Annotated in this window: 96 protein-coding genes and 3 pseudogenes (2 of these 99 running past the window's edge); 63 read left to right on the forward strand and 36 right to left on the reverse strand. The window is 71.2% G+C overall.

Annotated features, from left to right (window positions below; translation table 11 throughout):
• From OHN74_RS20030 to OHN74_RS20040, 3 genes and pseudogenes are all read left to right on the forward strand, one after another.
• A protein-coding gene (locus OHN74_RS20030) for a COG1470 family protein (RefSeq protein ID WP_327695930.1) crosses the window boundary here: on the forward strand, positions 1 to 1,116 show its 3' portion. It extends 258 nt beyond the left edge of the window; only the last 1,116 of its 1,374 coding nucleotides appear in the window; its start codon lies off the left edge, out of view; the stop codon is at positions 1,114 to 1,116.
• 503 nt (positions 1,117 to 1,619) lie between these two features.
• Positions 1,620 to 2,972, forward strand: a pseudogene (locus OHN74_RS20035) (jacalin-like lectin); the annotation flags it as partial.
• Positions 2,964 to 3,392 (forward strand): RICIN domain-containing protein, encoded by a 429-nt coding sequence (locus tag OHN74_RS20040; protein ID WP_327700191.1) that lies wholly within the window; start codon positions 2,964 to 2,966, stop codon positions 3,390 to 3,392. The pseudogene OHN74_RS20035 and the gene OHN74_RS20040, both read left to right, overlap by 9 nt.
• A gap of 90 nt (positions 3,393 to 3,482) precedes the next feature.
• On the opposite strand, the gene OHN74_RS20045 is transcribed toward OHN74_RS20040, so the two are convergent.
• The gene (locus tag OHN74_RS20045; protein WP_327695931.1) at positions 3,483 to 4,436 is read right to left on the reverse strand and encodes an ACP S-malonyltransferase; all 954 of its coding nucleotides are present in this window, start codon (positions 4,434 to 4,436) and stop codon (positions 3,483 to 3,485) included.
• A gap of 299 nt (positions 4,437 to 4,735) precedes the next feature.
• Between OHN74_RS20045 and OHN74_RS20050 the strand changes: the two genes are divergently transcribed.
• The 11 genes from OHN74_RS20050 (at position 4,736) to OHN74_RS20100 (ending at position 17,022) form a co-directional block, all read left to right on the forward strand.
• Positions 4,736 to 6,280, forward strand: coding sequence for an acyl-CoA carboxylase subunit beta (locus OHN74_RS20050; protein WP_327700192.1), 1,545 nt, complete (start codon positions 4,736 to 4,738; stop codon positions 6,278 to 6,280).
• Positions 6,277 to 6,519: an acyl-CoA carboxylase subunit epsilon gene (locus tag OHN74_RS20055; protein WP_327695932.1), complete on the forward strand. Its 243-nt coding sequence runs from the start codon at positions 6,277 to 6,279 to the stop codon at positions 6,517 to 6,519. Before OHN74_RS20050 ends, OHN74_RS20055 begins: the two co-directional genes overlap by 4 nt.
• Before the next feature lie 104 nt (positions 6,520 to 6,623).
• Positions 6,624 to 7,673, forward strand: coding sequence for an AfsA-related hotdog domain-containing protein (locus tag OHN74_RS20060; RefSeq protein ID WP_327695933.1), 1,050 nt, complete (start codon positions 6,624 to 6,626; stop codon positions 7,671 to 7,673).
• A complete protein-coding gene (locus OHN74_RS20065; protein ID WP_327695934.1) occupies positions 7,670 to 8,710 on the forward strand; it encodes a 3-oxoacyl-ACP synthase in 1,041 nt (346 codons plus the stop codon). The genes OHN74_RS20060 and OHN74_RS20065 overlap by 4 nt, the downstream gene beginning before the upstream one ends.
• Before the next feature lie 113 nt (positions 8,711 to 8,823).
• Positions 8,824 to 10,521: an FAD-dependent monooxygenase gene (locus tag OHN74_RS20070; RefSeq protein WP_327695935.1), complete on the forward strand. Its 1,698-nt coding sequence runs from the start codon at positions 8,824 to 8,826 to the stop codon at positions 10,519 to 10,521.
• Complete coding sequence (locus tag OHN74_RS20075) at positions 10,518 to 11,537, forward strand: beta-ketoacyl-ACP synthase III (protein ID WP_327695936.1); 1,020 nt, start codon at positions 10,518 to 10,520, stop codon at positions 11,535 to 11,537. The genes OHN74_RS20070 and OHN74_RS20075 overlap by 4 nt, the downstream gene beginning before the upstream one ends.
• Positions 11,538 to 11,598: 61 nt before the next feature.
• Complete coding sequence (locus tag OHN74_RS20080; RefSeq protein ID WP_327695937.1) at positions 11,599 to 11,862, forward strand: acyl carrier protein; 264 nt, start codon at positions 11,599 to 11,601, stop codon at positions 11,860 to 11,862.
• A 5-nt stretch (positions 11,863 to 11,867) separates the two neighbouring features.
• On the forward strand, positions 11,868 to 13,100 hold the full coding sequence (locus OHN74_RS20085) for a beta-ketoacyl-[acyl-carrier-protein] synthase family protein (RefSeq protein ID WP_443060564.1): 1,233 nt from the start codon (positions 11,868 to 11,870) through the stop codon (positions 13,098 to 13,100).
• 130 nt (positions 13,101 to 13,230) lie between these two features.
• Entirely contained in the window at positions 13,231 to 14,196 is a 966-nt protein-coding gene (locus OHN74_RS20090; protein ID WP_327695938.1) for an aldo/keto reductase, read from the forward strand.
• Between the two features lie 254 nt (positions 14,197 to 14,450).
• Positions 14,451 to 16,175 carry a 3-hydroxyacyl-CoA dehydrogenase family protein gene (locus tag OHN74_RS20095; RefSeq protein ID WP_327695939.1) on the forward strand — a complete coding sequence of 575 codons (1,725 nt, stop codon included), beginning with the start codon at positions 14,451 to 14,453 and terminating at the stop codon, positions 16,173 to 16,175.
• A gap of 103 nt (positions 16,176 to 16,278) precedes the next feature.
• Positions 16,279 to 17,022, forward strand: coding sequence for an HAD family hydrolase (locus OHN74_RS20100; RefSeq protein ID WP_327695940.1), 744 nt, complete (start codon positions 16,279 to 16,281; stop codon positions 17,020 to 17,022).
• Here OHN74_RS20100 and OHN74_RS20105 read toward each other — a convergent pair.
• Positions 16,979 to 17,911 (reverse strand): ScbA/BarX family gamma-butyrolactone biosynthesis protein, encoded by a 933-nt coding sequence (locus OHN74_RS20105; protein ID WP_327695941.1) that lies wholly within the window; start codon positions 17,909 to 17,911, stop codon positions 16,979 to 16,981. The genes OHN74_RS20100 and OHN74_RS20105 overlap by 44 nt on opposite strands.
• A gap of 116 nt (positions 17,912 to 18,027) precedes the next feature.
• Here OHN74_RS20105 and OHN74_RS20110 point away from each other — a divergent pair, with 116 nt between their 5' ends.
• Entirely contained in the window at positions 18,028 to 18,714 is a 687-nt protein-coding gene (locus OHN74_RS20110; RefSeq protein WP_327695942.1) for a ScbR family autoregulator-binding transcription factor, read from the forward strand.
• Positions 18,711 to 19,445 carry an HAD family phosphatase gene (locus OHN74_RS20115; RefSeq protein WP_327695943.1) on the forward strand — a complete coding sequence of 245 codons (735 nt, stop codon included), beginning with the start codon at positions 18,711 to 18,713 and terminating at the stop codon, positions 19,443 to 19,445. Before OHN74_RS20110 ends, OHN74_RS20115 begins: the two co-directional genes overlap by 4 nt.
• Positions 19,446 to 19,954: 509 nt before the next feature.
• Here OHN74_RS20115 and OHN74_RS20120 read toward each other — a convergent pair.
• Positions 19,955 to 20,725, reverse strand: a complete 771-nt coding sequence (locus OHN74_RS20120; protein ID WP_443060414.1) for an SDR family NAD(P)-dependent oxidoreductase — start codon at positions 20,723 to 20,725, stop codon at positions 19,955 to 19,957.
• 181 nt (positions 20,726 to 20,906) lie between these two features.
• On the opposite strand from OHN74_RS20120, the gene OHN74_RS20125 reads away from it, so the two are divergent.
• From OHN74_RS20125 to OHN74_RS20135, 3 genes are all read left to right on the forward strand, one after another.
• Positions 20,907 to 21,518 (forward strand): TetR family transcriptional regulator, encoded by a 612-nt coding sequence (locus tag OHN74_RS20125; protein ID WP_327695945.1) that lies wholly within the window; start codon positions 20,907 to 20,909, stop codon positions 21,516 to 21,518.
• Between the two features lie 309 nt (positions 21,519 to 21,827).
• Entirely contained in the window at positions 21,828 to 22,979 is a 1,152-nt protein-coding gene (locus OHN74_RS20130; protein WP_327695946.1) for an IS701 family transposase, read from the forward strand.
• Positions 22,980 to 23,179: 200 nt separating this feature from the next.
• Positions 23,180 to 23,986, forward strand: coding sequence for an AfsR/SARP family transcriptional regulator (locus OHN74_RS20135; RefSeq protein ID WP_327695947.1), 807 nt, complete (start codon positions 23,180 to 23,182; stop codon positions 23,984 to 23,986).
• A gap of 82 nt (positions 23,987 to 24,068) precedes the next feature.
• Here OHN74_RS20135 and OHN74_RS20140 read toward each other — a convergent pair whose 3' ends face one another.
• Complete coding sequence (locus OHN74_RS20140) at positions 24,069 to 25,013, reverse strand: LysR family transcriptional regulator (protein ID WP_327695948.1); 945 nt, start codon at positions 25,011 to 25,013, stop codon at positions 24,069 to 24,071.
• 155 nt (positions 25,014 to 25,168) lie between these two features.
• Here OHN74_RS20140 and OHN74_RS20145 point away from each other — a divergent pair, with 155 nt between their 5' ends.
• From OHN74_RS20145 to OHN74_RS20155, 3 genes are all read left to right on the forward strand, one after another.
• Entirely contained in the window at positions 25,169 to 26,641 is a 1,473-nt protein-coding gene (locus OHN74_RS20145) for an MFS transporter (protein WP_327695949.1), read from the forward strand.
• Between the two features lie 145 nt (positions 26,642 to 26,786).
• Positions 26,787 to 27,620 carry an MBL fold metallo-hydrolase gene (locus OHN74_RS20150; RefSeq protein ID WP_327695950.1) on the forward strand — a complete coding sequence of 278 codons (834 nt, stop codon included), beginning with the start codon at positions 26,787 to 26,789 and terminating at the stop codon, positions 27,618 to 27,620.
• 265 nt (positions 27,621 to 27,885) lie between these two features.
• Positions 27,886 to 28,695, forward strand: coding sequence for a hypothetical protein (locus tag OHN74_RS20155; RefSeq protein WP_327695951.1), 810 nt, complete (start codon positions 27,886 to 27,888; stop codon positions 28,693 to 28,695).
• A gap of 44 nt (positions 28,696 to 28,739) precedes the next feature.
• Here the strand turns inward: OHN74_RS20155 and OHN74_RS20160 are convergent, their stop codons facing one another.
• Entirely contained in the window at positions 28,740 to 29,231 is a 492-nt protein-coding gene (locus OHN74_RS20160) for a hypothetical protein (protein ID WP_327695952.1), read from the reverse strand.
• 107 nt (positions 29,232 to 29,338) lie between these two features.
• Between OHN74_RS20160 and OHN74_RS20165 the strand changes: the two genes are divergently transcribed.
• The gene (locus tag OHN74_RS20165) at positions 29,339 to 29,911 is read left to right on the forward strand and encodes a hypothetical protein (protein ID WP_327695953.1); all 573 of its coding nucleotides are present in this window, start codon (positions 29,339 to 29,341) and stop codon (positions 29,909 to 29,911) included.
• A 478-nt stretch (positions 29,912 to 30,389) separates the two neighbouring features.
• Complete coding sequence (locus OHN74_RS20170; RefSeq protein ID WP_327695954.1) at positions 30,390 to 31,292, forward strand: hypothetical protein; 903 nt, start codon at positions 30,390 to 30,392, stop codon at positions 31,290 to 31,292.
• A 21-nt stretch (positions 31,293 to 31,313) separates the two neighbouring features.
• Here the strand turns inward: OHN74_RS20170 and OHN74_RS20175 are convergent, their stop codons facing one another.
• Positions 31,314 to 32,306 carry a caspase family protein gene (locus tag OHN74_RS20175; protein WP_327695955.1) on the reverse strand — a complete coding sequence of 331 codons (993 nt, stop codon included), beginning with the start codon at positions 32,304 to 32,306 and terminating at the stop codon, positions 31,314 to 31,316.
• A gap of 506 nt (positions 32,307 to 32,812) precedes the next feature.
• Here OHN74_RS20175 and OHN74_RS20180 point away from each other — a divergent pair.
• The gene (locus OHN74_RS20180) at positions 32,813 to 34,672 is read left to right on the forward strand and encodes a hypothetical protein (protein WP_327695956.1); all 1,860 of its coding nucleotides are present in this window, start codon (positions 32,813 to 32,815) and stop codon (positions 34,670 to 34,672) included.
• A gap of 7 nt (positions 34,673 to 34,679) precedes the next feature.
• Here OHN74_RS20180 and OHN74_RS20185 read toward each other — a convergent pair whose 3' ends face one another.
• A complete protein-coding gene (locus OHN74_RS20185) occupies positions 34,680 to 35,588 on the reverse strand; it encodes a hypothetical protein (protein ID WP_327695957.1) in 909 nt (302 codons plus the stop codon).
• Positions 35,589 to 36,028: 440 nt separating this feature from the next.
• Between OHN74_RS20185 and OHN74_RS20190 the strand changes: the two genes are divergently transcribed.
• From OHN74_RS20190 to OHN74_RS20215, 6 genes are all read left to right on the forward strand, one after another.
• Positions 36,029 to 36,700, forward strand: a complete 672-nt coding sequence (locus tag OHN74_RS20190) for a vWA domain-containing protein (protein ID WP_327695958.1) — start codon at positions 36,029 to 36,031, stop codon at positions 36,698 to 36,700.
• Between the two features lie 397 nt (positions 36,701 to 37,097).
• Positions 37,098 to 38,078, forward strand: coding sequence for a protein phosphatase 2C domain-containing protein (locus tag OHN74_RS20195; RefSeq protein WP_327695959.1), 981 nt, complete (start codon positions 37,098 to 37,100; stop codon positions 38,076 to 38,078).
• Complete coding sequence (locus tag OHN74_RS20200; RefSeq protein ID WP_327695960.1) at positions 38,075 to 39,034, forward strand: hypothetical protein; 960 nt, start codon at positions 38,075 to 38,077, stop codon at positions 39,032 to 39,034. The genes OHN74_RS20195 and OHN74_RS20200 overlap by 4 nt, the downstream gene beginning before the upstream one ends.
• Positions 39,035 to 39,128: 94 nt before the next feature.
• Positions 39,129 to 40,814 (forward strand): Hsp70 family protein, encoded by a 1,686-nt coding sequence (locus tag OHN74_RS20205; protein ID WP_327695961.1) that lies wholly within the window; start codon positions 39,129 to 39,131, stop codon positions 40,812 to 40,814.
• A gap of 17 nt (positions 40,815 to 40,831) precedes the next feature.
• On the forward strand, positions 40,832 to 41,569 hold the full coding sequence (locus tag OHN74_RS20210) for a hypothetical protein (protein ID WP_327695962.1): 738 nt from the start codon (positions 40,832 to 40,834) through the stop codon (positions 41,567 to 41,569).
• A gap of 199 nt (positions 41,570 to 41,768) precedes the next feature.
• A complete protein-coding gene (locus OHN74_RS20215) occupies positions 41,769 to 42,542 on the forward strand; it encodes a polysaccharide deacetylase family protein (protein WP_327695963.1) in 774 nt (257 codons plus the stop codon).
• A gap of 108 nt (positions 42,543 to 42,650) precedes the next feature.
• Here OHN74_RS20215 and OHN74_RS20220 read toward each other — a convergent pair whose 3' ends face one another.
• The 5 genes from OHN74_RS20220 to OHN74_RS20240 all read right to left on the reverse strand — a co-directional run bounded on the left by OHN74_RS20220 (position 42,651) and on the right by OHN74_RS20240 (position 48,406).
• Positions 42,651 to 43,295, reverse strand: coding sequence for a hypothetical protein (locus tag OHN74_RS20220; protein ID WP_327695964.1), 645 nt, complete (start codon positions 43,293 to 43,295; stop codon positions 42,651 to 42,653).
• Entirely contained in the window at positions 43,292 to 44,821 is a 1,530-nt protein-coding gene (locus OHN74_RS20225; protein WP_443060415.1) for an ATP-binding protein, read from the reverse strand. Before OHN74_RS20225 ends, OHN74_RS20220 begins: the two co-directional genes overlap by 4 nt.
• A complete protein-coding gene (locus OHN74_RS20230; RefSeq protein ID WP_327695965.1) occupies positions 44,818 to 45,501 on the reverse strand; it encodes a response regulator transcription factor in 684 nt (227 codons plus the stop codon). The genes OHN74_RS20225 and OHN74_RS20230 overlap by 4 nt, the downstream gene beginning before the upstream one ends.
• A gap of 23 nt (positions 45,502 to 45,524) precedes the next feature.
• A complete protein-coding gene (murJ, locus tag OHN74_RS20235; protein ID WP_327700195.1) occupies positions 45,525 to 47,090 on the reverse strand; it encodes a murein biosynthesis integral membrane protein MurJ in 1,566 nt (521 codons plus the stop codon).
• A gap of 119 nt (positions 47,091 to 47,209) precedes the next feature.
• On the reverse strand, positions 47,210 to 48,406 hold the full coding sequence (locus OHN74_RS20240) for a lipid II:glycine glycyltransferase FemX (RefSeq protein ID WP_327695966.1): 1,197 nt from the start codon (positions 48,404 to 48,406) through the stop codon (positions 47,210 to 47,212).
• A gap of 247 nt (positions 48,407 to 48,653) precedes the next feature.
• On the opposite strand from OHN74_RS20240, the gene OHN74_RS20245 reads away from it, so the two are divergent.
• From OHN74_RS20245 to OHN74_RS20265, 5 genes are all read left to right on the forward strand, one after another.
• Positions 48,654 to 49,859 carry a L,D-transpeptidase gene (locus OHN74_RS20245; RefSeq protein WP_327695967.1) on the forward strand — a complete coding sequence of 402 codons (1,206 nt, stop codon included), beginning with the start codon at positions 48,654 to 48,656 and terminating at the stop codon, positions 49,857 to 49,859.
• Between the two features lie 153 nt (positions 49,860 to 50,012).
• Positions 50,013 to 50,597, forward strand: a complete 585-nt coding sequence (gene sigK / locus OHN74_RS20250; protein WP_327695968.1) for an ECF RNA polymerase sigma factor SigK — start codon at positions 50,013 to 50,015, stop codon at positions 50,595 to 50,597.
• Positions 50,594 to 51,346 carry an anti-sigma factor gene (locus OHN74_RS20255; protein WP_327695969.1) on the forward strand — a complete coding sequence of 251 codons (753 nt, stop codon included), beginning with the start codon at positions 50,594 to 50,596 and terminating at the stop codon, positions 51,344 to 51,346. The genes sigK and OHN74_RS20255 overlap by 4 nt, the downstream gene beginning before the upstream one ends.
• Positions 51,347 to 51,536: 190 nt before the next feature.
• The gene (locus tag OHN74_RS20260) at positions 51,537 to 53,159 is read left to right on the forward strand and encodes a sulfite oxidase (RefSeq protein WP_327700196.1); all 1,623 of its coding nucleotides are present in this window, start codon (positions 51,537 to 51,539) and stop codon (positions 53,157 to 53,159) included.
• A gap of 100 nt (positions 53,160 to 53,259) precedes the next feature.
• Positions 53,260 to 53,928 (forward strand): fasciclin domain-containing protein, encoded by a 669-nt coding sequence (locus OHN74_RS20265; RefSeq protein WP_327695970.1) that lies wholly within the window; start codon positions 53,260 to 53,262, stop codon positions 53,926 to 53,928.
• Between the two features lie 210 nt (positions 53,929 to 54,138).
• On the opposite strand, the gene OHN74_RS20270 is transcribed toward OHN74_RS20265, so the two are convergent.
• The 7 genes from OHN74_RS20270 to OHN74_RS20300 form a co-directional block, all read right to left on the reverse strand.
• Positions 54,139 to 54,957, reverse strand: a complete 819-nt coding sequence (locus tag OHN74_RS20270) for an alpha/beta fold hydrolase (RefSeq protein ID WP_443060416.1) — start codon at positions 54,955 to 54,957, stop codon at positions 54,139 to 54,141.
• Positions 54,958 to 55,098: 141 nt separating this feature from the next.
• Positions 55,099 to 55,917, reverse strand: a complete 819-nt coding sequence (locus tag OHN74_RS20275) for a DUF1295 domain-containing protein (protein WP_327700198.1) — start codon at positions 55,915 to 55,917, stop codon at positions 55,099 to 55,101.
• A gap of 8 nt (positions 55,918 to 55,925) precedes the next feature.
• Positions 55,926 to 57,290: a class I SAM-dependent methyltransferase gene (locus OHN74_RS20280; RefSeq protein WP_327695971.1), complete on the reverse strand. Its 1,365-nt coding sequence runs from the start codon at positions 57,288 to 57,290 to the stop codon at positions 55,926 to 55,928.
• Positions 57,287 to 58,018, reverse strand: a complete 732-nt coding sequence (locus tag OHN74_RS20285) for a DUF1365 domain-containing protein (protein ID WP_327695972.1) — start codon at positions 58,016 to 58,018, stop codon at positions 57,287 to 57,289. Before OHN74_RS20285 ends, OHN74_RS20280 begins: the two co-directional genes overlap by 4 nt.
• Positions 58,015 to 59,346, reverse strand: a complete 1,332-nt coding sequence (locus OHN74_RS20290) for an NAD(P)/FAD-dependent oxidoreductase (RefSeq protein WP_327695973.1) — start codon at positions 59,344 to 59,346, stop codon at positions 58,015 to 58,017. The genes OHN74_RS20285 and OHN74_RS20290 overlap by 4 nt, the downstream gene beginning before the upstream one ends.
• A gap of 191 nt (positions 59,347 to 59,537) precedes the next feature.
• A complete protein-coding gene (locus OHN74_RS20295; RefSeq protein WP_327695974.1) occupies positions 59,538 to 59,960 on the reverse strand; it encodes a hypothetical protein in 423 nt (140 codons plus the stop codon).
• A gap of 81 nt (positions 59,961 to 60,041) precedes the next feature.
• The gene (locus tag OHN74_RS20300) at positions 60,042 to 60,983 is read right to left on the reverse strand and encodes a hypothetical protein (protein WP_327695975.1); all 942 of its coding nucleotides are present in this window, start codon (positions 60,981 to 60,983) and stop codon (positions 60,042 to 60,044) included.
• A 471-nt stretch (positions 60,984 to 61,454) separates the two neighbouring features.
• Here OHN74_RS20300 and OHN74_RS20305 point away from each other — a divergent pair, with 471 nt between their 5' ends.
• The 3 genes from OHN74_RS20305 to OHN74_RS20315 all read left to right on the forward strand — a co-directional run bounded on the left by OHN74_RS20305 (position 61,455) and on the right by OHN74_RS20315 (position 65,157).
• Complete coding sequence (locus OHN74_RS20305) at positions 61,455 to 62,600, forward strand: hypothetical protein (RefSeq protein ID WP_443060565.1); 1,146 nt, start codon at positions 61,455 to 61,457, stop codon at positions 62,598 to 62,600.
• Between the two features lie 215 nt (positions 62,601 to 62,815).
• Positions 62,816 to 63,616 (forward strand): serine/threonine protein kinase, encoded by an 801-nt coding sequence (locus OHN74_RS20310; protein WP_327695976.1) that lies wholly within the window; start codon positions 62,816 to 62,818, stop codon positions 63,614 to 63,616.
• Positions 63,613 to 65,157, forward strand: a complete 1,545-nt coding sequence (locus OHN74_RS20315) for a serine/threonine-protein kinase (protein ID WP_327695977.1) — start codon at positions 63,613 to 63,615, stop codon at positions 65,155 to 65,157. The genes OHN74_RS20310 and OHN74_RS20315 overlap by 4 nt, the downstream gene beginning before the upstream one ends.
• Positions 65,158 to 65,200: 43 nt before the next feature.
• Here OHN74_RS20315 and OHN74_RS20320 read toward each other — a convergent pair whose 3' ends face one another.
• Entirely contained in the window at positions 65,201 to 66,007 is an 807-nt protein-coding gene (locus OHN74_RS20320; RefSeq protein ID WP_327695978.1) for a M23 family metallopeptidase, read from the reverse strand.
• 201 nt (positions 66,008 to 66,208) lie between these two features.
• On the opposite strand from OHN74_RS20320, the gene OHN74_RS20325 reads away from it, so the two are divergent.
• Complete coding sequence (locus OHN74_RS20325; protein ID WP_327695979.1) at positions 66,209 to 67,486, forward strand: SH3 domain-containing protein; 1,278 nt, start codon at positions 66,209 to 66,211, stop codon at positions 67,484 to 67,486.
• 57 nt (positions 67,487 to 67,543) lie between these two features.
• Here the strand turns inward: OHN74_RS20325 and OHN74_RS20330 are convergent, their stop codons facing one another.
• Entirely contained in the window at positions 67,544 to 69,046 is a 1,503-nt protein-coding gene (locus OHN74_RS20330) for a sensor histidine kinase (protein ID WP_327695980.1), read from the reverse strand.
• On the reverse strand, positions 69,043 to 69,795 hold the full coding sequence (locus OHN74_RS20335) for a response regulator transcription factor (RefSeq protein WP_327695981.1): 753 nt from the start codon (positions 69,793 to 69,795) through the stop codon (positions 69,043 to 69,045). Before OHN74_RS20335 ends, OHN74_RS20330 begins: the two co-directional genes overlap by 4 nt.
• 245 nt (positions 69,796 to 70,040) lie before the next feature.
• Between OHN74_RS20335 and OHN74_RS20340 the strand changes: the two genes are divergently transcribed.
• The 5 genes from OHN74_RS20340 (at position 70,041) to OHN74_RS20360 (ending at position 74,556) form a co-directional block, all read left to right on the forward strand.
• Positions 70,041 to 71,393, forward strand: a complete 1,353-nt coding sequence (locus OHN74_RS20340; RefSeq protein ID WP_327695982.1) for a ferredoxin reductase family protein — start codon at positions 70,041 to 70,043, stop codon at positions 71,391 to 71,393.
• A 7-nt stretch (positions 71,394 to 71,400) separates the two neighbouring features.
• A complete protein-coding gene (locus OHN74_RS20345; RefSeq protein WP_327695983.1) occupies positions 71,401 to 71,886 on the forward strand; it encodes an FMN-binding protein in 486 nt (161 codons plus the stop codon).
• Positions 71,887 to 72,062: 176 nt separating this feature from the next.
• Entirely contained in the window at positions 72,063 to 72,419 is a 357-nt protein-coding gene (locus OHN74_RS20350; RefSeq protein WP_327695984.1) for a PRC-barrel domain-containing protein, read from the forward strand.
• A gap of 42 nt (positions 72,420 to 72,461) precedes the next feature.
• A complete protein-coding gene (locus OHN74_RS20355) occupies positions 72,462 to 72,644 on the forward strand; it encodes a hypothetical protein (RefSeq protein ID WP_327700470.1) in 183 nt (60 codons plus the stop codon).
• A 178-nt stretch (positions 72,645 to 72,822) separates the two neighbouring features.
• Positions 72,823 to 74,556 carry a SpoIIE family protein phosphatase gene (locus OHN74_RS20360; protein WP_327695985.1) on the forward strand — a complete coding sequence of 578 codons (1,734 nt, stop codon included), beginning with the start codon at positions 72,823 to 72,825 and terminating at the stop codon, positions 74,554 to 74,556.
• A gap of 31 nt (positions 74,557 to 74,587) precedes the next feature.
• On the opposite strand, the gene OHN74_RS20365 is transcribed toward OHN74_RS20360, so the two are convergent.
• The 4 genes from OHN74_RS20365 to OHN74_RS20380 all read right to left on the reverse strand — a co-directional run bounded on the left by OHN74_RS20365 (position 74,588) and on the right by OHN74_RS20380 (position 79,230).
• On the reverse strand, positions 74,588 to 77,698 hold the full coding sequence (locus OHN74_RS20365) for a fibronectin type III domain-containing protein (RefSeq protein ID WP_327695986.1): 3,111 nt from the start codon (positions 77,696 to 77,698) through the stop codon (positions 74,588 to 74,590).
• Positions 77,699 to 77,965: 267 nt separating this feature from the next.
• Positions 77,966 to 78,733, reverse strand: a complete 768-nt coding sequence (locus tag OHN74_RS20370; protein WP_327695987.1) for a hypothetical protein — start codon at positions 78,731 to 78,733, stop codon at positions 77,966 to 77,968.
• Positions 78,734 to 78,748: 15 nt separating this feature from the next.
• A complete protein-coding gene (locus OHN74_RS20375; RefSeq protein ID WP_327695988.1) occupies positions 78,749 to 78,931 on the reverse strand; it encodes a hypothetical protein in 183 nt (60 codons plus the stop codon).
• Positions 78,928 to 79,230 carry a hypothetical protein gene (locus tag OHN74_RS20380; RefSeq protein ID WP_327695989.1) on the reverse strand — a complete coding sequence of 101 codons (303 nt, stop codon included), beginning with the start codon at positions 79,228 to 79,230 and terminating at the stop codon, positions 78,928 to 78,930. Before OHN74_RS20380 ends, OHN74_RS20375 begins: the two co-directional genes overlap by 4 nt.
• A 206-nt stretch (positions 79,231 to 79,436) precedes the next feature.
• Here OHN74_RS20380 and OHN74_RS20385 point away from each other — a divergent pair, with 206 nt between their 5' ends.
• Positions 79,437 to 81,038 (forward strand): helix-turn-helix domain-containing protein, encoded by a 1,602-nt coding sequence (locus OHN74_RS20385; protein ID WP_327695990.1) that lies wholly within the window; start codon positions 79,437 to 79,439, stop codon positions 81,036 to 81,038.
• Between the two features lie 107 nt (positions 81,039 to 81,145).
• Here OHN74_RS20385 and OHN74_RS20390 read toward each other — a convergent pair whose 3' ends face one another.
• The 3 genes and pseudogenes from OHN74_RS20390 to OHN74_RS20400 form a co-directional block, all read right to left on the reverse strand.
• Positions 81,146 to 82,462 (reverse strand): phosphatase PAP2 family protein, encoded by a 1,317-nt coding sequence (locus OHN74_RS20390; RefSeq protein ID WP_327700200.1) that lies wholly within the window; start codon positions 82,460 to 82,462, stop codon positions 81,146 to 81,148.
• Between the two features lie 209 nt (positions 82,463 to 82,671).
• Positions 82,672 to 83,469, reverse strand: a complete 798-nt coding sequence (locus OHN74_RS20395) for a hypothetical protein (RefSeq protein ID WP_327695991.1) — start codon at positions 83,467 to 83,469, stop codon at positions 82,672 to 82,674.
• Positions 83,470 to 83,915: 446 nt separating this feature from the next.
• A pseudogene (locus OHN74_RS20400) lies at positions 83,916 to 84,380 on the reverse strand (SRPBCC family protein); the annotation flags it as partial.
• A gap of 287 nt (positions 84,381 to 84,667) precedes the next feature.
• Here OHN74_RS20400 and OHN74_RS20405 point away from each other — a divergent pair.
• Entirely contained in the window at positions 84,668 to 86,197 is a 1,530-nt protein-coding gene (locus OHN74_RS20405; protein WP_327695992.1) for a hypothetical protein, read from the forward strand.
• Between the two features lie 124 nt (positions 86,198 to 86,321).
• Here OHN74_RS20405 and OHN74_RS20410 read toward each other — a convergent pair whose 3' ends face one another.
• Positions 86,322 to 86,654: a hypothetical protein gene (locus OHN74_RS20410; protein WP_327695993.1), complete on the reverse strand. Its 333-nt coding sequence runs from the start codon at positions 86,652 to 86,654 to the stop codon at positions 86,322 to 86,324.
• Positions 86,655 to 86,868: 214 nt separating this feature from the next.
• Here OHN74_RS20410 and OHN74_RS20415 point away from each other — a divergent pair, with 214 nt between their 5' ends.
• The 4 genes and pseudogenes from OHN74_RS20415 to OHN74_RS20430 all read left to right on the forward strand — a co-directional run.
• A complete protein-coding gene (locus tag OHN74_RS20415) occupies positions 86,869 to 87,042 on the forward strand; it encodes a hypothetical protein (RefSeq protein WP_327695994.1) in 174 nt (57 codons plus the stop codon).
• A 372-nt stretch (positions 87,043 to 87,414) separates the two neighbouring features.
• Positions 87,415 to 88,677, forward strand: a complete 1,263-nt coding sequence (locus OHN74_RS20420) for a sensor histidine kinase (RefSeq protein ID WP_327695995.1) — start codon at positions 87,415 to 87,417, stop codon at positions 88,675 to 88,677.
• A 163-nt stretch (positions 88,678 to 88,840) separates the two neighbouring features.
• Positions 88,841 to 90,331, forward strand: coding sequence for an MFS transporter (locus tag OHN74_RS20425; protein ID WP_327695997.1), 1,491 nt, complete (start codon positions 88,841 to 88,843; stop codon positions 90,329 to 90,331).
• A gap of 286 nt (positions 90,332 to 90,617) precedes the next feature.
• Positions 90,618 to 91,044, forward strand: a pseudogene (locus OHN74_RS20430) (GtrA family protein); the annotation flags it as partial.
• Positions 91,045 to 91,586: 542 nt separating this feature from the next.
• On the opposite strand, the gene OHN74_RS20440 reads toward OHN74_RS20430, so the two are convergent.
• From OHN74_RS20440 to OHN74_RS20455, 4 genes are all read right to left on the reverse strand, one after another.
• On the reverse strand, positions 91,587 to 94,649 hold the full coding sequence (locus tag OHN74_RS20440; protein ID WP_327695998.1) for an FG-GAP-like repeat-containing protein: 3,063 nt from the start codon (positions 94,647 to 94,649) through the stop codon (positions 91,587 to 91,589).
• Positions 94,650 to 94,919: 270 nt separating this feature from the next.
• On the reverse strand, positions 94,920 to 95,384 hold the full coding sequence (locus OHN74_RS20445) for a DUF5955 family protein (RefSeq protein ID WP_327695999.1): 465 nt from the start codon (positions 95,382 to 95,384) through the stop codon (positions 94,920 to 94,922).
• A gap of 28 nt (positions 95,385 to 95,412) precedes the next feature.
• Positions 95,413 to 97,761, reverse strand: coding sequence for a hypothetical protein (locus OHN74_RS20450; RefSeq protein WP_327696000.1), 2,349 nt, complete (start codon positions 97,759 to 97,761; stop codon positions 95,413 to 95,415).
• 203 nt (positions 97,762 to 97,964) lie between these two features.
• Positions 97,965 to 101,357, reverse strand: a complete 3,393-nt coding sequence (locus OHN74_RS20455; protein ID WP_327696001.1) for a S8 family serine peptidase — start codon at positions 101,355 to 101,357, stop codon at positions 97,965 to 97,967.
• 361 nt (positions 101,358 to 101,718) lie between these two features.
• Between OHN74_RS20455 and OHN74_RS20460 the strand changes: the two genes are divergently transcribed.
• From OHN74_RS20460 to OHN74_RS20475, 4 genes are all read left to right on the forward strand, one after another.
• Positions 101,719 to 101,844: a hypothetical protein gene (locus tag OHN74_RS20460; RefSeq protein ID WP_327696002.1), complete on the forward strand. Its 126-nt coding sequence runs from the start codon at positions 101,719 to 101,721 to the stop codon at positions 101,842 to 101,844.
• Between the two features lie 45 nt (positions 101,845 to 101,889).
• The gene (locus OHN74_RS20465; protein WP_327696003.1) at positions 101,890 to 102,573 is read left to right on the forward strand and encodes a response regulator transcription factor; all 684 of its coding nucleotides are present in this window, start codon (positions 101,890 to 101,892) and stop codon (positions 102,571 to 102,573) included.
• A gap of 125 nt (positions 102,574 to 102,698) precedes the next feature.
• Entirely contained in the window at positions 102,699 to 103,427 is a 729-nt protein-coding gene (locus OHN74_RS20470) for a class I SAM-dependent methyltransferase (protein WP_327696004.1), read from the forward strand.
• A gap of 148 nt (positions 103,428 to 103,575) precedes the next feature.
• Positions 103,576 to 104,766, forward strand: a complete 1,191-nt coding sequence (locus tag OHN74_RS20475; RefSeq protein ID WP_327696005.1) for an alpha/beta hydrolase — start codon at positions 103,576 to 103,578, stop codon at positions 104,764 to 104,766.
• Between the two features lie 148 nt (positions 104,767 to 104,914).
• Here OHN74_RS20475 and OHN74_RS20480 read toward each other — a convergent pair whose 3' ends face one another.
• Both OHN74_RS20480 and OHN74_RS20485 read right to left on the reverse strand, forming a co-directional pair.
• A complete protein-coding gene (locus tag OHN74_RS20480) occupies positions 104,915 to 105,805 on the reverse strand; it encodes a ricin-type beta-trefoil lectin domain protein (protein WP_327696006.1) in 891 nt (296 codons plus the stop codon).
• A gap of 239 nt (positions 105,806 to 106,044) precedes the next feature.
• A complete protein-coding gene (locus OHN74_RS20485) occupies positions 106,045 to 107,421 on the reverse strand; it encodes an MFS transporter (protein ID WP_327696007.1) in 1,377 nt (458 codons plus the stop codon).
• A gap of 318 nt (positions 107,422 to 107,739) precedes the next feature.
• Between OHN74_RS20485 and OHN74_RS20490 the strand changes: the two genes are divergently transcribed.
• From OHN74_RS20490 to OHN74_RS20525, 8 genes are all read left to right on the forward strand, one after another.
• Positions 107,740 to 108,561 carry a class I fructose-bisphosphate aldolase family protein gene (locus OHN74_RS20490; RefSeq protein WP_327696008.1) on the forward strand — a complete coding sequence of 274 codons (822 nt, stop codon included), beginning with the start codon at positions 107,740 to 107,742 and terminating at the stop codon, positions 108,559 to 108,561.
• Positions 108,558 to 109,775, forward strand: coding sequence for a 3-dehydroquinate synthase II family protein (locus OHN74_RS20495; RefSeq protein ID WP_327696010.1), 1,218 nt, complete (start codon positions 108,558 to 108,560; stop codon positions 109,773 to 109,775). The genes OHN74_RS20490 and OHN74_RS20495 overlap by 4 nt, the downstream gene beginning before the upstream one ends.
• A gap of 6 nt (positions 109,776 to 109,781) precedes the next feature.
• Positions 109,782 to 111,242, forward strand: a complete 1,461-nt coding sequence (locus OHN74_RS20500; protein ID WP_327696011.1) for a class I adenylate-forming enzyme family protein — start codon at positions 109,782 to 109,784, stop codon at positions 111,240 to 111,242.
• Positions 111,243 to 111,381: 139 nt separating this feature from the next.
• On the forward strand, positions 111,382 to 111,657 hold the full coding sequence (locus OHN74_RS20505; RefSeq protein ID WP_327696012.1) for an acyl carrier protein: 276 nt from the start codon (positions 111,382 to 111,384) through the stop codon (positions 111,655 to 111,657).
• Entirely contained in the window at positions 111,654 to 111,938 is a 285-nt protein-coding gene (locus tag OHN74_RS20510; RefSeq protein ID WP_327696013.1) for an acyl carrier protein, read from the forward strand. Before OHN74_RS20505 ends, OHN74_RS20510 begins: the two co-directional genes overlap by 4 nt.
• On the forward strand, positions 111,928 to 113,232 hold the full coding sequence (locus OHN74_RS20515) for a beta-ketoacyl-[acyl-carrier-protein] synthase family protein (protein WP_327696014.1): 1,305 nt from the start codon (positions 111,928 to 111,930) through the stop codon (positions 113,230 to 113,232). Before OHN74_RS20510 ends, OHN74_RS20515 begins: the two co-directional genes overlap by 11 nt.
• Positions 113,229 to 113,987, forward strand: a complete 759-nt coding sequence (locus tag OHN74_RS20520) for a hypothetical protein (RefSeq protein ID WP_327696015.1) — start codon at positions 113,229 to 113,231, stop codon at positions 113,985 to 113,987. Before OHN74_RS20515 ends, OHN74_RS20520 begins: the two co-directional genes overlap by 4 nt.
• Positions 113,974 to 115,343 carry the 5' portion of a class I adenylate-forming enzyme family protein gene (locus OHN74_RS20525; protein WP_327696017.1) on the forward strand. The gene runs 301 nt beyond the window's last position, so 1,370 of the gene's 1,671 nt are visible here — the first part of the coding sequence; it begins with the start codon at positions 113,974 to 113,976; the stop codon falls past the right edge of the window. Before OHN74_RS20520 ends, OHN74_RS20525 begins: the two co-directional genes overlap by 14 nt.

Here is a 115,343-nt window from a genome sequence, read left to right on the forward strand (position 1 = left end):
GCCGGCGAGGTGCCCCTCGCGATCCGGGTCCTGCCGAACGAGCATCCCGACGCGGTACGGGTTCCCGAAACCACCGTGCACATCGAGGAGTTCCACGAGCTGCGCACCGAGCTGCTGCCGCGCCGACGGCGCGGCTGGCTGCGGGGCCGATACCGGCTGGCGGTGCGCAACGAGGGCAACACCCCGGTGCAGGTGGGCTTCACCCCGGGCCAGCCGGGCGAGGAGCTGGCGTTCGCCTTCAACCCGGCCGAGCCGAAGCTGGAGCCCGGCGAGTCGGTCGAGGTCGGGCTGCGGGTCCGTACCGGCAAGCCCGTGTGGTTCGGCTCCCCGATGGTGTGGCCGTTCACCCTGGCCACCGCCGAGACCGGCGACCTGGACGGGACCCGGCCGGCCAGGACCCAGCCGGACGAGATCGCCGTCCGGCCGCCGCTGGACGCGGAGTTCATCCAGATCCCCGTCTTCCCGAAGTGGCTGCTCGCCGTGCTCGCGGTGCTGCTCGCGCTGCTGCTCGCCTGGTTCACGCTGGTCCGCCCGGCGGTGCGCAGCGCCGCGAAGGAGGCGGCCACCGAGGTGGTCCAGCCGCGCCCCACGCCCGCAGGAGAGCAGGACGCGGGCGGGCAGACACCCGGCAACGGGTCCGGTGGCGCGAGCCCCTCGCCCGACGGGCAGGGCAATGACAACGGCACGGGCACGGGCACAGCTCCCGGAGCAGGTGACGACGGCACGTCGACCGGGGACGGCGGCACCACGATCGGCGGCGGTCAGCAGAGCTCGGAGACCATCGACCTGAAGACCTCCAGCGGGACGACCGAATCCGGTTTCCACAAGGTGGCCGAGAAGACGGTCTTCGGTGTGACGGACATCGTCGTCGCCAACTTCCAGGGTGACGAAGGGGTGATGACGATCAGCTTCGGCAACCGCAAGATCACCACGATCGCCCTGGAAACCTTCCGCAACCAGGACTACCACTGGGTCACCCCCATCAAGATCACCGCGAACAACCGCGTGACCATCCAAGTGACCTGCACAAAGCCGGGCACTCCGGCCACCGGCCGCCAGGCGCAGGAATGTCACGAAGTCCTCAACGTGAGCGGTGTCGTCAGCCGCACCGAGTAGTGACCGAGTGGTGGCAGCGAACCGCACCTCAAGCTTCCGATCATTTTTGATCAGTGTCGACTACATCTGTAAAGAGTGGTCACCTCTTCTGTCCAGAAACTGATAACTCTGGTCTCAATAACGGCGACCGGCCGCACGCGGCACACACGCGACACACACCCGGCAACCGGACCCACGACACCGTCACGGTCGCCGCAGCGAGAACGATCCGCCGGAAGCCGGACGCCGGACGGACAGGCCGCGCCTCCGCATCGGACTCCGGTCGCCGCGGAGGCGCCTTCCTGTGAGTCCGAAGACGACCTCCACAAGCGCTTACATCAGAGGGCTGTCGACGCGTACAGTCGCACCGCGCCTGCACCCCCGACAGGACGGGCGTCCCCCCGCACTCCCCAGTTCCCCTGTTGCGCGCCGGCCGCGATCCACGCATGCCCGAAGCATCCAATTTGGCATGCACTGAACATGTATCGCCCCGGCGTCCGCACCGCATCACCAAGGAGACACCGATGCGAAGACTTCTCTCCTGTCTGGCCACAGGCGCCCTCGCGCTCGCCGGTCTGGGCGCGACCGTCGCGACGGCGACGCCCGCCGCGGCGGCCACGGCAGCGGCATCCGGCACCTTCAACGTGCTGTCCTACAACGTCGCCGGGCTCCCGGAGATCCTCTCCAGCGCGTCGACCGACCGCGAGACCTCGACGACGGCGATCGGCCAGCGGATCGCGCCGTACGACATCGTCCAGGTCCAGGAGGACTTCAACTACCACGCCTACCTCTACGCCGGCGACACCAGCCACGCCTACCGCACCCCCACCAGCGGCGGCGCCGGCATCGGCAGCGGCCTCAACACCCTCTCGAAGATCTCCTACGACGAGGACGACTTCGAACGGGTCGGCTGGAACTCCTGCCAGTGGGACTCCGGCGACTGTCTGACCCCCAAGGGCTTCACCTTCATGCGTGAGCGCCTCGCCGAGGGCGTCTACGTCGACTTCTACAACCTGCACACCAACGCCGGCACCAACGACGGCGACCTGGCCTCACGCGCCGACAACCTCAACCAGCTGACGGCGTTCATCCAGTCCCACTCGGCCGGCAACGCCGTCGTGGTCATGGGCGACACCAACACCCGCTACACCCGCTCCGGCGACACCATCGCCGAGTTCAACGCCGCGAACGGTCTCACCGACGCCTGGGTGAAGAACATCCTCGGCGGTGTGGCCCCGGCCAAGGGCAGCGACGCGCTCGTCTGCGACCAGACCGGCGCCACCGTGCCCAACACCTGCGAGGTCGTCGACAAGATCCTCTACCGCAGCAGCAGGTTCGTCACCCTCGACTCGACGAGCTACAACAACGAGCACTCCAGTTTCCTGGAGTCCGGCACCGGTCTCATGCTCTCCGACCACGACCCGATCACCGCGGCCTTCACCTGGAAGACCAACCCCGCCTACCAGTTCAGCGACCAGTTCGGCGGCCCGCACGGCGACTACTTCACCGACGTCAACAGCGTTCCGTGGGGCGCCCAGGCCACCACGATCTCCCTGCGCGCCGGTGACCGGGTCGACCAGGTCGGGGTGACCCTGAGCAACGGTACGACGCTCACCCACGGCGGCACCGGGGGCACGGCCTCGTCCCTGACCCTGGGCAGCACCGAGTACGTGACCGGCGCGTACCTGTGCCAGGGCAAGTACAACAACACCACGCGGATCTTCTACGCGAAGTTCACCACCAGCCTCGGCCGCACCCTCGCCGGTGGCTCCACCACCTCGGACTGTGTCACCCGCAGCGCGCCCTCGGGCTGGCAGATCGCCGGGTTCCACGGCCGGACCGGCGACGAGCTCGACAAGATCGGCTTCATCTACACGCCGAACGACTTCAAGCTGGTCAACCGGGCGACCGGCAAGTGCCTCGACGTGAACAACTGGTCGTCCGACGACGGGGCGAACGTCCAGTTGTGGACCTGCACGGGCGGTGCCAACCAGCGCTGGCGCGTCGAACCGCTGGGCGACGGCACCAGCCGGATCATCAGCACGGTCAGCGACAAGGCTCTCGACGTCAACGACTGCGGCACCGCCGACGGGACCAACATCCAGCAGTGGACGTGGTGGGACAACGCCTGCCAGCGCTGGACGCTCACCGACACCGACAGCGGGTGGCTGCGCCTGACGAACCCCAACAGCGGCAAGGTCGCGGACGTGGCGGACTGCGCCAGCTCGGACGGCACCGACGTCCGACTCTGGACCTGGCTGAACAACAACTGCCAGCAGTGGCAGCTACAGCCCTGACCCCGGTTCACCGGGATGTGCCGGCCACCGGATCAGCCCGGTGGCCGGCCATCGCCTTCCTCGGTCTTCGGTGACGGGCCGGACACCCCGTCAGGCGGTCTGCGGGACCGGGGCCTTGAAACGGTCGGACGGAATCTCCGGCAGGTTGCGCCTGGCCAGGCCGGCGAGGGTGGAGCCGGGGCCGATGTCCAGGAACGCGGTGGCGTCCAGTTCCTCGTGGAGGACGTGAAGGGTGTCCGCCCAGCGGACCCGGCTGACCAGCTGACGGGCGCACAGTTCGCGCCAGTGGGTGCCGCCCTGGTGGGCGCGTGCGTCGACGTTGGCCACCACCGGGACCGTCCCCGTCACGAAACCCGTCAGCTCCAGGGCCCGGCTCAGGGCCACGCCGGCCGGTTCCATGTAAGGGCTGTGGCAGGCGGCGGTGACCGGCAGGACGCTGTAGCGCAGGCCGGCCTCGGCCGCGCGGACGGCGGTGACCTCCACGGCCGTACGGCTGCCCGCGATCACCGTCTGCTGCGGGCTGTTGTGGTTGGCCACCCACAGCTCGGCACCGTCCCGGGAGGCCGCCTCCACCAGCGCCTCGACCTGTTCCACGGCACCGCCCATCACGGCGGCCATCGCGCCGGGCCGCCGCCGGGCCGCCTCCGCCATGGCCCGGCCCCGCTCGCCCACCAGCCAGGCGCCGTCGGTCACCGACAGCGCCTCCGCCGCCACCAGGGCCGAGTACTCACCGAGGCTGTGTCCGGCGACGGCGACGACGCGCGCGGCTGCGTGCGGATCGTGCCTCCGGAACTCCGACCAGGCCAGCAGGGACGCGGTGAACACCGAGATCTGGGCGTGGTCGGTGCGGGACAGGGTCTCCTGGTCCGCCGTCAGCAGCAGCTCCGCGACATCGAAGCCGGAGGCCCGGGAGACGGAGTCGACGAGCTCCCAGGACGGCGTCCCCCGCCACGGTTCGCCCATACCAGGGCGCTGCACCCCCTGACCGGGGAACAGGACGGCGTACCGCGGCTCGGCGATGGACCCGTGAACGTGCGCGACCATGATCTGCCCCTTCGAGATTCCGACGACGGTCGGAAACATCGTCGGCGGAGGCCGCTCAAGCTCCGGACCGCGTTTCCCTCATGCCCCGGCCCGCTTTTCGCTCAAGGCCCGGAAAAGAGGTCGGCGACTTTTTCCCGGCTTTAGTCAGGCATTGTCAGCGACCCCGAACCCTTCTTTCGGGCGGCCTCGATCCGGCGGCCACCCGGACGGGAGGACAAGGCATGACCATCCTGGTCGAGAAACCCATTGCGGAAAACCCGGTGCCGTTCGCCGAGTCGGAGCCCGAGCGTCCCGACAGCATGCATGTGCGCGTGGAGGAGCTACGGCGGCTGCGTGCCGAGGTGCACGCGGGGCCCGGACCGCGGGCGACCGAGGCGCAGCACGCACGAGGCAAGCGCACCGCCCGCGAGCGCATCGAACTCCTGCTGGACGAAGGGTCGTTCACCGAGCTGGAGCCACTGCGCCGGCATCGCGCGACCGGCTTCGGCCTGGAGCACCGCCGACCGCACACCGACGGCGTCATCACCGGCTGGGGCACCGTCGACGGCCGCCAGGTATTCGTCTACGCGCACGACTTCCGGATCTTCGGCGGGGCGCTCGGCGAGTCCCACGCGGGGAAGATCCACAAGTTGATGGACCTGGCGGAGGCGTCCGGCGCCCCGCTGGTGAGCCTCTGCGACGGCGCGGGCGCCCGCATCCAGGAAGGGGTGACCGCGCTCGCCGGGTACGGAGGCATCTTCAGCCGCAACGCCCGTGCCTCGGGCGTGATCCCGCAGATCAGCGTGATCCTCGGCCCGTGCGCGGGAGGCGCTGCCTACTCGCCGGCGCTGACCGACTTCACCTTCATGGTGCGGGGCGTGGCCCAGATGTTCATCACCGGCCCGGACGTCGTGCGGGCGGTCACCGGTGAGCAGGTCAGCATGGACGAGCTGGGCGGCGCCGACGTGCACGCGTCGGTGTCCGGAGTCGCGGCGTTCGCGTACGACGACGAGGCGAACTGCCTGGAGGACGTGCGCTACCTGCTGTCGTACCTGCCCTCCAACAACCGGCAGGCCCCGCCCGCGCTGCCCTGCGACGATCCGGCGGACCGGCGCACCGACCGGCTCGCCGACCTCGTCCCGGCCGACCCCGCGCGCGGGTACGACGTACGGGAGGTCATCGAGGAGATCGTCGACCACGGCGAGTACTTCGAGGTCCACCCCACGTGGGCGGGCAACATCGTGTGCGCCCTGTCCCGGATCGACGGGCAGGTGGTCGGCATCATCGCCAACCAGCCCGTCGTCGGCGCCGGGGCGCTGGACATCAAGGCCAGCGAGAAGGCCGCGCGGTTCGTGTCCCTGTGCGACGCCTTCAACATCCCGCTGGTCACCATGCTTGACGTGCCCGGCTTCCTGCCCGGCGTGGAGCAGGAGCACAACGGGATCATCCGGCACGGCGCGAAGCTGCTGTACGCGTACTGCAACGCCACCGTCCCCCGTATCCAGCTGATCCTGCGCAAGGCGTACGGCGGCGCCTACATCGTCATGGACTCCCGCTCGGTCGGGGCGGACCTGTCCTTCGCCTGGCCCACCAACGAGGTGGCGGTGATGGGCGCGGAGGGTGCCGCCAACGTCATCTTCCGCCGGCAGATCGCCGCCGCCGACGAGCCCGCGGCGATGCGCGAGCAGATGGTCAGGGAGTACCGGGCCGAGTTGATGCACCCGTACTACGCGGCCGAACGCGGCCTGGTCGACGACGTCATCGAACCGGGTGAGACCCGCGCGGTGCTCGCCCGCTCGCTGGCCATGCTGCGGACCAAGCACCGGGCGCTGCCGCAGCGCAAGCACGGGATCACCCCGCTGTGAGCGCCGCGCCGTCCGGGGCCGACGTACTGCGCGAGGCCGCCTTCCGTGTCGTACGCGGCAACCCGGATCCCGACGAACTGGGCGCGCTGGTGGCCGTGTTGACCGCACTCCGGGCACGCGCCACCGACGACGCCGCCGCCGGGCCCGCCGTCCCCCGCGCGAACTGGGACCGGGCCGGCAACGGCTACCGCGGTCCGCTCGCCTGGGTGGGCCAGGGTTCGCCCCCCGAGTTCGCTTGAGTTCGCTTTTAGTGAGCGCTTTGCCACCCCCCTCGACAATGAAATCAAGCGAGAGGAAAGGGAATTGACTCCCCGTCTCGCGCCGCATCAGGAGGACGAAGAAAATGACCCCTGCCGAAAAGAAGACCTGCCTGCCGGGCGCCGCGAACCTCGAATTCATGCGCACCGTGGACCGTTCCCTGCTGCACCGCTGGGCGCTGTCCGAGGTGTTTCTCACCGACGCCCGCAAGACCGGCGAGGACGAGTATCTCGCCGCCGCCCAGCTTCCCCCGCTGCACGCCTACTACACCGGGCACACCTCGCGGCTCGGCAGCCCCGACCCGATGCTGCTGCTGGAGTGCTGCCGGCAGGCCGAGACCTACGGCGGCCACGAGTACGCCGGGGTCTCTCGCAAGAGCAAGTTCCTGCTGCGGTCCTGGTCGATGGAGCTGCCGGGGCTGCTCACCCTCCCCCAGCAGGAACAGCCCGGTGAGCTGCGGATCTCGGTGCGCACCAGCAACCGCCGCGGCACCCCCGGCGATGTACGGCGGCTGACCTTCGGCATCGACATGAAGCTCGCCCAGCGCTGCCTCGGCTTCGTGCGCATGGACGTCGGCTACATCCCCGCCGAGGTCTACGACACGGTCCGTCTGCAGGGCCGCGGCCGGCCGCTGGTGCCGTTCCGGGACCTGCCCCGCCAGGGCGCGTACGTCGACCCGCACCTGGTCGGCCGCAGTGACCCGGCGAACGTCGTGCTCGCCGACGCCACCGTGGGCAGCGACAACGCGTCCGCGACCGTGCGGGTCCCGCTCGACAACCGCAGCATGTTCGACCACGGCCAGGACCACGTACCCGGCATGGTGCTCATGGAGGCGGCCCGCCAGCTCTGCCTGCTCGGCGTGTCCGACCTGTGGGGCGCCTCGGTCAGCCGCAGCACGGTCGCCGGCTTCGACTTCTCCTTCATGCGGTACGCCGAACTGGACATCCCCACCACGGTGCACATCCGCAAGACCGAGACGTACACGCACCAGGACAACCTCAGTCTGATGCTGCCCGACCTGCGGACCTTCCACATCGACTTCGAGCAGGACGGCGACGTCATCGCCTCCGGCCGGATGCACACCACCACGGCGTCGACGGGCGTTCCGCTGCTCGACGGAGAGGAGTGCCTGTGATCCCCGACGATCTGTGGCTCGCTCCCGCCGAGTGGCTGCCGCCCACCGCCGAGAAGACGGCGGACTCGCTGGCCACGGGCCGGGTGACCACCGGGGAGGCGGACGCGATGGGCTACGAGCAACTGCCCGTCTCCGACGGCCTGTCCGCCCCGCAGATGGCGGTGCGTGCCGCCCGGCGGGCCCTGACCCGGGCCGGCGTCCCCGCCGGGAACCTCACCGCCGTACTGCACGCCTGGACGTACTACCAGGGCCACGACTTCTGGTCGCCCGCGCACTACGTGGCCGCCGAGACCGGCGCCCACGACGCGATCCCGACCGGCATCCAGCAGATGTGCAACGGCGCGGCGGCGGCCCTGCGCATCGCGGTGGACCGACTGGCCGCGCATCCCGGCGGCGCGCCGGTCCTCATCACCACCGCCGACCGTTTCGCACCGCCGGGCTTCGACCGATGGGGCGGTGACTACGGCGTCTGGTACGGCGACGGCGGCACCGCGGCCGTCGTCGGCGCCGGACCCGACGGCGTCCCGGAGGGCGCGCTCGCCCTGCGCGCCCTGCGGACCCGGGCGGCGCCCGAGCTGGAGAACGCCCACCGCGACGCCGACACCTTCCATCCGGCGCCGCACACCCGGGGCGCGGCCGTGGACGTCCGCCGGACCAAGAAGGCGTTCCTCGCCGAGCACGACAAGCCGCGCTTCCTCGCCCGGCTGCGCCGGGAGACCACGGCCGTACTGGCCGCCGCGCTGACCGAGGCGGGCATCGGCCCGGACGGACGACGGCTGAGCACGGTACTGCTCCCACGCCTCGGCCGGGCCACCGCACGGGACGTGTACGGCCCCGCCGTCGCCGAGGTCACCGACGCGCCCCTGGCCGACCTGGGCGACCGCACCGGCCACCTCGGCGCCGGCGACCTGCTGTCCAACCTGACCGCCCTGACCACCGGCACCGGCCCGCACCGCCTCGAACGGGGCGAGTACGCGGCGGTGCTGAGCGCGGGCGCGGGATTCACCTGGAGCGCGGTCGTGGTGCAACGGACCTGATCCTCCTCCGGGGACTTCCCACCCTCCCGTCCCCGTTTCGCTCCTCTCCGCTTCTCTCCCCACCCTCTCCGCTTCGATCCCTCTCCGCTTCGAACTCGAAGAAAGGCACTGTCATGACGTTCCCTCAGCGCGAGGGTCCCGGTGAGCGGCGTCCCGTCCTCGTCGTGGGCGCGGGCCCCGTGGGACTCGTACTCGCCACCGAACTGCTCGCACAGGGTGTTCCGGTCCGGCTGATCGACCACTCGGCCGCCGGCCCCGTCCAGCACTCCCGGGCCAGCGTCGTGTGGCCGCGCAGCCTGGAACTCCTCGGCCGTATCGGCGCGTCCGAGCCGCTGATCGAGCTGGGCAACCGGCTGGACGAGGTGCAGTACTACTCCGAGAAGCGGCACCTGGGCTCCATCGAGATGAGCCGGCTCGCCGACACCCCGTACCCCTTCGGCGTGGTCGTCCCGCAGGACACCACCGAGGAGGTGATCCGCACCCGGCTGGCCGCCCACGGCGGTGAGATCGAGTTCGGTTCCCTCAGCGGGCTCGACACCTCGGGGCCCCGGCCGGTCGCCGACGTGACCCGGGCCGACGGGAGCACCGAGCGGATCGAGGCGGACTGGGTGATCGGCGCGGACGGCGCGCACAGCGCGGTGCGCCGCCTGGCCGGGATCGAGCTCCTGGGCACCGGGAACGACGTGCTGTTCGCCATCGGTGACGGCCCGGTGGCCGGTGACATGGACCAGCACGCGCTGGTCTACTGCTACTCCCGCTCCGGAGCCCTGGGCATCGCCCCCTTCGGCGGCGGCATGTACCGGCTCGCCATCAGCGTGCCGGACTGGCAAGGGGAGCAGGGGCCGCCGCCCGAGCTGTTCCAGCGGTTCCTCGACGAGCGTTCCCCGCGGCCCGGCATCGTCGGCGAGCTGGACTGGTCCACCATCTTCCGCGCCCGGCGCCGGGTGGCCGAGACCATGCGGGCGGGCCGGGTCTTCCTCGCCGGCGACGCCGCCCACGTGTTCAGCGCGGCGGGCGCGCAGGGCATGAACACCGGCATCCAGGACGCGGTCAATCTCGCGTGGAAGCTGGCCGGCGTCGTCAAGGGCGCCTTCGAACCGGGCATCCTCGACACCTACGACAGCGACCGCCATCTGGCCGCGGAGCGCATCGTGCTGACCACCGCCAAGCAGACCAGCTGGGGGCTGTTCAAGCGGCGCCACGAACTCGCCCTGCGCGACGCGACCGTACGGCTGGCCCACCGGACCGGGGTACTGCAACGGTTCGGCGCCCCGCTGATGGCGCAGCACGACGTCAGCTACCGGCCGGCCGAGTCCCTGCGCGACACGCTGCCGGGACTGACCCGCAGGCTCCGCGTCGGCGACCGGCTGCCAGTGTTCACCGCGTACGGCGCGCCCCAGCCGGGCGCCGAGCGCTGGCCCTCGATCGACCCGGCGCGGCTGACGCTGCTGCTCTGGGCCGGCGAACGGCAGGACGCCGCATGGGTGGCCGCCCGCGAGGCCGTGACAGAGGCCGCGCCCGACGGGGTGCCGGTACGGGACATCTCCGTCTGGCCGGGCTTCACCCCGTTGCTCGGCACCGCGCCGAAGGCCGTCCTGGTCCGCCCCGACGGACACATAGCGGCACTCACGGCCCCCGAACCGGCCGCGATCCGTACGGCACTGCGCCGGGCCGGCAACAGCTTCCGCACGGCCCGCCGCACCTCGGCACCGGCTGCGCCGGACGCGCCGGACGCGCCCACCCCGAACGACCCCACTACCGGCGCCGCCGACCCCACCGGCGCCCACAAGATCGAGGAGCTGGTCTCATGAGCCGCGCCGCGGTGTTGTGCGGCCTGGGCGGCGCGCTGCCGGCGACGGCCGTGTCGAACGAGGAGCTGGCCGGGCAGCTGGACACCTCCGACCAGTGGATCCGCACCCGTACCGGGATCGGCCTGCGCCATGTCGTGGCCCCGGGCGAGGCCACCTCCGACCTCGCCGTGGCGGCCGGGGAGCACGCCCTCGCCTCGGCCCGCCGTACGGGCGGGGACGCCGCCGCCGACGTGGACCTGGTGGTGCTGGCCACCAGCACACCGGACCGGCCGTGCCCGGCCACGGCACCGGACGTGGCCCACCGGCTCGGGCTGGGGACGGTGCCCGCCTTCGACGTGGCCGCCGTGTGCACCGGGTTCGTCTACGCGCTGGCCACCGCGTCCTCCATGATCACCGCCGGTGTCGCGGAACGGGCCCTGGTGATCGGCGCGGACACCTTCTCCACCATCCTCGACCCGGCCGACCGCACCACCCGGGCCATCTTCGGCGACGGAGCCGGAGCGGTGGTCCTGCGGGCGGGCGAGGCGGACGAGCCGGGAGCACTGCTCGGCTTCGACCTGGGCAGCGACGGCTCTGGGGCCGATCTGATCACGGTGCGCGCCGGAGGCTCCCGTCAGCGCTCCACGCCCGAACTCCCGGGCGGCGAGGACCACTTCTTCACGATGGACGGCCGACCCGTCTTCACCCAGGCCGTACTGAACATGAGCCGTTCCTCGCAGACGCTGCTCGACCGGGTCGGCTGGACACCCGCCGAGCTCGACAAGGTCGTGGCGCACCAGGCCAACATCCGCATCCTCAACGCCGTCGGCGAGCAACTCGGCCTCGACGACAAGCAGATCGTCGTGAACCTGGACCGGGTCGGCAACACCGTCGCCGCCTCGATCCCGCTCGCCCTGCGGGACGCCGCCGCCGACGGCGAGCTGCTGCCGGGCCACCGGGTACTCCTCACCGGCTTCGGCGGCGGCCTCACCTGGGGCTCGGCCGCTCTCGTCTGGCCGGCCCTCGAGACCGACTGACCTCTCCGAGACCACCGAACACACCGACCGCACCGACCACATCAATCAAAGGAACCTCATCATGAGCACTCCCGTCATCCAGACCCAGGAATCCCTCAAGCACCGCGTCTCCGCCCTGATCAGTGAGAAGTTCGGCCTCGACGAGACGGAACTGCTGTCCGGCGTCACCTTCGACGAGCTGGAGATCGACTCCCTCATCCTCGTGGAGCTCAGCCTGATCCTCCGCAAGGAGATGGGCATCGTCCTCCAGGAAGGCGAGCTGAAGGCCTCCTTCACGCTGAACGAGGCCGTCGCCGTGATCCGTGCGAAGGCGGATCAGGCGTGAGCGGCGTGGCCCGGGGTCGCGGCGTCGCGATCACCGGCATGGGCCTGGTCACTCCGGCCGGCATCGGGGTGGAGGAGAACTGGCGGCGCGTGCTGTCCGGCGTGTCCGCCGCGGCCACCGACCCCGAGCTGAAGGGCGAGCGGGTCGACATCTCCTGCCGGGTCCCCGGCTTCGACCCGACTGCCGAGCTGGGCCGGCGCACCGCCTGGAAGCTGGACCGCTTCACCCAGCTCGCCGTGGTCGCCGCCCGGCAGGCGGTCACCGACTCCGGCCTGGACACCGGGTCCTGGGACTGCACCCGGGTGGGCGTGGTCATCGGCAACTCGCTGGGCGGCGCGGCCACCCTGGAGAAGCAGCTGCGCACCTACTGCGAGGGCACCCCCGAGGACGTGTCGGCGCTGATGATCCCCATGAGCATGGTCAACATGGTCGCCGGATACATCGCGATGGACCTGCGCATCCACGGCCCCAGCCTGGTCACGGCGACCGCGTGCGCGTCGGGGGCGTCCGCGATCGGTACGGCCCGCGAATGGCTGCTGTCCGGGCTGTGCGACGTGGTCCTGGCCGGCGGGACCGAGTCGGCGATCAGCCCCGGCACGCTCAACGGGCTGTCCCGGATGGGCGCGCTGTCGGGCCGTACCGACCAACCGGCCGCGGCGTCCCGCCCGTTCGCGGCGGACCGGGACGGCTTCGTGGCCGGTGAGGGCGCGGCGCTCCTCGTACTGGAGCGGTGCGCGGACGCCACCGCCCGTGGCGCCCGGCGCTACGCCGACATCGCCGGCTTCAGCGCCACGTCCGACGCGCACCACGCCACCGCGCCGCATCCGCGGGGCGAGGGCCTGGCGCGGGCCCTGCGGGCCGCACTGGACGACGCCGGAGTGCTCCCCGACGAAGTGGAGCACGTCAACGCGCACGGCACCTCCACCCCGATGAACGACCTCACGGAGGCCCGTGCCCTGCACTCGGTCCTCGGCGACCGCGCGGCGGTCACCTCCACCAAGGGCGTCACCGGCCACACCCTGGCCGCGGCGGGTGCCGTCGAGGCGGCGTACACCGCACTGGCGCTGTACCACGGCGCCGTTCCGCCCACCGCCAACGTGGAGTCGCTGGACCCGGCGATCGACGTCGACATCGACGTCGTCACGGGCGCGGCACGACACCGGCGGATAAGCGTGGCGGCGAGCACCTCCCTGGGGTTCGGCGGCCACAACGCCGCCCTGATCCTCACCGCCGCCTGACGGGGCCGGGGTGTCCGCACCCCGGCCCCACCCACTCCCTTCTCCCTCTGACCTCCCTTCTCCCTCTGACCTCCCTTCTCCCTCTGATCTCCCTTCTCCCTCTGACGGACTCGACAGAAAGGAAGTGCGCATGACCACGCGTAACCTCGGCCCGACCGGACTCGCCGTCCACCCCGTCGGACTCGGATGCATGGGAATGAGCTGGGGTTATGCCGAGTCGCAGCGCGACGACACGGTCTCGGTCGCGGTGATACGGCAAGCCCTGGACGCCGGGCCGGTCCTGCTGGACACGGCCGACGCCTACGGCGAGGGTCACAACGAGACCCTCGTCGGCCGCGCCCTCGCCGGCCGCCGTGGTGACGCCGTGGTCGCCACCAAGACCGGCATCGTCGTCGACGACCTCGCCACCCGCAGCCTGAGCCGCGACGGTTCCCCCGAGCACATCCGGCGCTCGGCCGATGCCTCGCTCAGGCGGCTCGGCGTCGACGCCATCGACCTGTACTACCTGCACCGCGTCGACCCCGCCGTACCGTTGGAGGAGTCCTGGGGCGCGCTGTCCGAGCTTGTCCGGGCGGGCAAGGTGCGCCACCTCGGGCTGTCGGAGGTGACCCGGGAGCAGGCAGCCGCCGCCCACCGTGTCCATCCCGTGGCGGCGGTGCAGTCCGAACTGTCCCTGTGGACACGGGAGCCCCTCGACGAGGACACCGGGATCTCCGGCTGGTGCGCCGAGCACGGTGCCGCCTTCGTGCCGTTCGCGCCGCTGGGCCGGGGTTTCCTCACCGGCCGCTACACCCGGCCCGAGGACTTCGAGGCCGGCGACTTCCGCGCCACCAACCCACGCTTCACGGGTGAGGCGTTCACCGCGAACCTGCGTATCGCGCACGCGGTGGAGAAGGTCGCCGCACGGCACGGCGCCACCGCCGCCCAGGTCGCCCTGGCCTGGACCCTCGCCCAGGGCGACCACGTCGTTCCCGTCCCCGGCACCAAGCAGTCCCGCTATCTGGCGGACAACCTGGCCGCCGCCGACCTGCGCCTGACGGAGCGGGACCTTGGCGACCTGGACGCCGCGCCCGCCGCCACCGGCAGCCGGTACTAGGCGCTCCGCTGGGGTGCGCGATGGGTGGGTTGCCGGCTGCGGCGCCGTCTTGGCCGGTCGTGGCGCCTTCGTGGCCTACCGCGGCGCCGTCGTGGCCGGTCGCGCAGTTCCCCGCGCCCCTTGGGGGAGCTGCCCCGGCCCAGCCCTCACAACCTCCTCCCCGCCCCAACACCCCACACCGGCCCAGCCCTTCGACCAGCCCCGACGCACCCCCTCCGCACCCCTCCACACCCCTCCACAGGCAGGAGCACACCATGCCCGATCAGCCAGGCGGCGCCGTCGCGCCGTCCCCGTACACCGTGGCCGTCGTCGGTCTGGGCGGCACCGGACTGGCTCTGGTGCGCCGACTGGCCGGCGCGGGTCTCACCGTCGTCGCCGTCGACGACGACCCGGTGGCGCTGGCCCGCGCCCGTGAGCTGGACCCGTCCGAGCGCCCCCGCACGGTGACCCACTTCCCGGCGGGGGTCATCGAGGCCGACCTGGTCGTCGAGGCCGTACCGGAACCGGCGGCGCTCAAGCGGCTGGTGCTGGCCAAGGTGCGCCGGCATCTGCGGCCCGGCACCCCGGTGCTCACCACCGCGCTGACCACGTCCCTCGTCGACCTCCAGGGCGAAGCCGGCCCCGACCTGTTCGCGCTGCGCTTCCTGCGCGCGGACGACCTGGCCGCCGTGGAGGTCGCCCGCGCTCCCGGCGCCGGGGACGCGGCGGCCGAGCGGGTGGAACGGATCCTGACCGCCGCCGGAATCACCGCGCACCAGGTCGTCGACCGGCCCGGCTCACTCGCCCCCGGCCTGCTGCTCGGCCTGCTGAACCGGGCCGCGTGGATGGTCCACGACGGGTACGCCACCGCCGAGGACATCGACACCGCGGTACGGCTCGGCTGCGGCTGGCACGAGGGTCCGCTGGCGGTGCTGGACGCGATCGGCCTGGACACGGCACGCGACGTCCTCTCCCGCCTCGCCGAGACGGCCGACGGGCACGCGGCGCCCGCCCCGGTCCTCGACGAACTGATCGCCCGGGGCGCGCTCGGCCGCAAGACGGGCCACGGCTTCCACCGCCACGACCGGGTCGAGGAGGCGCGCCGCCCGGTGCTGCCGACCGCCCCGCCCGGCCGCCGGGTGGTGGTCGTCGGCTCGGGAACCATGGCCACCGGCATCGCGGAGTCCTTCGTACGCGGCGGCTTCGACACGACGCTGCTGGCCCGGACCGAGGAGAAGGCACAAGTGGCCGCGGAGCGCGTGGAGTTCGCGCTGCGGCGCACGGGGAGCGCGGACGAGGAGGGACGGGAGGCCGGTTTCTCGGCGACCACGGACCGCTCGGTGCTGGGCGAGGTGGACATCGTCGTCGAGGCGGTGGTGGAGGACCTGGAGGTCAAGCGGCGGCTGTTCGCCGAGCTGGGGGCGGTCTGCGCACCGCGCACGCTGCTGGCCACCTCCACCTCCAGCCTGCCGGTCGCCGCCTGCACCGAGCCCGCCGGCCGTCCCGCGGACGTACTGGGCCTGCACTTCTTCAACCCGGCTCCGGTGATGCGCCTGCTGGAGCTGATCCCGGCACCGGGCACCAGCAGGCACAACCTGGCCCGCGCCCGCGCGCTGGCCGAACAACTCGGCAAGCAGATCGTGCAGTGCGGCGACCGGGCCGGTTTCATCGTGAACGCGCTGCTCTTCCCGTATCTGAACCAGGCCCTGGAACTGCTGGACGCGGACGAGACGACGACCGCCGCGCTGGACGCGACCGCGCGAGCCGTGGGCGGTCAGCCGCTCGGTCCGGTGCGGCTGCTCGACACGGTCGGCGCCGATGTGGCCCTGGAGGTCCAGCACCGTCTGCAGGCCGACCCGCGCTGCCGGGCACCGGAGACGGCCCTGCTGCTCAAGCAGCTGGTGGCAGCGGGACACCTGGGCCGCAAGACGCCCGGCAAGAGCACCCGCACCTATCTGACCGCCCGCAGCACCACCGCGCCGGTCCCCGCGTCCGCCTGACCCCGCCGGGCCGCGGTCCTGCCCCTCCCCGGGCACGACCGCGGCCCGCCACCCTCCCAGTCACCCCCGACCGACCCCTCACCCGCATGGAAGGCCGCACCCCATGTCCGCTGTCCCCGGCGCACCGAACGCCCCCGTCGAGATCGCCTTCTTCGACGTCGACGAGACGCTGATCACCGTCAAGAGCATGTTCCGCTTCCTGGAGTTCCACTACCGCGAGCGCGGCCTGCCGCCGTCCGCCTACGAGGAGGCGGCGGACACGCTGCGGCGCAGGTCGGCGGCGGGTGTCTCACGGCTGGTCACCAACCGCGAGTACTACCGCCTTTACGCGGGCCGCTCGCGCGACGAGTTGTTCGCGCACGGCCGCGCCTGGTTCGACGCGGAGCTGGCCGGCGGCACACTGCTGCACCCGCCCGTGGTGTCCGCCCTGCGCCGGCACCGGGAGCAGGGGGCGTCGATCGTGCTGGTGTCGGGGTCGTTCCGGCCGTGTCTGGAGCCGCTCGCGGAGCTGCTCGGCGCCGACGAGATCCTGTGCAGCGAGCCGGAGTACGTCGACGGGCACTGCACGGGCCTGGTGGAACACCCGGTCATCGGCGTCGAGAAGGGCCGGCTGGCGCGCACGCTGATGCGGCGGCGCGCGGTGTCCCCCTCGCGCGCCGCCGCATACGGCGACCATGCCTCCGACCTCGACCTCCTGCGCTCCGCGGGCCGTCCCGTGGCCGTCGGCGACGACATGGTGCTCGGCGCCCATGTCGCCCGGGTGGGCGGAGGCACACTGCCGGGAGCCGGCCACGCCGCGAACGTCAGCCGGTCGTCCGCTCCTTGGCTACCGACGCCAGCGCGGTGAAGCACAGCTTGCCCTCCTGATGCATCGTCACCAGGAAGCGCGCACGGCCGAGTTGGTCGTCCGGAAGCTGCTGGACGTCCACCCAGCAGGGGGAGTCGAGTTCGACGTAGCGGTGGAAGACGGTCTCCATCGCCTCGGCGACGCCGACCCGGGGGTGGCGCATCGTTCGTACGGCCTGCTTGGCCGCCTCCAGCAGGAGGATGCCCGGGGCGTGGTCGCTGGGGTGGTCGAAGTACATCGGGTGGTGGGTGTCGATCCGCAGCTGCCAGCGGTCGGTGGCGTCGGTGGGTGAGAGCACCGCGTCCCGGAACTCCTCGCCGGCGCCGGAGGCCGGGGGCGGCAGCGGGCGGCTCCGGGCCAGTTCCAGCATCCGGTGGGCGTCGCCGTACGAGCCGCGGAGCCGCTCGTAGATGGCGGGCTGCTGGATGGTGAAACGGGTGTGGGCGGTGGCCAGTTGCTCGCCGTCGCGCAGCACCGTGATGTCCAGGGACAGGGCCGTGACCCGGTCGCGGCGGCGGACCACGTCGTAGCAGCGGATGTGCAGGTCCGGCCGGCCGCCGATGCCGCCCTCGCGCAGGGTGTCCAGGTTCAGCGCGTAGCGGTACTCGCTCCAGAGCAGACGGTGGCCGAACGGGACGTCGTAGCCGGCGTGCGACAGCAGCGGGAACGTCTGCCGAATCGTTTCCGTAAGCAGGACGGCACTGTCCTGGCCCTGGTCCCCCGCACCCACGAGGCCGCTCGTGTCCGTCCAGTCCGCCGCGACGAGGAACTCGTCCTCCGCCAGTCGCTTCAGGCCCACAAGGAGTACCTGGCCGGCGTCGTGCTTGTGGACGAGGTCCTTCGTGACCCGCAGCGGTCTCGAAACGGCAGCCGTCATCATCTCGTTCATGTGAATCCCCCTGTGTCGATGCTCTGACACGAACTGCTCCCCCAGCGGTGGCGGAGCCGCGCTACGGCAAGTAACATAGAGGACGTTCTTTTTCTTGTCGAGACCGGGATGCAGCCATGGCACCAGCGAACCCGAATCCCGCCCCCAAACAGGAGCGTGCGATTCAGACCCGAGAGCAGCTCTTGAAGGCAGCCGCGGAGGTCTTCGACGAGTACGGATATGCGGGCGCCGGGATCAACAAGATCCTGCAGCGCGCGGGGGTGACCGCGGGAGCTCTTTACTTCCATTTCAAGGACAAGAAGAGCCTCGCGATGGAAGTGATGAACGCCCAGCGCGGCACCATCGAGCCGCATGTGCCCACCACCGGCCTGCAGCGGCTGGTGGACATCACCCTCATCTGGTCGCACTCGCTCCAGGCCGACCCGATGCTGCGCGCCGGCGTCCGCCTCACCGGCGAACAGGCCGCCTTCGGCCTGCAGGACGCCACGCCGTACGCGGTCTGGACCCGCAGCTTCGAGGAGTGTCTGGAAGTGGCGCGCGCCCAGGGCGAGTTGCGTGAGCACGTACGGATCGACGAGCTGGCCGAGTTCGTGGTCGGCGCGTGCACCGGCATGCAGGAGTACGCGCAGGTCGTCTCCCGGCGCGCCGACCTGCCCCGCCGCACGGTGAACATGTGGCGCGCGCTGCTGCCCGGCATCGCCGCCGGTCCGGCCTTCGACGGGATCGAGAACAGCGAGGAGCGCGCACAGTCCCTGTGGACGTCCGTGAGCGCGCCCGACCAAGGGGAGGGAACCCAGCCATGACCGACCGACCGCGCCTCCTGCGCCGCCTGCGGATCGCCGCCGTCAACATCGACGGCGTCCTGCTCGACGACACCTTCAGCCCGCTCATCCACCAGTTCGTCACCCGCCGCGGCGGCACCTACTCGGCCGACGTCGAGCGCAGTGTCTTCTCGCAGCGGCAGGCCGACGCCGGCCGCGCCATGGCGGCGGTGGTGCCGCAGGCCATGACCGGCGAGGAGGCCCTGGCCGCCTACTTCGAGGAGCGCGCCGCCTACCTCGTCGACCACCCCGTCGAGATCACCGCGGGAGCCGGGCCGCTGCTGGAACGGCTGCGCGCCGCCGGGCTCGACGTGGTCTGCTACGGCGGCCTGGCCAAGTCCCACTTCGACGAGCAACTCGGTGCGTACGCGCACCTGTTCACGCCTCCCCACTACATATGCACCAACGACGTGCGCCCCGGACTGCGGGAGATCACCGCGCACTTCGGCCTCGACCACGGCCAGGTGCTCTTCATCGACGACGTGGCCCGGGTCGCCGAGGCGGCGCGAGACATCGGGGCACCGTTCATCGGCCACCCCAGCCGGTTCGAGCACAGCCACCAGGCGGAGCTGATGCGGCAGGCCGGGGTACGCCATCTCGTGGGCGGGCTGGACGAGATCGACGACGCGCTGCTGCGCACGCTGGACGAGGAGGCGACCACCGGCACGCTGTGGCCGACCCGGTCCGACGAACTGGTCCCGACGACCCGTTAGCCCCCGCCGGACAGAAACCCGGGCGGCCACGGCACCCCGGGGCCGCCCGGGGCCGCGCCGGGGCCGACGCGAGCCGACGCGAGCCGACGCGAGCCGACGCGAGCCGACGCGAGCCTACTTGGGCCTACTTGGGCCTACTTGGGCCTACTTGGGCCTACTTGGGCCTACTTGGGCCTACAGCCCGGTACCGACACCCTGCCAGGACCCGCCGGGACGAGAACCCGACCACCAACACCCGGTGGCCGACCCGCGCCAACAAATGGCATCGACAACCTGCCAGGGCCTGTCGGGGCCTGTCGGGCGAGCAACCAACCACCAGCACCCGGTGGCCACCCCGGCCGACAGCCCGGTACCGACAGCCCGCCAGGACCCGTCGCCCCAGGCTGTCCGGGCGCCCGCGCAAGCGAGGCCCCGGCCGGCCTGCCCCGGCCTACCCGGCCTGTCGTCTCGCCGGTCAGCCCGGTCCACCGGCCCGCCGGTCTGCCCCGCCCCGGCAGCCCTCCGCCGTCTCAGACGGCCAGTGTGCCGCCGTCGACCGGGACGGTCGCGCCGGTCACGAAGGACGATGCGTCGCCGCACAACCACAGTGCCGCCTGCGCCACCTCCACCGGGGCGGCGAACCGCTTCTGGACGGCTCGCGCGAAGAACGTCTGCTCCACGCCGGGCATCTGCTCGATGACCGACTCCATCATCTCGGTGAGTGTGCTGCCCACGGCCAGCGCGTTGACCCGGATGCCCCGGTCGCCGTACTGGGCCGCCGCGGCCTTGGTCAGGCCGATCACCGCGTGCTTGGCGGCCACATAGGGCGCACCCACCCCAGTGGCGATGAGACCGGCCACGCTCGCGGTGTTGACGATCGAGCCACCGCCGGTGTCGAGCATGGCGCGGATCTGGTGACGCATGCAGTTCCACACGCCCCGGACGTTCACGTCCATGACGGTGTCGTAGTCGTCGTCCGACATCTCGTGCAGATCGACGCCGGGCACGGCCTGACCCGCGTTGTTGAAGGCGGCGTCCAGACGGCCGAAGCGTTCCACCGCCGCGTCGACGACCCGCTCGACGTCCTCGCCACGGCGTATGTCCCCGGGCACGGCCAGGGCGCGACCGCCCCGCGCCTCGATCTCCTTGACCACCGAGGCCAGTTGTTCATGGCGGCGGGCCGTGACCACGACAGCCGCGCCGTGCTCGGCGAAGAGCCGTGCGGCCGCCGCGCCGATACCCGACGAAGCTCCGGTGATCATGACTACCCGGCCACTCATTGCGCACGTCTGTTCGATCATGAAAGTCAGTCAAACAGGCGGTCCACAGGTAGTCAGCCGGATGGGACAGTCCTTACCAGCCAACCTGCCAAGAACGTTCCGAGCTGCTCGTTCTCCGGATCTCTTGGGAATCTCTTGACCTATGGTTGGTGCTGCCGCGGGCCGCCCGCGGCGCACGGGGCAGGAGGAGGCGCGAGCACACGTGGCGAAGCAGGAGAGGGCGGAGCAGACCCGGCAGCGACTCATCGAGGCCGCGTCCGCCACATTCGCCGAGCACGGCTACGCCGGCACCTCCTTGCACCAGATCGTCAGATCGGCCGGTGTCACCATGGGCGCGCTCACCTTCCACTTCGCGAGCAAGTCGGCCCTGGCGGACGCGGTCCAGGAGGCCGGCACGGCCGCCACCCGCGAGGTCCTGCACAGCGCCGGACACACACCGGGACTCCAGGGCGTGCTCGACGAGGTGCTGGCGCTCGCCGACGCCCTGCGCAACACCCACAGCATCCGCGCCGCCGCCCGGCTCACCCGCGAGGGCCACGCCGCCGACCACGGCTGGTACGACTCCTGGGCCCCCGATCTGCGCGAGGCGCTGGAACGGGCCTGGAGCGAGGAACACCTGGACGGCGGGCTGACCCCGCTGGCGGCGACCTCGCTGCTCTCCCACGTACTGCTCGGCGTCGAGGCCACCGCCGCCTCCCCGGACTCACTGCGCACGGCCACCGGCGACGGACCCGAGGAGGGCCTGACCCACGCCCTGAGAGCGCTGGGCACCCTCATCGCCCCCTCGGCCGCCTCCGCTCGGGGCGAGGACTGACCGACGGTTCGCCGGTCCCCGCGGAGGACCTCCTCCCGGCGCGACCGCCCTCACTGAACGCACCGTTCCGCACACGTGCCGTGGCGACCCGGCCGACGCACTCGTACCCCCGTACGGAATTTTCCGTGCCCCGCACATCACTCCCGACACCCGCCCCGACACCACTCCTGTCGCAGCTCAGAGCACCCGGCCACATCGCCACGCACGGCGCCGCACACCCCTCCCCGCCGCCGCCCGGCCGGCACTCCATCTAGAAACATAGAGAATGTTCTGTATATTCGTGGCTGACCGGGGGAGAGGAGTCCGTACATGTATCCGGCCATGGAGCACGTCCCGCCGGCCCAGCGGCTCTTCGCCCATCTGCCGCGGGCCGACCAACGGCGGTGGGCGGGCGTCTATCTCAGGGGACTGCTCGCCACCCAGGGCAAGAAGTCGCTGCGGCGCATAGCGGCCTCGGTGACACCGTCCCCGACGGCGCCCCAGTCGCTGCAGCAGTTCGTCAACGACAGCGCCTGGCAGTGGCGCCCGGTCCGCGCCGAACTCGCCCGCTGGGCCGCCGAGCACACCGCCACGCACGCCTGGACACTCTCCCCCGTGGTCATCCCCAAGCGGGGCGAGCTGTCCGTCGGCGTCCACCGGCGCTTCGTGCCCGCCTTCGGACGCACCGTCAACTGCCAGCTCGCCGTCGGCGCGTTCCTCTCCGGCGACCTCGGCGACCTCGCCGTGGACTGGCAGCTGTACCTGCCGCGCCGCTGGACCGAGGACGCCCGGCTGCGACGCCAGGCCCGCATCCCCGAGGCCACCGGCCACGCCACCGCGGCCGAGCTGTGCCTCGCCCTCGCCGACCAACTGGCCCGGATCACACCCGAGATGCCGCCGGTCGTCGTCCACACCGACGGCCACATCGACGCCGGAGCCGTGATCGCGGGCCTTCAGGCCCGCGGCCTGGACTGGATCGTGGCCGTACCCGACACCCTGCCCCTGCGGCTCGTGGCGTCCACCGGTCCCCACCCGGCGGACGCCACGACCCTCCACCCGTCCCAGCCCCAGACCCAGACCCAGTCCCCGGCCCCGGAGCCGGCGGCCGAGCTGCTGCGCCGGCACGCCCGTCCGCCCACCGCCACCCCCCTCGCCCCCGGGCAGCACCGGCTCGGCACCGTACAGGTGCTGCTGCCGGGCGGGACCCGGCCGGCCCTGCTGGCCGGTGTCTGGACCGGCTCGCGCTTACGGCCCGACCGGCTCTGGCTGACCAACCTGCCCCCGGCGCACCAGGCCCGGGCCCTCGCGGTCATCGGCTCGGCCACGGCCGCCCGGGCCGGGGCCGCGGAGGCCGAACTGGGCCTGCACGACTTCGCGGGCCGGTCCTACCCCGGCTGGCACCGCCACGCCACGCTGGTCTCCGTCGCCTCGGCACACCGCAGGCTCGGGCACGAGGTGTGTCTGCGCCCCAACGGCGACTGACCGCCGCCGTGTGCCGGCCGCCGTATGCCGACCGGACCGGCCGGACACCACCGCTCGACGGCCCTCCCCCACGTACCGACGGCCCTTCCCCCCACGCACAGCACCACAGGAGACCCGCAGCGGCGCGGGACTCCTGCCGATCTGTTCGTCCGTACACCGCTCACTGCACCGGGCGGTGGCACCCACCTTGAGGAGGGGCTGTGGAGTTCCGTGTCCTTGGACCGATCGACGTCCGTGAGCAGGGGCGTGATGTCACCCCCAGCGCGCCCAAGCAACGGCAGGTACTCGCCCTGCTCCTGGCGAAGGCCAACCACCGTGTGTCCGTACCGGCGCTGCTGAGCGAGGTGTGGGACGGCGAGCCGCCCCGCACCGCGACCACCGCACTACAGACGTACATAGGGGCGATACGCAAGGCGCTGGCCGCCGGTACCGGCACCAGCGCCCGCGACATCGCCGACCACCGGCTGGTCACCGACGGCAACGGTTACGTACTGCGCCTCGAACACGACGAATGGGACCGGCCGCGCTTCGAGCGGCTGGTCCTGGAGGCCCGCGGCCTGCTGGAGAGGCGCGAGGCGCACGCCGCGACGGACACCCTCGGCGAGGCGCTGGCCATGTGGCGCGGCACGCCCTTCTGCAACGTCCGGCACGGCAGCCAACTCACGGTGCAGGCAAGGGTGTTGAACGAGGCCCACCTCGCGGCCTGCGAGGTGCGCATCGACGCGCTGCTGCTGTGCCGGCGCTTCCAGGAGGCGGTCGGGGAGGCCGTCGCCCTGGTCGGCGACCACCCGTACCACGAGAACCTGCACACCCAGCTGATGCGGGCGCTGTACGCCTCGGGCCGCCGGGCCACGGCGCTGGAGGTCTACCAGTCGCTGCACCGCCGGATGACCGACGACCTCGGCATCCCGCCGTCACCGTCCACCACGACCCTGCACCGTGTGATGCTCCAGGACAGCCCCGACCAGCGCTACCTCGCCGCCGCCGGCGCCGGGGCCCTGCTCTGAGCCGGAGGCACCCGCCGACCCGTCGGGTGCCTCCGGGCCCGCCCCCGGACAACCGGACACCCCCGCACCCCCCGCTCCGCCCTCAGGCGCCCGTGTCCTCGCCCGCCCACAGGCTCTCCACGGCCCGCGCCGGGCCGCCCGCCCCGCGCACCTGCTCCATGGCCACCTGGACGAAGGCCCGCAGCCGGGCCGTCTCGTGGCCGGTGGGCCAGACGAACGCGTAGTCGATGGCCGGGGCGTCCGTGAAGGGCTTGAAGACCAGGCCGGGACGGCTGTAGTAGTGCGCGCCCGCAGCCGCCACCGGCGTCACGCCCTTGCCCGCGAGAACGAGGGAGAGCGCGTCCTCCCAGTGCGTCATGGCCTGCCCGTGCGGGATGGGCCGCCCCGACGGCGTCTGCCGCGGGAAGTGGTGGTCCAGCCAGTGCGTCGGCACGTTCCCGGCGACCGTCAGCAGCGTCGCCTCCGCCAGGTCCTCCACGCTCACCGACTCACGGCGCGCGAACGGGTGCGCGGACGCCATCAGCAGCACCCTCGGCTGTGACACCAGCACCGGACCCAGTGTCAGATCCGGCTCGGTCACCGGTGGTTCGGTGACCTGGAGCTCGATGTCCCCCGCGCGCAGCGGCCCGTAGGGGTCCGAGATCTGCACCTGGCGTATCTGCACGTCCACGCCCGGGTACCGGCGCCCGAACACCTCGGCGACGCTGTGCAGCAGATGGCCCGTGAACGCGCCGGAGAAGCCGATCCGCAGCATCCCGGTGATACCCCGGCCGGCCGCCATGGCCTTGGCCACGGCCTCCTCGATCCCCCGCCACGCGGGCGCGATGTCGTCCCGGAGCTGTTCCCCGATGGGGGTCGGTGTGACCTGGCGGCTGGTGCGGTCGAACAGCCTGGCGCCGATACGGCGCTCCAGCCGGGCGATGGTCTGGCTGACGCGGCTCTGCGAGACCCCCACGCGTTCGGCGGTCCGGCCGAAGTGCAGTTCCTCCGCGAGAGTCAGGAAAATCTCGATCTCCTGGCGTTCCATGACCGGTTCTCCCGCCCCCTCCCACTGCTGCGACCTCGAACGATGAGCCCAGTGAATCGATCGTTGCACAGATCGTCCTTGTTGCGCAGGTCCCCTGATTCGAAGCTGATCAGGCAAGTCAGACCGGCAGGTCAGATCCCCAGGAAGGACCGCTCATGGCCGTCACCGAATCCTCACCTCCCACCACTTCCCCGCACGAAGTCGCCACACCACCCGGGCCCACCGCCGACGGCGCCGCCTTCGGGGCCCGCGAGTGGCTCGTACTGATCACCCTGTGCTGCGCCACGTTCATGTGCGGCCTGGACTTCTCCATCGTCACCGTCGCCCTGCCCGACATCGGCAACGCCCTCGGCTTCTCCTCGGCCGGCACCCTGCAGTGGGTGGCCACCGCCAGCCTGCTGCCCTCGGCCAGCCTGTTGCCCCTGTTCGCCCGGGTCGCCGACCTGATCGGCCGCAAGCGGCTGTTCACCCTCGGCGTCGTCGTGTTCACCCTGTTCTCGCTCGGCGCCGCCCTCGCGAACAGCCCCGGCGTGCTGATCGCCACCCGCATCGGCCAGGGCACCGCCGCCGCGATGATCGCCCCGTCCGCCATCGCCCTGATGACCGGCTACTTCCAGGAGGGCCCCAAGCGCGCCCGCGCCCTGGGCCTCAACGGCGCCGTCATGTCGCTGGGCTTCGTGCTCGGCGCGCTCGGCGGCGGTGTCATCACCAACGGCTTCAGCTGGCGCTGGACCATGGTCGCGCTGTGCGTGATCGGCACGGTGGCACTGGCCGGCGCGCTGGCCCTGCCGGCGATCCACGAGTCCCGTGCCGCCCGCCGGATGGACATCCCGGGCGCGATCCTGTCCACGCTCGGCCTGTTCGGCCTGGTCTACGGCATCTCCACCGGCGGTGACGAGGGCTGGACCCGCCCCGCCGCGCTCGGCCCGATCGTCGGCGGCCTGGTACTGCTGGCCGCGTTCCTGCTGGTCGAGCGGCGCCACCCGGAGCCGCTGGTGCCGCTGTCCGTACTGAACCGGCCGTCCGTGAAGTGGTCGGGGCTGTTCGGTGTCATCACCTTCGGCATGTGCGCCGGTACGACCGTGCTGCTGAGCCTGTACATGCAGGACGTGCTCGGCTTCACCGCCCTTCAGGCCGGTCTGAGCTACCTCGGCGAGGGCGCGGCGGCGATGCTCGGCGGCCTGTACGTCGCCAAGCTGCTCGGCCGGTTCGGCGGAGTGCGGGTGCTGGCCGCGGGCCTGCTCATCCAGGGCGTCGGTACGGTCGGGATGTTCGCCCTGCCCCAGGACGTGAACCTGGCCGTCCTGCTCGTCACCTCCTCGGTCATGGGACTCGGCCACGTCTTCAGCGTCGTCTCCTTCATCACCGTGATGACCACGGGCGTCACCGAGGAGGACCAGGGTGTCGTGGGCGGACTGTCGCAGCTGCCGCAGTACGTGGCCGCGATCGGTGTCTCGGGTCTGAGCGCGATCGCCGCCGCCCGCACCAACGCCCTCTCGTCGGGCATCGTCCCGACCCGCGCCGACATCCTGGGCGGGCTGCACGCGGGCATGGTCACGGCCGGTGTCGTCACCCTCGTCGGCGCCCTGCTCGTCGGTGTCCTGCTGCGCAAGCGGACCGCGGCCTAGGGCCTCCCGTGTCCGGCACACGGCACCGCCCGCCGGAACCGTCCGCGCACCCGGCGCGACCGTCCGCCGCCATCCGGCGGACGGCCGCGCCGTCCCCGTATCCGAGCCGCGCCGGGCGCCTTCGCCGCCTGCGAGGAGACCAGCCGTGAACGACAGCCGACTGCGCAGGCCCTCCGCCGTGCGTACCCTGCGCGTGGGTGAGTTGAAGGTCAGTTACGTGCCCGACGGGGCGATGCTGCTGAAGCCGGCCGGCAGTCCGCCCGAGGCCGTCGACCGTCACTGGAGCAGATACGGCGCCTACCTCAACGACACGCGCCGCCTCGTCGCCAACACCGGCGGCCTGCTCGTCGAACACGGTGCCCGGGCCCTGCTGATCGACGCCGGGTTCGGCCCGCGCGCGGTACCGGAGGACCCCGCCCACCCCGACCGGGGCGCGGTGCACGGCGGCTCGCTGCCCGGCAATCTGGCCCTGCTCGGGCGGTCGCCCGGGGACATCGAGACGGTGGCCTTCACCCACCTGCACCCCGACCACACCGGCTGGGCCTGCGTCGACCCGCCCCTGTTCACCCGGGCCACCTTCGTGATCCCCAAGACCGAATGGGACCAGGACCACCGTGACCCCGCGCTGGAGGCCCTCGAACCCCGGACCAGGCTGGTGCTCGCCGGCGAGGAGATCTTCCCCGGCGTCCACGCCATGGCCCTGCCCGGCCACACCTCCGGGCACACCGGCTTCGTCATCGCCTCCCACGGCGCCCGCCTGCTCGCCTTCGGCGACGCCCTGCTCTCCTCCCTCCAGATACGGCACCCCGAGTGGTCCGCGATCTCCGACACCGACCCCGCCCGGTCCGAGCGCCACCGGCGCCACCTGATCGCCGAACTCCTGCGCCCGGACACCCTCGGCTTCGGCATCCACTTCGCCGACGTGGTCTTCGGCAGGGTGCGAGCGCACGGCGAGAACGCGGTCTGGCACCCGCTGTGACACATCGGCGCGGGGCACCTCACGCCTGACCACATGGGCCGACCCGCAGGACCGGATGTGCGGGCCCGGGTGACGCAAGGCGGCGCGTCGGCCAACTGGCTTCCACAGCAGATGAGTTGCCGTGTCACAGCCGCGCCACAGCGGTGTCCTGAAGGGAGGACGGGCGTGACCTGCGGACCCTGTGAGACCTCATAGTGATCACAGAGCGGGAAGCGGTGGAAACGCCGCCGGCTCCCTGCTGCCCCGCCCCCGGAAGGAACTCCCCGTGAAGAACCGCCACCTGCGCAAGGCCGTCCTCACCGCCGCCGCGATCACCGCCGGACTGCTGATGACGGCATGCCAGAACGGCACCGCCGACGGCTCGTCCGACAAGAGCCCGGCGGACAAGGCCGGTCCGGTGGCGACGGCGGAGAAGGCGTCGGGCTCCAAGAACTCCGAGAACTCCACGACCGCCAAGGACTCGAAGGGCGTCAGCGGTTCGTTCAAGAACGGCAAGGTCAGCTATCTCGCCCCCGGCAAGTACATCGTGTCCGTATCGGGCAAGGACGACCAGCAGTTCTGGGTCGCCGACGACACCGAGGTCTACGGCGTCGGCACGATATGCGGCGTCGCGGGCTCCAAGGTGGACGCGCCGTGCACACTCGACCAGTTGGAGTCGGCCCTCAAGAAGGGTGCCGTGAACGCCGACGTGGAGATGAAGGACGGCGTCGCGACCCTGGTGATCGAACGCCGCGCCACCCAGCAGGACTCGGGTTCCGACTCCCGCGAGACCGTCGTCGAGGGCATCGACCAGGGCAAGGGCGTCAACGGAACCTGGTTCGGCAACGTCTCCTACCTGGCGCCGGGCAAGTACACCGTCTCCGACCTGAAGGGCACCGAGCAGCAGTTCCTCGTCGCCGACGACACCAGGATCATGGGCTACGACGACATCTGCGATGCCGTGAACACCGGGCCGGGCGGCGAGGGTGGCGTCGAGTGCACCGAGGCCCAACTGGAGAAGGCGGCCAAGAAGGGCTTCTCCGCCGAGGTCGAGATCAGCAACGGCATCGCGACCACCATCACCGACGACCACTGAAACCGAACCGCGGGCCGGCCGCAATCGGCCGGGCCGCGTAGAACTCAGCCCCGGCGAGCGGCGCCGTCCGGCCACACGACGTCCACGGGGACGCCCACCATCCGTGCTTCGAGGACGGTGTCAGCGGTGCCGCCGCCCTTGCCGGTGGGCGGTTCGCCGTTCCATACGGCGAAGAGACGGTCGGCACGTTCGATGAGCACGGCGTTGGCGGCCTCGTACGCCTGCCGGTTGGCTGTTTCGTGGGGGAGTACGAGGACTTCCTCGGCCGCCTCGACGAGGTGATCGAACAGGGCGGCGTGGCTGGGCCTGACCACGTTCCGGCTGTAGTCCTGTGACGGGACAACAACCGTCAGCCGTCCGCCGACGGCGAGGACGGCTTCGGCGAAGAGGGAGTCGGCACCCTCCGCGATGCAGGAGACGCCGACCAGTTGGTCGCCGTCGGCGTACTGCTTGAGCAGTTCGTCCAGTGCCGTACGAACCAGACGCACGCTGTTCTCGGTCAGATCCATGTGCCCGGTCACCGCGATGGTCGTCACGTTCGCATCCTCTTTCAGGTCGACAGCACGTCGCGGATTTTATCGCGGGCCTCGCGCACAGGGCAGGCCGCGCTGCTGCCCGGCCCCCTGGCTCATACGCTCAGGGCATGACGATGACACCGCAGCAACTCCGCGACCAAGAGCCGACTCTGGAGCTGATCAACAGCGAGCTCTCGTCGCGCATGGAGCGGCAGGCGGAGTCGGGCGCGAAGGTGGACACGAAGGCGGTCTTCCTGGTCGGGTCCGCGGCCACGGCCACTCAGTTCCTGGCCTCTCGAACCTTCGAACCGTTCACGGGCGCCGCAGCATTCGCGGCCTATGCGATTGCCGTCGCTTTCGGTGTCTCGATCTTCAACCTCGCGGAATACGAGGACATCGAGCCGCGCGAGGTCCTGGAGAATCACGGCCGATCCTCGAAGGGCGCGGCGCTGGTGGCCCTTGCCGCCACAAGAGTTGGCATGTTCGAGAAGAACGCTCGTGTACACACGCGGAAGACAAAACGATGGACGGTCAGCCTCACCGCTCTCGTAGTCGGCGTATGCCTCTCAACTGTCAGTATCGTGCTGCACACTGGCGACCATGGCAGACGCACAGAACCAGGGAAACCCTCCCCCGCCGCCACCTCCACCCCCTCCCCCGCCGGCTCCAGAACCGGAACCGGCGCCGACCAGTCTCACTGACGCCTTCGCCAATCCGGCTCTCGTCGGTTCAGAGAAGCGGGGCGACGACAAACCGAAGCCCGGCAGCACAGGTAACGACAGGACCGGGAACGTCAGGGCCGGCAACAGCCGGTCCGGTAAGGGCAGTTCAGGTAACGGCAGATCAGGTAACGGCAGGTCCGCACAACAGCGTTGACAGTGCGCCTGAGGCAGGAGCGCCAAGATCCCTCCCACCTGAAGTGGTTCGCCTGGGAGGCAGAGCGCGCCCCTGCCCACGGTGCCAACACATGTGATCCGGCCGGCAGATGTACGGAGGGTCCGGCGGGCACCGATCCCGGACCTGCCAGCACTACGCCAATTGCACGCCCCACTCGTCCGTCCCCCGTCTCAACTGCGGAGGGAAGGACCGGCCTCTGCCGGGCGAACAGCCCACAGAGACAAGAGACTTGAAACGCGGCGACGCTCTGGTCGGCAACCGCGTTCGCTCAGGGGGGCGTATATGACGAAGCGACGAGCGACGTTCGGACCACGGCGCCCCAAGGTGCCGTACACCGCTATCGCCCTCCTGGCCATCGCCGGCGGTATCGGTCTGCTCCTGCTGCCCCTTTTCGTGTCCTTCCCTTGGGGCAGCGCGGTCAGACTGTTCCTGGTGCTCGGAACCGTGGCAGCTTGGGCCGCGTGGTCGAACCGACGAAAGGCGTACCCCGACGCCCACACGATCAGGGAACAGGACCCACGTCCACCCGTGCTCTTCCTCCGTACGTTCGGAAAGGAGTCGGTCTACTTCTCCAGGAGAGAGCTCCCATCGGACCTGACCCGGGCCCAGCGCGCCAGGGAGCGGTTCACAGAGGATCCCTTCGAGGGCTTGAAGACTCTCGAAGCCTTCGTACGTGGTGAACTCCACGAGCGTGTGGGACCGCTGGTGGCCCTGGGAGATCCGACCGACCGCCTGCCGCGCGACGGGGCGGCCCGGACATGGGTGGGTTACGGCGTCTGGCAGGACGAGTTCCTCAGGCAGATCGCCCAGGCACGCTGTTTCATCGCGGAGATCCATGACTCACCCGGTCTTGCCTGGGAGTTGACCGAGATCTTCGGATCCGAACACCGCCGCGGCAGACTGTTTGTCTTCACTCCGCCCCGGGGCGAGAACGGGCGGGCCTCCGTCGCGGTCTCGGTGAACAACCGGGTCCTGCGGCAGCGTCCCGAGAGCTGGGAGAAGACGGTCGAGTTCATGGGGAAGATCGGGTACTCCCTGCCCACTGTGAGCCCCGGCCCCGGCGCGGTGATCGGATTCGGTTCTTCCGGGGAGGGCATCGTGCTGGCCACGGGAGCCACCACCGCCGCGGGTTTCGTCACACCGATTGTCGAGGCCCTCGCCGTCATGGAGGCAGAGGCAAGATGACGCATCACTCGAACTCGCCGGCTAGATAAGCCCTTTCTTCACGAGATTCCAATAGTGCTGACCCAGCACCGTCAGTTTGCAGGACTTGCTCTGCATGGCGGCATGCCACATATGAGGTGCGTCGACAGGGCGGACGAGGTTCACCTTGACGTATTTCTGGAGCACAGCAAAAATTGCCGTTCTGGCAGGGTCGGGCGGCGGAATCCGAGAGTCCTGAACCTGTTCCAGGGACCTTTCCGGCTCAAAAGAAGGGTCCAGTTGCAAACTGTCCTCCGGAGAGGGGAAGTGCTTGGTGAGTGACTGCAGATCCGTAAGGGCGATCGGCGGTTCCGTCTTCCTCAGGGACACGAACGTCTTGACGTTCGTCTTGAACACCGGCCGCTGCGCCCAGGGGCCGAGCGACTGGTCGATGTGGGCGTAGACGCTTCCGGGCGTGATGTCCCCGACGAGATTCGCCGCTGCCCCGTTGAGCGCGTCGACGAACAGGCTCGTAAAGACACCCGCGCCGCCACCTGGTGTTTCGTAGGAGTACTGATCAGCGGTCGAAGCGGTCAGGATGGTGACACCGTCGGAGATCTCGGCAAGTCCGGTGGCCATCGAGCTGTTTGCCGCCACACCGCTGTGACAGCTGTCGAGGATGACCACCTTGTTCCTGGCACGTGAGCTGTTGGCCAGTGTCATGACCTCAGCCAGAGCGAGTCCGTCATCTCCGGTCTCGCAGTCGCTCGCACACAGAAAGCCGCCGGTGTCCTCGATGTACCCATGGCCCGCAAAATAGAAGAGCGCGATCTCCGAATCGTCGGCGAAAAGCTCCCTGACCGCATCCTTGAGATCCCTTTTCGTCACGCTCTGTTCGGCACTTGTTCCCGTCAGCACATGAGGTGCGGGGAAATTGAGGGTGCCGTCGGCGTTGCGCTCGATCGCGGTCTTCACCGAGTAGGCGTCGTTCACGCAACCGCTGAGGGAGTGCATGCCTGCGTAGTGATCGATTCCGACGATTAGCGCCTTACGCATAAACCCCTACAGCAAGTCGATGAAGCTACTGTCGGCCTATTTGTCACTCGGCTGCCGATGCTACTCGCCCCCGCGTGCATCTGAACCCATTTCGGGCGCACTGGCTCACACCTGCCGGGAGGACAACTGATCTGGTGCTCCAGCGGTGTGCGACCGAACTCGCCCTGGCGTCTGGCCCCATGTCGTCGGGCGGACGTACTTCCTCCGGCGAAACATGCCGGTTTCGGCCGATCCCTCTGCTTCACCAACCCGCTGACCTAGCGTCATTCCTCACCAGGGGGTGCGCAGCGGCTCACGCCCGAGTCCTTCGACGGCAAAGGCGCTGACGCGGAGTGCACACCGGGACCACGACACGTCGCCCTCGCAGCAGTCCGCCCCTGCCGTCCTGGACGCCACGGCCGCGCTCCGGAGAGAGCCGCCCCCTGTCACTCCTTCTGTTCCTCCTGCTCGTGTTCCTCCTGGCCGGCGCTGCCGTTCGGCCCGGCGCCCAGAACTCAACTCCCGTCGTGACGCTGGGCATCGCGACCGATGACGACACACCGGCACTCTCCTCGTTGGTGATCGGGGACCCCGGGCTCGGGCCTTCGCAGCGGCTGGTGTCCGAAGGACCGTGGGAGGGAAAGTCGGAGACGAAGTGGCTGATGAACGTGTGCACGGGCTGGCAGCGCACCTGGCGGTCCCAGAACGGTGACGAAGCGCAGGCAGTGGTGTGGCGCTGCCCGGGCACCAGGGACGCGGCGACACTCGTCTGGTTCGACCTCTTCAACCCCAACTTCTTCGAGCACCCGACGAACCTGCGCTCTCTGCCAGGCGCCTGGCTCACTCCCGAAGTGCGCTACGTCAGCGGTGCGCGGAGTCGTGAAGTGCTGTTCGCCCAGGGCAACCGAGCGGTTCGGGTGTCCTTGCGGACGCCGGCCGAGAGCCGCCTCGACGAACTGTCCGAGCGTGTCACCGCGGTGGCCGCGCGGCAGACCGAACTCGTACCCGGTGAGCGAGCCGAACTGAATGAACCGGAGTACACCGAGGGCATGTTGGTGCTGTTGACGACGCCCGCCCTGGGCTATCTCGTCTACATCCTGCCCTGGCGGATGATTCGCACCCGGCACGTCTGGCGTCGTTACCGCGTCCGGCGTCACGACCCCGCATGGCAGGACGTGTCCCGCGCGGCCCTCAGACTCGCCGTCCTGGTCCGTATCCGGGCGACATTCCGCGTATTCGGCTTCCTCGTGCTGTTCATCCTCATCGCCACCCGGAACCTGACCATCGACCCGGTCGTCATGCTGACCATCGCCTACGTCGGAGGCTGGCTGCTGCCCGGCCGCAGCCCCCTGTTGAAGCGTGCGTGGCAGCCGCGCCCCGTGCGCGGTCGTTGGGACGTACGCGGCGGCCACGCGTGGTGGGTGCGTGCCTGTGGTCTGGCGAGCCTCCTGCTCTATGCGGCCGGCCTCGCTCTCTTCTTCGTCTTCTACATCGCCCAGCTCTCCGGCCTCGGGGCTTCGCCCCTGATCGACGGTGGCCTGCCCACCGCCAGATACCTGCAGGTTCAGTCCTTCGGACACCTGATGGCCTATGTCGTACTGGCGGTCGTCGGTCTCGGGGCGGGCAGCGCGGTCATCGTGATGTCGGGACTTCTCATGCTCGGTGGAGTGCTCGTACGCAGGCTGGGACGCTCCTACGCGTTGAAGGACGCCGAAGCCGCCCAACAGGACAGCTCCGAGCCGCCCGTGCTCTATCTGCGCAGCTTCACCGACGACTCGGCCACGATGCCGTCGAGCGCCATCGCGCGCACGAGCGTGCTGGAACGCGCCAGTTTCGCCTGGCGCCAGCCCTTCGAGGAGATCACGGTCCGGCACGTCTGGGCACTTGGACCTGTCATCGCCGCTTCCCATCCCGCGGACACCAGGAAACGGTCCGACATCGGCGCGGCCCGTATGAAGCTGGGCACCAACTGGCAGGCGGAGATCGAGGCCAAGGCACTCGAATCCCGGCTCGTCGTCGTGGGCGCCACTCCGGAGGTCATCAACGAGGGACTGCTCCAGGAGCTGGAGCTTCTGGGCAGGCACCCGTCGATTCCCGTCGCCCTCTTCCTCGCGCCACTGGCCGAGCACGAACTGCGCAGACGCTGGCACTCGTTCATCGACGCCGCTCTCACAGCGGGAGACTCCGGGTCTCACGGCCGGTCGCGCTTCGAAGGGCTGCGCGCTCACAGGAACGACGCGAGCGGCGCCCTGGTCCTGCTCAACACCGGGGGCACCGAGTGGCACACCTGGGGAGCCCGCCGACGTACGGAGTTCACCTATGCGATGGCCTGGGGCGAGGCCCGCGACACCCTCGCCCGCCGCAGCCGAACCACGACCAGCGAGTGACCAGGAGTCAGCGGACCTTGTCCGGTGGGACCAACGGTGGGCGGAGGAGCAGCGAGAGCGCCCCGTCGTACACCTTCGTGCCGATGATGCCCCGGCGAGTCAGCACGGTCGACGCCACATCGAGTACGTGCGATACCCGCCGCCCGTCATCCTCGTGCCCCAGAATCCGTACGGCCAGCGCGCGGTGCATCTGTTCCGCCGCGGCCGGCACATCGACGGAGGACAGTTCCAGCATCTCCAGGATCCGCTCGGCGTTGGCGCGCGCGGTCAGGTGCGTCGGGTGGTACCTGCCCTTCCTGCCACACGGCGGGAAAAGGATCGTCACGCGATGCTGGAGGCCGCTGCAGCGGATCAACTCGATCTCCCACGCGAGCGATTCACGCATCTCACGGCCCGGCGCGAGCAACAGGACGATGTGCGTGGCTTTCCCCACCAGCGCGCCGATGTGCTCCCGCCAGCTCTCCTCCGTCGAACGCAGGTACACCGGCCCGGGCGGCGAGTGCCGCACAGCGGCGTCCACCAGCGTGTAGGTCCGCATGCCGTGGTGGGACAGTGCCCGCGCCGTGACCTGCTCCAAGGTCAGGGCAGGGGACCACAGCCCCATCCGGGGATGAGTGGGAAGCAGCACTTTGCCGTCGCCGCCGAACGTCCGCAGCAGCAGACAGTACGAGGCATCCGACTCGACGATCGAGTCGACGGCCTGTGCGCAGTCCAGGGTCGCGTGGGGCCGTTTGTACCGCAACCACCACCGCAGGCCACTCGCCGAGCAGAGTGCGAGGACCGGGAGGAGGGTGACCTTCGAGATCCGGGCAACCGATTCGATCATCTTCTCCATCCCGGCCTGGGGGTCGAGAAGGACGTACACGAAAAAAGGGGCCAGCACCAGCGCGGCTGCCAGTAGACCGACCTCTCGCACGAATCTGAGGAGTCGCCACCTCACCGCGTACACACGGCTTTCGGCATCGTCCGTCCCATCGCTGTCCTGGCGCCCGACCCTTGTCATGGAGCCTGCAAGAAGGCTGCGAGCAGCCTTTCCGAAGGGCACGCCCGGTGGCAACAGGTGCGGGGGCGCGCGCGAACGGCGCACAGGAGTGAGAGCCATCGGTCATTCATTGCAATAGGCCTGGCAGTGGCTCTTCGTCACCCCGGACGCGGCCCTGCATTTAGCACACATCCCCTCCGATAGACCGGAAAAGAGGCGAGATCTGCGGACATGACGAAGTTGTTCACCTTGCGCCTGTCGATCTGCAACACTTACGACCCGTTAGCCCGATTGATCATCCGTTTCGGACGCCATGCACAGGGATGCGGCAACCCGGAGATCGTCGGGGGATCAATAGGCAGGGGGGCCTTTCCATGAGCCAGCAGGTTCTTCCGTTCTATCTCGTCTGCGACGAGTCGGGTTCGATGTCCGGCGACCCGATCAACGCGATCAACAAATCACTGCCCGATCTGCACCAGGAGATCGGCAGCAACCCGGTGGTGGCGGACAAGACCCGGTTCTGCTTGATCGGTTTCTCCAACGAGGCAGAAATCCTGCTGCCTCTCTCGGACCTGAGCGTGGTGGCCTCGATGCCCGCGCTGAGGGCCACCGGAGGCACCAACTACGGGGCGGCCTTCAGGCGCCTCAAGTCCACCATCGACGCCGACGTCACCCAGTTGAAGGCCGAGGGACACCAGGTCTACCGCCCCGCGGTGTTCTTCCTCTCCGACGGGCAGGCGAATTCCAACTGGCAGAGCGACTACAAGGCGTTGGTGGATCCGGCCTGGCGGTCGCACCCCAACATTCTGGCCTTCGGCTTCGGCGAGGCCGACGAGTCCGTCATCCGTCAGGTGGCGACGACGAAGGCGTTCATCGCCGACGGAACACTCGGACCGGCCGAGGCTCTCGGTGAGTTCGCACAGTCCCTCATCCGTTCCATCGTCAACTCGGGTACGCAGTCGGCAGCCAGTTCCACCGGCGGGGCAACCCTGGTGATGCCGGACGCCGTTCCCGGATTCACCACGATCACGGCCGACCCGATCTGACATCCGCAGCGGGTCGGGAATCACGGGGAAATGTTGTGGCGTGGATTCCGGGGCGTACCGAAAGAAGGTCACCGGAAGGCAAAAGCATTGAGGTCCGGCCGCACCGGGCCTGAAGGGGGCGGTAATGACAGAACCGACGGATGCGGCGAACAGCGCAAGAACGGCGGATCCAGTGAGTGCGGGGGACGGCACGTGCACGGCGGATCCCGTGAGCGTGGCGGCAGCCGCAGCCGCAGCCGCAGCCAGTACATCGGACATCACCAGTCCGTGGGAAACAGTCAGTACATCGGACACCACGAGTACAGCGAATACGGCGGATACAGAAGATTCGGGGGATACGGGGGATACGGCGGACACGGGGAACTCGGCCGAAGCTGCCCGCGCAGCCGTCGTCACCGTGCCTCCCGCGCGCGGAACGGAGGACGCGCTCCAGCAGTCCGTCCAGCCCGCGCCGGCGCCCGCCCCCGTGATCCGGGGGCCGGAGTTCCCGGAGCCGGTGGTCCTTGTCGGCAGGCCCTCCCTCGGCTCGACCCCCCGGGCGCTGCCCCAAGTCACCGCCCCTGCCCCGGACTCCGTGGTGGACGGGGGGACCGTCGGTGCGCTGGTGGTACGCGGCGCCTCCATCCGCGGCGACGACCACCGGTACTTCGGGGAGACCCGGCAGGATTCGATGGGCTTCTGGAGTCTGGCCCCGCCGCCCTCGGGCGGACCGGAAACACCGGGCGCGGACCCAGTCCTCCTGGCCTGCGTCGCCGACGGTGTCGGCAGCCAGCCGCTGTCCCAGCTCGGTTCGGCGGTGGTCTGCCGGCTGCTGCCGCAGCATGTAGCCCTCCGCTTCGACCTGCTGGCGCAGCGGGCCCCGCTCGAAGTGCTGGGCGATGTCTGCCGGGCGGTGGCCGCCGACATCGCCGCGGGCATCCGTATCGAGGCGGCGGAACGCCGGGCCGGGCCGAAGGAGTTGTCGTCGGCGATGGCCGCGGCGCTGGTCTTCCCAGGTGGTGCGCACGGTCCCGCGCGGGCGTTGCTCTTCGCGGTGGGCGACTGCCAGGGCTTTCTGCTCGGCCGCCGCGGTGGGTGGCGGCCCGTCCTGCAGCCGGCGGGCGACGAGGGGGCCATCATGAGTACGGCGACCGACGCGTTGCCCGGCCATCCCGACCGTGTGACGGTGACGGAGTGCGCCCTCGACTCCGGGGACGTACTGCTGCTGTGCACGGACGGCCTCGCCAACCCCATGCGCAACGACAGTGTGCTGGACCGGCTGGCACAGTACTGGGGTGACGGTCGGGCGCCCTCACTGCCGGAGTTCTACTGGCAGTTGAGCTTCCGTGCGCAGACGTTCGGCGACGACCGCAGCGCTGTCTGCGTCTGGGTGCCGTGACTGCCACCGGCGCCCGGCACGACGTCCAGATCGCCGCCCTCGACCTGGGTGAGAAGCTCGGCAGTGGCGGTCAGGGCGATGTGCTGCGCGTACGCAACCGGCCCGGTGAGGTGTTCAAGCGCTACTTCACCGGGTCGGCCAACGGCGAGTCCATGCGGTACCTGGTCGAGTTCCCCGACACGCTCTCCGCCGAAGACAGCGAGGCCCTGTTGCGGCAGACCGCCTGGCCGTCGGCCCGGGTGGTCAGGCACGGCCAGGTGGTCGGCTTCCTGATGCGGGAAGTGCCCGCTTCCTTCATCGGGCAGACCAAGGCGGGGCCCAAGCTGCGGGAACTCCAGTACCTGCTCTATCCGCCGAAGCCGCTGTGGGGAGACATCGTCCCGCTGGACACCAACGGCCGGATCGAAGTCGCCCGCGCCTTCGCCGGGCTCGTCCGTGTCCTGCAGGAACGGCAGATGGTCATCGGGGACATCTCGATGCGCAATCTTCTCTGGAGCCCGGACGTCCCGGCCCGGATCTGCCTGATCGACTGCGACAGCCCGACCCGGGTGGGCATGCCGCCGGTGCTGCCCACAGCGGACACCCCGGACTGGAACGACCCGCAGCAGCAAGGCGGTCCGAGCCCGGCGACGGACCTCTACAAACTGGCGCTCCTGGTCGGCAGAACCCTCAGCGGCAACGCCGCCGTCCGTCCGGGCCAGCCGTTGGAGCTGCCCGCCGACACTCCGGAGCCGATCGTCACCGGGGTAAGGGCCATGTTCGACCGCGCCGGACAACCGACAGGGCCGCGTCCCGAGGCCGCGCAGTGGGTACGGGCGCTGAGCGGACGCGGAGAGATCCTCGTCGGCCCGCCGCCGGCCAGGCGTGTGCTGCCGCCGCCGCTGCCGATGGCCGACCTCGACGGCCCGGGCAGCCCTCGGGGCTCGATCCCACTGCGGCCGCCGGACAAGCCGTAGCCGCGCACCGGACAACACACACCAAGAGTCGCCGCTTCGCGGCATTCGCCGCCAGGAGCAGGCACAGGGGACAGGGCACAGGGGGAACAGGAACATGGCCGAGCAAGTGCGACTGGTCGCCGCGATCGACTTCGGCACCCACGGCACGGGATTCGCCTGGTCGTTCGCGAGCGAACGTGACCGTGAACCGGTGCACCGGCGGATCAATCTGTTCGACGACTGGGAGGGGCAGCCGACCAACTACGTCAAGAATCTGACGGCGGTCCTCCTCGACAGCGCCGGTGAGGTCCTGGAGTGGGGCCACCAGGCGAGCCGCCGGTTCCAGATGGAGAGCCGGGAGCATCCGGAGTACGAGTACGCGCAGGGCTTCAAGATGGGGCTGCTGCCCGAGACGGGGAAAGCGGTCAGGTCGGCGTCTCCGGCGGGCGCCACCACATCACCGCGCCGGCTGATCACCTCCTATCTGAAGGCTTTCCGGCGCTTCGCGCTGGACCGCATCATCGCGGGAAGCCGGGTCCAGGAGAACGAGATCCTCTGGGTACTGACAGTGCCCGCGATCTGGCAGGACCGGGAGCGCCAGATCATGCGCGACTGCGCCGTGGAGGCGGGCTTCCCCGCCGAGTCGGAGCGGCTGCTCATCGCGATCGAACCCGAGGTCGCCGCCCTGTACTGCCGGTTCGACACCGGTCATTCGGGGGTCGGCGCGGCCGGGGACCGGTTCATGGTGGTGGACGCCGGTGGCGGCACCGTGGACATCACCGCGTACGAGAAGACCGAGCACGGCCTCACCGAGATCGGCTACCCCTCGGGGGGAAGCCTGGGCTCCACCTACATCGACCGGTATCTGCTGGAGACGGTGCTGCCCGAGCGGTTGGGCAACGAGTTCATGAAACGGGCCCGCCACCTGGAGCCGGGGGCCTTTGTCGCGCTCTCCGACGAATGGGAGCGCAACAAGCGCAGCTTCGACCCGGAGAACCGCCGTTCGGTCCTTCTGCAGATGAGTCACCGGCTCTTCCGGATCATGGAGGAGTCGGACACCCGGCGGTTGGCCGCGATACAGAACGGTGTGGACGACGCCATCGAACTCGGCTTCGACGAGGTGATGGGGCTCTTCGATCACGTCACCAAGCCCATTCTGAAGCTGGTGGACGAGCAGTTGCGTCAGATCGGGAGCAAGTCGGTCCAGCGCGTGATGCTCGTGGGCGGCTTCGCGCAGTCCCGGTATCTGCAGGAGCGCCTGCGGTCCCACCTGTCCAGGCGTACCGAACTGGTCGTGCCCTCCAAGCCCTCCTGGGCGGTCCTGCTCGGCGCCGTCCACCTCGGCCTCGAGCCGACCCTGATCCGCGGCCGCCGCACCCGGTTCACCTACGGCGTCGCCACAGCGAAGCCGTTCGACATCGTGCGGGATCCGGCGAACCTGCGGCTGATCAAGTACGACGGTACGCCGCTGTGCGACAACAGGTTCGACAGCTTCGTGGAGGTCAACGAGGTGGTGGAGCCGGGCCGCGAGGTGCGCCGCAGCTACTTCCCCGTGCTGGAACAGCAGCGGGAGATGTCACTGCGCCTGTTCGTCTCGGAGAAGAGCGATCCCCGGTACGTCACCGACGACACGTGCCGGTGTGTGGGTGAGCTGACGATGGACATGACGCCGACCCTGTCCCATCCGCCGGACGAACGGTGCATCGAGATGACCATGATCTTCGGCGGAACCGAGGTCGAGGCGCGGGCCCGCGATGTGCGCTCCGGCAAAGAGGTCAAGACACACATCCACTTCTCGTAGAAGGTGAGTCTCAGGTCATGGAAGCGGCATCACAGTCGGCGGGGCAGACCTTCGAAGCCATCTTGGCGATGGTGGGCAGGAGTCTGGACGACATGGCGACCCGGCAGCACACCACCGGGAAGGAGGTACGTGCCCTGTCCAGCGCCCTTGGGGCAGTGCAGGAACAGATCGCCGAACTCGATCGCCGGACGAGCTATCTGAACGACCGTTTCACCGAGATCCTGGCGGAGACACACCAGCAGGAGAAACCCGGCACCCTGACCCAGGAGAGCTACGACCAGTTTCAGCTCGCCGAGGATCTGAAGACGCTCTTCGCCGACATCGACCACGGGTACCGCACGGCCTACCAGTCGGCGGTGAAGACCCCACCGACCGCCAAAACCCGGGCGCAGTTCCTGTGCAACCTGCTCAACTGGCAGCTCAATGACAACCTGGACTGCAAATCCGTCGTCGAGACCCGCTTGTGGCCCAACTCGGCCAACGACAGCACGTTCGCCGCACTGGTCGGCAGGATCACCGCCCTGCGCAGGGGCGCCGGAATGCTGGACCCGAGCTGCGAGTTCTCCTTCGACCCGCACCGGGAGAAGGTGGAAGGCCGGAACGTCGAGACCTGGGGCGTGTGCAACCCGGCGAACGACGTCCAGTTCGCCGTCACGCCCTCGTTTCTGGTCGGCTCGCGCTGTCTGCTGCCTCAGCAGGTCTACACCGAAGGGCCGGACGTCTCGCGGGCCGGCCCGCACGGTGGCGTCCACTGACCTGCTCCCCCGACAGGGCCGGACGTACCGCCGCCGAGCGGCCCCGTTCCGTCCCGTTGCCCGCCCGGTTGTCCGGGAACCTCACCGGGATTGTCCTTGATCGGTAACTGACGGATCCCGGAGCCGCCGTTTCTCGTCATGCCAGTTGGTCGCGAGGTGACCGAGGATCGGCGAGGAACTGCGGGAAAGCGGTGGGGACATGGCGCGGCACAGTGGCGGGCGGGGCTGGTACGGCAAGGTGCTCGGCGCGGCGCTCGGGGTGACGTTGCTCGCCACCGGGGCGTCGGTGTGGACCGCGCAGGCCGGGGCCGTGGACGACTCGGCGCCGAAGGCGACCGCGTCGCCCAGGCCGGGCGGTGCCGTCAAGCCGGTCGCGGTGACCATCGTGCACGCCTCGGACAAGGGGGCGCGCGGCGTCAACATCACCATCGACGACGGCCCCGACCCCGTATGGACCCCCCAAGTGCTCGACGTACTGCGGGAGTACGGGGTGAAGGCCACGTTCTGCATGGTGGGGACGCAGGCGCAGGCCCACCCGGACCTGGTGAAGGAAGTGGTCGCGGCCGGGCACCGGTTGTGCGACCACTCGGTGTCGCACGACACCACCATGGACAAGCAGTCCCAGGCCTACCAGTCGCAGCAGATCCTCGACGCCGAACGCATGATCACCGAGGCGTCCGGGGGCGTACGCCCGATGTACTACCGGGCGCCCGGCGGGGCCTTCACCCCGTACAGCCGCAAGCTCGCCGCCTCGCACGGCATGCGTCCGCTGGGCTGGAACGTGGACACCAAGGACTTCGAGCAGCCGGGTGCGGACGCCATCGTCGCCACCGTCGAGCGCGAACTGCCCAACGGGCCGACGCTCCTGTTCCACGACGCGGGCGGCGACCGCTCCCAGACCGTCGAGGCACTGCGCCGGATCCTTCCCGAACTCAAAGAGCAGGGTTACTCGTTCGGCTTCCCGGTGCGCTGAACGCGGGCCACGCGTGAGCAGGGCTGCCGTACGCGCGGACCGACCTGGGCGGCGCCTACCGCTGGGACCGGGCTCCCGGCGCCGGGCTGCCCGAGCCCTGACGTGTGCTCAGCCGGATGTGCCGGGCGGCGGCGTGGTGCGGGTCCTGAGCTCGGCTGCCTCGGGTGCGGTGCCGGTGTTGCCGCGGGCGAGGCCGCAGGTGCCCGACCTCGATGCGCCGTCCTGGCCCGTCAGCTCCACGGCGACCTGGCCGTCGGCGTCCTGGCTGTAGGCGATCGTGCAGGTCAGCTGGCGCAGAGCAGTGCTGTCCAGGCCCTTCAGGGCGAAGGGCAGACGGACCGTCACCCTGCCGCCCGGGGAGGTCGCGACCTCGACCCTTCCGCCCAGGCTCGGGGGAAGCGAGGTGCTCAGGCCTGCGGCCCGGTCTTCCTCGCGCGGGCCGGCGAGCAACGCCGCGACGACCTTCTCCGCCGGCACGGGTCCGTCCGTCTCCGCCGAACCCGGCTCGACGTATCCCTCGCCGAACGCGGCCGAGACCGCGGTCGACCGGATCACGGGGCTCAGCCCTCCGTCGGGGGAACGGAAGAAGAGCAGCATGTCGTACTCGCGGTTGAGGAAGGCCTGGAAGCTGGCGGGACCGCCGGCTGCGATGACGTCGGTCTCCTGGATACCGCAGCCACCGAGCAGCGCCACGGCCGCCGCGACGGTGACGGTGCCGGTCGCCGCACGTCGGCGGCTGCGCACACGCCTCATCCGCCTGCCTCCTCCGTGTGGAGCGGTATCTCGACGGTGAAGACGGCACCGCCCTCGGGCCGGTTCCCCGCGTGGATCGTGCCGCCGTGCAGCCTCACGTTCTCCAGGGTGATCGCCAGTCCCAGGCCGCTGCCCTCCGAACGGGTGCGGGCCGCGTCGACCTTGTAGAAGCGGTCGAAGATGCGCGGGAGCGACTCGGGGACGATCCCGGGTCCGCTGTCCGCCACCTCGGTGATCAGCACGGTCGAGCCCGGAGAGCGTTCCTCGGTGCGCAGCCGTACCGTGACGGGCGTGCCGCCGTGCCGCAGGGCGTTGCCGACGAGGTTGGCGATCACGACGTCGAAGCGGCGCGGGTCGAGCCGGGCCCGGATTCCGCCGGGCAGTTCGACACGGATCCGGTCGTCGGTCCAGTGCCGGTGCCGCAGGGTGTTGCGGATGGCCTCGGCGACATCCACCTCGTCGGCGTTCAGTTCTGCCGCGCGGGCGTCGAAGCGGGAGATCTCCATCAGGTCCTCGACGAGCACGGCGAGCTTTCCGGTCTCCGAGCTGACCAGCCGGACCGCCCGGGCGGTGTCGGCGTCCAGGCCGTCCGCGTCCTCGTCGAGGACCCCGGTGACGGCGAGCATCGCGGCGAGGGGGGTGCGCAGTTCGTGCGAGACGTCGGAGGCGAAACGGCGGGCGCGTTCCTCGGCCTCACGCAACTCCCTTACAGAACACTCCAGTTGGCCCGCCGACTCGTTGAAGGTGCGTGCCAGGTCGGCCAGTTCGTCGCTGCCTCGCACCGGAATCCGGGTGTCGAGTCGGCCGCTTCCCATGCTCCGGGACGCCTCGCGCAGTTTCCGCACCGGGCGCAGCACGCTGCGTGCGGCGATCAGGCCGGGGATCAGCGCGACGGCCAGGCCCGGCAGGGCGCCGTCCCGGGCGGCCGTGAGGAGGGCGTCGACGTTGACCTGCTCATCGGTCATCCGCATGACGGCGTACAGGACGAGTCCGCTGGGCAGCACGCTGTTCGGGCTCGCCTTGAAGACCATGGGCATGGCGATGGTCAGATAGGGAACGCCGTCCTTGACGACCCGCTCGAAGCTGCCGTGGGGGTCGGCCCGCGCGGCGCGGCGCAGTCCGGGCGTGATGACGGTGGAGACGGGGTTCTCGCCCGAGGAGGCGCGGATCGAACCGTACTCGGCGAACACCACCCAGGGGTGCGGCTTGCCCTTGCGGGCGATGTCCCGCAGGACCTCCTCCATGCCCTCGGCCTGTACGGGCAGGTCGAAGGCCGTCTGCTGGACCTGGTCGCGGAACGACGTGACCGCCGTGTCCTGAGCGGTCTGCAGCAGCGCGGTACGGGCCTCACGGTAGGTCAGCGCGGACGTCGTGCCGGCGCTGACGCCCGCGACCAGCAGGAAGGCGAGCAACAGCCGCGTACGCAGGCCGAACGCCCTGATCCGCGACCGGTCGTCGGCGGCGGGAACGCCCTGTCCCGCCTCCTTGCCGCGGCGCGGTGGAGCAGGGCGGGCACCGGTGGTCACAGCGGCCCGAAGCGGTAGCCGAAGCCCCGCAGTGTCTGGACGTAGCGGGGGCTGCCGACCTCGTCCTCGATCTTGCCGCGCAGCCGGGCGACACACGCGTCGACCAGCCGGGCGTCGGCGTGGTAGCTGTGGTCCCAGACGTGCTCCAGCAGTTGCTGCCGGCTGAACACCTGCTCGGGGGCGGCGGAGAGGTGCAGCAGGAGCTTGAGCTCGGAGGGGGCGAGCGCGACCGGCCGGCCGGTCTTGGTGACGGTCAGCCCACCCCGGTCGATGGTGAGTTCGCCGTAGACCTCGATGGCCGGACGCCCCGGGCCGCTGTCCTCGATGCGGCGCAGTACGGCACGGATCCGGGCCTCGATCACCTCGGGACGGGCGGGCTTGACGATGTAGTCGTCGGCGCCGGCCTCCAGGCCGATGACCACGTCGAAGTCGTCGCTGCGCGCGGTGAGCATGATGATCGGCAGCTGGCTGTGCTCGCGGACCCGCCGGCAGACCTGTACGCCGTTCATTCCGGGCAGCATCAGGTCCAGCAGCAGCAGATCGGGGCGGAACTCGGCCAGCGCGGCGAGGCCCGCCTCGCCGGTCGCGGCAGCCCGTATCTCGTGGCCGCGGCGGCGCAGACCGAGTTCGACCCCCTCGCGTACGGCAGGGTCGTCCTCGATGAGGAGCACGCGGGGCATCGGCGGTTCTCCCTAGGTGGTGGTCAGGTCCGGGTCCGTCTCCGGCGCAGGCCGGAGAGCAGCGCGTCGAGTTCGGTCAGGCGCAGCGGACGGGTGAGCAGGGCAAAGGTGAGGACGACGACAACCGCGCCGGCAGTTGCGGCGGCCGGGGCCCCCGCTCGTACCGCGCCCAGGGCCGCGAGGTGGCCCAGCGCGGTGGCGGGGACGGCGGCGAGCAGCAGCCGCGCGTGGGCGCCGACGGCGGACGACCGCAGCGGGTGGGCGACGGCGAGCCGGCGGCTCAGCACCAGGCCGGTCACCGCCCAGCCCGCGCACAGCGCGAGCGAGTACGCCGCCGCCATGCCCGTCACGGCCCAGCGGGCCGGCAGCAGATGTGCGGCGGCCAGGGAGAGTCCCGCGTTGAGGGCGACGATCACGAGGTTGAGCAGGAACGGCGTACGGGTGTCGGAGAGCGCGTAGAAGGCGCGGGACAGGACGTACTGACCCGACAGGGCGACGAGTCCCGGCGCGAAGGCCATCAGGATCCCGGCCATGGCGGCCGTGTCGTCGGCGCTGGTCCTGCCGTACCCGAAGACCAGAGCCATCACCGGCTGGGCGAGGGCGAACAGCGCGCAGGCGGCGGGGACGACCGCCGAGGCGCAGACGCGCAGGGCGTGGGAGACGTCGCGGCGCACGGCGGCGGTGTCCCCGTCGGCGGCTGCCGCGCTCATCCGGGGCATCAGCGCGGTCACCACGGAGACGGTGATGATGCCGTGGGGTACGACCCACAGGGCATAGGCGTTGTTGTACGCGCCGTATCCGGGGCCGCCGTCGAGGCCCGCGGTGGTGGCGAGGCGGGTGGTGACCCAGTACGCGGCCTGGTTGGCGAGGACCAGCAGCACCAGCCAGCCGGCCGAGCGCAGCGGGCGGGTCAGTCCGCTGCCGCGCCAGTCGAAGCGGGGCCGCCAGCGGAAACGGGCGGCGCGCAGCGCGGGGACGAGGGCGAGCGCCTGGACGGCGATACCGGCGGTCGTGCCCCAGCCGAGCACGGCGGTCCCGGCCGGGGTGAGCGTGTCTCCGCGCCCCGTGCCCGGAGAGAGGTACAGGGCCAGGTACAGGCCGAAGACGGTGATGACGACGACGTTGTTCAGGACCGGCGTCCACATCATCGCGCCGAACCGGCCGCGTGCGTTGAGGACCTGTCCGAGCAGCGTGAACAGTCCGAGGAAGAAGATCTGGGGCAGGCAGTAGCGGGCGAACGCGACGGTCATCGCCGCCTGGCCGCCGGTGTAGTCGGTGTACGCGTCGACGAGTCCGGGCGCCGCCCACACGGCGGTCACGGTGATCGCCAGCAGGGCCACGACGCAGACGGTGACGAGCCGGTCGGTGTACGCGGCACCCCCGTCGTCGTGCTCCTTGGCGGCCTTGACCAGCTCGGGCACGAAGACGGCGTTCAGTGAGCCGCCGAGGAGCAGCATGTAGACGATGGTGGGCAGGGCGTTGCCGACCGCGTAGCCGTCGGCGACGGGCCCGATGGTCCCCAGCGCCGCCGCGACCACGGCGGACCGGGCGAAACCGGTGGCCCGGCCGACGACGGATCCGACGGCCATGACGGCACTGCTGCGAGCCGTGCTGCTACTTGCCGTGCTGCCGCTGCTTGCCGTACTGCCGCCCGCCGTCGGCGGCGCGGTCGCCACGCTCGGCGTCCTCTGCTGTGGCTGTCGCTGCTTCATCGGCGGTTCAGGTACGCCTGGAAGGCGCGGTAGAGCGCGTGGTTGGCGCTGCCGCCCAACGGTCGCTCCCATTCACCCAGCGTCTCGACGACCTGTCCCCCGGTGCCGAGCTTCCATCGCAGCAGCCCGTACGCGCGTTCCTCGGGATCGAGGGTGGAGGGCACCCCCCGCATGTCGTAGACGTCGGCGCCCAGGGCGTGGGCGTCCAGCAGCATCCGCCACTGCAGGGCGTTGGAGGGCCGGACCTCGCGACGGTGGTCGGCCGAGGCGCCGGTCTGGTACCAGGCCCGGCGGCCCACCGTGATCATCGTGTGGGCGGCGAGGATCTCTCCCTGATGACGGGCGAGGTAGAGCTTCATCCGGCCTGGTTCCTCGGCGTTGAGCGCCGCGTACTGACGCTCGTAGTAGGCGAGCGAGCGGCCGAGCCGGAACCCGTCGCGTCGCTCGGTGATGCCCAGCAGCCGGTGGAACTCGGGGAGTTCGGCCGCGCTGCCCACCACCACCTCCACGCCCTCCTTCCGGGCCCGGCGCACATTGCGGCGCCACTCCTGGTTGAGCCCGGACCACAGGTCCTCCGTGGTGCGTCCGGCGAGCGGCACCCGGAAGACGTGCCGGGGCTGGGCGTCGCCGTCCGCTCCGGTCCCGTCGCCACCGCAGCGGCGCCAGTCCCGGGCCCGCAGCCGCTCGGCGACGGCGGTGCCGAGCGGGTCGACCTCACTGGCGAGGACGTCGCCCAGGCGTCGACCCGGTCCGGTGAGCGGCTTGAGCAGGGCGGCGTCCCAGCGCCGGTAGGCGGGCGACGGGCCGATGCGCACGGCGAAGGCGCCCGCGCTGCGCAGGTGTTCGAGGAGCGGGTCGAGCCAGCCGTCGACACCGGGGTCGTTCCAGTCGGCGACGGGCCCTTCGGGAAGGTAGGCGAAGTACTTGCGGGTGCCGGGGAACTGCCGCAGCAGCACCAGGGCCACGCCCGTCAGCTCGCCCGCCTCCGGATCCGGCCCCCAGCCGAGCAGTCGGGCGCGCCAGCCCTCCTTGACGTCGGCCCAGGACGGGCACTGCAGGAATCCGGCGCCGAGGGCCGCGCCGGCGGGGGACGCGAGGAAGGCGCGGTAGGTCTCCGCGGTGATGGTTCGCAGGGCCACGCCCGGGTGTTGTGCCTGGGGCACGTGGCTGGGCGGCACGAGCAGCGCTGACACAGTCCGGTCCTCTCCTTCTCCCCGGGCATTTCGCGGGGTCGCAAAGGATGCTCACAGCGGCCCGTGACCGCTCCGTCCGGCGAATGTGACCGGACGATGACCGTTCCTCACCAGTCGCCGTCACATGGCTCCACAGCGGCTGACCTCGGTTTTTCCGGATCTACAGTCACCACATCGCCGACTCTGGCCCACCTCGTTCCCGCCCTTCCCGGAGGTTGCGTTGTCCTCGCTGTCCCCGTCGTTTCGGTTGTCCCGCACCCGCGTACTCGCCCATGCCCGCGTCCGGGCCGTCGTCGTGGCCGCCCTGCTGGCGCCGCTCGCCGCCTGCTCGTCGAGCGCCTCCCCCACCGCCCCGGAGACCAAGGTGAAGCCGGGCGGCGGCGACCGCCCCGTCACGGTCGCCGTCACCCCCACGGGAGAACAGGTCCCGGCGGGCAGGCCGGTGAGGGTCACGGCCACCGGCGGCAGGCTCACCTCGGTGACCGTCACCGACGCCGAGGGCCACCGGCTCGCCGGCAGGGCCGCCGCCGACGGCCGGTCGTGGGTCTCCGACCGCAAGTCCGTACCCGGCGCCGCGTACACGGTGACGGCGGCGACCCGGACCGAGGGCGGAACCACCAGGAGCACCAGGGCCGCCTTCACCACGGCTCCGGCCGCCAAGGTCAACAAGGTCGACTGGCGACCGGGGGCGGGCGCCACCGTCGGCATCGCCCAGCCGATCTCCCTGGTCTTCGACTTTCCCGTCAGGAACCGGGCCGAGGTCGAGAAGCAGCTCAAACTCACCACCTCGAACGGCACCGAGGGATCCTGGGGCTGGATAACCGACTGGTCGGGCAGGGACCGGGTGGACTGGCGGCCCCGGACGTACTGGAAGCCCGGCACCAAGGTCACGCTGAACGCCGAGCTGAACGGCACCGACTCGGGCACCGACGGCGGCTGGTTCGTACGCGACTACACGACCGCCTTCACCATCGGCGCCCAGCAGATCGTCAAGGTCGACCTCGACAGCCACCGGCTCACCCTCGTACGCGACGGCGAGACCGTCCGGCGCATACCGGTCTCCGGCGGCACGCCCGGCGGCGACAAGCGCTCCTGGCGCGGAACCGCCGTACTCATGGCCAAGGAGGGCACGATCAACATGAACTCCGAGACGGTGGGCCTGGGCAACACCTACGACAAGATGGTCGACCACTCGATGCGGCTGACCTGGTCGGGCATGTACGCGCACGCCGCCCCGTGGAACGCCCCGTACTTCGGCAGGGCCAACCACAGTTCCGGATGCATAGGGATGAGCGACGCGGACGCGGCCTGGTTCTACGGGCAGGTACGGCCGGGCGACCCCTTCGAGATCACCGGCAGGGACACCAAGGGCGTGGTCGCGCCCGGCAACGGCTTCGGCGCGTGGAACCTGTCGTGGACCGAGTGGCGGGAGAGGAGCGCGCTGCGCCGATAGGCGGTCCGGGCACCTTTCGTGGCGCCGCGCCCGATCCTCCCGGTGCGGCGGCAGACGCATCTCCGGCCTGCGATTTCGCCCAGAGTGCAACCAATCCGAGGTCTCGGCAGGAACGGATTACGCCCGGACATGTCCCGACCGTGGAGGCCCTCGGTGAAAGAAGCAGTGAGTATCGGCAGAAATCCGTCAGCCGGACCCGCCCTGGAGGAGTTGGTGGGCCAGGTGGCCCTCGGGGACGAGGACGCGTTCGCCGGGGTCTACGACGCCGTGGCGGGGCCGGTGCTGGGTGTCGTGCGTTCCGTGCTGCGGGATCAGGCGCAGTCGGAGGAGGTGACGCAGGAGGTGCTGGTGGAGGTGTGGCGGACCGCTCCCCGCTACCGGGCCGACCGGGGCACGGCCATCAACTGGATCCTCACGCTGGCGCACCGCCGGGCGGTGGACCGGGTGCGCTCGGTGGACGCCGCTGCCGCCCGGGACCACAAGGCCGCGTTGCTGGACCGGGTGCCCGAGTACGACGAGGTGGTCGAGCACGTGGAGGCACGGCTGGAGCGGGAACAGGTACGGCGGTGTGTGCGCACGCTGACCGAGCTCCAACGGCAGGCCGTCACCCTGGCGTACTACCGGGGGCTCACCTACCGCGAGGTGGCGGAGGCGCTGGCGCTTCCGCTGGGGACCGTCAAGACCCGACTGCGCGACGGGCTCATCCGGCTGCGCGACTGCCTGGGGGTGACCGCGTGACGACCACCGATCTGCACCGGCTGACGGGCGCCTACGCCCTGCACGCCCTGTCCGACGCGGAGAACACCGCGTTCGAGCGTCATCTGACGGGCTGCGAGGCGTGCGCGCAGGAGACCGCCGAGCTGTCCGAGACCGCGGCCCGCATGGGACTCGCCGTCGCCGCCGCACCCCCCGCCGGGCTGCGCGAACAGGTGCTGCACCGGATCACCGCGGTTCGCCAGGAGTCCCCCGGCGAACCGGGCCCGTCCCGCGCCGTCCGCGCCGGCCCACGGGCCCGGACGCTGTCCCGGTGGGCGCTCGCCGCCTGCCTGGCCGCGGCCACGGCGCTCGGCGGAACGGCCCTCTGGCAGCACCAGCGGGCCGAGGACGCACTCGCCCAGGCGCGCCGCGCCACGCAGGTCACGGACGAGATCGCCGCCGTACTGGCCGCCCCGGACGCCAGGACCCGGGCCGCCGGGCTGACCGGCGGTGCCACGGGTACGGTCGTCGTCTCCCGTGACCGGGACAGGGCCGTGTTCGTCGTCTCGGGGATGACCCGTCCGCCCGGCGGGAAGGTCTACCAGCTGTGGTTCGACGAGGGCGGAGCCATGCGTCCGGCCGGCCTGATGGACCCCGCCCGCAGCGACCAGGCCATCCTGCTCCGGGGCGCCGTCGACGGGGCCTCGGGAATGGGCATCACCGTCGAACCCGACGGCGGCTCGAAGGAACCCACCTCCGCACCGCTCGCCGTGATGACCTTCCCGGGCTGAGCCGAACGGGACACCGTCGTGCCGTCTCCGTTACGGAGAACCTGGGCGGACAGGCACCGTACGGATGCCTGGCGGGGACGGGTCGCGTCCTTTTTCCGTAGCGGAGGCGGGTGCGGATTGGCCGGAAAGGGAAAATCATCCTTTCGTGGCGGCGACCAATCCGCCCGGCTTCCGGGGCCGGATTCCCCACGTGACCGAGAACGAGACCAAGAACCAGAAGAAGGCACCGCTGCCGCTCGGCGCGCTCAGCGGTGTCCTGGCGGGGTTTGCGGCGCTCACGGTCGCCGAGGCGGTGGCGGGAGCTGTGCGTCCGCAGGCCGGTCCGGTCGTCGCTGTGGGCGGTGCGGCGATCGACCGGACTCCCGCCGCCGTCAAGGACTGGGCGATCCGGCATTTCGGTTCCGACGACAAGCTGGTTCTCCAGCTCGGGATTCTCGCGGTGCTCGCGCTCTTCGCACTGGCGCTGGGCGCTCTGGCCCTGCGGTTCCGGCGTACCGGCGCGGCCGGTGTGCTGCTGTTCGGAGTCGTCGGAGCGGTCGCGGCGACCGGCAGACCCGACTCGACCGGCCTCACGGACGCCCTGCCCTCCGTGACCGGCGCCGCCGCCGGAGCCGTACTGCTGTACGTCCTCGCAGGCCGTCTCGCACCACGGGCCGCCGAGCCCAACACCTCGCCGTCCCGCGAGGACCGGGAGCCCGGGGAGGACCGTGAACCCGGTGAGGGCTGGGACCGGCGTGGCTTCGTGATCGCGGCGGGCGCCGCGGCGGTGGCATCGGCGGGAGCCGGTCTGCTCGGCCGTTCGCTGAGCAGTGCGGGCGGTCGGGACGCGGTCGCCTCGCGCCGGAACGTGGTGCTGCCCGCACCGGGTTCTCCGGCCCGGGCGGTACCCAGGGGCACAGGGCTACGGATCCCGGGGGTGAGCCCCTTCGTCACCCCCAACGGTGACTTCTACCGCGTCGACACCGCCCTGGTCGTGCCCAAGGTGGACGCCACGAGCTGGCGACTGCGGATCCACGGCGCCGGTGTCGTCCGGCCGGTCACCCTCTCCTTCGACGACCTGCTGAGGCGCAAGCTGGTCGAGCGGGACATCACGCTCACCTGTGTGTCGAACGAGGTCGGCGGCCCGTACGTCGGCAACGCCCGATGGATCGGCGTACGACTGGCCGATCTGCTGGCCGAGTGCGGGGTCGAGGCGCCGTCGAAGGGCGGGCCGGCCGACCAGCTGGTGGCCCGTTCCGTCGACGGGATGACGATCGGCAGCCCGGTGGAGGACGTGATGGACGGCCGTGACGCTCTCCTCGCCCTGGGCATGAACGGCGAACCGCTGCCCTTCGAGCACGGCTTCCCGGTCCGCATGGTGGTGCCCGGCCTCTACGGCTACGTCTCGGCCTGCAAGTGGATCAAGGACATCGAGCTCACCACGTTCGACGCCTACGACCCTTACTGGGTGAGACGCGGCTGGGCCCGCAGGGCACCGGTCAAGACGCAGTGCCGGATCGACACGCCCAGGCCCTTCGCCCGCCCCCGGGCCGGCACGGTCATGGTCGCCGGGGTCGCGTGGGCCCAGCACCGGGGCATCGACAGGGTCGAGGTCCGGGTCGACGACGGTCCCTGGCAGGAGGCCCGGCTCGCCGCCGAGGACACCCGTGACACCTGGCGCCAGTGGTCCTTCGCCTGGCAGGCCACCAAGGGCGGCCACACCCTCACCGCCCGCGCCACCGACCGCACCGGCGCGGTGCAGACCGAGAAACGCGCCCGCACCATCCCCGACGGCGCCGGCGGATGGCACTCGGTGGTCGTGACCGCCGACTGATCCCTGGCTCCTCGCCTCTGAACCCAACCTCAACTCCCTTGTGGACGCGGCTCAGGCTGCACCGAAAACAGACAATTAAAACTGATAAAAGGAGAAAAAAATGAACACCCGTACCCGTCGTATCCGTCGCATCGCCGTGACCGTCACCGCCGCGGCCGTCCTGCCGTTGACCCTGAGCGCCTGCTCCGACGACAGCGGCGACTCCGCCAGGTCCGACTCCGCGGCGAAGGCGTCCGCGCCGGCCGAGACACCGGCCGACGGCATGACCGGTTCCGGTGACGCCGCCACGGCCGACCAGCCGTTCGGCTCCGCCTGTTCGTCGGTGCCCGCGAGCGGTGCCGGCTCGTTCGACGGCATGGCCCAGGACCCGGTGGCCACCGCCGCCTCCAACAACCCCGCGCTGTCCACACTGGTGGCGGCGGTGACGAAGGCCGGCCTCGTCGACACCCTCAACAACGCCCGGAACATCACCGTGTTCGCGCCGACCAACGACGCCTTCGCCAAGATCCCGAAGGCGACCCTCGACAAGGTTCTCAACGACAAGGCCCAGCTGACCAAGATCCTCACCTACCACGTGGTCGGCCAGAAGCTGGCCCCCAAGGACCTGGAGAAGGGCTCCTTCGACACCCTGGAGACGTCGAAGGTGACCACCTCGGGCTCCGGTGAGTCCTACACCGTCAACGACTCGGCCAAGGTCGTCTGCGGCAACGTGAAGACCGCCAACGCCAACGTCTACATCATCGACACGGTTCTCATGCCCACCAGCTGACGGACTGTCGGATTCGGGGCGCCGCTTCGGTGGCGCCCCGAGGTTTTCCCGAGTACCCGCGGCACAGGCCCGGCCGGGGCGGGTCCGACGGATCGAATCCTCCCTCCCTGAAGGGAAGGGGATTCCGGGCGCGGCCCTTCCAGCGGTTCCTGTGCAAGGCGTTCGTCAACGCGTGGAAGCGGGCGGGCCGCTGAACTGCGGCCCGCCCGCTCAGAGCACCGGGAAGCCGCCCGTCCCGTAGCACTCCTCGGGCAGGGGATCCGGGGTGCCCTCGGGGTCGAGGAGGTGGGCGACGAGAGCCGCGGTGGTGCGGTGCCAGAAGCGGGGGCGGTGCAGCATCGCGTGGTCGCCGCCGCCGATGACGGCCATGCCGGCCCGTGCCGCCGTACCCCGTGCCCGGCGCACGCAGTCCGCCGAGTCGGCGGGCGAGGTGACGCGGTCACGTTCACCGTGCAGGGCGACGACGTGCCGGCCCGCCGTCTGCTCCACCGGTTCGCCCGGCGGCCACCAGGGTGCAAGGGCCACGACGCCGCACACCTGGGGATGACCGGCGGCGCGCAGGGCGGCCCGCCCGCCCATGGAGTGGCCGAGCAGCACGGTCGGCACGGGGCCGGCCAGTGCGGCGAGGTCGTACAGCGCCTCCTGGGTGTCCCGTACGGGGTCCGCGCGCCCGCCGTTCCAGCCGCGGAGGCGGTAGCGGACCTGGGCCACCAGGACATCCTCGTTCGGCAGGGCAGCGGTCACCGCCCGTACGACGGGGTCCATCCGCAGCGCGGCGAGCAGCCAGGGCCGGGCGCGTCGCTCGCTCGTCGCCTGCCCACCGTGCAGCACCAGCACGGCCGCACGGGGACGGATCGGGCTGCGTCGCGGGAGCAGCCTGTTCCCGGGCGACGGAAGAAACCCGGTCTCACACCGCTCGTCCTGCTCGTCCCGCCCGCTCTGATCGTCCCGCTCGTCCCGCTCGTCCCGCTCGTCCCGCTCGTCCCGCTCGTCCCGCTCGTCCCGCTCGTCCCTCTCGTCCCGCTGCACGACGGCACGCCCCCCTGCTCCGGCTGTCACGGCCGCTACGGCCCTCACGTCCCGCGTCGTGCGGGCCGCGGAGGTGATCCTCCCCCGACCCGCCTCGACCTGACCTGCCCCGTCCCGTCATGACGCGTCATGACCAGTCCGTCACGTCGTCCCCGGGCCGCTCCGTCGCGGCGGGCGCGGGAGGAAGCCGCTCGTGCGGGCCTTGTACTCGGCGTACCCGGGCCGGTCGGCCATGTGGCGTTCCAGCAGCCTCTTTCCGCTTCCCCGGGTCAGCAGGAGGCTCATCACCACCGGCGATACGACGGACACGGCGGCCCCCGCCGGGGAGTCGCAGACGATCAGGAACAGGCCCCACCAGACGCAGAAGTCCCCGAAGTAGTTGGGGTGCCGGGTCCATGCCCACAGCCCGCGGTCCATGATCCGGCCCCGGTTGGCGGAATCGGCCCGGAAGCGGGCCAGTTGGGCGTCCCCCACCGCCTCGAAGCCGATCCCGACCGCCCACAGCGCGCTGCCGGCCCAGGCGAGGGCCGACGGGGGGCCGGGCACGTACTGCGCGGCCTGCACGGGCAGGGACACCAGCCAGACGAGCGCGCCCTGGAGGAGGTAGACCATGCGCAGCGCGTACGCGTTCCGGCTGCCCGGCGCTCTGGCCAGCATCTTCTCGTAGCGCGGGTCCTCGCCGTGACCCCGGCCCCGGCGGGCGATGTGGACCGCGAGCCGCAGCCCCCAGATCGCCGTCAGCGAGGTCACCAGCAGCCGTCGTACGAGGTCGCCCTCACCGGCGGAGGCCGCGAAGGTCACGACGGCCACCGCCGCGAAGCCGGTCCCCCAGGCGACGTCGACGATCCGGTGCACGCCCATGCGCACCGCGACGGCGAAGGTGACCAGCATGACCGCGAGGGCCGCGGCGGCGGACCAGGCCAGGTTGAACGCGAACGCGTGCCACGGGAAGTCGCTCATGGTGGTGTTCATCGGCCGGGGTTCTCCTTGGTGAACAGGTACTGCTGCACGTCGAGGTAGCCGGCCCGGAAGCCGGCCTCGGAGTAGGCCAGGTAGAAGGTCCACAGCCTGTGGAAGACCTCGTCGAAACCGAGGGCCACGACGTCGTCGGCGCGCTCGGTGAACCGCTCGCGCCACAGCCTCAGCGTCTCGGCGTAGTGGGCGCCGAAGGCGTCCCGGCGGGCGAGGCGCAGCCCGGTGTGGTCGCGGGCGGTCTCCTCGATCGCCCGGGTGGACGGGATGAGGCCGCCGGGGAAGACGTACTTGTGGATCCAGGTGAAGGTGTCCCGGCTCGCGAGCATCCGGTCGTGCGGCATGGTGATGGCCTGCAGCGCCACTCGGCCGCCGGGGGCCAGCCGCTGGTCAAGGGCGCGGAAGTACACCGGCCAGAACTCCGCGCCGACCGCCTCGATCATCTCCACGCTGACGACGGCGTCGTACTCCCCGCACGCCTCGCGGTAGTCGCACAGCTCGATGGAGACCCGCTCGTCGAGACCGGCCGCGCTCACCCGCTGCCGGGCCAGGGCCCGCTGTTCCCGGGAGAGGGTGAGCGAGGTGACGCGGGCACCGCGGGCGGCGGCGCGCAGGGCCAGTTCGCCCCAGCCGGTGCCGATCTCCAGCAGCCGGGTGCCCTCGCCGACGTCGGCCAGGTCGAGCAGCCGGTCGATCTTGCGTTGCTGGGCCGCGGCGAGCCGGTCCCAGCTCGCGGGGAATCCCCGGAACACGGCGGAGGAGTAGGTGAGGGTGTCGTCGAGGAAGAGGGCGAACAGGTCGTTGGACAGGTCGTAGTGGCGGCTGATGTTGGCGCGGGAGCCGTCGGGCGTGTTGCGCTCGTCGTGCGGGTGGCGCGGCGCCCACAGGCCGCGCAGCCGTTGCAGCGGAGCCGGAATCAGCTCGGCGGCGTGCCCGGCGAGCACGGTGAGGACGGCCACCAGGTCGGGGGCGTCCCACTCGCCGGCCATGTAGGACTCCCCGAAGCCGACCAGGCCGTGGGTGCCGACCCGGGCGTGGAAGGCGGCCGGGTCGCGCACCTCGATCAACGGCCCGCCCAGCCCCACGTCCCCGTCACCGGCGAACCGGGCCCGCAACGGCAGCCGGCCGAGGGCCCGCCGGACGAGGCCCTCGGTCACGGCCGTACGGGCCCGGGACGCGGCCGGTACGGCGACGATGTCGGGCCAGAGGGTGGGGTCCGCGGAGGTGGTGTGGCCAGGGGTGGGACCGACCGGGCCGCGGTGGCCACGCGAGGGCCCGGCCGGGGTGCCGTGCCCTTGGGTGGCAGCCTGTTCCGCGGGGGTGGTGCGGCCGTCGGGGGTGTTGGGTTCTGCTGTCCTCATGTCGTTTTCTCCGGGGTGGGGTGTCCGGGGCGGGGCTGGACGGGCAGTCCCCGCAGGTAGAGGCGGATGCCGTGGAAGCGGATGGCGGCCGAGACGGCGAGGGTGGACCAGGGGTGGCGCAGTGCCAGGCGCAGCAGGGACGCCGTGCTCACCGGGCGCCGGGTGCCTCGGACGGTCGCGGTGAAGGCCCGGCCGCCCTCGCGGTCCAGGTGCACGGTGAGGTCGAGGCGCTGTCCGGGCAGCGGCACCCGCATGCGGTAACCGCCGTCGACGGGGAAGAACGGCGACACGTAGAACTTCTTCTCGGCGCGCGCGGTCGCGGACTCGTCCGGGAGGAGCAGGTAGCAGTGGCGCCCGCCGTACGTGTTGTGCACCTCCGCGACCACGCAGCGCGGTTCCCCGTCGGGGCCGTGGCACCAGTAGAGGGTGAGCGGGTTGAACACGTACCCGAGCACCCGCGCGTGGGTGAGCATCACCACCCGGCCGCCGTCCAGGTGTACGCCGTGACCGGCGAGGAAGTCGTCCAGGCCGGCCCGGACGGAGGGCAGCTCGCCGGTGAAGTGGTCGCGCTGGTCGAAACGGGCCAACGGCCTCAGTGGGAGCGGCAGTCGGGGCGGGTGGTCGGGGTCGACGAGCCACATGTACGTGCGGTGGCGCAGCGCGTACCGGCGGGGAGTCGTCCGTATGTGGCTGATCTCGCAGGCGTAGAGGGCCGGTTCGGCGTTCACCAGCGCACCCCCAGGGCCGCCGCCGCCTCGACGCCTGAGCGGCAGCCGTCCTCGTGGAACCCCCAGCCGTGATAGGCGCCCGCGAACACGCAGACGTCAGTGGCCAGTTCGGGCAGGCGCTGCTGCGCGGCCACCGACTCGGGGGTGTAGACGGGGTGTTCGTAGACCATGCGGGCCAGCACCCGGCCGGGATCCACGCGTTCCTCGCCGCCCAGGGTGACCACGAACGTCTCGGTGGCGTCGAGGCGTTGGAGCCGGTTCATGTCGTAGCTGACCCGCACCCGGCCCTCGTCGGCCGCGCAGGACGGCATCAGGTAGTTCCAGGAGGCGCGGGCGCCGCGGGCGCGTGGCAGCAGCCGGGTGTCGGTGTGCAGGAGAGTGGTGTTGCGGGAGTAGCGGAACGCGCCCAGCACCTCCCGCTCCCGCTCGCTCGCGTCGGCCAGCAGCCGCAGCGCCTGGTCCGGGTGGACCGCGATCACGACGGCGTCGTACGACTCGGTGGTGCCGTCCCCGGCCGTCACGTCGACGCCGTCCGCGTGGCGTCGTACGGCGCGTACGGGCGTGCCGGTGCGGACGTCGCCGAGTTGCTTGGCGATCAGGTCGACGTACGTGCCCGAGCCGCCGGTGACCGTGCGCCACACCGGGGAGCCGCCCACCGACAGCAGCCCGTGGTGCTCCAGGAAGCGGAACAGGTAGGCGGCCGGGTAGCACTGGGCGGTGACGGCGTCGCAGGACCACACGGCCGACACCAGCGGCGTCATGAAGTGGCTGCGGAAGTAGGCGGAGTAGCCCTCCCGGTCCAGGAACTCCCCGAGCGTGAGCGCCTGTCGGTCCCGTTGGCCCTGTTCACCGCCCTCGGCCAGCAGGCGGCGGGCCGCACGGTGGAAGGCGGGCACCTCGGCCAGCAGGCGCAGATAGGGGCCCCGCAGGAGGTTGCGGGGCTGGGCGAGCACTCCGGCCGGGCCGCGGGCGCCCGCGTACTCCAGGCCGCACCCCTCGCACCGCACCGACATGCTCATCTCCGACTCCTGCGTGGGCACGCCGAGCTCGTCGAACAGCCGGAGCAGCTGCGGGTAGGTGCGCCGGTTGTGCACGATGAACCCGGAGTCGACGCGGTGCACCCGTCCGTCGTACGGCGACGTCAGCTCGTGGGTGTGCGCGTGTCCGCCGAGCCGGTCGTCCGCCTCGTACAGAGTGACGTGACCGGCACCGCCCAGGACGTACGCGGCGGTCAGCCCCGCCACCCCGGCACCCACCACGGCCGTACGCCGCCCCTGCCGCACCGTCCGCTCCGGGCCGTACGGCCCCTCCGCCGTCGTCCGTTCCATCGCGTCTCCTCCCGCCCGGTCCCGCCCTGTCGTCAGGGATCTCCGCGTAATCCGGATCAGGTCGGGCGGCGGATTGGCCGGGCGGCGAATCAACCTGTGGAGACGTGTGGGGTGCGAGGCCGAACGCAGGAGGGCGCACCGGCCGGAGCCGGTGCACCCTCCTCGCGCGACCCGGTACGGGCCGGTGGGGATCAGGTGTTGTTGCCGCAGGTGTTGACCCACTTGTGGGAGGCCGCGTTGTCGTGGACGGCCTTGCCCTTGCCGTCGGCGTTGCCGGCGGTCCAGTTGAAGGTGTGGCTGTTGTTGCGCAGATTCCAGTCGTGCCCCTGCCCGAGGCAGGCGTAGGCGCTGGTGTAGTTCTCGTTGTAGTAGATGTTCACCTGCGCGAAGGAACTGCCGGTGCCCCGGTTCGAGACCCAGTCGAGCTTGTTCTGGATCGTTTCCGGCCAGTCCTTGTCGTTACCCGCGTTGCGGTAGGTCGTCCCGTTGTCGTCGGCGTAGGCACAGAACTCGCCGGAGTTGCAGCCTCCGTCGGCCTGGGCGATGCCGGGCGTGGCCAGGAGCGCTGTGGCGGCCATGGCCGCTCCAACCAGGACGGTACGAAACTTGCTCATGCTCTTTCGGTCCTTTGATCGTCGGTGAGTGATGTCGGTGAATTGGTTGATGCGCCGGGTTCGTCGTGCTGTTACGCGGTGTCAGTTCCGGCCGACCACACCGCGAGCCTTGGGCAGGGCGTCCGACTGCATGCGCCGTGCCGTGTCGTACGCCGAGCGGTACTCGCCGTACAGGACGTCCGAGTAGTGCTGGTCCAGACGCTTCGCCGTGGACGAGAGCCCGGTCGCGAGGCTGCACTCGGCCTCGTCCACGGCAGCCCTGACGTCCTTCGCCTGCGCCCCCCGGGTGGTGTCCCGCAGACGGATGTCGCGCAGCGCCGGGGGATTCTCGGCCGCATGGCCGCGTCGCTTCATGCAGTCGCGCCACTTCGTGAGCACGGAGCGGAACGCCGGGTCCTCGGCGACCCGGCCCACCCTCATGCCGGGCAGACCGTTCACCACCTGGATCGAGCGGTACCAGGCGCGCACGTCCCCGTAGAGGCTCTGCCACGAGTCCGCGGCGCAGCCCTTTTCGCTGTGGCTGAGGATGCCGCCCATGGGAGGCGTGGCCTTGAGCCTGTTGCCTCCCTCGCTCGGCCCGAAGAGGGCGTCGTCGTAGACCTCGTACCGTGCCTTCGGAAGCGAGTCGAGGTAGTGCTTCTCCTCGCCGGTCTTCCAGTCGCGTTCGGCACGCCGCTCGATGTCCCGGCCGTAACCGTGCCGCGCCGCCCACGCCGCGTCATCGATGCCGTAAGGGAATTCGCGGTAGTCCGGTGCCGGCAGCCGGGGGACGGGCCAGTAGCGGAAGCCCTTGTCGGCCATGCAGTCCCGGATCAGCAGTTGTTCCGCGCGGTGCAGGACGTCCAACTCCGCCGGCGTCGGCTTGCGGGGCGGTTGTCCGCCCCGCCCGGCCGTCGCGTCCGCGTTCCTCCCGGACGGCTGGGCCGCCGAGTCGCCGCCACTGATCGTCACGACGGCCGCGGCCAGCAGACCCGCGCACATCGCGGCGGCCAGCAGCCACCGCAGTCCCACCCCAACACGCACGGTGGCTCCCTCCCTTGTTGCCTCTGTCCCTTGTGGTGCCTGTGCGGTCCGTGAACCGACGCTTCGAAAGCTAGTGAGGGGCGGCCCGGGAGGAACATCCGGAACTTGCGGGAGTCCCTTTCCGCGCCGGATCGGGCACCGTGCCGACAAAACAGCCAGGTGGCGATGTACGGGGCGCCGATGCGGCACCCCGTCAACTTCCGGATACCGCGGGGCCGGTGGCCGCCATAGCTTGCTTCCGCCACCTGCGGCCCGTACGCGGACACGGCGGACAGGTGTCCCTGCGCAGCCGTGGGGCCGGCCTGCGCCCGTACCGCGACGCCCGGGTGGCCCAAGTGAAATGGGGAACCCACTGTGAACAGTCCGACCAACCACCCCGGCGGATCCACCGCCGGACGACCGCCGAACCGGCGCGGGACCCGGCTGCGCCGGCTCGGTGCCGCCCTCGCCCTGGGCGCGACCGTGCTGGGCCTGACCGGAGCTCCGGCGGCCACCGCCGCACCGGACACCGCCGCGCCGGCCCGTGCCGCGCAGGCCGAGGTACCGGCGGGTGTGACCGCCGGTGTGGCGGTCTTCGACCGTACGACCGGGACCTTCACCGAACGACTCAACGAGACCATGCGGTTCCGCTCGGCCTCGGTGGTGAAACTCCTCATCGCCCTCGACTACCTGCGCACCCGCGACCCCCGCACGCTGTCCACCGCCGACCGCACCCGGCTGGACTCGATGCTGCGCAGCAGCGACGACAACGCGGCAAGCTACTACTGGAGCCTCGGCGGGCGGACGGCGATCATCGACCGCACGGTGACGCAGCTCGGCCTCGCCGACACCGCCAACCCGCCGGCGGGGTACGAGGACTACTGGGGGTACGTGGCCCTGTCGGCCGCCGACACGGTACGGATCTACCGGTACATCCTGGACACCGCCTCCGCGCCGGTGCGCGACTACGTGATGGGCAACCTGCGGCAGCCCACGCGCTGCGGCACCGACGGGTTCGACCAGCAGTTCGGCATCCCGGGCTCCTTCGAGCGGCCGTGGACGGTCAAGCAGGGCTGGTCCGGCTTCGGCAGCACCGGCAACTGCTCCCCCAAGCCCGCGACGACCGTCCCGGCCGCCGCTGCGCAGCAGTCCACGCAGAAGTCCGCACAGCGGGCCGCACAGGAGTCCACGCGGCTTGCCGCCGCCGGGGTCGACCTGACGAAGGAGGCCCTGCACACCACCGGCACGGTCGGGGCCGGTGACCGCTCCATCGTGGCCGTGTTCACCCTGCACCCCGACGGCACCGCGTACGGCAAGGCCTACTCGGACCTGGGCCGGCTCACCCGCTCCCTCAGCGTGCCGGGCGGCGCCCACCCCGGGGGCACCTGGTTCGGCACCTGGGGCCCGGGCGTGAACGTCCGCCCGGGGCCGACCACCGCCGGCTCCACCCCGCTGACGACCCTGCCGGCCGGTGTGGACGTCCTGGTGAGCTGCCAGAGGCTCGGCCAGGAGGTCAGCATTCCGCCATACACGAACTCCTGGTGGGCCTATCTCCCCCAGTACGGCGGCTACATCACCAACATCTACATCAGCTCGCCGGGGAACCAGCTCCCCGGTGTGCCCGTCTGTTCCTCGTAGAAAGCGCTGGACAAGCGGCGCAGGGCCTCACGGGGACGGACTCCCCGGGGGCCCTGCGTCTCCTTCCCCGTGCGCCGACCAGCGGACGGACGGCCGTCCCCGGCACCGGTGGAATCCAGCCAACGCACGCGCGATCGAGCCTCGGGGGTACCCCCCGGGGGCTACGATGCCCGGCGGCTTGACCGGCCGACACACGGGGGAAGGAAAATCTGCAGATGAGCGGCATATTGATCCATTTGCCGTCGGCGCACCCCACGGAACCGGCGACGACCGTTCGCCTGGGACCGGGAGAGACCGCGCGCTTCGGCCGGGGCACCAAGGCGCATCCGGTCGAACTGCTGCTGTCCGACCCGGCCGTCTCCCGGCTCGCCGGGGAGATCCGGGTGACGGAGGACCACTGGCAGCTCAGCAACTTCTCCACCACCCACAGCTATCTGGTCGAGAACCCGGAGGGCGCCGGGGAGTACCTGAGGATCCCGCCGCGCCGGTCGGGGGCGCCGATCCCGTTCGAGTTCGCCCGGGTCGTCCTGCCCACCCGGGGCTCCACGGTGAGCTTCCAGGTGTTCGCGCCCGACCACGTCTACCTCGACGCCGACGATCCCGGCGGCGCCTGGGGCACCCGTACCCTCAACGCCTACTCCCTGGACGAGACCGCCACGTACTTCCTCGTCCTGGTGGCGCTCTGCGAGCCGCGGCTGCGCGACGAGTCGGCCGTCTCCGTGCCGACCACCCCACAGGTCGTGGAACGCCTGCGCACCCACCCGGCGCTGACGCAGCTGACCACACGGGCGGTCAGCGCCCACATCGACTACCTGGCGGAGCAGAAGCTGCGGGTGCGCGGGCCGCAGGACGTCGCCGACACCGGCGGCGGTGTACGGCGTACGGGCAAGCGCGAGGCCGTGGTCGGCGTCGCGCTGCGCTTCGGACTGGTCCGCGAGGAGCACCTGGCACTGCTGCCGCCCCGCACCCCGGGCCTCCCGCTCCCCGAACCGGCACAGCCCGGGGGCCACCGGTGAGCAGCGCGAGCGAGACGTACGACGGGACGGTCGACGGGAGCGCGGTCGACGGGAACACGGGCGGCGGCGCAGGCGGGTCGCGTCACGGCGGGGCCGGTGCGCCGGACCACGACGGGCTCGACGAGACGGCTCGCCTGATACCCCGGGGCTTCCGCGTGGGCCGCTGGGAGGTCACCGAGCCGATCGCCGACGGCGGCTGGGGACGCGTCTACGAGGGCCGCGACACGCAGATGGACGCGGCGGAGGGTACGGAGGACAGCGCCGGGGCCGGGCCGAGGGTCGCGCTGAAGTTCCTGCCGACCTCCGGGCTGGCTCCCCGGCAGGCCGAGCGGCTCGCGGAGACGGTGCGGCGCGAGATCGAGTTCGGCAGCCGGGCCCGGCATCCCCGGCTGATGCGGCTGCTGGACTCCGTGGTGCTCGGCGACACCGGGGTGCCCGGGCTGGACGGCGCCGTCGTGCTCGTCATGGAGCGGGCCGAGAGCAGCCTGCAGGACCTGCTGGACGCCGCGGACGGCAGCCCCCTGCCGGAAGCGGAGCGGCTGGTGACCGAGGTCTGCGAGGGGCTGGCCCATCTGCACCGGCTCGGCTGGGTGCACGGCGACCTGAAGCCGGACAACGTACTGATCATGGCGGACGGTTCGGTACGGCTCTCGGACTTCGGCCTCACCGTCGAACTGGACGGGACGCGCGGCACCCACGGCTACATCCCGCCCCTCGGCTCGCCCGACTACATGCCGCCCGAGCGCTGGCGCGCCCCGCTGGACGAACGCGGGGTGCAGGTACGGCCCTCCGCCGACGTGTGGGCCCTGGGCGTGATGATCCACCAGGTGTTCACCGGGGGCGCCTCGCCGTTCCCCGGGGCCACCTTCGCCGCCCGGGTCTCGGCGGTCCAGGAGTACGCCGAGGGCAGGGCGCCGCTCAGACTGCACGTCGTGGTGCCGGAGTTCTGGCGCACCCTGGCCGCCGACTGTCTCCTGCCCGCGCACACCGAGCGTGCGGCGCACACCGGGGAGAGCCTGCTGGCACGCGTCCGGACCGCCGCCGACGGGGACGGCCTCCCCGCCGCCCGGCAGCGGACCGGCAGACGGACCGTCGCGCTGGCCGCCGGTGCCGCGCTGACCCTGCTCGGCACGGGCGGCGCCGCCTGGTGGCAGTGGGGAGGCTCCGGCGGCGACCCCCGTACGGCGCCGGAAGTGCGGCTGAGCGTGTACAACGCCGACGCCAAGTGCCGCGCCCGCACCGACCGGCACCCGATGTGCAGCCTCGGCCTCGCCATCGACCCCGCCACGCCGTACGTCCTGGACAACGTGGTGGAGACCCGGGTGTGGCACGGCGACGTCCTCGCCGTCGAGTGCGGTCTGGAGCGCGGGGTCCCCGTCACCGACGAGACGGGCGTCCGGTCGTCACGGTGGTACCGGGTGCGGCTGGCCACGGCGGACGAGGGTGCGGAGAAGGACACGGAGACCGTGCGGGCCACCGCCTGGCTGCCCGACGTGCGGACCAGGAGCCGGCCCGTCGTCCCAGCCTGCGCGACCGGCTGAGCCGCGGGCCGAAGTCTGCTGCCCGCGGCTCGGTGTGTGCCGGTCAGCACTGCCGGCTGACACCGCCGGTCTCGTCGCCCTTGAGGTAGATACCGCTGACATAGCCGACCCCGCCCGCGTTCAGCGGCAGCCGGACCCACTTGTCGTTGGTGACGCCCTCGGCGGTCACCTTCTGGCCGACCACCCAGCAGTCCGCCGGGTAGGACTGGCCGGGGTACACCTTGCTGACGGGCGGGTTGCACGAAGTCGACGCGCAGGAACGGACGTTGGCCTCGGTCCACGCCGTCACCGTCGTCGAACCACCACCACCGCCACCGCCACCGCCGCCGCCGGGCGTGCACGGCAGCTCGACTCCGCGGTCGCGCAGGTAGGGGACCGGGTCGATGCCGCGGACCGAGGTGGAGGTGCCGACCCGGACCCGCAGATGCAGGTGGACGCCGGTGGAGTCGCCCTCGGAGCCCATCAGGGCGATGCGCTGACCGGCCGACACCTGCTGGCCGACCGAGACGTCCCGCTGGTACATGTGGCCGTACTCGGTCACGGTGCCGTCGGAGTGCAGGATGCGGATCCACTGGCCGTAGCCCTGAGCGGGGCCGGAGGCGATGACCTCGCCGGCGCCGACCGCGTGGATCGGGGTGCCGAGCGAGCTCGCGATGTCGACACCGTCGTGGCCGCTGCTGTAGCCCTGGGTGACCACACCGGCGGCCGGGCAGGATCCGGCGTAGGCGGTGGCGGCGGCGGTGCCGTTCGTCGCCGCGTGTCCGGGGGCGGCCACCGCGAGGGGCAGCAGCAGGGCCGCCGCGGCCAGCAGCCCGGCCCGTAGGTTCATGCCGCGCAGAGCGAGACGCACGTGGTTTCTCCCATGAGGTAGCGGCTTCTGACGAGCCGTCGGGTGAGGTGCTCCGGCCTCAGCCCGTCGTGGAGCGGGGCCGGTCCACGGACCCTAGACGCGCGGCGGCCTCGCGCGGCATCCGTAAGTTTGCGGAGAGACGGTGCCCCGGGCGGGGCGGTAGTCCTGGGCCCCTCGTCCACATCCACCGAGGGGAAATCCGTGCCTGTCGTATCCATGCCCGCCAAGTGGCGTACGCCGCTGTGGGGAACGCAGGTCGTGTGCCTGCTGCTCGTCCTGATGGGTCTGACGGCGCCGCCCGCCGCCGCACAGACTCCGAAGCCCCAGGACAGCTGGCGCATCGACCTGGCGGGACCGGAGGCCGACCGGGGCAACGTCGCCCGCCGTCCGGACGGGATCACCGTCAAGGACAGCAGAGGCCGGACCCGGTCGGTGCCCGGCGCCTCCGCCGTCTACACGTCGCCCGGCAGAAGCCTCGGCCGCCAGCTCACCGCGTTCACCGTACGGACGAAGGCGAAGGTCCCCGCCGGCACCAGGGTGCAGACCGAGGTCCGGGGCAGCAACCACCCGGGCACCTGGACGCAGTGGCGGGCCACGGGCGCCGGCGGCGCGGTCCGGCTGCCGCAGGCGGTCTCCCTCCTCCAGGTCCGGCTCACCCTGCTCGGCGTGCCCGGCGGAGCGTCACCCACCGTCCACGCGGTCACCGTCGCCGCGGCGGCCGTGCAGCCCGCGCCGCAGCAGACCCCGGGCACCGGCAGGGCGGCCACGTCCGGTCCCACCTACCGGCTGTTCGCCACCCGTGAGGGCCTCGTCGGCGGGACCACCGCCAACGGCCACGTCATCCAGCCCCGCGACCACTTCGTGGCCCTGCCCTCGCGCCGGATGCTGGCGGTCAACGGCGGACAGGAGTACAAGGTCCGCCTCTGCTACAAGGGCCGCTGCGAGACCGCGCCCGTGTGGGACGTCGGCCCGTGGAACACCCGCGACGACTACTGGAACCCGCCCGCGCAGCGGGAGATGTGGCGGGACCTGCCGCAGGGCACCCCCGAGGCCCAGGCGGCGTACCTCAACGGCTACAACGGCGGGCTCGACGAGTTCGGCCGACGGGCCGCCAACCCGGCCGGCATCGACGTCGCGGACGGCACCTTCTGGGACGGCCTCGGCATGACCAACAACGACTACGTGGACGTCACCTTCATGCCGGACGGTGGCGGTGGTGGTGGTTCGACGACGGTGACGGCGTGGACCGAGGCCAACGTCCGTTCCTGCGCGTCGACTTCGTGCAACCCGCCCGTCAGCAAGGTGTACCCCGGCCAGTCCTACCCGGCGGACTGCTGGGTGGTCGGCCAGAAGGTGACCGCCGAGGGCGTCACCAACGACAAGTGGGTCCGGCTGCCGCTGAACGCGGGCGGGGTCGGCTATGTCAGCGGTATCTACCTCAAGGGCGACGAGACCGGCGGTGTCAGCCGGCAGTGCTGACCGGCACACACCGAGCCGCGGGCAGCAGACTTCGGCCCGCGGCTCAGCCGTCACCAGTCACCCGTCACCCGCGGGGAGCCGGACGGTGAAAGTGGTCGATCCCGGGCCGCTTTCGAGCGTGACGCTTCCGTCATGGGCCTCCGCCACCGCCGCCACGATCGACAGACCGAGGCCGGCGCCGGTTCCGGCGCCCGTGCCCCCGGTGCGGCGGCGGTCGGCGTGGGTGAAGCGTTCGAAGACCTTGGGCCGGATGTCGGCGGCCACGCCCGGCCCGTCGTCGTGGACCCTCAGTACGACCGTCGTGTCCTCGGCCGCCAGCGAGATGGTCACCGTGCTGCCGACGGGGGTGTGCAGGCGCGCGTTGGCCAGCAGGTTGGCCAGCACCTGATGGAGCCGGTGGGCGTCGCCCGGCACCGTCACCGGCTCCTCGGACAGTTGCAGCGTCCAGCGGTGGCCGGGGCCCGCGGCCTGCGCGTCCGTCACCGCGTCCAGAACGAGGCGGGTCAGGTCGACGGGCAACCGTTCCAGGGGGCGGCCCGCGTCGAGGCGGGCGAGGAGCAGCAGGTCGTCGACCATCTCGCCCATGCGGGCCGCCTCGGCCTCGATGCGCTCCAGGGCCCGCACCACCTTCCGCGGCACCGGTTCCGGGTGCAGCAGCGCCAGTTCGGCGTGACCGCGCACCGATGCCACGGGGGTGCGCAGCTCATGGCTGGCGTCGGCGGCGAAACTGCGCAGCCGTTCCTCGCTCGCGTGCCGCTTCGTCAGCGCGTCCTCTACATGGCCGAGCATCAGGTTGAAGGCGCCGGCGACGCGTCCCACCTCGCTGCGCGGATCGGCCCCGGGCGCGCGCGGCCACAGCTCCACCTCGCCGCTGGAGAGCGGCAGTTCACTGACCCGGGTGGCGGTCGCGGCCACCCGGCTGAGCGGTCGCAGCGACCAGCGCACCCACAGCGCTCCCGCGACCCCGGCGACGGCGAGGGCCGCGCCGAGGACGACGGCGGCGACCAGTTCCAGCCGGTGGACGGCGGCCTCCACGGACTCCGTGGGCAGCCCGGTGATCAGGACGTCCCCGTCCCTGCCCTCGGCCGCCATCATGCGGTAGTCGTCCAGCGTCGAGAGGTCGACGGTGTGTCCCTCGCCGTCGGCGGGCAGCCCGGCGAGCCGTTTCCGGTCCCGCGCGTTCAGCGCGACGGTCACCGTGCCCGTACCGCTGCCGGACGCCACCACCGCCGCGTTGGTGACCGTGTCGCCGACCAGCCGGGCGCCGAACGTCCCTGCGGCCTGGCGGCGGGTGTCACCGTCGCCGTCCTTGTCCTCGTCGCCGTCGTGGTCGGACGGCAACGGCAGGGGGTCGCCGTGCTCCAGGCTCGCGGGGAACCGTGCGCCCGCCTCGCGCAGTTGCTGGTCGAGGCGGCCGGTGAGGAAGCCGTTCAGCTCCACCACCGCCGCCACCCCCACGGCCGCGCAGCTGACCGCGAGCAGCACGACGAGCCCGGCGGTGAGCCGCGCCCGCAGCGTGTGCGGGCGGGGGAACCGCCGCAGCCACCCGCGCGCCCTCACCGGGCCACCGGCTTGAGCACGTATCCGGCGCCCCGCACTGTGTGGATCATGGGCGGGCGGCCGGCGTCCACCTTCTTGCGCAGGTACGAGATGTACAGCTCGACGACATGGGCCTGTCCGCCGAAGTCGTAGGACCAGACGCGGTCGAGGATCTGCGCCTTGCTGAGCACCCGGCGCGGGTTGCGCATCAGGAAGCGGAGCAGTTCGAACTCCGTCGGGGACAGCTCGACGAGTTCGCCGCCTCGGGTGACCTCGCGGGCCTCCTCGTCCATGACGAGGTCGCCGACGATCAGCCGTGGGCCGTCCTCCTCCGTCTGGCGGGCCATACCGGCCCGGCGCAGCAGTCCGCGCAGCCGGGCGACGACCTCCTCCAGGCTGAACGGCTTCGTCACGTAGTCGTCGCCGCCCGCCGTGATCCCGGCGATACGGTCCTCGACGGCGTCCCGCGCGGTCAGGAAGAGCACGCACACGTCGGGGCGTACGGCGTGCAGCGAGCGCAGCACGGCGAAGCCGTCGGTGTCCGGGAGCATGACGTCGAGGACGACGGCGTCGGGCAGCAGCTCGCGCGCCTCGGCGAGCGCCGAGACGCCGTCGCCCGCCGTGCGGACCTGCCAGCCCTCGTAGCGCAGAGCGCCGGAGAGGACCTCCGCGAGGTCGGGGTCGTCGTCGACGACGAGGACCCGGAGCGGGGTGCCGTCGGTCCGGGTCAGCGCGGGGCGGCCGAAGCCGCGGGGGCGGGGAGCGTTCATCTCGGTTACCAGGATGCGGTCCCACCGCGTCCCCTGCCGCGTTCCCGACCTCTGAGTTCCCTCTGAGTTCCCTCTGAGTCGACTCCTCGTCCGCGATGGCCCCGGACCCCCGACCGCCCTTCCCACCTGCGGGTTCGGCCGTCCAGCGGGCCATGCGCTGAGAGCGGGCTCAGAGGTTGCGTCGGCACGGTGTCCTCCCGGACGCCCAACGGGACGTACGGACGGACAGCCGAAGGGACACGCGGATGACTACGGCGTACGCGCAACGGAGGGTCGCCCCCGCGCCGCCCGCGCCCCGGCGTTCCCCCGCCGGGCCGGTGCTCGCCGCCTTGTGGGCCGGCGCCGCCGCCGTGGTCGCCCTGTGGTGGCACGACACGGGGTCGGTCGTCGGCACGGCCGGCCGGCTCACGGGAGCCGGGCGGATCGCGGGACTGCTGTGCGGGTACGCCTGTGCCGTCCTCGTCGGTCTGATGGCCCGCGTTCCGCTGCTGGAGCGGCGGATCGGGGCGGACCGGGTGACGCGCTGGCACGCGAGGGCGGGCCGCTACACGGTCTGTCTGCTGGTGGCGCACATCGTGCTGATCCTGCTCGGGTACGCCGCCCAGGACGGTTCCTCGTTCCTGGACGAGGCGCTCACCGTGGTCCTGGACTACCCGGAGATGCTCAAGGCCACCGCGGGCACCGTCGTCCTGTTCGCGGTCGGGATCGTCTCGGCCGGCGCGGTGCGCCGCCGGGTCGCCCACGAGTTCTGGTACTACCTGCACCTGCTCACGTACGCCGCCGTCTTCCTCGCCTTCGGTCACCAGCTCGCCCTGGGCTCCGACTTCACCGGCAACGGTGCGGCCCAGGCCGCCTGGTACACGCTGTACCTGGGCGTCGCCGCCCTGGTGGTGTGGTTCCGGATCCTCGCCCCGGTACGGCTCAACCTGCGGCACCGGCTGCGCGTCGACTCCGTGCACCGGGAGGCGCCCGGCGTGTACTCCGTCGTCGTCGCCGGTCGGCGACTGGACGAGATGGGCGTACGGCCGGGGCAGTTCCTGCGCTGGCGGTTCCTCACCGAGGGCATGCGCTGGACCTCCACGCCGTACTCCCTGTCGGCGCCGCCGCGCCCCGGTCTGCTGCGCATCACCGTCAAAGCGCTCGGCGACCACAGTGCCGCCGTGTCCCTGCTCCGGCCGGGCACCCGGGTCTGGGCGGAGGGCCCCTACGGGGCGCTGACCGCCGACCGGCAGACCTCGCACAGGTCCCTGCTGATCGCGGGCGGCGCCGGAATCACCCCGCTGCGGGCCCTGTTCGAGACGCTGCCCGGCGACGTCACCCTCCTCTACCGCGCCCGTACGAACGAGGACCTCGCCCTGGGCGGGGAACTGGAGGCCGTCGCACGGTGGCGCGGGGCGAGGGTGCTCTACGCGCTCAACGGCCCGGACGGCCGGCGCCCGGACCTCTCGGCCCCCGCCCTGCGGGCGGCCGTGCCCGACCTGGACGCCCACGACGTGTACCTGTGCGGCCCGTACGGATTCGCCCGGGACCTGTACGAGGCGCTGCGCGCCGCCGGGGTCCCCGACCGCCGTATCCACCACGAGTCCTTCGAGCTGTGAGGCCCTCTTGCACACGTTGAGGAAGAACCGTCCACTGCGCCGCATCGCCCTGGCGAGCGCCGCGACCGTCTCCGGGATGGTGCTGCTGCTGTCGCTGAAGCCGCACACGACACCGGCGGTCGCCATCGGGTCGGCGAACTCCCCGGCACCGTCCGGCAGTCCGAGCCCGTCGGGTGGAGCAACCGGGTCGGGCGGATCGAGCGGCTCGGCCACCGGCACCCGGACCCTCACCGGCGACCCGGTCCAGACGCGCTACGGCCCCGTCCAGGTCCGCGCCACACTGACGAACGGGAAGCTCACCGACGTCACCGCGATCACCTATCCGCAGGAGAACCCGAGGGACCAGCAGATCAACGCGTACGCCGTCCCGCAGCTGACCAGGGAGGCCCTCACCGCCCAGAGCGCCGACATCGACACCGTCTCCGGAGCCACCTACACCAGCGACGGCTACCGCCGGTCACTCCAGTCGGCCCTGGACTCCGCGGGCGGCTGACAGCGCCCGGGGAGTTCCGCTCCGGGAGACATTCGCACGCCGATCGCGGCATGAAGTACTCGATGCCGGGGACTTGTTTCGGTCATACGATGACAAGTGGGTCGGCATGGTCAGGTGCTCGGGCCCAGGTCAGGCCGTCGCACCAGCCGCCGGAGCGCGCAGACAGGGAGCAGGGCATGATCCGTTCAGCCGACATCCGCGAATGGCGCAATCACGAAGTGATCGACGAGAAACAGCGCAGGATCGGCATGCTCGAAGCGGTCTACGTGGACACCGCCACCGACGAACCGGCCATGGCCACCGTCCGGACCGGGCTGCCCACCCGCCACCGGCTGGTCTTCGTCCCCCTCGACGACGTGGTCCTCGGACCGGGCTACGTCAAGGTCTCCTACTCCAAGTCACAGGTGCGCAATGCCCCGTCGATCGGGACCGACGACGTGCTCCCCGCCGAGCGGGAGGCGGAGATCTTCAAGCACTACGGCATGGAGTACCAGCCCGGAGCAGGGGGCGAACGTCAGCTCGCACGCCGCTGAACACACGTGCACTTCGCATCCTTCGCACACCGCACAGAGGAGATGGACCGGATGATGGCGCTCTTCCTTCTGCTGGTCCTGGTGGCGGTCGTCCTGGGAATCATCGGCGTGGCAGCTCATGGCCTGGGATATCTGCTGGCCATCGGCATCGTGATCTTCGTCGCCGACCTGCTCTTCTTCGGGGCGCGGCTGTCCCGGCGTGCCAGGCGGCGGCCCGTCCGCTGACCGTGAAGCCGTACGGTGGGGGCGAACCCGGGACGTGGCCGGACGGATCGTCGTGCCGGCCACGCGGCCGGGTTCCTGTCGGGGGGCCATCGGCACTGGTCCGGCGGTTTCCCCTGACGCGCCCGCGGGCTTCGGTGCGAGGCCGCCCTGACTCGAGGGCGGCGTGGTGGAGGGTACGGTGCCCGGTGCGGGTGACGAGTCGGGGTCACGGCCTGCGGCCGGACCGGAGTTCTGGAGACAGGTCGTCGAGCGGCTGAGCGCAGCCCTGATGGTGGTCGACCCGACCGGCCGGATCGACGCGGTCAACCCGGCCGCCGAGCGGCTGCTGGGCCGTACGGCCGCCGAGGTACTCGGGGAGGACGCGCACGAGCTGCTGCACCGGGACGCGACCGGTGGCACGCCTCTGCGGGAGCAGTGTCCGCTGCTCCGGGCGCTGGCCGAGAAGGGTCCCGCACGCGGTGACGGCGACAGCTGTCTGCGTGGTGACGGCCGACTGGTCACGATCTCCTGGTCCGCCTCTCCCCTGGTGGACGACGGTTCCTTCAAGGGCATGGCCGTGCTGCTCACCGACGGCACCGACAGCACCGGCGACCCGGGCGTGCGCCGGGAGGGCGCGGCGTACACGAGTGCCCTGGAGGATCTCAACGAGCGGCTGACGCTGGTCGCGGAGATCACCGACGTACTGGGCCAGACCCTGGAGACCGACGAGGCGCTCGCCCGGCTGGGCCGGCTGCTGGTCCCCCGTCTCGCCGACTGGGCGGCGGTGGACCTGCGGACCGGTTCCGGGCGGATCCACCGGGTGGCGGTGACCGGGCCCGCGGGCCGGGACGCCGCGCTGGAGGGCGGGCGCGAGCGCCTTCCCGAGGCCGGGGAGGAGGACCGGTCACCCCTCGTCCAGGTGCTGAACGGCGGTGATCCCGTACGGCAGGAAGTGGCGGAGCCGGCCGCCGCACCGCCCGGCTCCGGCCTGGCCGCCGTCCACAGCGACTTCCTGCGGGCCGTGCGCGCGACGTCCGCCATCACGGTGCCGCTGGGCTCCGGCCCCGAGCGGCAGATCACCGGCGCCCTGACGGTGGTGCGCACCGACCCGGCGCACCCCTTCGACGACGCCGACCTCGGAGTGGTGAGCGACATCGGCCGACGGGTCGGCCTGGTCATCGACAACGCCCGGCGGTTCGGCCGCCAGCGCGCCGTCGCCGAGGCCATGCAGCGCAACCTGCTCGCCCCGCTGCCCCAGCCCGGCCGGCTGCGACTGGCCGCCCGCTACCAGCCCGCCCCCGTCGGCTCCCAGGTCGGCGGCGACTGGTACGACGCGTTCGAGCTGAAGGACGGCACGCTCGCGCTGGTCATCGGCGACGTCGTGGGCCACGATCTGACGGCGGCGGCCGGAATGGCCCAACTGCACGGCATCCTGCGCTCGTTGGCCTGGGACCGCTCCGGACCGCCGGGCACCGTCGTCGACCGCCTCGATGACGCGATGCCCGCCATCACCACCGTCCCCATGGCCACCCTCGTCCTCGCCCGGGTGGAGGGACACCCGGACACGGGCCCCTGGACCCTGCGGTGGACCAGCGCCGGCCACCCGCCGCCGCTCCTGCTGACCCCCGGCGGAAACGCGCGGTATCTCGAAGCCGGACAGGGCCTCCTCCTCGGCACCCACCACGGCGGCGGCGAGAGCCGGCCGACCGCCACCGAGCCCCTGCCGCCGGGCTCCACCCTGCTGCTCTACACCGACGGCCTGATCGAGATCCCCGGCAGCGACCTCGACACCGGGATGCGCCGACTGCGCCGCCACGCCCTGGCGCTCGCCCACGCACCGCTGGACACCCTGTGCGACCAGCTCCTCGCCCGGATGCCACCCGGCAGCACCGACGACGTGGCCCTCCTCGCGCTGCGCCTGCCGGCCCCGTGACAGAGACCGAGGGCCGTGGGGCGGTGGAGCGTCAGTTCGCGTCAGATGCCGCCGGGCGGGTGCCCGGGACCGCTCCGAATCCCATCAGCCCGGGTATGTCGCCGTCCTGGCCGTAGACCAGCACCCGGTAGTACGAGGTGGTCCCGGCCGGTGCCGCGGTGTCCAGGTAGGACACGGCGGAGCCGGGGAGGGCCGAGGTCAGCTCGTCCCACACCTGGGTGGCGGGGTTCCAGCGGTCGACCGTGAACGAGGCCAGGGGAGAGCACCATTCGGTCGGGCAGAACCACGACCAGGTGAGGAGCACCCCGTCCGCGGAACCGCTCGCCGCCAGGGTCATGGAGGCGCCGTAGCCGTCGCCCACCCACGGCAGTACCGCCGCCTCGGAACGCACCCCGGCGGCGTCCACCGCCACCACCGCGTAGAAGGCGTTGGAGGAGGTGAAGGGTGCGGCGGTGTCGGTCACGGTGGTGGCCGTCACGGGCTGGTCCTGGACCCGGACACCGGGGTTGGCCGCGTCGCCCCAGTAGCGGTGGACGAGGTAGCCGGTGGCGCCGGGGACGGGCTGCCAGGACAGCACCGCGTCGTTGCCGTCCTGCCGCGCCGCGAGACCCTCGGGCCGGCCGGGACGCACGGTGTTCTCGGGGTACGGGCGCACCGCGCAGCGGTCCTCGGAGAACTCCGAGCGGCTGCCCTCCGTGTTCACGGCGACGGTCCGGTAGCAGGAGGGCACTCCGGCCGGGGCGCCGGTGTCGGTCCAGTCCGGGGACGTCGTCGCGGGGATCTCGGCGGCCTTGACGGACACGGCGTCCGGCTCGGTGCGGCGCCAGATCTCGTAGCGGACCACGGCGGGGTCGTAGCCCGGCCAGGTCAGCCGGATGCCGTCGGACGTGCCCTCCGCGGTCGGCATCTCCGGTGGCTGCGGGGCGGGGGCGGGCTCGTCGGACACGTCGATCCAGACCGGGTCGCTGTAGTTGTCGTCGAAGTCGCGCACCGTCAGGCAGTAACGGGCCCTGGGGTTCGGGGCGGTGTCCAGGTAGCGCGAGTTGACGGTCTCGAAGGTGAAGCCGTCCGTGTCGCACGCGCCGCCGTAGGTCGTGCGGTACAGGTAGTAGGCGCGGATCTCGGGCAGCGGGGAGTCGTTCCAGTCGAGCAGGAGGCCGCCGTCGACCCGGCCGGCGGTCAGCCCGGTGGGTGTGGGCGGCTTGGACGCCGGCGGGACCGGCCGCTTGAGCCGTACGACTGTGCCGGCGGAGCGGTTGCCCAGCTGGTCGACCGCGACGACCCGGTAGTACGGGGTGGCGTCGGCGGCGATCGGACCGTCGGTGAGGATGCAGCGGACCTGCTCCTCGGTGTCGGGCACGGCGGCGCACTGGGGTGTGCGGGCGCCCCCGGAGTCGGTGAACGGGCCGTCGGGGGTGTCGCCGCGGGTGACCTGGTAACCGGCGAAGTCCTGCTCGTAGCCGGGCCAGCCGTGGGTGGTCCAGGCCAGGGTGGCGGTGGTGCCGCCCTCGGGCGCGGTGACCTCGGGCACGCCGGGCGCGGCGGGCGGAGTGGTGTCCGGCGGCAGCGGACGGCTGACGGCGACCGGCTCGGTCCAAGCCGAGTACGTGCGCGGGGTGTCCGCGTCGACGACCTTGCCGACTGCGCGCACCCGGTAGTGGCGGGCGCCGCCCACGGGCAGGGCGGCGCCGTCGGTGAACTCCGACGAGGCGAGGGGCGGGTCCTCACCGACGCGCAGGATCCAGGGGCCGGAGGCCGAGGAGGCGGACTGCACCTGGTAGCCGGCGGTCGGGCCGTGCACGGGGCTGCCGACCGGGTTGTCGGCCCAGTCCAACAGGGCGTAGCCGTCGGCGAGTTCACCTGTCAGCCCGGTGGGCCGGAGCGGCGGGTACAGCCCGGTGTCGGGGCGCAGCGCGGAGGCGACGGTCGAGGCGTACTCACCGGGCTCGGTGGTCGCCGGGGCGGACTCGTTGCCGGCGGTGTCGACTGCCGTCACCCGGTAGTACGCGGTGACGCCGATCGGGGCGTCCTTGTCGGCGTACGCGTTGTCCTGGACCACTCGCGCGTCGGCGCTCCTGATCCTGGTCCAGGGGCCTGCCGGGGCGGCGGCGCGATAGACGTGGTAGCCGGCGAAGGCGTCCCGGGTGCTGAGGTCGTCGTCCCGACTCGGGCCCCAGCTCAGGTGGTTCTCGCCGAGGTCGTCGTCGGGGTCGGGTACGCCGTCGCCGTTGAGGTCGATGTCGCCGTAGCCGTCGGCCCCCAGGAGGTCCGGGGCGCCCGGCGGGGTGGTGTCTGCCGGGACGGCCGGGACGCCCGCCGAGGCGCGGGACTGGTTGCCTGCGCGGTCCACGGCGGTGACGGCGAACCAGTACTTGGTGCCGTTGCGCAGTCCGGTCGAGGTGAACGAGGCGCCGGTCAGTGGACCGGCGCCGCTGATCCGGTGCGCGGTGTCGATCGCGACGGGGGTGCTGGTGGAGCGGTAGACGCGGTAACCGGCCAGATCCGCCTCGGAGTTGCGCGCCCAGCTGACAGTGGCCCTGCCGTCACCGGGTACCGCCTTCACGGAGGCGGGGGCCAGCGGGGCCACCTTGTCCGGCGTGGCCGGGGCAAGGCCCGCGGAGACGTTGGCCGAGCCGGTGAAGGCCGCGTAGTCGACCCGCACGGTGTGCGTCCCGGCGGGCACGGTCACCTTGACGCTCGCCCGCTGTGTGGCGGTGTAGTCCCGCCACAGGTCGACGAGGCGCTTGCCGTCGATCCAGACCCGGACACCGTCCTGGGCGGCGGTCGTCAGCAGGAAGGGTCCGCCCCCGCCGAAGTTCCGGCGCATCGTCCAGCGGACGCCGAAGCGGTCGTCGGGCAGGGAGATCCCGGCGGGGTGGGCCTTGCCCCAGTTCTCGCCGACGGCCTTGTCGCACAGTGACTTTCGGGGTGTGCCGGTGAGCGTGGTGTTGGCGTGGTAGTCGGCCTTCCACACACCGTCGGCGCAGCTCACTGCCGCGATCGGCACGGCGTCGGGCCGGTCCCGGGTCGGGGTCTGCACGGTACCGGCGACGAGCGCGGCTCCGGCGACGGCCGTGGTGACCGGCCACAGCAGCCGGTGCGGCGTCCGGCCACGGGATTGCGGGGGAACGGCTCTGCCCATGCGGGGCGTCATCCTTCCTCGGGCCCGGGGCAGTATCGGTGGCGGCACGGCATGGCAAAACGGATCGGACGGTTCCCCCGGGTGATCACTTCGCCTGTTCCGCGATGATGGCATGCGAACAGATATTCGTGTTCGAAATCGTACGGAACCTGTACACCCACTTGTTCCAGAGGCCCCGGGCACGCAGGATCCGCGGCCGCGAGCCCGACCCCCGTACGGCTCGCGACCACGGATCCCGTCCCGGTACGGCGAGGACCCTCCACGCCGTCAGTGACCCGACCCCCAGCGGGGATCGAGGACGGTCAGCGCCGCGTCGTGGTCGGCGGTCAGCCAGTTCCTCACGTGCGGGGCCCGTGCCGTGTCCAGGACCCAGCCCACGACCGTCCCGTACCGCGGATCGGCCGCCGTCCGCGCGTCCCGCAGCCACTCGACGCAGGCGCTCACCAGACAGCGGTAGTCGGTGCGGCTCGCGTTGTCCGACTCCAGGTCGGTGCCGTACCCCGGGCCCTGCTCGCGGGCGAGCGCCACCCAGGGTTCCAGGACCCGCAGCGCGATGTCCGGGTCACCGCTGCGCAGGGCGCCCAGGACGAGGGCGAAGCGGTACGAGCCCTCGGTGAAGTAACGGTCCCCGCTCATCGTCTCGCGCAGCCGCGCGTCGATGTCGCGCAGGGCCATGACGGCGTCCCGCCGGTGACCGTTCATCAGGTGGTCCTCGAAGGTCCAGGTCAGCAGATGGAAACGGACGAGCACAGCGAGGATCTCGTCGTCCTTCCGCTCCGCCTCGTCGAGCAGGGCGTCGAGTTCCGCCCGGCGCTCACCGTGCTGCCACGGCCAGGCGTGACGGGGATACGTGCCGCTCCCGCACACCTGGCAGCGGCGCGGGATACCGGACTGCGGAGCGGCGAAGTACCCCGCCTCCCCGCAGTCCGGGTCGTCGCACACCCAGCCCTCGGCGAGGGCGTCCGGGGGCGCCTGGTATCCGTCCTTGGTGGGTGGCAGGCCTCTCGGCGCCAGCAGCCTCTTCAGGATCTCCATCGGGTTTCCCTCGCTTCAGCCGACGTTGGCGTGGTGGTCGTCCGTGGAGTTCGCGCAGACGTAGCCGGAACCGCCGCAGCGTCGGCAGGTGGTCCAGGGACCGACCTTTCCGTCGCACCGCGGGCAGCGGACCGCCCGCACCTTCTTGCGGCACCGGCGGTCGCCGCAGTAGACGTCCTTGTCCCGGGTATAGCTCACGCCGGCCTCATCTCACGCTCGCGGGCGGCGCGTTCGGCCGGGCTCAGCCGGCTGATCCGGCCCGAACGGCTGCCGCGCCGCACGCCCCACGGCGACGACGGCTGCCCTCTCAGCAGCCATACGGCGAGGGTGATCTCCCAGCCGATGGCCTTGCCGGCGCTGACCAGGAACCACTCCGGGCTGATCAGTATCAGCGCCGGCGGGACACCGTGCCAGAACGAGCCTCCCGCCCGTGCGTTGAAGGTCCACAGCGCGATCGCCACCCCGATCACGTGCCCGAGTGCCAGCACCGTTTCCATCGGTCCCCTCCCCTGACGTAACCCCGATTGCCCGTCCGCACAGGCCGGTTCCCTCTTTGGTACCGCTTCGGAGGGACCGGGCCCCGGTGCGTTGCACAGCTCGTTGGACGGTGCAAGGAGGGTCTTCGGAGCGCGCGGATTCGGGTATGTCAGCGGGATTTGTCATCCTTGCCGACGCGTCGTCCGACTCCTGCCACACTGACCGCATGAACACGCGTGCGGCGGACGGCACGGGTGCGGGGCTGGGGCGGCGGGCCCGCACGGCGTGGCTGTTACGGGTCAACCGCCTGCTGGCCGAGGAGAAACCGCTGAGGTCCCTGCCCGCCTTCGCGGCGGCCTTTCACGGCGGGTCGTACGGGCGCGAGGTGAGCGTCAGCACCGTCTCGCGCTGGGAGACCGGAAGAACTCCCGTTCCCTGGAACGCTGTTCGCCGATACGAGGAGCTGCTCGGCCTTCCCCGCAACCTGCTCACCGCCACCGCGCGCACGGTCCGGCGCTACTGGGCGCCCGGCCCGATCCTCGACGTCGACCCGGTCGCCCCCGCAGCCAGGCACCTGGAGGACCTGCTGGAGCAGGCGGTGTCCGGGGACGTGATGACCGGTGACGACTGGGACCAGCTGGTGGACGGGCTGTGCGCGGCGCCCGACGCGGTACTGATGCCGTCCGGCACCTGGTCACGGCTGGCCGAGCGGCTCGTCGAGGAGATGGTGATCGCCGACGACCTGCCGTGGATGCTCCGCTTCGAGTCGCTCAACCGGCTGCTGAACCACCGGCGGGGCGGCCGTACGGTCATCGCCGTGTGCGGAGTGATGGCCGCCGGACGGGCACGGCTGACGGCCACGGAGATCGTCTGCGCCCTGGACAACTGCGGGCACCCCGCGGCGGCCGACCAGGTACTGCGCGAACTCACCGATCCCAGCGGCGCGTTGGCGCACAGGGGCGCGGTCATGGCGTGCTTCCGCAAGGTCGACTACCGGCACTTCGACGAACGGCAGCTGTCAACTCTCGTACGGGCGGTGCGGGACTGCACCGGCGCCGGACCGCTCGGCGACCAGATCGAGCCGCTGCGCAGCCACCTGTCCACGGCGCACCCCGAGTTCGCCCGCACGGTGCTCGGCCGCCGCGGCGGGGGCCCGCTCGCGGGCAGACGGGCCGTCCGGCACCCGGGCGGCACCGGTCCGGCCGCCGGGGCGCCGGTGGCGGCGGCTGTCCGCCGGGTGACCGCGCGTCTGGGCGCGGTGGAACTCGGCCAGGGGTGCGACCCCGCGACACCGGCCGCCCTGGTCACCGAGGCGCTGGCCAGTCCGCTCTTCGACGTCAGGCTCTACGCCTCGTTCCTGCTCGCGGCCACCCCGTACCGCTCGACGCTGGCGGACGCGCTCGTGGCGGAGCTGGTGCGGCCGATGGCCATCCGGGACGAGGAGCTCGCGGTTCCGCTGCTGGAGGTGTTGCGCGTGCTCGGCGACCACCGCCACCGCGGGCTGCTTCAGTGGCTGGCCGTGACACCGGGGGTGCCGCGCTTCACCGCGTACGCGGCGGTGCGCGGCCTGGGCCATGTGGCGGCCGACCGCTCCACCGGCGACTTCCTGCGGGACGCCGTCGCCCATCACCACGCCGTGTGGCTGACCGACCGGGACCCGGTGACCGCGGCAACCCTGGAGAGCCTCGTCTACGCGCTCGGCATGGCGTCACGCGACGACCTGCTCGCCACGGTCAGATCGGGGGCCGACTTCCTGCCGGGGGCGCGGACGGCCGCGGCCTGGTGGCTGAGCATCCCCGGCCATCGACGCGCCAGCGCCCTGCTGTGAAGGACCTGCGGCGTGCGCCGGGCTCTCATCCGGAGCCCCGTTCACAGGTGACGTCCGCCGCGGCGGCAGCCGGCCGGAGCGGACGGGAGCACATGAGCCGGCGCGCGTCAGACCAGTTCGAGCCGCCGTTCCGGTCGCCGAGTCGGCGCGCACGCCGGTTCCCACCTTCTGGTGGTCCGTATGTAGCCGTCGATCACCGAGACCATCGCCAGCATGATCAGTGGTCCGAACACCCACGGATGTTCGGCCATCTCCGTCGACAGATAGCGGTACGACACCAGGAGCGCGGCGAAGACCGTCGCGCCGTGAGCGACCAGCCAGGTCGCCGACCGGTCCCAGCCACGTGCCTGCGCGCGCAGAGCCGCCTCGACCGTCAGCGCGAACACCACGCCGGCCACCAGGTCCGCGCCGTAGTGGTAGCCGAAGCCCAGCGTCGCGGTGAGCGTCGCGACCAGCCAGAACGTGCCCGCGAACCGCAGGAACCGGGGGCCCTGGCGGGAGTGGACGAAGATCGCGGTGGCCCAGGCGGTGTGCAGGCTGGGCATGCAGTTGCGGGGGGTGATCCCGTCGTACGGCATCGGGTTCGGGGTGGTGATCGGCAGTGGCGTGTTCGGCCACAGCTCGGCCACCGCCCAGTGTCCGCCGCCGGTGCCGAAGGCGCCGGGACCGTAGGCGAAGACCGGTCCGACCACCGGGAAGATCATGTAGATGCCCGGCCCGAGAAGGCCGATCGCCAGGAAGGTGCGCACCACGTGATGGCGCGGGAAACGGCCCTCGGCGACCACGTTGCGCAGCTGGTACAGCGCGACACAGACCGCGGCCACCGCGAGCTGGATGTAGACCCAGTCGAGAAGGTGGGTGCCGATCGGGCCCGTGGCCCTGACCATCCGGCCCACCAGCCACGACGGATCGCCCAGCGCGTGATCGGCGGTCGCCACGTACTGGTCGAGCACCGTCGGGCGGGTCTTCGACGTGATCAGCAGCCAGGTGTCGCCCGCCTTGCGGCCGGCCACCAGCAACAGGCCGAGCCCGACGCCCTTCAGCAGCAGGATCCGTTCCTGGCCGGTGCGGCGCGTGACGGCGATGACCGCACAGCCCAGCATCACCCACAGGGCGCCGTTGCCGAAGCAGTGGCCGCCCACCCTGGCGCCGACCGCCACCTTCACCAGCAGCAGGACGACGTCGATGCCGATCGCGACTCCGGCCGCGATGAACCGCTCCCGCCAGGTGAGCACCACCATCGTCAACGCCATGCTCGCGTAGAGCAGGGGCCCCGATTTGGGGGTGAACACCACCTCTCGCGCCTGGTTGGTGATCGGCCCCGGCAGGCCGTAGTGACGCGCGGCGATCTCCAGCGCGACAAGGAATCCGAGGCCCGCCACACCCGCCGCGGCCCAGAGCCCGGCTGACGGTCGCCGCCACATCGAGACCGTCGAGAACACGGCTCCTCGATGTATTCGCTCAAACACTCGTGGCGGCATATGTGGGTTTCCATTCGATTTGCCGGACTTCTGTCAATCAGTTACTGATCACGCTTCAGGGCAGCTTTCTCCTCCATGAAGAAAACCTGTGCAAGACCTGTCAGGGGCCCCCGACAGATGAAGATGGCTGGATCACCGTCCGGGTTCCGGACTCAGAACGCTCCCCCGCTGTCCACCCATGTCTCCTTGGCCTCCCGCTCCCACCTCGGGTCCCGGGTGCCCCGCTTCAACCGTTCGGCGCGCACCGGGTCGAGAGCGAGTTCGGCCGGGTGCGGCGGCAGATCGCGGCAGTGCTCCCGGAAGCGGTCGTGCCTGCCGGGCCACCACCGCAACGCCACCCATCCCAGCGGCACGGCGAGCATCAGCCACAGCAGAAAGCAGAAGAGGACCGCGAGGACGATACTCCAGACGCCGGACGAGGTGAAGTCCCGGAGGAACACCGACTGGACGGCGAACCAGAGGGCGAGCAGCAGGGCGGTCAGAATGGCCGACGTGCCCAGAGCGTCCTTGGTGCGGGCGGACCAGCGCGGCACCTTCGCGTCCTCGGCGCGCAGGAAGGCGTCACGCTGCCTCCCGTGCTCCCCGTCCCAGTGGAGCAGGTGCAACGCGACGGGTTCCGCGCGGCGCCGGAGGGTCGTCAGCAGGGCGGCGGGGACGGGGTGCGACGGTGTCCCGCCGACCGGGCCCCGGCCCTTGCCTGTCAGCGACAGCTCCCCTTCCTCGCCCACCCGCACCAGACCGGCCAGCAGCAGCTCGGCCGCAGCGGCCCGGTCGGCGTCCTCGGGCAGGCCGGCTGTGGCGACCGCGTGGTACGGGTCGATGATCACCGCGTCCAGGTGGGCGGCGGCAGCCCGGTCGGCACGGTCCCGGACCTGCCACAGCACGGCCAGGGCGACGTACACCCCTGCCGCGGCGGCCACCGCCACGCCCGACAGCTCCGCTTGGCTCATGAGCAGGTCCCCCCGGACGGCCACCACCCCAATGATGGATCGGCGCTTGTCAGAGTTTCCCACCATTCGGCGGATCCATGTCCGGGCCATCGACTTCGGCATGCCCGTAGCCCGTCACGCCTGCTGTCAGGGGGTGCTCGTGGACGGGCAGCGGGCTGCCCGTCCCCCACCCGTCGGAGCGATCGAACAAACCGATGGGCGCCGCGTACGGCGCCCATCGGTGTTGCGGGGTCAGGCCCCAGCGGTCAGATCAGCGGACCGGGGGTGCCGGGCGTGCCCGGCGTACCACGCGTCCCGGGGGTACCCGGGGTGTGGGGAGCGCCGGGGATACCGGACGTCCCAGGAGACCCAGCGGTACCAGGGGTCCCGGGAGTGTTGGGAGCACCGGGCATACCGGTCGTCCCGGTGGTTCCCGGCGTCCCGGTGGTCCCAGGCGTCTCAGTGGCGCCCGGGTCTCCGGGCCGGATGCGTCCGCGCCAGGCGCCCGTCTCTCCGCCGTGCTCCTCGACGTAGTCCTTGAAGCGGTGCAGGTCGCCCTTGACCCGGCGGTCGATGATGCCGAGCGCGTCCGCGCCCTTCTCGACCATGCCGGTGGGCTCGACCTCCATCGTGAGTTCCACGCGGGTGTGCGTGTCGTCGAGACGCTCGAACCGGACCGAGCCGCGCTGCTGGGTGTCGCCGCCCACGGAACGCCAGGTGATCCGGTCGTCCTGGAGCTGGTCGACGATCTCGGTGTCGAACTCGCGCTTCACCCCACCGATCTTGGTGGTCCAGTGGTTGTGGCGCTCGTCCAGCTGCTTGACCTCCTCGACGCCCTCCATGAACTTCGGGAACTCCTCGAACTGAGTCCACTGGTTGTAGGCGGTGTGGACGGGAACTTCGACGTCCACTGCTTCCTTGACCATGCTCATGCTTTCCTCCTCATTTGAGGTGTTGGCGGGCATTGGCGGTCTTCCGCACGACCTCGGGTACCCAGACTCATGGATTGAAGCCCTCGCGACTCCACCGGCTTCGGCGGCTGGGTCCGGAGTGGCTGTCGGCGCGGTCTTTGCGGGGGCGTGGTTCATTTTTTAGCCATGATCAACCTGCTCGTGAACCAACTCGGCCCCTTCCTGAGGAAGCGTGGGGCGCCGGTGATGGCGACGCGCCCCTCGCGCGGAACGGCGACTCACCGTTCCGTTCGTCCATGGGGGGTTCCATGCGGAGAACCGCACTCGTCGCGAGTGTCGTCACCGTACTCGCGCCGCTTCTCCTGACCGGCGCTTCCACGGCGTCGGCCGTGACCAAGGGCTCGCTCACCGTCAGGACGCTGGACCGGAGCGGCAAGGCGGTCTACGCCCAGGTCGCGGTCTACAACACGAAGACGCTGGACTTCCGCTACATCGAGAGCAACAAGGCGGCGTCGCTGCCCAACGGCACCTACGAACTCGCCACGTCCTTCAACGACGCCCAGGACAACGGCGTCGTCGGCGGCCACAGTGTGAAGGTCTCGGGCGCCACGAAGACCACGTTCGACGCGCGGGTGGGCCGCCAGGTCAAGGTCGCGCTCAGCCCGAACCCGGGCAGCGCGTACGACCACATGGTCGGCGCGTACGTCTGCGCCACCGACAACGGCCCCGCCGCCATGGGCACTTCGGCGGAGTCGGGCCACCTGTACGTCATCCCGACGAGCAACAAGGCGTACGAGCTGGCCTACAGCACCGCGTACCAGTCGCGTTCGACGACCGGCGGGGACTTCTGGCTGGCGTCCGCCACGCACCGGAACGGCGTGCCGTCCGGCGTCTCCGCGACGCTCAGGAGGACCGGGCTGACCACCCTCAAGGTGACCGCCCGTTCGGGCCCCGACAGCGGCCGGGCGCGGTTCTCGTTCGGCTACCAGTCGGCGAGCGGCGACGCCTGCTCGATGTACACGAACACGCTCCAGTTCGAGCGTGACCTGCCGAACTCCTTCGGCGTCCACGTCCCGCCCGGCCAGTGGACCGTGAGCCAGCAGAGCAACGACTTCGTCTACGGCGGGTCCCACACGTACGCGGCCGGAAGAACAACCACGCTGAACCTGGGCCACGCGGTCTGGGGACCCGGCGGAACGCTGCCCTACACCTGGTACCACCAGCTGTACTTCGGGAGCATCAACCAGTTCGCCGACCCGACCCTCACGGCCGGCGGCATCCTGGCCACCGGCACGGTGAAACTGACCCACGCGGGCAAGACGCTCTACTCGCGCAGCTACACCCAGGCGGACGACATCGACGCGCAGCCCCGGATCCCCGACGCGGGCTGGTACACGCTCACCGAAACCGGCCACCGCCGTCTGCCGGGCGGTTCCCTGTCGACCGACTCCACCCTCAGCCTGCGCTTCTACGCGGACCCCGGCAAGAACCAGCAGATCCGGGACTACATCACCCGGTTCTGGCCGAACTCCCTCGACAGCAGGAACCAGGCACCCCACGGCGCGACCACGACCGTCGTCCTCGGCATGCAGCGCAGCGGCACCGGCGACAGCACGGTGGGCCAACTGTCGGACGGTGTGAAGTCCGTACGCGCCTGGTACACCACGGACAACGGAGCCCACTGGCACGCCTCGGCCACGAAACTGTCCAACGGCAGGTGGACGGTTCCCGTCCACAACCCGGCCGCCGGCGGCCGGGTCGGCCTGCGCTCCACGGTCACCGACACCCACGGCGACAGCGCGACAACCACGGTGTACAACGCGTACGCCGTGAGCTGAGCCCGCCGGACCTTCCCCTGTCACGCTGTCGGCCCGCCCGAGGCAACTCCCTCGGGCGGGCCGACAGCGTGACCGAGCGGTTCACCGATCCTCATGTCACCGCACCTCGTGCCGACCCGACCGCTCAAGAGCAGGCGCAGGACCAGGCATAGGCGATGACCAGGGCGGCCAAGGCGAACGCGGCAGCCGCTGCGCCGGCGAGCCGCCCGCGCCGTCCTGGGCCGACAGGGCGAAGCAGCTCCCAGCCGCCATAACCGAGGAAGACCAGCAAGGCGCCACCCGCGCCCCCGGTGACGAGTGGGCTGCGCTCCCATCCCCACACGAACGCCAGAGCCAGACCGACCACGGCCAAGCAGCCCGCCACCGTCAGCACCATCTCGCCGACGAGCTCCTCCAGAAGTTCCTTCAGGAACGAGCCGACACCGCGGATCACCCGCAGGACACGACTCCGAGCCACAGAACCGCCACTCCCCCCGAGCCGGTCTCCAACGACCGGACTCTACGAGAGCGTGCGGCGCCGGGGAAGAGTGAACTCCTCGCGGGACGCCCCGTGCTGCCCTCCCGGCGGCGTACCACCCCGACCGGTCGGGAGCACTCCCAAAAGGTTGCTTGACTTAAGTAACTCCATTATGTTTGCCTAAGTCAAGCAACAAGTGACCCAGGAGCCCCCCATGCCGCACACCCCCGACGCGGCGGCCGAAGCAGGCCGCACCGGTCGCCTGACAGCCACCACAACCACCGTCCCGACCCTGACCCCCCGCACCGGCGGACTCGTCAGGCCCCTCTGGCAGTCCCCGCTCTCTTCCCGCCCGGCCGACCAGGTGATGAACGGCGTACGACCGTGACCATCGCCCTGACCTGCGTCCTCGCCCCCGGAGCGGTCGCGGCGGGCGTGGCCGCCCTCGTCGCCGCCTGGCACGGATGGGGCCACCGCACCACCATGTGACGCCACCGCGGCCTCCCCGGCCGCGGGCGCCCGGACCGGGACCACCTCCAGCGGAGAGGGTCCCGCCGCGCCGAACCCGTGGGGACGGAGGCGGCGCAGTCGCCGGGGCGGATACCGGAACGCCCCCCTCCGGCATCCGCCCCGGCGACACCCATGACGCCGATGACACCCATGACGCCGTCGACACCATCCGCAGGCGCACCGGAAGCGGCCGTTCGCCTCCTCGCCGCCGCCGGACCGCCTCCAGCACCGGACAGGAACCGCTCTCCTCATGATCAGCAGCCTCCAGCGGCAGCTGCACGACCGGCCCAGCCCCGTAGAACGTCCCGCCCCCGTCGACGTGGTCGTCGCCGGCGCGGTCTTCGTCTGTTCCTTTCCCGGCAGCCTCTTCACGCTGCCGGGCGGCCCGGCACTCCAGTGGTGGCCCGGCGCGCTGCTGACGGGCGTCTCCTGCGTGGCGCTGCTGTGGCATCGCTGCCACCCACGCACCACCGTGACGGTGACCGTCCTCTGCGCCACCGCCATGGCGGGCATGGGCCACGTTCTGTCGATTCTGCTGCTCGGACCACTCATGGTCGCGCTCCACTCACTGGCCCTGCGTACGGACCGGAAGACCGCCAACTCCTTCACCTGCGGTGGCATCGCCCTGCTGGTCAGCACGGCGCTGGTCGTCGGCCCCGCCGGTGAACCGCTGGTCCTCAAGCTGGTCGGCCCCGCCGCCTGGCTGCTGCTGCCCACCTCGCTGGGCACCGCGAACCGACTGCGCGGGGCCTATCTGGAGGCGGTCCGGGCGCGCGCCGAGCACGCGGAACGCACCCGGGAGGAGGAGGCGCGCCACCGGGTCACCGAGGAGCGGATGCGGATCGCCCGCGACCTGCACGACGTCGTCGCCCACCATCTGGTGCTGGCCAACCTCCAGGCCCGCGCCGTCGCCCGTCAGCTGCCCGCCCGGCCCGACGAGGCGGCGCGGATCGTCGCCGAACTGACCGGCACCACCTCCTCGGCCCTGCGTGAACTCAAGGCCACCGTCGGCCTGTTGCGGAACTCCGACGACCGGGACCCGCCCATGGAACCCACTCCGGGACTGGCCCGGCTGCCGGAACTCGCCGCCTCCTTCCAGCACGCCGGCCTCACGGTCGCCGTCACCGTCGAGGGGGAGCCACGGCCACTGTCGGCCGGCGTGGACCTCACGGCGTACCGGATAGCTCAGGAGGCTCTGACCAACGTCACCAAGCACGCCGCCGCCCGTTCGGCCGAGGTGCGGCTCACCTACTCCGCGGCGTCCGTCGTCCTGGCCGTCACCGACGACGGACCGGCGAAGAAACCCGGCTCGCCCACTTCCCCCAGCTCCCCCAGCTCCCCCGGCTCGCCCGACTCCCCTTGCCCGAGCGGCGGTTACGGCCTCATCGGCATGCGCGAGCGGGCCCATTCCGTCGGCGGGAGCTTCCGTGCGGAGCAGCGCGGCCAGGGGGGCGGGGGCGGCTTCGGAGTCGTCGCCGAGCTGCCTCTCCAGGCCGAACGGGCCGCACTGTGACGCAGGCCACCACATCCCCCTCCCATTGAACTTGCGTAAGTCAAGTAATTCTTCTTATGCTTGCGTAAGTCAAGCAACTTGATGCCTCGGCTCGATCCAGTACCCGCTTCGGTACTCGATTCGACGCTCGATTCCACGACTCGCCCCACGGAGGACCGACGCCATGTCCAACGCCCTTACCCGTCCCGCCGGAGCGGGAACATCCGCTCCGCCGAGGCCGAACGCCGTGGTGGCGGTACTGGCCCTGGCCGGGATCGTCGTCTCGCTGATGCAGACCCTGGTCATCCCGATCGTTCCCGAGCTGCCGAAGCTCCTGAACGCCCCGGCGTCCGACACCGCCTGGGCGGTCACCGCCACCCTGCTCGCGGCCTCCGTCGCCACACCGGTGGTGGGCAGGCTCGGCGACATGTTCGGCAAGCGCCGGATGCTGCTGGTCAGCATCGTGCTGCTGGTGTCCGGTTCGGTGGTCTGCGCGCTCGCCGACTCCCTCACCCCGATGATCATCGGGCGCGCCCTGCAGGGCCTCGCGGCAGCGGTCGTCCCGCTCGGCATCAGCATCATGCGCGACGTCATGCCCGCCGACCGGCTGGCCGGATCCACCGCGCTGATGAGCGCCTCACTCGGCGTCGGCGGCGCCCTGGGCCTGCCCAGCGCCGCGTTCATCGCCGACAACTGGGACTGGCACATCCTCTTCTGGGTCTCCGCGGCCCTGGGCGTCGTCGCCCTCGTCCTGGTCATGCTGATCGTGCCGGAGTCGAAGGTGCGCGCCGGCGGCCGGTTCGACCTGGTCGGCTCGCTCGGCCTCGCGGCCGGTCTGATGTCCCTGCTGCTGGCCGTGTCCAAGGGCGGCGACTGGGGCTGGACCAGCGGTACCACCCTCGGCCTGGGTGCCGCCGCCGTCGTGATCCTGCTGGCCTGGGGCTGGTGGGAACTGCGCAGCCCGCAGCCGCTGGTCGACCTGCGCACCACCGTCCGTCCGCAGGTGCTGTTCACCAACCTCGCCTCGATCGCGCTCGGCTTCTCGATGTTCGCGATGTCCCTGGTACTGCCGCAGCTGCTCCAGCTGCCCGAGCAGACCGGCTACGGCCTGGGCAAGTCCATGCTGACCGTCGGCCTGGTGCTGGCCCCGCAGGGCCTGGTCATGATGGCCATGTCCGCCGTGTCCGCGAAGATCACCAAGGCCAAGGGGCCGAAGGTCACCCTGATGATCGGCGCCCTGATCGTGGCCGGCGGCTACGGACTGAACCTCCTCCTGATGTCCGAGGTCTGGCACCTGATCCTGGTGTCCTGCGTCATCGGCGCCGGCATCGGCTTCACCTACGGCGCGCTGCCCGCCCTGATCATGGGCGCCGTCGACCCCACCCAGACCGGTGCCGCCAACAGCCTCAACACCCTGATGCGGTCCCTGGGCACCTCCTTCGCCAGCGCCCTCGCCGGTGTGATCCTGGCCCAGATGACCACCGACTTCGGTGGCATGGCACTGCCCTCGGAGAACGGCTTCAAGGTCGTCATGGCCATCGGCGCCGGAGCCGCCCTGCTGGCCTTCCTGCTCGCCTCCTTCATCCCGCGTCGACGTGAGAACACGCAGGGGGCCGCGCCGGACAGCCCGGTCGAGGCGCCGGAGGGTGCGGAGGTCGCCGCGGTCAAGGCGTAGGGCCTACGTCCCCTCAGCCACCGAACACGCGAAGAAGCCGTCGCCCGCACCCGCGGGCGGCGGCTTCTTCGCGTCCGCGTCCGCACTTCCACGTCCGCGTCCGCACTTCCGCGTCCGCCTTCCGCTCTCGTGCGCGAGCCGCGGCGGACGGGGCGTGATCCCCGTAACACTCGACTCGACCCCATATTGCTTGCGTAACTCAAGTAATTCGATATGCTTGAGTAAGTCAAGCAAATTCACGTCGCGGGCATCGCGGCCGCACGTACGAAGCGGATGGAGACCCGCCATGGACGAAGCGCCCCGGACCCCGGCGGTCCCGACCGCTCCCGGTCCGCTCGCCTCCTTCGTCCGGTTCGTGGTGTGCGGCGGCGGTGTCGGTGTCCTCTCCAGCTTCGCCGTGACGCTGCTGGCCCTGTCGATGCCCTGGGGACTGGCGAACGCGGTGATCACCATCGCCTCCACCCTTCTCTGCACCGAGCTGCACGCCCGCTTCACCTTCGGGGCCGGCCGCCGCGCCGGCCGCCGCGAGCACTGGCAGTCGGCGGGTTCGGCTGCCGTGGCGTACGTGGTCACCTGCGCGGCGATGCTCCTGCTGCACCTGGTCCAGTCGTCGCCCTCGGCCCTCACCGAGCAGATCGTCTACCTCAGCGCCTCGGGCCTCGCCGGTCTCGGCCGCTTCCTGGTCCTGCGGCTGTTCGTCTTCGCCACGGGGCGCGGCAGTGGCAGCGACAGCACCACCACGCCGGTTCCGGCGTGCGTCCCGGTCGGCGGTCTCAGCGGCGGGCCGAGGACGGTCACGGCACGCCCCGCGATCGGCGGACCCTCCGGGCACAGGCTCCGGCCGGCACACCTCCCCCGGCGGGAAACGCACCGCGGCCTTCACCGCCGCCCGATGCCTGGTCACCACCGGCGTCCGACGGTCACCACGGGCACGACGGCGGGTACCCGCCCAGCGCGTCGGAGCGGCAGGCCGTCCGGCAGCGCCCGGAACGCCTTGCACCGGCTCGAAGGGCGTACGGCCCGCAAGCCCCGCCGGTCGGGGGTGAGGGTCGCGTCGGTGTCGTAGTCGGCGGGCGCCCGGAGGAGGAGGGCTGCACGTCGCGGCGGCAGCGGACGGGACGGGCGGACCCGGGGTCGGCCCGTCTCCCCCAGCGGCAGGCCCGCGCGCGTGGCCGACCGTTCCGCGCGTCGGCGAACGAACGGGCCCGGACGAACCATCGTCGTCCGGGCCCGGGATGCGGTGGCGAAGGCCGGTTCAGAACAGGCCCTTGTACCCCTGCCAGCCGGTGGCGATCTTCGTGCGGCCGCCGAAGGAGCCCTTGCCGTTGCCGTTGTTGCGCCAGAGGGCGCCGGCGGTGTCGCGTGACACGAGGTCGGCCCTGCCGTCGCCGGTGATGTCGCCCACGCCCACGATCGCGTCGTAGGACGCGCCCCAGTCGTTGAAGACCTTCACCCGAGCCCTGAACTTGCCGGTCGCGGTGCCGTCGTAGCGCCACAGCTCGTTCGAACCGTCCTGCGCCAGCAGATCTCCGTGGCCGTCGCCGTTCAGGTCACCGGCACCCAGGACCTTCTTGTAGCTCTTGAACCCGGAGTGGACCTTCAGCCTCGCCGAGAGCTTCCCCGTGGCCGTCGCCCTGTAGAGGTAGATGTCCCCGGTCGATGCCTGGCGGGCGATCAGGTCCGCCCGGCCGTCACCGCTGACGTCCCCGGGCGAGGTCAGCACGTCGTACTGGTTCCAGCCCGACCCGAGCGAGGTGTACGCGGTCGACGCGGTCAGTGCCGCCCCGCACGCGGGCCGGTAGGCGCGCAGTGTGCCGTCGGCGAACCGGACGAGCACGTCGTTGCACCGGTCACCGCTCAGGTCGCCGAACGGCACCGCCCGCACCGTCGCCGGCCACCCGGAACCCGTCCGCTTCCCGGTGAGGGTTCCCGTGCCGGTTCCGTAGTGGTACGACAGCCCGCCCGAGGCGTTCAGCGTCAGCAGCTCGCCGAAGCCGTCCGACCCGAAGAAGTCCCGCCGGACCGGGGCCGCGCCGGTGACCTTCACCGTGCCCGTCTTCGTCAGCGTCGCACCCTGCCCGTCCGCCGGGACGGCGGTCAGCGTCCACGTGTACGCCCCGTTGGGCACCAGCCGGCCGGCCCCGTCCTTGCCGTTCCACGACGCCGGGATCACCCCACGTGCCGTACCGCCGGACAGGGTGCGGAGCGTCGCGCCGGTGGCCTTGTTCCTGATCACGAGCTTCCAGGAGGCGGCCGGCTTCGACAGCCACCACTTGGGGTTCCAGGTCGTGGCGCCGCCCTTCACGTCGGCCGACGCGGCGACGGACGAGTCGAGCTGGGTGAGCGGCGATACGGGGATGCCGCTGGGCACGAGGTGGGTGTTGTTCCCGGCGTCGACGTAGGCGATCAGGCCGGTGTGCGGGTCCACGTCCCAGGGCTCCCAGGACCGGGAGGCCTCCACCGTGTGCGACACGGCTGTGCCGGTGCGGACGTCGGTCACCTTCAGAGTGCCGTCGCCGGCGGTGACGACGAAGCCGTCGCCGAGTTCCGCGGTGTCCCAGGCTCCTTTGGTGAGGGTCAGGCTGGTCTTCCTGACGGTGTCGTAGACGCCCTGCGCCTCACCCGATCCGACGCACGACCACAGCAGCCAGCGTCCGACGGCCTGCAGGTCCTCCAGCAGACATCCCCGTCCGAAATACACCGACTCACCCTGCTTGCCGGTGCGTACGTCGACCGGTACGGCGCTGTCGTTGCCGTCGCGGATCCACAGGGTGGTGCCCCACATCGTCATGCCGTGCTGCGGCGGGACCAGCACCGTGCGGCCCGAGTCGAGGTCGATCACCCTCGTCCGCGACCCGGCTTCGTCGGTGGAATCGGTGGCCATCGCGACGTGGCGGCCCGCGGTGGCCATCACACGGACGTAGTTGTGCGAGGGGTCGACGGGTGTGCCGGGCAGTGAGCCCGTCGGCTGCACGACCCGGGGCACGGGATCGGCGCCCGAGGACCACAGGTTCCAGACCACCGTACGGCCGTCTCCGGTCGCCACGATCTCGGATCCGCCGCCGGTACCGTGGTTGGTGCGGGAGCCGACCGTGAGGGTGTCACCGGCCACGTCGACCGGCCGGCTGTACATGAACGTACGGTCCTGTCCCCTGTCCTGTTCCAGCACGGTCAGCCGGCCGTTGGCCAGGGTGAGTCGGCGCACCGGATCGGTCACGGACTGCAGTTCCGAGTCGGCGATCCGCTGGACCACGGGAGTGCCGTCGGAGCCCGCCCGGATCAGGTTCACTCCCCACTCCGCGGTGTCGAGGCCGCTGCCGGGCACCAGAAGCCCGCCGTCGGGGGTGGGGGCCGCGACGGAGAAGGTCCGTGACCGGGCCAGCACGGTTCCTGTCGTCGAGCCGTCGGCGGCGACCGAGTCGACCCGCCATACGGGCAGGTTGCCGTCCACGGCACCCAGGGAGGAGTCGTACCGGGAGACGAGGAGCGTGTCGCCGACCATGCCGAGCAGCGCCGTCCTGCCGTCGTTCTCCAGTGGCACGGTACGGACAGCGGGGGCGGTCAGGTCGTCCCGGGAGTAGACGGAAACGGTGTCGAAGCCGTCCCACGCCAGCAGGTGGGTGGCGGTGAGGACGGTCCGGCTGGTCGTGACGTGGCCCAGATCGTGGGCCAGCCCGACCAGCCGGCCCTCGTCGGCGTCGAGCCAGCCGCTCCGGAGGACCCCGTCGACCCGGTACCGGACCAGCATGCCGTGGGCGTCGCCCAGAGGCGCATCGGTGGTGTCCACCTCGGTGATGCCGTCGGGGACACCGGCCACCGGGCGGTCGCGCACGGTGCCGTCGTCCTCGGCGTCGAGCAGATGCCACGTCCGGTTGCCCGACGACGTGGTCGTCACGACGGTCCGTCCGAGCGTGCCCTGGTACGTGTGGCCCTCCGGCAGCGGGATCGTCACGGCCGTCCCGCCGGCCGCCATGTCCCTCAGCGACACGGTCCGGGTGTCGCTGTCGTAGCGGGCGACGACGTCCGAACCGGCACCGAACTCCGGCATTCCCCAGGTCTCGGTGGCCGATGAGTCCACCACCGTGTCCTCACCCGTGTAGGTGGTCCACAGATGGCCACGTCCGGGTTCGTAGCGCAGGAACCCCGACGGTCCCGCGCTCAGCACGGCGGTCCAGGGCTGCAGGGACGTTTCAGCCGGGATGATCACCTCTGCGGCCGCGGCCGCGTGCGCGTCGAAGGCCAGCGGTCCGAGGCCCATGGTCAACGTGAGCGATGTGGCGACGGCGATACCACCACGTATGAGGGCATGTCTGCCCACTCGGTTCCTCCACAGGAGACGGGAGACGGGAAACAGAAGCCAGGAAAGCCGGGAAGTTCGCGTGACGGGCGCTGCGGCTGCGGGCTGACCAGCCGTCGCTGCGCGAACCACCCTCCCGAGTGGCCGGATTTTAGCAGCGGCCCGAGTAGGACATGACAAACGAGGCACTGAGGATCCGTACGCCCGGCGTCGAGCCCGGGTCGATGTCGGTGGGTTCGCGTACCCGGCACACGCGCCCAGGGCGTCAGCGCCGCCGGGGAAGCAGGACCGTCACACGCCCAGGGCTCCCCGTACCGTCTGCGCGAGTTCGCCGACCGCGACGGCGAGCGGGGTCACCGGCTGGACGAACGCGGTCAGGCGGTCCAGGGCGCGACGCAGGACCGTCGGCTCCGGCTCCGCCTCGTCGAGTTCCTCCCGCAGGCGCCGCAGTTCCCGGGTGGTGGCCTCGGGGTCGGCCAGCGCCTCGCGGTGCTCGGAGAGCAACTGCTCGACGTGGACGATGAGTTCGGACATCCGGGCGGCGGTCTGCTCCGCGTCCTGCGGCTGGAAGGAGACCGAACCGGAGAACGCCTGGGCCTGGTGGCCGATCGCCTGGTTGCCCACGTAGTGCGTACCGCCGTTGATCACGAGGCCGTTGTTGACGGGCGGTTCAGGACGGACGGACGGCTCTGGACGGACGGACGGCTCTGGGCGGACGTACGGCTCCGGACCGCCGGCCTCACTGCTGCTGCTCATCGCCAAGTCCCTTCCTTCCGACGTTGCTTCACTTCTCGACGCCGGCGGTGGCTGCTCCGGCGGCGGTGCCGGCCGGGCCGGTCTTCTGTGTGACGTTCTGGGTGGCGTTGGCCCCCGCGCCGATCGCCTGGTTGCCGATGATGCTCGTGCCGCCCTGCTGGATGACACCCTGGTTGAGGATGGTCTGCTGCTGGGCGCGGAAGTCGGTGGTGTCGTAGCCGCGTGCGTCGAGGAACTCCCGGATCGCGGCGAGAGTGTGGCGTTGCACCGCCGAGGTGATCCGCTGGGCGTCCACGACCTGGAAGTAGTTGTGGTATTTGGGGCTGAGCGCCATCTCCCGCACGCTGTCCCGGGCGCCGTAGTCGAAGATCGGGTCCTGCTCCATGGCGGTCAGTTCGTCCACCATCCGCCGGGTGCGCCGGGTCTCGAACAGCGCCTGACGCCAGGCGCGGCCGGGCGCGCCGAGGAACGCCGGGCCGGTGCGGACGACGGCGTCGGCCAGCAGCCCGCGCTCCCGCTCCGGGGTGAGCGGGTCCCGCAGACGGTCCACGACGTGGTAGGCCGCGTCCACCGGCCCGAGCACATGGTTGCCGCCCTGCACGTGCAGCGTCCTGCCCGCGACCGAGAAGTGCAGGAACACGCTCGGTACGACGTCGCCGCCCCACAACGGCACATGGACCGCCAGACAGTGGCGGACCGTGCCCGTCGGACGCAGCATGATCTGCTCGACCTCCTCGGCCGACAGCCGTGCGGCCGGGGCCAGTTCGGCGGGCGTGATGAAGCGGTCGTCGTCGCCGATGGTCGTGCCGTCCACGAAGACCCGGTCCTCGACGGTGAGGGAGGCGAGGGTCTCCGGGTCCTTGTACGCCGTACCGTCCGGGCCGGTGCGTGCGGCGACCGCGCGCAGCTTCTCGCGTACGTGGTCGACGAGTTCGACGACGGTGAACGCCTCCGGTTCGGCGGCGCGCGTGCCCGTGTCGACGGGGTCGTCGGCGGGCAGGAGCGGCACGGCGAAGGGCCAGTCGAGGCTCACGGCGGCGTAGCCGACGAACGGGGAGAACCCGCTGTACACGGTGACGTTTCCGTCCCGTGCCGCCTTGACGACCGCCAGCCGGTTCGCGATCCACTCCCGCCGCGGCACGGGTGGCGGGGGCCGCCAGGGGAACTTCTCGCGGGTCATGGTGGTCCGCAGCATCCGGTCGATGTCGAGGTCGTGCCGTACGACCGTGCCGTATGCGAACAGTGCCGCGCCGACGGACGCCAGCACGGCCGGAATCCCGGCCAGATAGGCGCCGAGCAGCCAGCTCGGGAACCCCGACAGGGACGATGCCGCGAGGGAGTTGCCGACGTAGAAGGCGTACACCGTCATCACGCCGGCCGCGATGCCGGCACGGGTCAGCGCCCCGCTGCCGGACTGCTGCAGGCCACGGGTGGTGAGGCTGACCCGGGTGCGGCCCAGCCAGCCGGTGATCAGCAGGAACACCGCGCTGAACAGCAGCCACAGCGGCGCGAGCACGGCCACGACCGCGAACGCCCCCGCCAGCCGCAGATCCCGGACGCGCCGACCCTCCTGCGCCGCAAGGCAGTGGCGGGCGACCGCCACCAGGTCGACGCCGGGCGAGGGGGCCACGGCGCTGACCTCGTCGGCCAGGACCTCGTCCACCACCCGCTCGGCGAACTGCTCGTCGATGTAGGCGGCGGTGCACAGATACCGGGTGACGTCACCCGGCGTGGTCCCGACCGGCATGTGTGCCTGCGGGGTCGTCGTCATGGCATCTCCCTTTCTCCGGCGGGGCGTTGAACGGAGTGACGAACTGAGCGGCGGTCCGAACGGCTGACGGAACCAGGCCTTCGTGTCGCCCGCCGGCGCGGCGCCGGACGCCGCGGGAAGCCCGACGGTCAGCAGGGCGAGGAGGACACCCGTCACCAGGCCGAAGGCGAGGGGAGCGTGCACGAGTTCGTGGCGCAGTCCGGCGGTCGACAGACCCAGTCCCTCGACGAAGATGCTGAGCATCCACCACCGCAGCAGGGCCACGACCTCCGACACCAGAACGGCCGCGACCAGGCAGCGGCTCCACCCCGCCGCCCCACGGGCCCACGGCCGCGACAGCACCCGGGCGAGCGCCACCAGCAGCATCACGACGCTGAGGTCCTGCACGACCAGCATGGACGGGCCGAGGTAGTCGATGTACGCGTGGGGGGAGAAGTCCCACCTCGGGACGAACGCCCTCTCGACCAGCCAGCGCGTGGCCTCGTCCTGGTAGTGGTCCACGTAGAGGTCGCCCACGTGCCTCTGCGCCCAGGGGCTGCCCACGAGGATCAGGAGCAGGCACAACAGCGCGATACGTCCGCGCAGGGGCGATCTGGCTCCGGACACACTCCACCGAGGCAAGAGCACGTGACGTCCCCCCGTCGCCGATCCCCCGCGACCCGTGGCCGCACCCTATGGCTATCCCCGCTCGCGGTGAATGGGAACCCGTGAACTCACTTGACCCACACGGCAGTTGTGGAACACGGAAGAGTCCCGTCCGGGGCGGTGGCAGCACCGCCCCGAACGGGACTCGACACCCTGCCCGAGAGCTACTCGGTGGTGAGGTAGGCGCGTTCGATCGTCTGGACCAGCGTGTTGCCGGCCCGGTCGGTCAGCTTGGCCCGCAGCGAGACGGAGCCCGCCGTGGCCGGGTGGGTCAGCGCCAGGTGCGTACCGCCGACGGCCCTGGTGTGCTGCCAGGTGGCGCCGTCGTCGTAGGAGACCTCGAAGGAGAGCCTGGCGGGACGCTGTCCGGCCGCCCCGCCCTCGACGGTGAAGGGCACCGTGAACCGCTTGCCCGCCTTCGCCGTGCTGGACAGGCTCAGGTCGGGCGAGAAACGGACCACCGACAGGGGCAGCCGCGTCGACTCGTCCTCGGGGGTGGTGGCGGAACGGAAGGTCCACTCGGCCCGGACGCGCGTGCTGACCGGATACACCGCCGGGTCACGGGAGTTGTCGACCGTCAGCCGGTACGTGGTGTCCTGGGCCGGAACCGTGTACTCGGTGACGCCGTCGCTCGGCGAGGTGTCGAAGTCGTCGGCGATCTCCTTGCCGTCCGCCTCCAGTCGGGCGCTCACCGAGGTGTAGTCGCTGATGCCCCAGTGCCCGGCGCCGTCGCCGAACAGCGGCACGAAGGCCCTGATGACGTTGCCGTACCGCATGACTCCGGGGAATCCCCGCTCAGGTCCGACGTCCGAGGCGGCGGGCAGGGCCGGGCCGAAGACACCGACGTTGAAGCGCTCGGTGTGGTTTCGGCCGGCCTGCCAGGTCCTCGGCATCCGCATCAGGAAGTTCTCCCAGACCGTGTCGCGGTCGTCGCCGCTGGTCTGCCAGGTACGGAAGGACCACTTGACGTCGTTGGCGAGGACGTAGTCCGTGGTGCTCAGCGGCAGGACGCCGCGCAGGTCGTGGTCGGTGAAGATCAGCTCCCCGTCGGGGGTGTGCGGCGACACCTCGACCTGGACGCGCCTGCCCTCGACGGGCACACCCACCTGGAGGTCGACCTTGGCGAGCTGGCTCCGCCGGACGACTGCGGCGAAGCCCGTCAGCCGGCCTGGGCGGTTCCAGCCCAGGTGGTAGGTGACCGGCCTGCCCTCGGCGTCCTCGCGGGTCCAGTCGCCGGCGAACACGGCGGACATGCCGTCCGTGGACGTGCCGGAGCCGAACTGCCCGAACCGCGAGCCCTGGAAGGTCGGCAGGATGTACTGAAGTCTGCCCGGGCGCAGGTCCTCGCCCCGGTCATGGCTGAAGGCGACCGTGGCCTCGGTGTTCTCGGCGGCCGCGTCGGGCACGGTGATCTCCACCGGCCGCGCCTGCCGGGCGTCGACCGTGACGGTGGTGTCCCTGTCCAGGGTCAGCTTCGGCTGCACCAGCATGGCGTGGGTGACGGACTCGAGGTACGGGTGGATCACCCCGTCGAGGGTGTAGTCGCCCTTGGGCAGCCGCACCGTGAGCTCGCCGTCCTGCTCGTCGGCGTAGCGCTCGAAGAAGTCGCCGTCGTAGTCCGCGACGGAGGTGACGGCGTCGCCGGTCGGCTCGCCGTTCTCGTCGAGGTGCTTGATCGTGAGGTTGTACGACTCGGCCTCGCGCTCCACGCCGACAGCGGTACGCACCTGGACCCTGCCGTCGGCCGAGACGGCGGCCACCGAGCCGCCGAAGGAGCCGTCGGTGGTCCCGGCGCGGGTGTCCGCGGTGACGGAGGCGCTCGCCTCGCCGCCCGCCGGGACGGTGATCCGCTGCGGCGACACGGCGAACATGCCTTCGGCGGCGGGCTTGCCGTCCACCGAGGAGGCGTCGAGGGACAGGTCGAGAGTGACCGGCTCCGTACCGAGGTTGCGGTACGTCACCTGCTTGGTCGCCGGGGTGTCGTCGCCGTGCGGCCACTGCTGGAGCCCGAAGTCGAGCGGCTGCTGCCGCTCGGTGACGACGCTCTGCTCCAGCGCCCTGACCAGGTCGGTGCGGCCGGTTCCCTGCTGGAAGGAGCTGTACGCGCCCGGCTTGGCGGAGCCCGTGAGGACCGCCTTGACGCGCTCGCCGGTCCAGTCGGGATGCTGCTGGGTGAGGATCGCGGCGGCGCCCGCGACATGCGGGGTCGCCATGGAGGTGCCGCTGATGGTGAGGTACCCGGGTATGTCGGAGGGGAACCACTCCTCCAGCAGGCTGCCCGAGGCCGCCGCGGCGGTGATGTCGACGCCGGGCGCGGTCAGGTCGGGCTTGCCCCCGCTGTCGCCGACACGCGGGCCACGGCTGGAGTCCACGGCGAGGGCGTCCGCCTTGTCGACCGAGCCCACGGTGAGCGCGGCGTCCGCACTGCCCGGCGAGCCGACGGTGCTCTCGCCGGCCTCGCCCTCGTTGCCGGCCGCGATGACGAAGAGGGCGTCGGTCTCGGCGGAGAGCCGGTTGACCGCCTCCTCCAGCGGGTCGATGCCGGGCAGGTCCTGGCCGCCGAGGCTGAGGTTGACGACGTCGGCGCCCTGGGCCACCGCCCACTCCATGCCCGCGATGATCCCGGAGTCCATGCCGGAGCCGTTGTCGTCCAGGACCTTGCCGTTCAGGAGTTTCGCGCCGGGGGCGACACCCTTGTACTTGCTGTCGGCCTTGGCTCCCGTACCGGCCGCGATGGACGCCACATGCGTGCCGTGGCCGAACCTGTCGGCGGTGCCGGAGGGGGAAGCGGTGAAGTCCTGTCCGGCGATCACCTGGGAGGCGAGGTCGGGGTGGGCCGTGTCGATGCCGGTGTCCAGGACGGCGATCCTGACGCCGGTGCCGTCGTAACCGGCGGCCCAGGCGGTCGGCGCGCCGATCTGCGGCACGCTCCTGTCGAGGCTGGCCTTGCGCCTGCCGTCGAGCCACAGCTTCTCGACGGCGGTCGAGGCGGTGAACTCCGTTGCCCCGTCGGCCTTTTCGCTCGTGCCGGTGACGGCGTTCCAGAAGTCGGCGCCGCGCTTCTTCACGGGCCGCATCGCCTTGCCGTTGACGACCGGAAGCGCCCGGCCGACCTTGGCCCCGGCCCCGGTGAACGGGGTCATCGAGGGGGCCTTCCTGCCCCGGAAGGTGACGATCAGCGGTACGTCGCCTCGGCCCGCGTCGTCGTAGCCGTCGGCGACCAACTGGGTCACGTCGAACAGCCGGACATCCAACCTGCCCTGCGCCAGCAGCAGTTCGGCGTCACCTGGCACGACCTGGGTGTGTCCGTCGACCACTCGGACGGAGAACGGCACCCGCTCCCGGCCCTCGGCCCGCACCACGCCGGTCACCTGACCGGCGCCGTCCATCATGACCCGGTCACCTGTGACCAGGGTCACTGTCTTCATGGCCTTGGCCGTACCGGCCGCCTTGGACGCCTCGACCGTCCTGACGGTAGTGGCGCCGCTCGCGTCCTGGGCTTCCGCGCCCGGGACACCGGCCAGCAGAAGGGCCGTGGAGGCCACTCCGGCGGCCATGACCGCACGCTTTGGTCTTGCGCGTAAATCCACCTGCACTCCTGACACTTCGAGAAACCTCGATCAACCTCGAGATCGGACAGAAGCCGTTCCGCGTACTCGCGACGGCTCGCGCCCTAGAGACGGACTGGGGCGCGATCGGGTTGGAAGAAGATCCGACGTGTTTCTGACGAGAGGTCAGTGGACGGCCCTCCGTGAAGTCCCCTCCTCAACCGTTCGGCCAGTACAGAGGCGGTACCGGTCCACGGGTTCCGGCCGTTCGGCCGAGGCGGTGGTGCCCTCCGGGGCAGCAGATTGGGGCCGACGGTCCCGCGTGAGTGCGCGGGATGACACACCGGGCGACACGGCGAGGGAGTCGGACATGGCGAAGGCAGCGCCGCGCGGAGCGCGGACGAACCGGCACCTGGCGCGGGTCACGACGCTGGCCGTGGCCGCGCTGGTCGCCACGCAGTGGCTCGCCTCGGCGGCGGGCATCGGCGCCCACTGACCGGGACGTAATCGACCAGGCACGACGGCAGGAAAGCAGGGCGGCATGGCAATTCGGGTGGTCGTCGTCGACGACCAGGACATGGTGCGCTCGGGATTCGCCGCGCTGCTGTCCGCACACAGCGACATCGACGTCGTGGGCGAGGCGCCCAACGGCCGGCTCGGCGTCGAGGTCAGCCGGCACACGCACGCCGACGTCGTGCTGATGGACGTACGGATGCCGGAGATGGACGGCCTGGAGGCCACCCGGCAGCTGCTGGACCCGCCGCGCGGTGTCGTCCACCGGCCGAAGGTGCTCATGCTGACCACCTTCGACGTCGACGACTACATCTACGAGGCACTGCGGGCCGGCGCCAGCGGCTTCCTCCTCAAGGACGCGCCGGTCGCCCAACTCGTGCAGGCGGTACGGGTGATCGCGGCCGGGGACGCGCTGCTCGCACCGTCCATCACCCGGCGCCTCATCGAGGACGTGGCCCGGCGCCGCGCCGCCCCGCCCCGGGCCGCCCGCCTGCGCCTGAACGGCCTCACCCCCCGGGAGACGGAGGTTCTGTCGCTGGTGGCGCGGGGCCTGTCGAACACCGAGATCGCGACACGGCTGGTGGTGGCCGAGCAGACCGTCAAGACCCATATGACCCGGCTGCTCTCGAAGCTCGGCGCCCGCGACCGGGCCCAACTCGTCGTCCTCGCCTACGAGTCGGGCCTCGTCGTGCCCGGGGCGTCGCCTGCCTGACCTGCCGCGTTGTCATACCTGGGGCTGACACGCGGATTGGCACCCGGGTGTGATGTGCGGCCTGCGGCTCGCGCTCCAGCATCACCGGACCCCGACCACGGAACGGTTTCGCAGGAGCGTGACACATGCACCAGCCCGACAACCGGCAGCCCATCGCCGCCCGGCCCATCGACCTCGACCACATCAGCCGCCTCTACCGCACCTACGCCAAGGACCTCGACCGGGCCCGCGAACGCCAGCGCACGCTGCTCGCGCCGCCCACCTCGATGAAGGCCCAACTCGACGACATCGAGGCGGAGATCACCTATCTCCTCCTGCGCGAGGCCCGGCCCGAGACGGTCGTGGAGATCGGCACCTTCCACGGCTGGTCCACCACCTGGATCCTGCGCGCCCTGCGCGACAACGGCACCGGACACCTGTACTCGCACGACATCGTCGACCACGTCGTGCGGGAGGTGCCCGACACCCTCTCGGCGGGCCGCTGGACGTTCACGCAGGGCGACGCGCGGGAGAACCTGGAGAAGATCCCCGACAGCGCGGACTTCCTGTTCATCGACGCGGCGCACTCCGCGAGCTTCGCCCGCTGGTACATCCGGCACCTGTTCCCACGGCTGCGGCCGGGCATACCGGTGTGCGTCCACGACGTCTTCCACGGGCGCAGGGCGTTGCCGTTCACCGAGGGGGCGGTGGTGCTGCGCTGGCTGGCCGAGCGGGAGAACCCCTTCTTCACCGCCTCCCGGGCCCACGCTCCGGAGATCCACGACCGGCTGAAGGACGTCAAGCGGTCCCTCGCGCTGGGCCACCCGGTCCGGGAGAGCCGCGACAACCCGATGATCTTCTTCACCCTGCGGTGAGGCATGTCCGGCGCCCCCTACCGGGGTGCCACCCGGAGGTTGGCTCCCCGGTGTGACGCCGGCCGGCATCCCCGCTCCCTACCTTCCGCCCATCAGGTCGCCCACGGAGAAGCGGGGGCGACAAAGCACAGAAACGGGGAGACACGTTATGGGGCGTTTCAAGCGCACGCTGGCCGTCTGCGCACTGGTGCTGGCGACGGTCGCGGGGACGGCGGGCTGGGCGGCGGGCGATGTGCAGACCGCCGTCACGGGCCCGCCTCCGGGCACGGCGGCGTGGACGGCCGACCGGGTGCTCGGCAGACGGCTGCCGGACCCGGCGTCGACGGCGCCCGCCCAGGTCGCGCGGTTCTTCACCGGGCTGACGGCGGCACAGCGGACGGCACTGGCCAAGCGTCACCCGCTCGTCGTGGGCGGCCTCGACGGCGCCCCGCCCGAGCTCCGGTACACCGCCAACGACCTCGCCCTCACCGCCGGACGCGACCGCGAACTGGCCCGAGCCGCCGACCCCGGGCAGCCCACGGGCGTCCGACGACAGGCCCGGACACGGGCGGCGACGTACGACCGGCTGCTGACACCCGGACGCCACGTCCTCGCCTTCGACCCACGGGGCCGCGGCCAGGTCGCCGAGGTGTACGGGGATCTGCGGACCGCCCGCCGGATCGCGGTCGTCGTACCGGGCTCCGACACAGACCTGGCCTCGTACGACGCCGCCGCCGGCATGGCCCGAGACCTGCGCGCCGGGATGATCCGGCTGGCACCCGCCGACCGCCCGGCGGTGATCGTGTGGGTCGGCTACACGACCCCGGTCGGCGTCGGCTGGGACGCGGCCACCGGGCACCTCGCGGAAGAGGGAGCCCCGCGACTCCTCCGCTTCCTCGACGGCCTGGCCGCGACAACCCGCCCGGTGGCCCCGCCCTCGGTGTTCTGCCACAGCTACGGCTCGGTGCTGTGCGGCGCCGCCGCCCACCGGCTGACCGGGCGGCAGGTGTCCGACCTCGTGGTCGCGGCCTCGCCCGGAATGCGTATCGGCCAGGCCGGCCAGGTGCCCGTCGGGGCGCGGTCCCGGCTGTGGGCGACCGCCCGGGACGCGACCGACTGGATCCGCCGGGTCCCTCCCGTCGAGCTCTTCGGCCTCGGCCACGGCGCCGACCCGGCCGACCCGGACTTCGGCGCCCGCGTCGTCGCCTCCGACGGGGCCCAGGGCCACACCGGCTACTTCACCCCCGGCACGGCGTCCCTGCGCAACTACGCCGACATCGCGGTCGGCCACTACGGGGCAGTGGCCTGTGCCCACTCCGCCTCCAACACCTCGGAGGACTGCCGTCATGGGCTTCACTGACCTGTCCCCGCGGGCCGCCGAGGCCCGGACCCCCGCTGCCCGCACACCCACCATGGGGACGCCGACGCGGCACCTCCGGCCGGGCCCGCCCACGGAAAGACGTCGGCGGCCCGGGCACCTCACACCGGCATCAGAATCAACATCGGCATCAGCCGAATACCTGCACCCAGGAACCGCTGGCGTAGTTCGGGTCTATGTTTCCCGAGTCGTATCCCATACCGGTCCTGGTGTAGCCGCAATTGAGGATGTTCGCGCGATGGCCGGAGCTGCTCATCCACCCGTAGGTCGCGTTGTTGACCACGCCGTTCGGATCGCCCTGGAAACCCATCGCGATGTTCTCGCCGACGCCACCCCGGGTGTATCCGGCGTCCTTGGCCCGGTCGGTGGGGCTCTTTCCGCTCGCCGACGTGTGCGAGAAGTTGTGGGTCCGCACCATCTCGGCCGCATAGTCGTGGGCGGCCTTCTGCAGGCTCTCGTCGATCACCAGTGCCGCGCAGCCGTTGGCGGTCCGTTGGGCGTTGACGTTGTCGAACGCCTGCTTCTCCAGCGTCGTCAGCGCTGTCGTGTCGGCGGGTGCGGCGGGTGTGATCCCGCTCCACTGCTGGTTTCCGCCGCCGTTGCAGGACCACAGCTGAACGGGGGTTCCGTTGGCGACTCCCAGCTCGGCCGCGTCCAGGCACAGGCCCAGGCCGACGTTCTTGACGGTCCCTCCGGAGACGACGTCCCACTGCTGGGTGGTGCCGCCCGTGCAGTCCCGTATGAGAACGGCCACGCCGTTGACCGCGCTGTCGCTCTCACTGTCCAGGCACTTGTCTCCGTAGACTCCCAGCGCCTTGCTCACGGTGTCGTAGGACCACTGCTGGTTGCTGCCCCCGTTGCAGTCCCACAGCGTGAGTTCGGTGCCGTTCTCGGTCCTTCCACCGGGGACGTCCAGACAGCGCCCGGAATCGGCACCCCGAAGTGCGGCCGTCGAGACGGCGGCCGATGCCGCCGGGGCGGACACAGCGGCCCCAGCGGTCATCAGCCCCAGCGATGCCATTACCAACCCGTATCGCGCGGACCGGGATTTATAACGGTGAGTAGCCATGGGGAAACTCCTTGCCTGAGCGACTCGGTGAGCACTTCACGCCTCACATCGGCTCAGACTAAAGCACACGTCGAAACACCGCGCCCGCGCCAAGGATTCGCCGGAAGGGTGGTTTGTTCCCGGTAGTACATTTTATTGCGTACCGGAATACCTATTGACGACGCATTTTCCACCAGATGAAAAGTGACCCATCAGACGTCGAACTCGTTCTCCCGGGTCTCCGGCAGCGCCAGCAGGCACAGGAGGCTCACCAGACAGAGGCCGCCGGTGTAGAAGCCGAGGACGAGCGGGGATTCCCAGCGGCTGTTCAGCCAGGTGGCGATGGAGGGGGCGAAACCGCCGCCGAGGGTGTTGGCGAGGATGAAGGTGGCGGAGGCGCCGGTGTAACGCAGCCGGGCCGGGAACAGCTCCGGGAGGAAGGCCGCCACCGGGGAGAACATCAGCGCGAGGAACATCAGGCCGACCGTGTAGGCGCCGGTGATCACCAGCCCGTTGCGCGAGCTGAGCGAGGCGTACATCGGGACCGCCCACACCACGCAGCCGACGGCTCCGGCCAGCATCAGCGGGCGGCGGCCGATCCGGTCGGACAGCCTGGCGACCGGGAGGGTGATGGCGATTCCGGCCGCAGCGCCGATGCTCGCCGCGGTCAGCATCGTGTTCCGGGGGATGCCGAGTTCCTGCGGACCGTACGAGAGGCTGTAGACGATCGTCAGGTAGTAGACGGCCGAGCCGCCGATCGCCGCGCCGGTGCCGAGCAGCAGCCGGCGGGGGTACTGCCTGAGGATCGTGCCCAGCGGGAACCGGGACGCCGGCACCGGCACCGACCCGGACAGAGACTCCGGCACCGGGTCCGCCAGTGACTCCGATGCCAACTCCCGTGCCCGCGCGGTGGCCTTGAAGACCGGGGACTCGGAGACCGTCGATCGCACCCACAGGCCGACCACGACGAGGACGGTGCTGAGCAGGAACGGGATGCGCCAGGCCCAGTCGGTGAAGCCCGCCATGCCCACGATGTTCAGGGTGGGCAGGATGACCGCGGTGGAGAGGAGGAAGCCGAGCGAGGGGCCGATGTTCGGGATGGAGGCGTACAGGGCCCGGCGGCCGGGTGGCGCGTGTTCGGCGGCGAGGAGCACCGCCCCGCCCCACTCGCCGCCCATGCTGACGCCCTGGAGCAGACGGAGTGTCACCAGCAGTACGGGGGCGAGGAGTCCGGCGGTCTCGTACGTGGGCAGCAGGCCGACGCCGACCGTGGCCACGCCCATCAGCAGCAGGGAGAGGACCAGCGCCTGTCTTCGGCCCAGCCGGTCGCCGATCGTGCCGAACAGGACGACGCCGAGGGGCCGGGAGAGGAAGGCGGCGGCGAAGGTCAGGAACGCGGCCAGGGACGACAGGGTCGCGTTGCCGGAGGGGAAGAAGGCAGGGCCGAGGACGAGTGCGGAGGCGGTGCCGTACACGGCGAAGTCGTAGTACTCGATCGTCGTGCCGACCAGGCTCGCCGTGGCGACCTTCGGGGCCTCGGTCTTCGCTGTCCGCGGTGGGGACGCGTTCAGTGTCGGTAATTCGGGCATGGGGGATCACTTCCGAATCCTGAGCGGGAAAGAGGGAAGGGGAGTCACCCTAATCATCGAATTTCAAATTCGACAAGAAGCCCATTCGCAGCCGGGGGCAGAACGCCCCAACGCGCATAGAGCGCACGAACAGTACACCCGGGCGCAGTCAACCCCGCGCAACCTGTCAATCCCCTGTCAATAATCATGCCGCGCGCTGTATAAAAATTTACCGGCGATTACACCTTGCCAACGGGTGGCCACACGAGAATGCTCATGACCGCTTAACTTGAAAGTTCTACAACCATCGATTTTCGGACACGGAGAATCGCAATTCCCATGCTGAAAACGGGCAAGCAATTACGCTTGAGAAGACTTTCGCTCGCGGGTGACGACCGACATCTGCTCGTCCCGCTCGACCACAGCGTCTCGGACGGCCCGATCGTCCCCGCCGACAAGTGGGACGACCTGCTGCGGGCCCTGGTGGCCGGCGGGGCCGACGGGATCATCGTCCACAAGGGGCGCGCCCGCACCTTCGCGCAGGACATCCTGAAGAGCTGCGCGCTGGTGGTGCATCTGAGCGCCAGCACCTCCTGCTCCGCCGACGTCAACGCAAAGGTGCTGGTCGCCGACGTCGAGGAGGCACTGACGCTCGGCGCCGACGCGGTCAGCGTCCATGTGAACATCGGCTCGGACACCGAGGCACAGCAGCTGGCGGATCTGGGGGCGGTGGCCCGTTCCTGCGACGCGTGGGGCATGCCCCTGATCGCCATGGTGTATCCGCGCGGCCCCCGGATCGAGGACCCGCGCGATCCGGCCCTTCTCTCCCATCTGGCCAACGTCGCCGCGGACCTGGGCGCGGACATGGTGAAGACCTCCGTCGCCCTGCCGATCGAGCGCATGGCCGAGGTGGTGGCGAACAGTCCCATTCCCGTCCTCGCGGCCGGCGGTCCACCGGACGGCTCCGACCTCGTCGAGTACGGCACGGCGGTGATGGCCGCCGGCTGCCGGGGCCTGGCCATCGGGCGCCGGATCTTCTCCTCCCCGACACCCGCCGCACTGGTGTCCCGGCTCTCGGCGGTCGTGCACGGCGGGAGCACCGAGCTCTCTCATGACATGCGTATGGCCAACTATTCGACGATCGTGGCAGGAGTGGCATGAGGTTCGCATGGATCGACCTGCGTGAGGTCCCCCGTCCGCAGCTCCAGGCGGTGGTGGACGCGGCAATCCACGCCCGGATGGCCGGAGTCGTGGCCGCCGACGCCGAGCTGCTCGGGACCCTGCCCCCGACCGTCACCCGGGTGCTGGTCACCGAGGGCGGCGTCCCGGTCACGACCTCTGCGAAGAAGCCCGGAGACAAGGAGCCGAAGGGCGCCGAGAAGGACGCCAAGTCGCCTTCGGCAGCCGCCACTTCACCGTCGAACACCGCATTCGACGTGCTCCTGCGGAAGTTCCACACCCAGGACGAGCTGGACGCCCTCGCCGCCGACCACCGCGCCGGCACGCGCACCGGCAGCGCCGGTGGCACACCGGTCTCCGGCTTCATCGACGTACGGGACGACCGCACCCTCCAACTGTCGTGCGCGGGCGCCATGGTGCTGCCGTACACGGTCATCCACTTCGCCGACCCGACCAAGATCCCGCTGGAGATCGTGCTCGCCGCGGCCGAGTCCGCCGAGGGCAAGCTCGTGACGGTCGTCGACGGCCTGGAGGAGGCGGCCATCGTCTTCGACGTGCTGGAACGCGGCTCGGACGGCATCCTCTTCACGCCCCGCAGCGCCGACGAGGTGTTCGCGCTGGCACGGCTGTTGGAGGCGACGACACCCCAACTGGAGCTGTCCACCCTGACCGTGGAGAGCATCCGGCACGTCGGACTCGGCGACCGGGTCTGTGTGGACACCTGCTCGCACTTCGAGGAGGACGAGGGCATCCTTGTCGGCTCCTACTCCTCCGGGTTCGTGCTGTGCTGCAGCGAGACCCACCCCCTGCCCTACATGCCGACCCGGCCGTTCCGGGTCAACGCGGGCGCCCTGCACTCGTACACGCTCGGCCCCGACAACCGCACCAACTACCTCAGCGAGGTCGGCTCGGGCAGCGCGCTGCTCGCGGTCGGCGCCGACGGGCGCACCCGGCGGGTCGTCGTCGGGCGGGCGAAACTCGAGTCCCGGCCGCTGCTGGAGATCCGCACCCACGCCGAGGACGGCCGGCTGGTCAGCCTGACCGTGCAGGACGACTGGCACGTACGGGTGCTCGGCCCGGGCGGGAAGGTCCTCAACGTCACCGAGTTGCAGACGGGCGACGAGTTGCTCGGCTATCTGGCCGCCGACAAGCGCCATGTGGGCCTTCCCATCGGCGAGTTCTGCAAGGAGGTCTGAGGTTCGATGGGCGAACTCGAATCAGGCCTCGACCTGGATCCCGGCTCAGTTCCCGTCTCAGTTCCCGGCTCAGCTCCTGACTCGGATCTCGACTCGGATCTCGCCGCCCTGGTGCAGCGGCTGTTCGACGCGCGTGACGACCGGCTGCCGTATCTGACACATCAACAGGAGACGCTCACCCGGGGCGAGTTACGGGAGCGGGTGACCAAGCAGGCGGCCGTCTTCGCCGGATGCGGCATCGGGCCGGGCAGCACCGTGGGACTGCGGACCCCGCCCAGTTTCACGCAGATCGAGGTGCTGCTCGCCCTGTGGCGGCTCGGCGCGCAGGTGCTGCTCTTCGACTTCCGGCTCAAACCGCCAGAGGTGGCGGCGCTCTGCTCGTCCTGCCGGCCGCAGTTCATGGTCAGCGCCGGTTCCAACGTCCGGGCCACGTTCGGTTTCCGGTCCGAGTACGAGGTCGTCACCGAGCGGCGCAGAACCGGCCTCCCCGCCACCACCGGGCACCGCCTCGTCCAGTTCAGCTCGGGGTCCACCGGACGGCCGAAAGTCATCGGCAGGACAGCCCGGTCGCTCGCCACCGAGGTGGACCGGTTCGCCGGGGTCCCCGGCATGCCGGTCGAGGGCGACAGGCTGCTGCTGCTCAGTTCGACGGCGCACAGCTTCGGTCTGATCGGCGGCCTGCTCCACTCCCTCGCCGCCGGTGTCTCCGTCGTCTTCGCCCCGCGCGTCTCCGCCCGCGACATCCTGCGGACCGCGCTGGAACACCGGATCACCGCTCTGTTCGGCGTACCGACGCACTACGAACTCCTCGCCGGCGCCATCGATCCTCCCGCACTGCCCGACCTGCGGATCGCGGTGTCGGGCGGCGAGATCATGCCCCCGCAGGTCGCTGCCCGGTTCGCACAGCAGTACGGCGTCGAGGTCGGCGAGGCGTACGGGACCACGGAGACCGGCATCGTCGCCATCGACGTCGGCGGCACACTGCGCCCCTCGGTCGGCCGGGCGGCGCCGGGAGTGTCGGTCCGGGTGCGGCGGGGTGAACTGGACGTCGCCCTCGACGAGTCGCCGTACCTCTTCGACTCGGGCGGCACCCAGCACGCGGACGGCTGGCTGCACACCAGGGACCGGGCCACGCTGGACGCCACCGGCGCGGTACTGGTGCAGGGGCGCGCGGACTCCCTCGTCGTCATCGGCGGCCTCAAGGTGGACCTCACCGAGGTGGAGAACGTACTGCGCGAGCACCCGGCCGTCGAACAGGCGGTCCTGGTCCACGAAGACGTGACCGAGGCGTACGTCGCGGTGCGCGCGGGTTCCGAACGGCCGGCAGCCGAGGAGCTGTTGCGGTGGTGCCGGGAGCGGTTGGCCGACTACAAGGTGCCCCGGGTCGTGCGGGTGTTGGACGCGTTGCCTCGTACTTCCAACGGGAAGTTGGTCCGGCAGGCCGACACGTTGCGCTCCGCCGGGTAGCGCGGGGTGCTCCTGGTTGTTGGTTGTCTGCGGGCCCTGTGCGGCTTGTCGCGCCCGCGCGGCGGAGCCGCAAATGTCACAGCCTCGCGCCCCCATGAGGGGCGCTCCACTCCCCCCTTTTTTTCTGGAGATACCGAGCATGAGTACGTCGACCCTGGAAGATGAGATCCGCGAGTTCGTCCTGAGCGCGGTCATCGACGACATGAACATCCTGCTGAGCCGCGACGGCATCACCGACGACAGTCCGGTGACCGTCGGCGGCCTGGATGTCGACTCCCTGAGCCTGATCGAACTCACGCTGAGACTGGAGTCGCGGTTCGGCGTCGAGATCCCCGACACCGACATCGAACCCCTCGCCACGCTGACCCTCGGCGGGCTCGTCGCCGAGGTCGTCCGCCGCGGTGCGAAGGCATGAGTACGAGCACGGGGGCCACCGGCACCGGCATCACCACCGACTCCGTACGGGAGCTCCTGTCGGACCGCAAGGTCTTCCCCGGGCTGCCCGAGGACCTCGGCGAGGACGCCGAACTGGTCCTGGACTCACTCGGGTTGGTGTGGCTGCTCCATGTGGTGGAGGAGCGGTACGGCCTGGTCGTGGAGCCCACCGACGAGGACATCGCCGGGCTGACGTCGCTCCGGCGGCTCACCGGATACCTGCGTACCGCCCAGAGGGAGGGCGCCCGGGATGACGCGTGAAGTGACGGTGACCGGATACGGCGTACGGACCGCGTTCGGCGAGGGTGCGGAAGCCCTGCGGCGCGGGGTGTTCGCGGGGGTGCCGGCGTTCCGGCCCACCACGCGGTTCGACACCGGGCCTTACCGGACGGGGTTCGCCGCGGCGGCTCCCGACGGGGCCGAGAGGGTCGACGGGGTCGAGGGGTGGGCGTTGCGGGACGCGCTCCGGCTGTGTGGTGATGAGGCGCTCGGTATGGCGGGGTTGGGCGCCGGTGCGGAGGCGGCCGTATTTTTGGGGGTTGCCGGGGATCATCGGAGCGTTACCCGGTATTGGCGGGGGGCCGGGGAATCTGTGCCCGCCGCTGCGGCTTCGGGGGGAGTGTCGGATGACGGCCACGGGTCCGTTGTGGCTGGTCGGGCCCGCGCGGCGGAGCCGCAAATGTCACAGCCCCGCGCCCCTGTCGGGTCGCTGCCCGCACCGGAATCGAGTCGCCTCGCCGATGCCGTGCCCGCGTACTTGGCCGAGTTGCTGGCCGATGGCCTCGGGCTGGCCGGGCCGCGGCTCACCTTCACCAATGCCTGTGTGGCGTCGGCCGCCGCGATCATTCATGCCTGCCGGCTGATCTCCTCCGGGCGGATCGACACGGCCGTCTGCGCGGGCGGGTATCTGGTCGAGGAGGAGACCTTCGGGAAGTTCGACTCCGGGCGGGCGTTGTCGCGGGACGGCATGGTGCGGCCGTTCAGTGCCGATCGGAGCGGGCTGCTGCTGGGCGACGGGGTCGCCGCCGTCGTACTGGAGTCGGCCGAGCACGCCCGGCGGCGCGGGGCCCGGCCGCTCGCGTCCGTCGTCGGATGGGGCGCCGCCACCGACGCCCACCACATCGCCCAGCCGCATCCGGAGGGCGCCGGTCTCGCCCGCGCCGCACGGCAGGCGATGCGGCAGGCCGGGGACCCGGACGGAGCGTCCCTCGGCTACATCAACGCCCATGGCACCGGCACCAAGTACAACGACGGCGCCGAGACCCGGGGCCTGCGCGCCGCCTTCCCGAAGCGCGCCGAGTCGATACCGGTCAGCTCCACCAAGAGCACGACCGGCCACCTCCTGGAAGCGGCGGGCGTCGTGGAGTTCGTGATCACGATGCTGAGCCTGCTGGACGGCGTACTCCCGCCGACCGCCGGCTATGGCGGCCCCGACCCGGAGTGCGACCTCGACTACGTACCGAACGAGCCGCGCCCCGCCGACCTCCGCCGGGCCCTCACCATCAACGCCGCCTTCGGGGGCGCCAACACCGCACTCGTCCTGGAGCGGCCGTGACCACGACCCACGAGACCGCGCTCCGTTCCTCGCTGTCGGTACTCGCCGCCGCCACCGCGACCCACAACACCGGCCGGGACGACGACATCGCGCTGCCGAAGCTGCCCGGCTTCGTGGAGTCGGCGTTCAGTCCGCTGGCGTACGAGGTGAGCAGCAGGTGTCTGACCGCACACCCCGGGGACGGCGACCGTACCGCCGTGGCACTGGCCAGTCTGACCGGTGACACCACCACCGCGGATCTCGCCAGCCGACGCATGGTGTCCGGGCGGGTCCACAACCCGCTGCTGTTCATGCAGGCCACGGCCAACTCCGTGCTGGGGCACATGAGTCGGGAGTTCGGGATCACCGGGCAGATGTTCAGCATCTCCACCCTCGACGACACACTGGCCGAACTGCTGGCCATGGCGGACCTGTTGCTGGAGGACCCCGAGCTCGACCGGGTCCTGGTGCTGGCCGTGGAACTGGGCGGCGGCGAACGCGTGGCCGCCGTACACCGCGAACTCGCTGGTGACAGCGGGCGCCCGGTCCCGGCCCTCCCCGAGTCCGCGGGCCTGGCGGCGGCGATGCTGCTCGGCCGACCGGACGACACAGCCCCCGGGACACAGGTGTCGTTCAGGCCCGCAGGATCCACCCCGTCCACCGGATCAGCCGGACCGGCCGGGCAACTCGGCAGTATCCAGAGCCTGTTCGAGCTGGCCACCGCCCACGCCGAACCACGTACCGAGACGGAGACCCACACCCATGCTCATCAGTAGGCAGGAGCGGGCCCGGATCTGCTCCGACACCGAACTGGGCGCCGGCAACATCCTGGCCCGACTGGCGGCGTACGACCGTCCACGCGACGAGGTCGTTCTGCGCATGGACGGCAACTGGCGTGCCCCCGACGGCAGTTGCCCCGCCCACCTCACCCTCGGGGAGTTGCGGGAGGTCGTCGAGACCTACGCGGGCTGGTACGCCGCCCAGGGAGTGCGCCCCCGCGACCCGGTCGCCCTCCACTCCTACTCCAGCGCCGAGTTCGCGGTGAACTTCCTGGCGCTGACCTCACTCGGTGCGATCCCCTCCTTCGTCAACGGCAACCTCCCGCCCGACATCGCGCGGGAGTACGTACGACGACAGGGCGCCGTCGGTGCCTTCACGGACCGCGAGCACCATGCCGTACTGGCGTCGGACGCCGCCGACCTCGGCTTCTGCGTGACCGCCGCCGACATCCGCCCCGAACACCGCGCCTCGCTCCCGCCCTCCTACCCGTACCGGCACGACCCCTCCGACCCGGTGCTCATCTCGCACTCCTCCGGAACCACCGGTATGCCCAAGGGAGTTCCGCACACCCACCGGACCCTGATGTACGCGCAGCTGCACCGTCTGCGCTACTCCACCGGCACCGACATGGAACGCACCCTGGTCGGACTGCCCGGCGCGCACAACGCGATGGTGGCGACCCTGCTGTACTGCCTCCTCCTGCGCACCGACATCAAACTGCTCTCCAGCCAGCGCGGCACCGAAGTACTGGACGCCATCGAGGAGTTCAGGCCCACCACCGTGCTGGCCTTCGCCGGGACCTTCGGCGAGATGGCCGCCGAGGATCTGACCAGGCGCGACCTGTCCAGCGTCCAGGTGTGGTTCAACACGGGGGACGCGGCGCACGAATCGCACATCCGGGCCCTCGTCCAGCACGGCAGCCACCGGACAATCGGCAAGGACCTGCGGCGCGTACAGCTCGACGGCTCCGTCTTCGTCGACGGGCTCGGCTCCTCCGAGGCCGGCTACTCCGTCTTCCACAACCGGCACACCAAGGACACCTCGGCCTACTCCCGCTGCATCGGCAGACCGATCAGCTTCGCCGAGGCCGCCGTACTCGCCGAGGACGGCACCCCGCTGCCGCCCGGCGAAATCGGACGCCTCGGCCTCAGGTCCCCGACGCTGACGCCCGGTTACTGGAACGACTCGCTGACCTGGAACCGGATGCGCCTCGGCGGCTACTGGCTCACCGGCGACCTCGCCCACCAGGACGAGGACGGCAACTTCTACCACCTGGACCGCGCCCCGGACGCCATCCGTACCTCCGCCGGCGTCGTCTTCAGCACCCGCACCGAGGAACTCCTGCTCCGCGA

It is taken from the genome of Streptomyces sp. NBC_00459, from assembly GCF_036013955.1.
Classification (GTDB): domain Bacteria; phylum Actinomycetota; class Actinomycetes; order Streptomycetales; family Streptomycetaceae; genus Streptomyces.

What these genes read in the sequence shown, in the direction of transcription:
- OHN74_RS20045 (WP_327695931.1), bottom strand. Translation starts at nt 4,436, where the DNA reads ATGGTCGCGCACGTTCACGGGTCCATCGCCGAGCCGCGGTACGCCGTC.
- OHN74_RS20050 (WP_327700192.1), top strand. Translation starts at nt 4,736, where the DNA reads ATGCATGTGCGCGTGGAGGAGCTACGGCGGCTGCGTGCCGAGGTGCAC.
- OHN74_RS20060 (WP_327695933.1), top strand. Translation starts at nt 6,624, where the DNA reads ATGACCCCTGCCGAAAAGAAGACCTGCCTGCCGGGCGCCGCGAACCTC.
- OHN74_RS20070 (WP_327695935.1), top strand. Translation starts at nt 8,824, where the DNA reads ATGACGTTCCCTCAGCGCGAGGGTCCCGGTGAGCGGCGTCCCGTCCTC.
- OHN74_RS20075 (WP_327695936.1), top strand. Translation starts at nt 10,518, where the DNA reads ATGAGCCGCGCCGCGGTGTTGTGCGGCCTGGGCGGCGCGCTGCCGGCG.
- OHN74_RS20080 (WP_327695937.1), top strand. Translation starts at nt 11,599, where the DNA reads ATGAGCACTCCCGTCATCCAGACCCAGGAATCCCTCAAGCACCGCGTC.
- OHN74_RS20090 (WP_327695938.1), top strand. Translation starts at nt 13,231, where the DNA reads ATGACCACGCGTAACCTCGGCCCGACCGGACTCGCCGTCCACCCCGTC.
- OHN74_RS20095 (WP_327695939.1), top strand. Translation starts at nt 14,451, where the DNA reads ATGCCCGATCAGCCAGGCGGCGCCGTCGCGCCGTCCCCGTACACCGTG.
- OHN74_RS20100 (WP_327695940.1), top strand. Translation starts at nt 16,279, where the DNA reads ATGTCCGCTGTCCCCGGCGCACCGAACGCCCCCGTCGAGATCGCCTTC.
- OHN74_RS20105 (WP_327695941.1), bottom strand. Translation starts at nt 17,911, where the DNA reads ATGAACGAGATGATGACGGCTGCCGTTTCGAGACCGCTGCGGGTCACG.
- OHN74_RS20110 (WP_327695942.1), top strand. Translation starts at nt 18,028, where the DNA reads ATGGCACCAGCGAACCCGAATCCCGCCCCCAAACAGGAGCGTGCGATT.
- OHN74_RS20115 (WP_327695943.1), top strand. Translation starts at nt 18,711, where the DNA reads ATGACCGACCGACCGCGCCTCCTGCGCCGCCTGCGGATCGCCGCCGTC.
- OHN74_RS20120 (WP_443060414.1), bottom strand. Translation starts at nt 20,725, where the DNA reads ATGATCGAACAGACGTGCGCAATGAGTGGCCGGGTAGTCATGATCACC.
- OHN74_RS20130 (WP_327695946.1), top strand. Translation starts at nt 21,828, where the DNA reads ATGTATCCGGCCATGGAGCACGTCCCGCCGGCCCAGCGGCTCTTCGCC.
- OHN74_RS20140 (WP_327695948.1), bottom strand. Translation starts at nt 25,013, where the DNA reads ATGGAACGCCAGGAGATCGAGATTTTCCTGACTCTCGCGGAGGAACTG.
- OHN74_RS20145 (WP_327695949.1), top strand. Translation starts at nt 25,169, where the DNA reads ATGGCCGTCACCGAATCCTCACCTCCCACCACTTCCCCGCACGAAGTC.
- OHN74_RS20165 (WP_327695953.1), top strand. Translation starts at nt 29,339, where the DNA reads ATGACGATGACACCGCAGCAACTCCGCGACCAAGAGCCGACTCTGGAG.
- OHN74_RS20170 (WP_327695954.1), top strand. Translation starts at nt 30,390, where the DNA reads ATGACGAAGCGACGAGCGACGTTCGGACCACGGCGCCCCAAGGTGCCG.
- OHN74_RS20175 (WP_327695955.1), bottom strand. Translation starts at nt 32,306, where the DNA reads ATGCGTAAGGCGCTAATCGTCGGAATCGATCACTACGCAGGCATGCAC.
- OHN74_RS20190 (WP_327695958.1), top strand. Translation starts at nt 36,029, where the DNA reads ATGAGCCAGCAGGTTCTTCCGTTCTATCTCGTCTGCGACGAGTCGGGT.
- OHN74_RS20205 (WP_327695961.1), top strand. Translation starts at nt 39,129, where the DNA reads ATGGCCGAGCAAGTGCGACTGGTCGCCGCGATCGACTTCGGCACCCAC.
- OHN74_RS20210 (WP_327695962.1), top strand. Translation starts at nt 40,832, where the DNA reads ATGGAAGCGGCATCACAGTCGGCGGGGCAGACCTTCGAAGCCATCTTG.
- OHN74_RS20215 (WP_327695963.1), top strand. Translation starts at nt 41,769, where the DNA reads ATGGCGCGGCACAGTGGCGGGCGGGGCTGGTACGGCAAGGTGCTCGGC.
- OHN74_RS20220 (WP_327695964.1), bottom strand. Translation starts at nt 43,295, where the DNA reads ATGAGGCGTGTGCGCAGCCGCCGACGTGCGGCGACCGGCACCGTCACC.
- OHN74_RS20230 (WP_327695965.1), bottom strand. Translation starts at nt 45,501, where the DNA reads ATGCCCCGCGTGCTCCTCATCGAGGACGACCCTGCCGTACGCGAGGGG.
- murJ (WP_327700195.1), bottom strand. Translation starts at nt 47,090, where the DNA reads ATGGCCGTCGGATCCGTCGTCGGCCGGGCCACCGGTTTCGCCCGGTCC.
- OHN74_RS20265 (WP_327695970.1), top strand. Translation starts at nt 53,260, where the DNA reads ATGAACACCCGTACCCGTCGTATCCGTCGCATCGCCGTGACCGTCACC.
- OHN74_RS20275 (WP_327700198.1), bottom strand. Translation starts at nt 55,917, where the DNA reads ATGAGCGACTTCCCGTGGCACGCGTTCGCGTTCAACCTGGCCTGGTCC.
- OHN74_RS20280 (WP_327695971.1), bottom strand. Translation starts at nt 57,290, where the DNA reads ATGAGGACAGCAGAACCCAACACCCCCGACGGCCGCACCACCCCCGCG.
- OHN74_RS20290 (WP_327695973.1), bottom strand. Translation starts at nt 59,346, where the DNA reads ATGGAACGGACGACGGCGGAGGGGCCGTACGGCCCGGAGCGGACGGTG.
- OHN74_RS20295 (WP_327695974.1), bottom strand. Translation starts at nt 59,960, where the DNA reads ATGAGCAAGTTTCGTACCGTCCTGGTTGGAGCGGCCATGGCCGCCACA.
- OHN74_RS20310 (WP_327695976.1), top strand. Translation starts at nt 62,816, where the DNA reads ATGAGCGGCATATTGATCCATTTGCCGTCGGCGCACCCCACGGAACCG.
- OHN74_RS20335 (WP_327695981.1), bottom strand. Translation starts at nt 69,795, where the DNA reads ATGAACGCTCCCCGCCCCCGCGGCTTCGGCCGCCCCGCGCTGACCCGG.
- OHN74_RS20340 (WP_327695982.1), top strand. Translation starts at nt 70,041, where the DNA reads ATGACTACGGCGTACGCGCAACGGAGGGTCGCCCCCGCGCCGCCCGCG.
- OHN74_RS20350 (WP_327695984.1), top strand. Translation starts at nt 72,063, where the DNA reads ATGATCCGTTCAGCCGACATCCGCGAATGGCGCAATCACGAAGTGATC.
- OHN74_RS20355 (WP_327700470.1), top strand. Translation starts at nt 72,462, where the DNA reads ATGGACCGGATGATGGCGCTCTTCCTTCTGCTGGTCCTGGTGGCGGTC.
- OHN74_RS20365 (WP_327695986.1), bottom strand. Translation starts at nt 77,698, where the DNA reads ATGGGCAGAGCCGTTCCCCCGCAATCCCGTGGCCGGACGCCGCACCGG.
- OHN74_RS20370 (WP_327695987.1), bottom strand. Translation starts at nt 78,733, where the DNA reads ATGGAGATCCTGAAGAGGCTGCTGGCGCCGAGAGGCCTGCCACCCACC.
- OHN74_RS20380 (WP_327695989.1), bottom strand. Translation starts at nt 79,230, where the DNA reads ATGGAAACGGTGCTGGCACTCGGGCACGTGATCGGGGTGGCGATCGCG.
- OHN74_RS20385 (WP_327695990.1), top strand. Translation starts at nt 79,437, where the DNA reads ATGAACACGCGTGCGGCGGACGGCACGGGTGCGGGGCTGGGGCGGCGG.
- OHN74_RS20390 (WP_327700200.1), bottom strand. Translation starts at nt 82,462, where the DNA reads ATGTGGCGGCGACCGTCAGCCGGGCTCTGGGCCGCGGCGGGTGTGGCG.
- OHN74_RS20395 (WP_327695991.1), bottom strand. Translation starts at nt 83,469, where the DNA reads ATGAGCCAAGCGGAGCTGTCGGGCGTGGCGGTGGCCGCCGCGGCAGGG.
- OHN74_RS20405 (WP_327695992.1), top strand. Translation starts at nt 84,668, where the DNA reads ATGCGGAGAACCGCACTCGTCGCGAGTGTCGTCACCGTACTCGCGCCG.
- OHN74_RS20415 (WP_327695994.1), top strand. Translation starts at nt 86,869, where the DNA reads ATGCCGCACACCCCCGACGCGGCGGCCGAAGCAGGCCGCACCGGTCGC.
- OHN74_RS20420 (WP_327695995.1), top strand. Translation starts at nt 87,415, where the DNA reads ATGATCAGCAGCCTCCAGCGGCAGCTGCACGACCGGCCCAGCCCCGTA.
- OHN74_RS20425 (WP_327695997.1), top strand. Translation starts at nt 88,841, where the DNA reads ATGTCCAACGCCCTTACCCGTCCCGCCGGAGCGGGAACATCCGCTCCG.
- OHN74_RS20445 (WP_327695999.1), bottom strand. Translation starts at nt 95,384, where the DNA reads ATGAGCAGCAGCAGTGAGGCCGGCGGTCCGGAGCCGTACGTCCGCCCA.
- OHN74_RS20455 (WP_327696001.1), bottom strand. Translation starts at nt 101,357, where the DNA reads ATGGCCGCCGGAGTGGCCTCCACGGCCCTTCTGCTGGCCGGTGTCCCG.
- OHN74_RS20460 (WP_327696002.1), top strand. Translation starts at nt 101,719, where the DNA reads ATGGCGAAGGCAGCGCCGCGCGGAGCGCGGACGAACCGGCACCTGGCG.
- OHN74_RS20465 (WP_327696003.1), top strand. Translation starts at nt 101,890, where the DNA reads ATGGCAATTCGGGTGGTCGTCGTCGACGACCAGGACATGGTGCGCTCG.
- OHN74_RS20470 (WP_327696004.1), top strand. Translation starts at nt 102,699, where the DNA reads ATGCACCAGCCCGACAACCGGCAGCCCATCGCCGCCCGGCCCATCGAC.
- OHN74_RS20475 (WP_327696005.1), top strand. Translation starts at nt 103,576, where the DNA reads ATGGGGCGTTTCAAGCGCACGCTGGCCGTCTGCGCACTGGTGCTGGCG.
- OHN74_RS20480 (WP_327696006.1), bottom strand. Translation starts at nt 105,805, where the DNA reads ATGGCATCGCTGGGGCTGATGACCGCTGGGGCCGCTGTGTCCGCCCCG.
- OHN74_RS20485 (WP_327696007.1), bottom strand. Translation starts at nt 107,421, where the DNA reads ATGCCCGAATTACCGACACTGAACGCGTCCCCACCGCGGACAGCGAAG.
- OHN74_RS20490 (WP_327696008.1), top strand. Translation starts at nt 107,740, where the DNA reads ATGCTGAAAACGGGCAAGCAATTACGCTTGAGAAGACTTTCGCTCGCG.
- OHN74_RS20495 (WP_327696010.1), top strand. Translation starts at nt 108,558, where the DNA reads ATGAGGTTCGCATGGATCGACCTGCGTGAGGTCCCCCGTCCGCAGCTC.
- OHN74_RS20500 (WP_327696011.1), top strand. Translation starts at nt 109,782, where the DNA reads ATGGGCGAACTCGAATCAGGCCTCGACCTGGATCCCGGCTCAGTTCCC.
- OHN74_RS20505 (WP_327696012.1), top strand. Translation starts at nt 111,382, where the DNA reads ATGAGTACGTCGACCCTGGAAGATGAGATCCGCGAGTTCGTCCTGAGC.
- OHN74_RS20510 (WP_327696013.1), top strand. Translation starts at nt 111,654, where the DNA reads ATGAGTACGAGCACGGGGGCCACCGGCACCGGCATCACCACCGACTCC.
- OHN74_RS20515 (WP_327696014.1), top strand. Translation starts at nt 111,928, where the DNA reads ATGACGCGTGAAGTGACGGTGACCGGATACGGCGTACGGACCGCGTTC.